This window comes from Leifsonia sp. PS1209, assembly GCF_012317045.1.
In the GTDB taxonomy this organism is placed as follows: domain Bacteria; phylum Actinomycetota; class Actinomycetes; order Actinomycetales; family Microbacteriaceae; genus Leifsonia.
The window spans coordinates 1022664-1138006 of record NZ_CP051154.1 but is presented as its reverse complement, the minus strand read 5'-3'; the positions used below and the strand labels follow the sequence as shown (position 1 = coordinate 1138006).

101 protein-coding genes (2 of these 101 cut by a window edge) are annotated in these 115343 nt (G+C 69.2%); 48 read left to right on the top strand and 53 right to left on the bottom strand.

Annotated elements, in window-relative coordinates:
• From rsgA to HF024_RS05435, 3 genes are all read left to right on the top strand, one after another.
• Positions 1–980, top strand: partial view of a ribosome small subunit-dependent GTPase A gene (gene rsgA / locus HF024_RS05445; protein WP_168688912.1) — the 3' portion only. Its footprint begins 79 nt before the window's first position; 980 of the gene's 1059 nt are visible here — the last part of the coding sequence; its start codon lies beyond the left edge, outside the window; the stop codon is at positions 978–980.
• A gap of 58 nt (positions 981–1038) precedes the next feature.
• Entirely contained in the window at positions 1039–1512 is a 474-nt protein-coding gene (gene bcp / locus HF024_RS05440) for a thioredoxin-dependent thiol peroxidase (RefSeq protein WP_168688911.1), read from the top strand.
• An 85-nt stretch (positions 1513–1597) separates the two neighbouring features.
• Positions 1598–2224 (top strand): GPR1/FUN34/YaaH family transporter, encoded by a 627-nt coding sequence (locus tag HF024_RS05435; protein ID WP_085369959.1) that lies wholly within the window; start codon positions 1598–1600, stop codon positions 2222–2224.
• 118 nt (positions 2225–2342) lie between these two features.
• On the opposite strand, the gene HF024_RS05430 is transcribed toward HF024_RS05435, so the two are convergent.
• From HF024_RS05430 to HF024_RS05400, 7 genes are all read right to left on the bottom strand, one after another.
• Positions 2343–3107, bottom strand: coding sequence for an ATP-binding cassette domain-containing protein (locus HF024_RS05430; RefSeq protein ID WP_168688910.1), 765 nt, complete (start codon positions 3105–3107; stop codon positions 2343–2345).
• Entirely contained in the window at positions 3104–3922 is an 819-nt protein-coding gene (locus tag HF024_RS05425; RefSeq protein WP_168688909.1) for an ABC transporter ATP-binding protein, read from the bottom strand. Before HF024_RS05425 ends, HF024_RS05430 begins: the two co-directional genes overlap by 4 nt.
• Positions 3919–4803 (bottom strand): ABC transporter permease, encoded by an 885-nt coding sequence (locus HF024_RS05420; protein WP_168688908.1) that lies wholly within the window; start codon positions 4801–4803, stop codon positions 3919–3921. The genes HF024_RS05425 and HF024_RS05420 overlap by 4 nt, the downstream gene beginning before the upstream one ends.
• Positions 4800–5762, bottom strand: a complete 963-nt coding sequence (locus HF024_RS05415; protein ID WP_085369955.1) for an ABC transporter permease — start codon at positions 5760–5762, stop codon at positions 4800–4802. The genes HF024_RS05420 and HF024_RS05415 overlap by 4 nt, the downstream gene beginning before the upstream one ends.
• 74 nt (positions 5763–5836) lie before the next feature.
• On the bottom strand, positions 5837–7333 hold the full coding sequence (locus HF024_RS05410) for an ABC transporter substrate-binding protein (RefSeq protein WP_168688907.1): 1497 nt from the start codon (positions 7331–7333) through the stop codon (positions 5837–5839).
• A 79-nt stretch (positions 7334–7412) separates the two neighbouring features.
• The gene (locus HF024_RS05405; protein WP_168688906.1) at positions 7413–8168 is read right to left on the bottom strand and encodes a DUF1684 domain-containing protein; all 756 of its coding nucleotides are present in this window, start codon (positions 8166–8168) and stop codon (positions 7413–7415) included.
• A 36-nt stretch (positions 8169–8204) separates the two neighbouring features.
• Positions 8205–8621, bottom strand: a complete 417-nt coding sequence (locus tag HF024_RS05400; RefSeq protein ID WP_168688905.1) for a hypothetical protein — start codon at positions 8619–8621, stop codon at positions 8205–8207.
• A 292-nt stretch (positions 8622–8913) separates the two neighbouring features.
• Here HF024_RS05400 and HF024_RS05395 point away from each other — a divergent pair, with 292 nt between their 5' ends.
• From HF024_RS05395 to HF024_RS05380, 4 genes are all read left to right on the top strand, one after another.
• Positions 8914–9162 carry a WhiB family transcriptional regulator gene (locus tag HF024_RS05395; RefSeq protein ID WP_055890939.1) on the top strand — a complete coding sequence of 83 codons (249 nt, stop codon included), beginning with the start codon at positions 8914–8916 and terminating at the stop codon, positions 9160–9162.
• A 419-nt stretch (positions 9163–9581) separates the two neighbouring features.
• Positions 9582–10829: an O-antigen ligase family protein gene (locus HF024_RS05390; RefSeq protein ID WP_168688904.1), complete on the top strand. Its 1248-nt coding sequence runs from the start codon at positions 9582–9584 to the stop codon at positions 10827–10829.
• Between the two features lie 20 nt (positions 10830–10849).
• Entirely contained in the window at positions 10850–11962 is a 1113-nt protein-coding gene (locus HF024_RS05385; protein WP_168688903.1) for a glycosyltransferase family 4 protein, read from the top strand.
• On the top strand, positions 11959–12792 hold the full coding sequence (locus tag HF024_RS05380; protein ID WP_168688902.1) for a glycosyltransferase family 2 protein: 834 nt from the start codon (positions 11959–11961) through the stop codon (positions 12790–12792). Before HF024_RS05385 ends, HF024_RS05380 begins: the two co-directional genes overlap by 4 nt.
• Positions 12793–12898: 106 nt before the next feature.
• Here the strand turns inward: HF024_RS05380 and HF024_RS05375 are convergent, their stop codons facing one another.
• The 5 genes from HF024_RS05375 to HF024_RS05355 are packed head-to-tail and all read right to left on the bottom strand — an operon-like array spanning position 12899 to position 17984.
• Positions 12899–13675, bottom strand: a complete 777-nt coding sequence (locus HF024_RS05375; RefSeq protein WP_085369951.1) for an ATP-binding cassette domain-containing protein — start codon at positions 13673–13675, stop codon at positions 12899–12901.
• A complete protein-coding gene (locus tag HF024_RS05370) occupies positions 13672–14466 on the bottom strand; it encodes an ABC transporter ATP-binding protein (RefSeq protein WP_247597316.1) in 795 nt (264 codons plus the stop codon). The genes HF024_RS05375 and HF024_RS05370 overlap by 4 nt, the downstream gene beginning before the upstream one ends.
• Positions 14463–15353, bottom strand: coding sequence for an ABC transporter permease (locus tag HF024_RS05365; protein WP_085369950.1), 891 nt, complete (start codon positions 15351–15353; stop codon positions 14463–14465). Before HF024_RS05365 ends, HF024_RS05370 begins: the two co-directional genes overlap by 4 nt.
• Positions 15350–16429 (bottom strand): ABC transporter permease, encoded by a 1080-nt coding sequence (locus HF024_RS05360; protein ID WP_247597315.1) that lies wholly within the window; start codon positions 16427–16429, stop codon positions 15350–15352. The genes HF024_RS05365 and HF024_RS05360 overlap by 4 nt, the downstream gene beginning before the upstream one ends.
• Positions 16413–17984 (bottom strand): ABC transporter substrate-binding protein, encoded by a 1572-nt coding sequence (locus HF024_RS05355; protein WP_210724025.1) that lies wholly within the window; start codon positions 17982–17984, stop codon positions 16413–16415. The genes HF024_RS05360 and HF024_RS05355 overlap by 17 nt, the downstream gene beginning before the upstream one ends.
• Before the next feature lie 174 nt (positions 17985–18158).
• On the opposite strand from HF024_RS05355, the gene HF024_RS05350 reads away from it, so the two are divergent.
• On the top strand, positions 18159–18725 hold the full coding sequence (locus HF024_RS05350) for an Lrp/AsnC family transcriptional regulator (RefSeq protein ID WP_085369948.1): 567 nt from the start codon (positions 18159–18161) through the stop codon (positions 18723–18725).
• Between the two features lie 7 nt (positions 18726–18732).
• Here the strand turns inward: HF024_RS05350 and HF024_RS05345 are convergent, their stop codons facing one another.
• Together HF024_RS05345 and HF024_RS05340 are read right to left on the bottom strand one after the other, a co-directional pair.
• Positions 18733–19098: a hypothetical protein gene (locus tag HF024_RS05345; protein WP_210724024.1), complete on the bottom strand. Its 366-nt coding sequence runs from the start codon at positions 19096–19098 to the stop codon at positions 18733–18735.
• 185 nt (positions 19099–19283) lie between these two features.
• Complete coding sequence (locus HF024_RS05340; protein ID WP_085369947.1) at positions 19284–20777, bottom strand: PAS domain-containing sensor histidine kinase; 1494 nt, start codon at positions 20775–20777, stop codon at positions 19284–19286.
• A gap of 191 nt (positions 20778–20968) precedes the next feature.
• Between HF024_RS05340 and HF024_RS05335 the strand changes: the two genes are divergently transcribed.
• The gene (locus tag HF024_RS05335; protein WP_085369946.1) at positions 20969–21520 is read left to right on the top strand and encodes an Rv3235 family protein; all 552 of its coding nucleotides are present in this window, start codon (positions 20969–20971) and stop codon (positions 21518–21520) included.
• Positions 21521–21588: 68 nt separating this feature from the next.
• Here HF024_RS05335 and secA read toward each other — a convergent pair whose 3' ends face one another.
• The 6 genes from secA to mtrA form a co-directional block, all read right to left on the bottom strand.
• Positions 21589–24396, bottom strand: coding sequence for a preprotein translocase subunit SecA (gene secA, locus HF024_RS05330; protein WP_085369945.1), 2808 nt, complete (start codon positions 24394–24396; stop codon positions 21589–21591).
• 239 nt (positions 24397–24635) lie between these two features.
• Complete coding sequence (raiA, locus tag HF024_RS05325; RefSeq protein ID WP_085369944.1) at positions 24636–25340, bottom strand: ribosome-associated translation inhibitor RaiA; 705 nt, start codon at positions 25338–25340, stop codon at positions 24636–24638.
• A 149-nt stretch (positions 25341–25489) separates the two neighbouring features.
• Positions 25490–26200: a phosphoribosyltransferase family protein gene (locus HF024_RS05320; protein ID WP_168688900.1), complete on the bottom strand. Its 711-nt coding sequence runs from the start codon at positions 26198–26200 to the stop codon at positions 25490–25492.
• Positions 26201–26317: 117 nt separating this feature from the next.
• The gene (locus tag HF024_RS05315; RefSeq protein WP_168688899.1) at positions 26318–28018 is read right to left on the bottom strand and encodes an LpqB family beta-propeller domain-containing protein; all 1701 of its coding nucleotides are present in this window, start codon (positions 28016–28018) and stop codon (positions 26318–26320) included.
• Positions 28015–29649, bottom strand: coding sequence for an MtrAB system histidine kinase MtrB (gene mtrB / locus HF024_RS05310; RefSeq protein WP_247597314.1), 1635 nt, complete (start codon positions 29647–29649; stop codon positions 28015–28017). The genes HF024_RS05315 and mtrB overlap by 4 nt, the downstream gene beginning before the upstream one ends.
• Before the next feature lie 37 nt (positions 29650–29686).
• Positions 29687–30370 carry an MtrAB system response regulator MtrA gene (gene mtrA / locus HF024_RS05305; RefSeq protein ID WP_168688897.1) on the bottom strand — a complete coding sequence of 228 codons (684 nt, stop codon included), beginning with the start codon at positions 30368–30370 and terminating at the stop codon, positions 29687–29689.
• A 201-nt stretch (positions 30371–30571) separates the two neighbouring features.
• On the opposite strand from mtrA, the gene HF024_RS05300 reads away from it, so the two are divergent.
• Genes HF024_RS05300 through HF024_RS05280 form a run of 5 tightly spaced genes read left to right on the top strand, consistent with a single transcriptional unit; the run spans position 30572 to position 36300 of the window.
• Positions 30572–31966, top strand: coding sequence for a glycerophosphoryl diester phosphodiesterase membrane domain-containing protein (locus HF024_RS05300; RefSeq protein WP_168688896.1), 1395 nt, complete (start codon positions 30572–30574; stop codon positions 31964–31966).
• On the top strand, positions 31963–32649 hold the full coding sequence (locus HF024_RS05295; RefSeq protein ID WP_085371326.1) for a DUF4129 domain-containing protein: 687 nt from the start codon (positions 31963–31965) through the stop codon (positions 32647–32649). The genes HF024_RS05300 and HF024_RS05295 overlap by 4 nt, the downstream gene beginning before the upstream one ends.
• Positions 32646–33956 (top strand): DUF4350 domain-containing protein, encoded by a 1311-nt coding sequence (locus HF024_RS05290; RefSeq protein WP_247597313.1) that lies wholly within the window; start codon positions 32646–32648, stop codon positions 33954–33956. The genes HF024_RS05295 and HF024_RS05290 overlap by 4 nt, the downstream gene beginning before the upstream one ends.
• Entirely contained in the window at positions 33953–34960 is a 1008-nt protein-coding gene (locus tag HF024_RS05285; RefSeq protein ID WP_168688895.1) for a MoxR family ATPase, read from the top strand. The genes HF024_RS05290 and HF024_RS05285 overlap by 4 nt, the downstream gene beginning before the upstream one ends.
• Before the next feature lie 8 nt (positions 34961–34968).
• Positions 34969–36300, top strand: coding sequence for a DUF58 domain-containing protein (locus HF024_RS05280; protein WP_168688894.1), 1332 nt, complete (start codon positions 34969–34971; stop codon positions 36298–36300).
• A gap of 28 nt (positions 36301–36328) precedes the next feature.
• Here HF024_RS05280 and HF024_RS05275 read toward each other — a convergent pair whose 3' ends face one another.
• Positions 36329–37324, bottom strand: coding sequence for a stage II sporulation protein M (locus HF024_RS05275; RefSeq protein ID WP_085371329.1), 996 nt, complete (start codon positions 37322–37324; stop codon positions 36329–36331).
• A 17-nt stretch (positions 37325–37341) separates the two neighbouring features.
• Here HF024_RS05275 and HF024_RS05270 point away from each other — a divergent pair, with 17 nt between their 5' ends.
• Both HF024_RS05270 and HF024_RS05265 read left to right on the top strand, forming a co-directional pair.
• A complete protein-coding gene (locus HF024_RS05270) occupies positions 37342–38181 on the top strand; it encodes an RDD family protein (protein WP_085371330.1) in 840 nt (279 codons plus the stop codon).
• Positions 38182–38188: 7 nt separating this feature from the next.
• Positions 38189–39100, top strand: coding sequence for a cyclase family protein (locus tag HF024_RS05265; RefSeq protein WP_168688893.1), 912 nt, complete (start codon positions 38189–38191; stop codon positions 39098–39100).
• Between the two features lie 30 nt (positions 39101–39130).
• Here HF024_RS05265 and HF024_RS05260 read toward each other — a convergent pair whose 3' ends face one another.
• From HF024_RS05260 to HF024_RS05245, 4 genes are read right to left on the bottom strand one after another with little or no spacing between them, the layout of a single operon-like run.
• Entirely contained in the window at positions 39131–39682 is a 552-nt protein-coding gene (locus HF024_RS05260; RefSeq protein WP_168688892.1) for a GNAT family N-acetyltransferase, read from the bottom strand.
• Positions 39682–41172: an adenosylhomocysteinase gene (ahcY, locus tag HF024_RS05255; RefSeq protein ID WP_168688891.1), complete on the bottom strand. Its 1491-nt coding sequence runs from the start codon at positions 41170–41172 to the stop codon at positions 39682–39684. Before ahcY ends, HF024_RS05260 begins: the two co-directional genes overlap by 1 nt.
• 59 nt (positions 41173–41231) lie before the next feature.
• Positions 41232–42668 carry a phosphomannomutase/phosphoglucomutase gene (locus HF024_RS05250; protein WP_168688890.1) on the bottom strand — a complete coding sequence of 479 codons (1437 nt, stop codon included), beginning with the start codon at positions 42666–42668 and terminating at the stop codon, positions 41232–41234.
• A complete protein-coding gene (locus tag HF024_RS05245) occupies positions 42665–42886 on the bottom strand; it encodes a DUF3499 family protein (RefSeq protein WP_085371335.1) in 222 nt (73 codons plus the stop codon). Before HF024_RS05245 ends, HF024_RS05250 begins: the two co-directional genes overlap by 4 nt.
• 42 nt (positions 42887–42928) lie before the next feature.
• On the opposite strand from HF024_RS05245, the gene HF024_RS05240 reads away from it, so the two are divergent.
• Both HF024_RS05240 and HF024_RS05235 read left to right on the top strand, forming a co-directional pair.
• On the top strand, positions 42929–43372 hold the full coding sequence (locus HF024_RS05240) for a metallopeptidase family protein (RefSeq protein WP_085371336.1): 444 nt from the start codon (positions 42929–42931) through the stop codon (positions 43370–43372).
• Positions 43373–43549: 177 nt separating this feature from the next.
• Positions 43550–43744 (top strand): hypothetical protein, encoded by a 195-nt coding sequence (locus tag HF024_RS05235; RefSeq protein ID WP_085371337.1) that lies wholly within the window; start codon positions 43550–43552, stop codon positions 43742–43744.
• Here HF024_RS05235 and HF024_RS05230 read toward each other — a convergent pair.
• The 5 genes from HF024_RS05230 to HF024_RS05210 all read right to left on the bottom strand — a co-directional run bounded on the left by HF024_RS05230 (position 43741) and on the right by HF024_RS05210 (position 51305).
• Positions 43741–45171 carry a DUF5719 family protein gene (locus tag HF024_RS05230; protein WP_168688889.1) on the bottom strand — a complete coding sequence of 477 codons (1431 nt, stop codon included), beginning with the start codon at positions 45169–45171 and terminating at the stop codon, positions 43741–43743. The genes HF024_RS05235 and HF024_RS05230 overlap by 4 nt on opposite strands.
• Positions 45164–48514, bottom strand: a complete 3351-nt coding sequence (locus HF024_RS05225) for a glycosyltransferase family 2 protein (RefSeq protein ID WP_168688888.1) — start codon at positions 48512–48514, stop codon at positions 45164–45166. Before HF024_RS05225 ends, HF024_RS05230 begins: the two co-directional genes overlap by 8 nt.
• A 62-nt stretch (positions 48515–48576) precedes the next feature.
• A complete protein-coding gene (locus HF024_RS05220; protein WP_082581223.1) occupies positions 48577–48897 on the bottom strand; it encodes a WhiB family transcriptional regulator in 321 nt (106 codons plus the stop codon).
• A 194-nt stretch (positions 48898–49091) separates the two neighbouring features.
• Positions 49092–50054, bottom strand: a complete 963-nt coding sequence (gene galE, locus HF024_RS05215) for a UDP-glucose 4-epimerase GalE (protein ID WP_168688887.1) — start codon at positions 50052–50054, stop codon at positions 49092–49094.
• Between the two features lie 72 nt (positions 50055–50126).
• Positions 50127–51305 (bottom strand): acyl-CoA dehydrogenase family protein, encoded by a 1179-nt coding sequence (locus HF024_RS05210; protein ID WP_085369114.1) that lies wholly within the window; start codon positions 51303–51305, stop codon positions 50127–50129.
• A gap of 128 nt (positions 51306–51433) precedes the next feature.
• Here HF024_RS05210 and manA point away from each other — a divergent pair, with 128 nt between their 5' ends.
• From manA to HF024_RS05195, 3 genes are read left to right on the top strand one after another with little or no spacing between them, the layout of a single operon-like run.
• Positions 51434–52654: a mannose-6-phosphate isomerase, class I gene (gene manA, locus HF024_RS05205; RefSeq protein WP_168688886.1), complete on the top strand. Its 1221-nt coding sequence runs from the start codon at positions 51434–51436 to the stop codon at positions 52652–52654.
• Positions 52655–52678: 24 nt separating this feature from the next.
• Positions 52679–54004 (top strand): O-antigen ligase family protein, encoded by a 1326-nt coding sequence (locus HF024_RS05200; protein ID WP_168688885.1) that lies wholly within the window; start codon positions 52679–52681, stop codon positions 54002–54004.
• A gap of 10 nt (positions 54005–54014) precedes the next feature.
• Positions 54015–55304 (top strand): exopolysaccharide production protein, encoded by a 1290-nt coding sequence (locus tag HF024_RS05195; protein ID WP_168688884.1) that lies wholly within the window; start codon positions 54015–54017, stop codon positions 55302–55304.
• Here the strand turns inward: HF024_RS05195 and HF024_RS05190 are convergent.
• Positions 55246–56628 carry a hypothetical protein gene (locus HF024_RS05190; RefSeq protein WP_247597311.1) on the bottom strand — a complete coding sequence of 461 codons (1383 nt, stop codon included), beginning with the start codon at positions 56626–56628 and terminating at the stop codon, positions 55246–55248. The two genes, HF024_RS05195 and HF024_RS05190, sit on opposite strands and share 59 nt — an antisense overlap.
• A gap of 80 nt (positions 56629–56708) precedes the next feature.
• Here HF024_RS05190 and HF024_RS05185 point away from each other — a divergent pair, with 80 nt between their 5' ends.
• The 3 genes from HF024_RS05185 to HF024_RS05175 all read left to right on the top strand — a co-directional run bounded on the left by HF024_RS05185 (position 56709) and on the right by HF024_RS05175 (position 58547).
• A complete protein-coding gene (locus tag HF024_RS05185) occupies positions 56709–57602 on the top strand; it encodes a glycosyltransferase (protein ID WP_168688883.1) in 894 nt (297 codons plus the stop codon).
• Positions 57603–57699: 97 nt separating this feature from the next.
• Entirely contained in the window at positions 57700–58341 is a 642-nt protein-coding gene (locus HF024_RS05180) for a hypothetical protein (RefSeq protein WP_168688882.1), read from the top strand.
• 8 nt (positions 58342–58349) lie between these two features.
• Positions 58350–58547 carry a hypothetical protein gene (locus HF024_RS05175; protein WP_168688881.1) on the top strand — a complete coding sequence of 66 codons (198 nt, stop codon included), beginning with the start codon at positions 58350–58352 and terminating at the stop codon, positions 58545–58547.
• Between the two features lie 6 nt (positions 58548–58553).
• On the opposite strand, the gene HF024_RS05170 is transcribed toward HF024_RS05175, so the two are convergent.
• A complete protein-coding gene (locus HF024_RS05170; protein ID WP_168688880.1) occupies positions 58554–60425 on the bottom strand; it encodes a hypothetical protein in 1872 nt (623 codons plus the stop codon).
• A gap of 91 nt (positions 60426–60516) precedes the next feature.
• On the opposite strand from HF024_RS05170, the gene HF024_RS05165 reads away from it, so the two are divergent.
• The 5 genes from HF024_RS05165 to HF024_RS05145 are packed head-to-tail and all read left to right on the top strand — an operon-like array spanning position 60517 to position 66498.
• Positions 60517–62073, top strand: coding sequence for a DUF2142 domain-containing protein (locus HF024_RS05165; RefSeq protein WP_168688879.1), 1557 nt, complete (start codon positions 60517–60519; stop codon positions 62071–62073).
• A gap of 30 nt (positions 62074–62103) precedes the next feature.
• Positions 62104–62838 carry a glycosyltransferase family 2 protein gene (locus tag HF024_RS05160; RefSeq protein WP_168688878.1) on the top strand — a complete coding sequence of 245 codons (735 nt, stop codon included), beginning with the start codon at positions 62104–62106 and terminating at the stop codon, positions 62836–62838.
• Positions 62839–62840: 2 nt separating this feature from the next.
• Positions 62841–63218, top strand: coding sequence for a DUF2304 domain-containing protein (locus HF024_RS05155; RefSeq protein WP_085369123.1), 378 nt, complete (start codon positions 62841–62843; stop codon positions 63216–63218).
• A gap of 6 nt (positions 63219–63224) precedes the next feature.
• On the top strand, positions 63225–64814 hold the full coding sequence (locus tag HF024_RS05150; protein ID WP_168688877.1) for a DUF2142 domain-containing protein: 1590 nt from the start codon (positions 63225–63227) through the stop codon (positions 64812–64814).
• 25 nt (positions 64815–64839) lie between these two features.
• Positions 64840–66498, top strand: coding sequence for a DUF2142 domain-containing protein (locus HF024_RS05145; RefSeq protein WP_168688876.1), 1659 nt, complete (start codon positions 64840–64842; stop codon positions 66496–66498).
• Here the strand turns inward: HF024_RS05145 and HF024_RS05140 are convergent.
• Positions 66473–67462, bottom strand: coding sequence for a glycosyltransferase family 2 protein (locus HF024_RS05140; protein ID WP_168688875.1), 990 nt, complete (start codon positions 67460–67462; stop codon positions 66473–66475). The genes HF024_RS05145 and HF024_RS05140 overlap by 26 nt on opposite strands.
• 2 nt (positions 67463–67464) lie before the next feature.
• Positions 67465–69942, bottom strand: a complete 2478-nt coding sequence (locus HF024_RS05135) for a glycosyltransferase (RefSeq protein WP_168688874.1) — start codon at positions 69940–69942, stop codon at positions 67465–67467.
• Positions 69943–70079: 137 nt separating this feature from the next.
• On the opposite strand from HF024_RS05135, the gene HF024_RS05130 reads away from it, so the two are divergent.
• The gene (locus HF024_RS05130) at positions 70080–71444 is read left to right on the top strand and encodes a hypothetical protein (protein ID WP_168688873.1); all 1365 of its coding nucleotides are present in this window, start codon (positions 70080–70082) and stop codon (positions 71442–71444) included.
• 6 nt (positions 71445–71450) lie between these two features.
• Positions 71451–72932: a DUF2142 domain-containing protein gene (locus tag HF024_RS05125; protein WP_168688872.1), complete on the top strand. Its 1482-nt coding sequence runs from the start codon at positions 71451–71453 to the stop codon at positions 72930–72932.
• A 72-nt stretch (positions 72933–73004) separates the two neighbouring features.
• Here the strand turns inward: HF024_RS05125 and HF024_RS05120 are convergent, their stop codons facing one another.
• The gene (locus HF024_RS05120; protein ID WP_168688871.1) at positions 73005–75830 is read right to left on the bottom strand and encodes a glycosyltransferase; all 2826 of its coding nucleotides are present in this window, start codon (positions 75828–75830) and stop codon (positions 73005–73007) included.
• A 183-nt stretch (positions 75831–76013) separates the two neighbouring features.
• Here HF024_RS05120 and HF024_RS05115 point away from each other — a divergent pair, with 183 nt between their 5' ends.
• From HF024_RS05115 to HF024_RS05090, 6 genes are all read left to right on the top strand, one after another.
• Positions 76014–77099, top strand: a complete 1086-nt coding sequence (locus HF024_RS05115; protein ID WP_247597310.1) for a glycosyltransferase family 2 protein — start codon at positions 76014–76016, stop codon at positions 77097–77099.
• A gap of 173 nt (positions 77100–77272) precedes the next feature.
• Positions 77273–78670 (top strand): glycosyltransferase family 4 protein, encoded by a 1398-nt coding sequence (locus HF024_RS05110; RefSeq protein ID WP_168688870.1) that lies wholly within the window; start codon positions 77273–77275, stop codon positions 78668–78670.
• 47 nt (positions 78671–78717) lie between these two features.
• Positions 78718–79614: an ABC transporter permease gene (locus HF024_RS05105; RefSeq protein WP_168688869.1), complete on the top strand. Its 897-nt coding sequence runs from the start codon at positions 78718–78720 to the stop codon at positions 79612–79614.
• A 2-nt stretch (positions 79615–79616) separates the two neighbouring features.
• Positions 79617–80876: an ABC transporter ATP-binding protein gene (locus HF024_RS05100; protein ID WP_085369134.1), complete on the top strand. Its 1260-nt coding sequence runs from the start codon at positions 79617–79619 to the stop codon at positions 80874–80876.
• A 33-nt stretch (positions 80877–80909) separates the two neighbouring features.
• Positions 80910–81752 carry a glycosyltransferase family 2 protein gene (locus HF024_RS05095; RefSeq protein ID WP_168688868.1) on the top strand — a complete coding sequence of 281 codons (843 nt, stop codon included), beginning with the start codon at positions 80910–80912 and terminating at the stop codon, positions 81750–81752.
• Positions 81734–82552 (top strand): hypothetical protein, encoded by an 819-nt coding sequence (locus HF024_RS05090; protein ID WP_168688867.1) that lies wholly within the window; start codon positions 81734–81736, stop codon positions 82550–82552. Before HF024_RS05095 ends, HF024_RS05090 begins: the two co-directional genes overlap by 19 nt.
• Here the strand turns inward: HF024_RS05090 and HF024_RS05085 are convergent.
• From HF024_RS05085 to HF024_RS05065, 5 genes are all read right to left on the bottom strand, one after another.
• Positions 82539–84626: a cell wall-binding repeat-containing protein gene (locus HF024_RS05085; protein WP_168688866.1), complete on the bottom strand. Its 2088-nt coding sequence runs from the start codon at positions 84624–84626 to the stop codon at positions 82539–82541. The genes HF024_RS05090 and HF024_RS05085 overlap by 14 nt on opposite strands.
• Positions 84627–84798: 172 nt before the next feature.
• Complete coding sequence (locus HF024_RS05080; protein WP_168688865.1) at positions 84799–87138, bottom strand: cell wall-binding repeat-containing protein; 2340 nt, start codon at positions 87136–87138, stop codon at positions 84799–84801.
• Positions 87139–87313: 175 nt separating this feature from the next.
• Complete coding sequence (gene rfbA, locus HF024_RS05075; protein ID WP_085369139.1) at positions 87314–88183, bottom strand: glucose-1-phosphate thymidylyltransferase RfbA; 870 nt, start codon at positions 88181–88183, stop codon at positions 87314–87316.
• A gap of 5 nt (positions 88184–88188) precedes the next feature.
• Positions 88189–88800, bottom strand: a complete 612-nt coding sequence (locus HF024_RS05070; protein WP_168688864.1) for a dTDP-4-dehydrorhamnose 3,5-epimerase family protein — start codon at positions 88798–88800, stop codon at positions 88189–88191.
• A gap of 9 nt (positions 88801–88809) precedes the next feature.
• Entirely contained in the window at positions 88810–90702 is a 1893-nt protein-coding gene (locus tag HF024_RS05065; protein ID WP_168688863.1) for a cell wall-binding repeat-containing protein, read from the bottom strand.
• Between the two features lie 128 nt (positions 90703–90830).
• Here HF024_RS05065 and rfbB point away from each other — a divergent pair, with 128 nt between their 5' ends.
• The 4 genes from rfbB to HF024_RS05045 are packed head-to-tail and all read left to right on the top strand — an operon-like array spanning position 90831 to position 95096.
• Complete coding sequence (gene rfbB / locus HF024_RS05060; protein WP_168688862.1) at positions 90831–91820, top strand: dTDP-glucose 4,6-dehydratase; 990 nt, start codon at positions 90831–90833, stop codon at positions 91818–91820.
• Positions 91820–92695, top strand: a complete 876-nt coding sequence (gene rfbD / locus HF024_RS05055; protein WP_168688861.1) for a dTDP-4-dehydrorhamnose reductase — start codon at positions 91820–91822, stop codon at positions 92693–92695. Before rfbB ends, rfbD begins: the two co-directional genes overlap by 1 nt.
• On the top strand, positions 92670–93815 hold the full coding sequence (locus HF024_RS05050; protein ID WP_168688860.1) for a glycosyltransferase family 1 protein: 1146 nt from the start codon (positions 92670–92672) through the stop codon (positions 93813–93815). Before rfbD ends, HF024_RS05050 begins: the two co-directional genes overlap by 26 nt.
• Positions 93816–93875: 60 nt before the next feature.
• A complete protein-coding gene (locus HF024_RS05045) occupies positions 93876–95096 on the top strand; it encodes an acyltransferase (RefSeq protein ID WP_168688859.1) in 1221 nt (406 codons plus the stop codon).
• Here the strand turns inward: HF024_RS05045 and HF024_RS05040 are convergent.
• From HF024_RS05040 to HF024_RS05025, 4 genes are all read right to left on the bottom strand, one after another.
• The gene (locus HF024_RS05040) at positions 95073–96299 is read right to left on the bottom strand and encodes an acyltransferase (RefSeq protein WP_247597309.1); all 1227 of its coding nucleotides are present in this window, start codon (positions 96297–96299) and stop codon (positions 95073–95075) included. The genes HF024_RS05045 and HF024_RS05040 overlap by 24 nt on opposite strands.
• Positions 96300–96397: 98 nt before the next feature.
• Positions 96398–97756, bottom strand: coding sequence for an LCP family protein (locus HF024_RS05035; protein WP_085369146.1), 1359 nt, complete (start codon positions 97754–97756; stop codon positions 96398–96400).
• On the bottom strand, positions 97753–98259 hold the full coding sequence (purE, locus tag HF024_RS05030; RefSeq protein WP_168688858.1) for a 5-(carboxyamino)imidazole ribonucleotide mutase: 507 nt from the start codon (positions 98257–98259) through the stop codon (positions 97753–97755). Before purE ends, HF024_RS05035 begins: the two co-directional genes overlap by 4 nt.
• A gap of 76 nt (positions 98260–98335) precedes the next feature.
• The gene (locus tag HF024_RS05025; protein WP_168688857.1) at positions 98336–99475 is read right to left on the bottom strand and encodes a 5-(carboxyamino)imidazole ribonucleotide synthase; all 1140 of its coding nucleotides are present in this window, start codon (positions 99473–99475) and stop codon (positions 98336–98338) included.
• Between the two features lie 117 nt (positions 99476–99592).
• Between HF024_RS05025 and HF024_RS05020 the strand changes: the two genes are divergently transcribed.
• On the top strand, positions 99593–100135 hold the full coding sequence (locus HF024_RS05020) for a GtrA family protein (protein WP_168688856.1): 543 nt from the start codon (positions 99593–99595) through the stop codon (positions 100133–100135).
• Here HF024_RS05020 and HF024_RS05015 read toward each other — a convergent pair.
• Positions 100097–100651, bottom strand: coding sequence for a PH domain-containing protein (locus HF024_RS05015; protein ID WP_247597308.1), 555 nt, complete (start codon positions 100649–100651; stop codon positions 100097–100099). The two genes, HF024_RS05020 and HF024_RS05015, sit on opposite strands and share 39 nt — an antisense overlap.
• A 6-nt stretch (positions 100652–100657) precedes the next feature.
• Positions 100658–101419 (bottom strand): biotin--[acetyl-CoA-carboxylase] ligase, encoded by a 762-nt coding sequence (locus HF024_RS05010; RefSeq protein WP_168688855.1) that lies wholly within the window; start codon positions 101417–101419, stop codon positions 100658–100660.
• Between the two features lie 100 nt (positions 101420–101519).
• Between HF024_RS05010 and HF024_RS05005 the strand changes: the two genes are divergently transcribed.
• Genes HF024_RS05005 through HF024_RS04990 form a run of 4 tightly spaced genes read left to right on the top strand, consistent with a single transcriptional unit; the run spans position 101520 to position 104349 of the window.
• Positions 101520–102143 (top strand): hypothetical protein, encoded by a 624-nt coding sequence (locus HF024_RS05005; RefSeq protein WP_085369152.1) that lies wholly within the window; start codon positions 101520–101522, stop codon positions 102141–102143.
• 2 nt (positions 102144–102145) lie between these two features.
• Positions 102146–102478 carry a hypothetical protein gene (locus HF024_RS05000; RefSeq protein WP_168688854.1) on the top strand — a complete coding sequence of 111 codons (333 nt, stop codon included), beginning with the start codon at positions 102146–102148 and terminating at the stop codon, positions 102476–102478.
• Between the two features lie 39 nt (positions 102479–102517).
• Entirely contained in the window at positions 102518–104131 is a 1614-nt protein-coding gene (locus HF024_RS04995) for an acyl-CoA carboxylase subunit beta (RefSeq protein WP_085369154.1), read from the top strand.
• Positions 104128–104349 carry an acyl-CoA carboxylase subunit epsilon gene (locus tag HF024_RS04990; RefSeq protein WP_168688853.1) on the top strand — a complete coding sequence of 74 codons (222 nt, stop codon included), beginning with the start codon at positions 104128–104130 and terminating at the stop codon, positions 104347–104349. The genes HF024_RS04995 and HF024_RS04990 overlap by 4 nt, the downstream gene beginning before the upstream one ends.
• Positions 104350–104820: 471 nt before the next feature.
• Here the strand turns inward: HF024_RS04990 and HF024_RS04985 are convergent, their stop codons facing one another.
• Genes HF024_RS04985 through HF024_RS04970 form a run of 4 tightly spaced genes read right to left on the bottom strand, consistent with a single transcriptional unit; the run spans position 104821 to position 109040 of the window.
• Entirely contained in the window at positions 104821–105849 is a 1029-nt protein-coding gene (locus HF024_RS04985; protein ID WP_168688852.1) for a hypothetical protein, read from the bottom strand.
• Positions 105846–107096: an ATP-binding protein gene (locus HF024_RS04980; protein WP_085369156.1), complete on the bottom strand. Its 1251-nt coding sequence runs from the start codon at positions 107094–107096 to the stop codon at positions 105846–105848. Before HF024_RS04980 ends, HF024_RS04985 begins: the two co-directional genes overlap by 4 nt.
• Entirely contained in the window at positions 107083–107742 is a 660-nt protein-coding gene (locus tag HF024_RS04975; protein ID WP_085369157.1) for a response regulator transcription factor, read from the bottom strand. The genes HF024_RS04980 and HF024_RS04975 overlap by 14 nt, the downstream gene beginning before the upstream one ends.
• A gap of 38 nt (positions 107743–107780) precedes the next feature.
• Positions 107781–109040, bottom strand: coding sequence for a TRAM domain-containing protein (locus tag HF024_RS04970; protein ID WP_168688851.1), 1260 nt, complete (start codon positions 109038–109040; stop codon positions 107781–107783).
• 24 nt (positions 109041–109064) lie between these two features.
• Here HF024_RS04970 and HF024_RS04965 point away from each other — a divergent pair, with 24 nt between their 5' ends.
• Positions 109065–109703, top strand: a complete 639-nt coding sequence (locus tag HF024_RS04965; RefSeq protein WP_168688850.1) for a nucleoside triphosphate pyrophosphatase — start codon at positions 109065–109067, stop codon at positions 109701–109703.
• A gap of 79 nt (positions 109704–109782) precedes the next feature.
• Positions 109783–111546, top strand: a complete 1764-nt coding sequence (locus tag HF024_RS04960; RefSeq protein WP_168688849.1) for a biotin carboxylase N-terminal domain-containing protein — start codon at positions 109783–109785, stop codon at positions 111544–111546.
• Here HF024_RS04960 and HF024_RS04955 read toward each other — a convergent pair.
• From HF024_RS04955 to HF024_RS04945, 3 genes are all read right to left on the bottom strand, one after another.
• On the bottom strand, positions 111462–112505 hold the full coding sequence (locus HF024_RS04955) for a type IV toxin-antitoxin system AbiEi family antitoxin domain-containing protein (protein ID WP_168688848.1): 1044 nt from the start codon (positions 112503–112505) through the stop codon (positions 111462–111464). The genes HF024_RS04960 and HF024_RS04955 overlap by 85 nt on opposite strands.
• 206 nt (positions 112506–112711) lie before the next feature.
• Positions 112712–114373, bottom strand: coding sequence for a sodium:proton antiporter (locus HF024_RS04950; protein WP_168688847.1), 1662 nt, complete (start codon positions 114371–114373; stop codon positions 112712–112714).
• Between the two features lie 27 nt (positions 114374–114400).
• Positions 114401–115343 carry the 3' portion of an NAD(P)H-quinone dehydrogenase gene (locus HF024_RS04945; protein WP_168688846.1) on the bottom strand. Its footprint extends 494 nt past the window's final position, so the window shows 943 of its 1437 coding nt (coding positions 495–1437); the start codon falls outside the window, past its right edge; the stop codon is at positions 114401–114403.

Genomic DNA, 115343 nt, shown 5'->3' with positions numbered 1-115343 from the left:
TCCGGAGCCGCCCCAACCCGAAGGGCAACCGGCCGCGCACCAAGACGAGGCCGGAGCACGGGGATGCGCAGATCGCGCGGGTACTCGGCGTCGACCGCGGCAGGTACACGGTGCTCCTCGACGAGGACACCCCGGACGAACGGCAGATGACGGCGGCCCGCGCCAGCGAGCTGCGCAAGCAGGCCATCGTGACCGGCGACCGCGTCGCCGTGGTCGGGGATACGACCGGCGAGGACGGCACGCTCGGCCGGATCGTCCGCATCGAGCCGCGCACCACCCTGCTGCGGAGGAGCGCGGACGACACGGACGAGGTCGAGCGGGTGATCGTCGCCAACGCCGACCAGATGCTCATCGTCGTGGCCGCCGCGAATCCTGAGCCGAGAACCCGACTGGTCGACCGCTATCTGGTCGCCGCGTACGACGCCGGCATCACCCCGATGCTCTGCGTCACGAAGATCGACCTCGCCGACCCTGCGCCGTTCCTGGAGAACTTCGCCGGGCTCGACCTGCCCGTGTTCACGAGCAGGGAGGACCACATCCCGGTGGATGCGATCAAGGCCGCCCTGGTGGGGCACGACACGGTGGTGGTCGGGCACTCGGGCGTCGGCAAGTCGACGCTGGTCAACGAGATCGTGCCGGGCGCGATGCGCGCGACGGGCCATGTGAACATGGTGACCGGCCGCGGCAGGCACACGTCGTCGTCGACCGTGTCGCTGCGGGTGGAGAACGCCGAAGGTCACGGCTGGGTCATCGACACCCCGGGCGTGCGGTCGTTCGGGCTCGGGCACATCAACACCGACAGCATCCTGAAGTCGTTCACCGACCTCGCCGAACTCGCCGAGGACTGCCCACGGGGATGCACGCACCTGCCGGATGCGCCGGACTGCGCGATCGTGGAGGCCGTCGAAGCCGGAGCGCTCGGCGAGACGGGGCGCGCGCGGCTGGACTCGCTGCAGCGGCTGCTCGCGACGTTCGCCTGAGTTCTTCTGAGCGAGCCCGATTCGCCCGCGCGGCCCACTGGTGCGCGAGAATGAAGCCATGACTGATGTGCGACTCGAAGCGGGAGACGCCGCCCCGGCGTTCACGCTCACAGACCAGGACGGCGCGCCCGTCTCGCTCGGCGACTACGCGGGCAAGAACGTGATCGTGTACTTCTACCCGGCGGCCATGACCCCCGGCTGCACCACGGAGGCCTGCGACTTCCGCGACAACCTCAACTCTCTGGCGTCCGCCGACTACCAGGTCATCGGCATCTCCAAGGACGCCCCGGCCAAGAACAAGCAGTTCCAGGAGCAGGAGGGCCTCAACTTCCCGCTGCTGAGCGACGAAGACCTCGCCGTGCACCAGGCATACGGCGCGTACGGGGAGAAGAAGCTCTACGGCAAGACCGTCACCGGCGTCATCCGCTCGACGTTCGTCCTGAACCCGGACGGCACCGTCCGTCTCCGCCTCTACAACGTGAAGGCCACCGGCCACGTCGCGATGCTGCGCAAGAAGCTCGGCATTGACTGAGATTACAAATATTTACGGGTGTGATCCAGCACTCTAGAGTCGGGATACGGCGTCCACCGCCGCATCCCGCACGAAGGAGTGTCCCATGAGCAGCATCGCAGAGCAGAACCAGGGAACCGCGCCGTCGGCCGCGACTGAACCCCCGCAGCCCGCCCGCGTCGAGATCGCCGATCCTGGACCGCTCGGACTCGCGGCGTTCGCCCTCACGACGCTGCTGCTCAGCCTCGCCAACGCCAGGATCCTTCACGAGGCAGGCGCCGCGGCGGTGAGCATGGCCCTATTCTTCGGCGGACTGACCCAGGCGGCCGCCGGGCTCTGGGAGTTCGCGCGCGGCAACACGTTCGGCGCCACGGCGTTCACGGCCTACGGGGCGTTCTGGCTGTCGTTCTGGTGGCTGCAGACGAACCCGGACGTCGCCGAGCGCGCCGGGTCGGCCGGTGTCGGTGTCTACCTGCTGGGCTGGACGCTCTTCACCGCCTTGATGACTGTCGCCGCGGCGAAGACCAACGGGGCGACGCTCGCGGTCTTCGTGCTCCTCACCATCACGTTCGCCGCGCTCACCATCGGCGACCTCGCCGGCGCGGAGGCCGCCACGCGGCTCGGAGGGTGGCTGGGCCTCGTCACCGGCCTCACGGCTCTCTACACCTCCTGGGCGGGCGTCACCAATGCCACCTGGAAGCGCGATGTGCTCCCGGTGTGGCCGCGCGCCTGAGCAATCCTGCCCTGCCCGTCCTCCCCGGCCCGTCCCCTCGCTCCGGCCGTCGCGCGCTCGTGTGCACCGTGTGGCGCGTCGCGCTCCCGCGCGCGGCGACCGGACCTACACGCCGAAGCTAGACGGGCAGTCGCGGCACCGAGGCGAGCAGGCGCTGGGTGTACGGGTCCTGCGGGCGGCCGAGCACCTCGGTCGTGGCACCCTGCTCGACCACGCGGCCTCCGCGCAGCACGACCGTCTGGTCGCACAGCGACGCGACCACGCCGAGGTCGTGCGAGACCATGACGACGGTCATGCCCTCCCGCCTGCTCAGTTCGCCGAGCAGGTCGATGATCTGGATGCGCGTCGTCACGTCGAGCGCGCTCACCGGCTCGTCGGCGAGCAGCACTCGCGGCCGGGAGACCACGGCGCGCGCGATGGCGATGCGCTGCCGCTGACCGCCGGAGAACTCGTGCGGAAAGCGCGCGGCAGCATCCACCGGCAGGCCGACGGCCGTGAGCGCCTCGGCCACGCGGTCCCGCGCATCCTGACCGGAGGCGACCTTCAGGCTTGTCAGCGGCTCCGCGATGATGCGGCCGACGCTCTGCCGGGGGTCGAGCGACGAGTACGGGTCTTGGAACACCGTCTGCACGCTCCGGCGGAACTCGCGCATCCTGGCCCTGTCGCGGCGGTCGAGGGGCACCCCGTCGAACAGGAGCTCGCCGCTCGTCGGGCTGGTCAGCCCGAGCAGCAGGGACAGCGCGGTGGTCTTGCCGGCGCCGGACTCTCCGACCAGGCCGACGTTGCGGCCGGGCTCGACGGCGAGCGAGACGGCGTCCAGCGCGGCAGTGGATGCGCGCCGATAGCGGAAACCGGCCTCACGAAGCTCCAGGATGGCGCTCACGACACCTCCAGGGCTCTGTCGAGTTCGCGTGCGCTGGCGACGAGTTCGATCGTGTACGGGTCGCTGGGGGCCGTGAGGAGCCGCTGGATGCTGCCCTCCTCGACTACCCGGCCGGCCCGGAGGACGAGCGCGCGCTCCGTCATCCGGGAGACGACGGCGAGATCGTGGCTCACGAACACCAGCGCCATGCCGCGCTCGGCCACGATGGCGTCGATGAGCGACAGGATCTCCGCCTGCACCGTCACGTCGAGCGCGGTGGTCGGCTCGTCGGCGATGAGCAGCTGCGGGCGGCAGGCGAGGGCGGCTGCGATGGCGACGCGCTGTCGCTGACCGCCGGAGATCTCGTGCGGGTACGCGCGGGCGATCCGCTCCGGCTCCGGCAGCCGCACCTCGGCGAGCGCGTCGAGCACGGCGCGGTGCAGCGCGTCTCCACGGAGCCCGAGGTGGCGACGCAGGGGTTCCGCGACCTGCTTGCCGAGGCGCATCAGCGGGTCGAGGGCGGTGAGCGGCTCCTGGAAGACCACGGACGCGACGCGTCCGCGCAGCGCGACCAGATCGCGCTCCTTCGCACCGACCACCTCCACGCCGCCGAGCACGGCGCTCCCGGATGCGACGAGCCCGGCCGGCAGCAGCCCGGTGACGGCGAAGGACGTGAGCGACTTGCCGGAGCCGGACTCGCCGATCAGGCTCAGTCGCTCCCCCGCCGCGACGCTGAACGTCACGTCGCGCACGAGCGGTGCGCCGGACGCCGAGGTGACGCCGAGCCCGCGCACGTCGAGCAGCGTCTCCGCATCCCGTTCGGTGGAATCGCTCATCGGGATCGCCTCCTCGTCGGGTCTGCGACGTCGCGGAGCCCGTCGGCGACGAGATTGACGCCGATCACCAGCACCACGAGGGCCACACCGGGCGCGATCGCGCCGACGGGTGCCGTCGCCACCGTTCCCTGTGCCTCCTGCAGCAGCCGGCCCCACGAGGCGTTCGGCGGCGGGGCGCCGAGCCCGAGGTACGACAGGCTCGCCTCCGCCAGCACGGCGACGCCGAACTGCAGAGCGAGGTTCACGCTGAGCGTCGGCCAGATGTTGGGCAGGATGTGCTTGCCGACGATGCCCAGCCAGCTCGTGCCGGACGTGCGGGCCGCCGTGACGTACTGCATCGAGAGCACACGTTTGGCGAGCACGCGGGTGAGCCGGGCCACCACGGCGGACATCGCCAGGCCGATCGCGAGGATGGCCGTGCCGAGCGATGCGCCCTGCGCCGCGACGATCAGCATCGCGAGCAGCAGCGTCGGGAACGCGATCAGGATGTCGAGCGCTGCCGAGATCGTGTCGTCGAGCCAGGTGGTGGCGAATGCGGCGAGCAATCCGAGCGTGATGCCGATGAGCGCCCCGATGGCGACGGAGCCGACACCCACCGCCAGCGCGATGCGCGCGCCCACCATCAGCTGGGAGAGCAGGTCGCGGCCGAGCTTGTCCGTGCCGAGCCAGTGCGCAGCATCCGGATGCTCGAGCCGGCCGCCCGCCGTGTCGCTCGGCGCGTACGGCAGCCAGAAGAACGAGACGACGGCGACCACGACGACGATCCCCACCAGCACGGCGCCGATGCTGAGCGACGCGGACCGGCGCCTGCGCACCCGCGCCGGCGGCTGCTGCCCGGTCTCTCCCGCGTGTCCAGCGGCCTGGTCGACGATGGCGCTCATCGGTTGCCCGAGATGCTCTGCCGCAGACGCGGGTCGACGAGACGCTGCACCAGGTCGGCCGCGAAGCCGATCAGCAGCACGGCCAGGGTGCTCACGAACAGGATGCCCTGGATGTTCGGGTAGTCGTGCTGCTGGATCGCCCGCAGCAGCATGCTTCCGAGCCCGGGCAGCGTGAATACGCTCTCCACCACCACGGCGCCGAGGAAGGTCGTCGCCAGCTCGATGCCCAGGATGGAGATGACGGGCACGGCGCCGTTGCGCAGCCCGTGCCTCCTCATGGCCTGGCCGAAGCTCGACCCGAGGGCGCGCGAGTTGCGGAGGTAGTCGCTGCCGATCACATCCAGGGTGGCGCTGCGCACATACCGGGCGATGGATGCGCTCATCACCACGGCGATCGTGATCACCGGGAGGGCGAGCGACGTGAGGGCTGCGCCCGGGTCGGCCCAGTCGTCGCGCGGGAAGCCGCCGGATGGGAACCACCGCAGATTGATCGAGAAGGCGCTCACCAGCAGGATGCCGACCCAGAAGACGGGCACGGCGATCCCGAGTTGCGAGATGGCGGACAGGGCGACGCCGTACCAGGTGTCCGACTTCCAGGCAGCGACGAACCCGATCACGAGCGCGAGTGCCAGCGCGATCACGAACGAGATGAGCGTGAGCGGGATGGTCACCGCCAGCCGGGAGGCGATCTCCGGGCCGACCGGCAGCGAGGAGACGAACGACTCCCCCAGATCGAGCGTGAGCATCTGGCCGAACCAGGAGAAGAACTGCTGCAGCAGCGGCTGGTCGCTGCCCACCTGCTCCTGCGCGGCCTTGATCTGCTCCGGAGTGGCGTTCACGGACAGCAGTGCGTTGGACGGGTCTCCCGGCAGCACCCTCAGCAGCAGGAAGAGGACCACCATGGCAAGCAGCAGCGACACCACCAGGAAGGCGAAGCGACGCAGAAGATAGACGGCCATGACGTTCTCAAGAGTAAATGCTCGGGGAGCCGGCGACCGGCCCCCCGAGCATCCGGTGGATAACTCGCCCCTGTCTACTTCTTGACGATGTCGTATGCGTAGAACTGGGAGTTCAGCCCGTTGACCGGGTACCCGCTGAGGTCGCTCGACGCGACCACGATCTGCGGGTAGAGGTACAGCCAGGCGCTGGCGGCGTCCTTCGCGATCTGCTCGTTGACGAGCTTCAGCTTCGCGGTCTGGTCAGCGGTGCTGGTCGCCTGCTCGGCCTCGTCGACCCACTTGGTCACCTGCGGGTTGTCGTAGCCCCAGTAGAAGTCCGGGTTGCCGTACCAGACCACGTCGCGGTCGTTGACGTGCTCCTGCAGGGTGGCGGCGAAGTCGTGGTTCTTGAACACCTTCGTGTACCACTCGTCGGCCGAGATGGAGTTGATGTTCACCGTGATGCCGACCTTGGCGAGCTCGCTCTTCAGGAACTCGGCGACGGCGGGGTGCGGGTCGTAGGTCGGGGTGTCGAGCGTGAACGTGAAGCCGTTCGGAAGACCGGCGGCCGCCAGCTCCTTCTTGGCCAGCGTCACGTCGTACGGGTTCACCTTCGTGAGGTCTTCGTACCAGGGGTCGCTCGGCGGGACCATCGAGCCGATCAGCGTGCCGTACTTGCCCCAGATGGAGCTCAGCAGCTTCTTCGTGTCGATCGCCGAGTAGACGGCCTTGCGCACCTCGACCTTGTCGAACGGGGCGACCTTGTCGTTGAAGGCCAGCAGCTCCTTCGTCGTGGACTTGCCGTTGGAGATCGTGTAGTCCTTGTTGCCGTCGAACTGAGTGAGCGCATCCGGGCTCTGGATGCTGGTGACCACGTCCACCTGGTTGGTCACCAGGGCGTTGGAGAGGGCGGTGGCGTCGGTGAAGTAGTCGAAGACGACCTCCTTGTTCTTCGCCTTGTCGCCCCAGTAGCCGGCCGAGCGCTCGAGGCTCAGCGAGCTCCCGCGCTTCCAGGTGCCGAGCGTGTACGGGCCGGTGCCGTCTTCCGCGGTCTTGTAGTTCTTGGTGCCCGGACCGTAGATCCAGATGTAGCTGAGGTTGTACGGCAGCGAGATCGAGCGTGACTTCAGCGAGATGACGACGGTCTTGTCGTCCGGGGTCGCGATGCCGGAGATCACGGCGAGCTGCGACTTGCGGGCGGACTGCGAGTCGGCGGCGGTCACCCGCTCGATGCTGCTCTTGACGTCTGCGCTGGTGAGCGCCTTGCCGGAGTGGAACTTCACGCCGTCGCGCAGCGTGAACGTGTACGTGAGGCCGTCGTCGCTCATCGTGTACTTCGTGGCGAGGAGGGGCTCGACCTTGCCGTCGTCGGTGAGCTTGAACAGGCCCTCGTAGACGTTGCCGTTCAGCGCCTCGGTGACACCCTGGCCGCCGCCGGCCGTGTTGTCGAGGTTGACGGGCTCATACAGCGAGCCGATGGCGATGGATGCGTCTGCGCCGCTCGACGACGACGAGCCGCCCGAGCATCCGGCCAGAGCCAGAGTGGTGGCGACGGCCGTGGCGAGCACGACGAGAAGGGATTTCTTTCTCAACGGAGTTCTCCTGGTGGGGGTTGGGATGCTGTGCTGTGAAGCTGTTGCGCGCGCTGCGCGCGGGTGCCGTGCGCCGCCGCTAGTGCGCGAAGCCGTCGCGGAACACGACGACCTTCTCGCCCGCGTCCACAGGGACGGCGAAGCGGTTGTTGCGCGGCGGGAGCGGACAGTTGTACTGGTCCGAGAAACCGCACGGGGGCACGAAGGCACGGTTGAAATCGAGGACGGCCTTGTCGCCGTCGTGCTGCACGAACAGGAAGCGGCCGGAACCGTACGTGCCGTCGTCGCCCTCCGCGCCGTTGGTCGGGTCGCCGAAGACGAGCAGCAGTGTTCCGTCGTCGTCGAACGCGCTCAGCGAGTATTCGACGCCGTCTTTGCTGAAGGTGATGTCGCCCGGGACGACGAGGTCGCGGGTGCCTCCGTTGTCGCGGATGTGCTCGAACGGAACCGTGCGGGCGCCGTCGACCGGCGTGAAGGTGGCCTCGATGACCCACTCGGGGTTGAACGGGAACGCCGTGATGGTCTCGAACGCCTGGATCGCGGGCGAATTCGCGTCCCAGAGACGGATGCCGCGCTCCGGCTGCCCCGTCTCCAGGTTGGTGCGGGTGAGCTCGGTGGCCGTGACGGTGTCCGGGTGCCCGGCCAGCGCATCCTGAGTGGTCGTCGTATCGCCCTCGGCAAGCCAGCGGGTCTCGATGAGGCTGAGGTTGCCCGTCGCCGCGACGACGGAGGCGAGACGCCATTCGCGCCACGCCTGGTGGCCGGCGCGGGCTTCGTCGATGGTGGATGAGGAGGCGAGCGGAGCGATGGATGTTTCAGTCACGATGTCTGCCATAACCATCAGAGTCTGCGACTTGTTCCCGCATCGGCCCTATTCGTGTTGCACAGTGTTGCGCGTCGTGGCCTTGACCACCTGCGGCGAGACGGCGAGGACGATGCCGACGAGCGCGGGGACGAGCAACGCCCAGCCGAGGTCGGGACGCGCGTAGAGGCCCTGGAAGGAACCGACGGCGACCGCGATCTGCAGGATCTGGATGGTCACCGCCGACGCACGCGTCCAGTTCTGCGCCCTGAGCGCTCCGATCGCGGTCGCGACCACCCAGATGGCCGCGATGACCACGAGCACCAGGATGGCGACAGCCGTCGTGAACGACTCCGGCGTGACCGTGAGCAGTTCGACGAGCAGCCACACCGCCGCCCCGGCGACGAGCAGCGCCTCCAGGAAGAGCAGGACGGCGAGCGCGACCAGCAGAGGCGGCCGCCGGTGGACGTCGGAGGCCGCGCTCACAGGCTCGCCCTGACGGTCGAGACGCGGGTCGGTGGAACGGTCGGACTGGTCCCCATCGGGGGGCGGAACTCTAGCACTCATTCATTTCTCGCTTGTGTTCACAGCGTTATCTCATACAAAACTATTGATTCGGATTATGCGCTATGGGAGCATATTCGAGGTCGAGTTAGCGCTCACAGGGTCGTGGGCAGGTCTATCCCCCACGGATCATTCACCCTGTAGCTCGACTGCTTACCATGCATCCTAGGCCGTAGCGGCCGGGGAACAATCAGCAAACAAGGAGCACATCTTCATGGACTGGCGCGACAAAGCTGCCTGCCTCACAGCGGACCCCGAGCTTTTCTTCCCCGTCGGCAACACCGGGCCCGCCGTCGACCAGATCGACAAGGCGAAGTCCGTGTGCGCCCGCTGCACCGTGACCGAGATCTGCCTCCAGTACGCCCTCGAGACCGGACAGGACTCCGGCGTCTGGGGTGGCCTCTCCGAAGACGAGCGCCGCGCGCTCAAGCGCCGCGCCGCCCGCGCACGCCGGGCCTCCTAGACCCGCCACCGCACGAGGCGTCCCGCCGAGGCGCTCCCTCGCACACCTAGCATTCGAGGGAGCGGCCTCGGCTTTCGTATTTAACGCGCGCCTCCGCTCGAACGGAGGAGACCTGGACTCTCTAAAATTTAGAACATGATAGGGTAACCATGTTCACCGTGAATCGAGAGTAGGCGATGTTCCTCCAGGCCGTCGGACGCCCCGAAATGGCGGGGCTCCCGATCATCGCGACAATCGCTATTTGCTCGCCGAGAGCGCCGCGATCTTCCCAGGCGGCAGACCTCAAGCTCGTCAGATGGATGTTCCGGCTCGCTTCGGAGCCGCGTCGGGTGTTGAAGCACCAAGCGATCGGGAACGCTGTGTTCCTCTGGACCGTGCTGTCGGGCCGCTCGGCGTCCGCCTGACCCCCGGGAATCACCGTGACGACACTATCTCGCAAAACACTGCGTCTGACCACGGGCCGGATGGATGCCTCGGGTTCGCGCGAACGGGTGCCTGTCGTCGTGAATATCGCGATTGTGATCGCGATACTGGTTGACGTTCTCACACACGTCAGTCTCGGACCCTTGAGCGTGTCCGGGTTCGTCACCCTCGGGCTCGCAGGTGGATTCATCGCCGCCTCTCCGATGCTCATCGGGTATCGGAGGGCACTTCCGACCTCTCTGATCGTTTTTGTCGGCTACGTCACGATCCGCCTGCTGCACGAGCCCGCATCGGATGGTCTGCAGATGGTGTGTGTATGGGTTCTCTTCGTCGTTGGCGGGATGTTCGCTGCACGCGGTAACAATTCGGAGCGTGCGGGACGGTCGCTCTTGCTGTTCACACGCACAGCCCTCGTGCTGTGTGGGGTGTTCTTCACTCAGCTCATCATGGGAACCGTCATCTACGTCACGCGAGGATTCGCACTGACTGCGCTCGTGCTGCTCGCAGCCGCCATCTCCATACCCAGCCGTCGGCTCTGGGTGAAACTGGCGCCGTTCGTCATTGCTTTCGCTATCGTCATCAGCCTTTCCCGCACGGCCTCCGCCATCTCGATCCTGATGCTGATCGGGCTGGCGATCCGCCAACAGCGAGGTCGGAGGCTGCCACTGGTGATTGGGGGTCTCCTCATAATGGGCACCGTTGGCTATCTGCTGATAACGGCCTACCCGCCATTTCGCGACCGCTTCCTCGGCGGCGACAACGCGGTCGAGTTCGGCGGACTCTCGCTTAATACGTCGGGTCGATCCAACATCTGGGACGCACTGTCCCAGAGCGCCTCGAGCGCCCCGTGGTTCGGACACGGACCGGGAAGCTCTGTCGAGCTTGTGACGAAGCTCTACGCGCCGATCACTCAACCGCACAACGAATATCTCCGGATCCTGCACGATCTCGGCATAGTGGGGATGATTCTCTTCGCGATCGGCATGCTCGCCCTTCTTTGCGCCATCGTTCGCCGTGCGGTGACGGAGGACGCCTCGGTGCACTGGGCCGCTCTCCTCGCCACCGTCGCGGTGCTGCTCGCGGCCACAACCGACAACGTCTTCGTCTACCCGTTCGTCATGCTTCCGCTCGGCGTTCTCGTAGGCCTATCGCTGGGACTTCCCCCACCCCCACAGCCGTCGCGCCGCAGACTCCAACACGAATCTGCCCGCGCTCTGTCGGCGAACGTCGACTCTCTCGTCTGATCTCGTAAAGGAACTCGTCCATGTCTGGAATCTCGGGGCGACGGATCACCGTCGTCAGCCAGCTGCCACCGCCTGTGCACGGCGTCACGATCGTCACCGGTGCTCTTCTCCACGTTCTTCGCGAGGCGGGTGCTGAGGTGCGGCTCGTCGACCGCCGATTCAGCCGCACCGTGGCGGACGTGGGCAGATTTCGCATGCGCAAGGTTCTCGCGCTGGTCGGATACTGGTTCCGCTTCCTGGGCGACGTCATCGGGCACCGCCCGGATGCGGTCGTGCTCTTCGGCACCACCCGATCGTTTTCCTTCCCCGCAGATCTCGGCATCGTGATGATCGCGAAGGTGCTGCGACTGCCACTCGTCAACTACGTGCACTCCGTCGGCTACCGAGCACTCGCGGCTCGTCGCGGCTTTGGAAGGTTGGTTGCCTTCTCGCTCGGCAGCGCAGATCTGACAGTGTGCCTCGGTCCTACCCTGATCTCGGACGTGTCACCGTGGGCAGATGGGGGTACAACCCGCACCATATACAACGCCACGGCGCGCCTCCCCACCCCCTCGCACCGCGACGATGCGCGCCTCTTGTTCATGTCCAATCTGATTGCGGAGAAGGGGGTGAACGATTTCCTTGAGCTCGCCGTCGAATTGTGCCAGCGGAGGCCATCGCTGATCTGCGAGCTTGCGGGCGCGGTGGTGGAACCTGAGGTTCATGCAGAACAAGTTGCCCGGCTCACGGCTCTCGGGCTCGAGCGCCGCGTGCGGTTTCTAGGCGTTGTTACCGGAGACGCGAAGCAGCAGGCGCTTGCGCACTCGACGGCCCTGATATTCCCCTCGCGCTTTCCACTTGAGGCGCAACCGCTGACGATCATCGAAGCGATGTCTGTCGGGATGCCTGTGGTGGCGTTCGACACAGGCGGTATTCGTGACATCGTCGCGCACGAGCAGACCGGGATGCTCGTCGCACCGGGAAACGTCGATGAACTCATCGCGCGGACCGACGAACTACTCGAGAATCCGGCACTGCGCGCATCCCTTGGGCAGGGGGCAGTGGAAAGATACGAGCGGCTCCACTCCCTGGAGAGCTTCCAGGTCGAGTGGGCCCGAGCCCTCACGTCTGTGCTTGAGCGGAAGGCATCGTGAAGACCTCGCTTCCCCGGTTCAGCGTAATCATCGCTGCATACCAGGCAGAATCGACGATCACGCGTTCTGTGCGCTCGAACCTCGACCAGGAGTACGAGGGCTGGTTCGAGGTCATCGTCGTTGACGACGGATCGACCGACCGCACCTCTCAAGTATTGGACGAGCTAAACGATCCTCGCCTGAAGGTGATCCGTCTCACGAAGAACGGCGGAAGATCCGCCGCCCGCAACACCGCCATCGCAGCAGCGTCCGGCGACTTCCTGAATATCTGCGATGCGGACGACATGTCGCTCCCTGGCCGGATGCGCGCTCACGCGGCTGCGATCGTCTCACGTCCCGACGCGGATGTCTGGTTCGGCCGATACGTCGCCCGTGAACCCCAGGGGGAAACGAGGGAGTGGCCGCGCACACCGGGCACAGTTGAGGGCGTGGACCGGGCCTTCCACCAGGGCAAGATGGCGGTCGCCCACGGCGCCAGTGCGTTCCGGCGCGACTGGTTTGCTCGGACAGGCGGCTACGACGAAAGCATCGCCGTCGCTGAGGACTACGATCTCTTCGCCCGCGGTTGGCGAATCGGCCGGTATGTTCCTCAAGACGACTTCGTTCTTGAATACGCGACGCGCTCGGCCTTCCCCACCTGGCAGTACTGGTGGGACAACGAACGCTATCGGCGTGCGATTACGGCGCGGGTACGCGACCTCGGCCCCACTTTTGCTGGGCGAACTCCGCTTGACCGTTACTTGGGGCGGACATCAGTGCCATCACGGCGACTCGTTGAAATGGCGCGGTTCCGCGTCCACCGGATGCTCGAACCACTGCGGTCACGGTGATCCCGACGGAGGATCGGGCATCGCATCAGGTTGTCCGTTCGGGCCGAGAAGTCGGGATCTCGTGGAAGGCTGTCCGCTCGGCGGGGCGGGGCGCAGGCCGCGCGGGTCAGCCGGGGAGCTGGCCGAGGCCGTCGACCTTCGGGATGGCGGCGAGCAGACGGCGCGTGTAGCTCGCCTGCGGGTTGTTCCAGACCTCCGCGACCGGGCCGCGCTCGACGATGCGGCCGGCGCTCATCACCGCGACATCGTCGGCGATCTCGCGCACGATGGCGAGGTCGTGGCTGATGAACAGCAGGGCGGCGCCCGTCTCGATCGCCAGCGTGCGCATCATCCCGGCCACGCGCGCCTGCAGCGAGGCGTCGAGCGACGCGATCGGCTCGTCGCCGATCAGCAGGTCCGGTCCGGTGGCGATGGCACGCGCGATGGCGATCCGCTGACGCTGGCCGCCCGAGAACGCGTGCGGGTGCTTGGTCGCGGCCGACGCATCCAGTTCGACGGCTTCGAGCAGCGACGCGACCGTCCAGGCCGACCGGTCCGGGTTGATGCGCAGGCCGTCGGTCAGCTGGCTCGCGATGGTCCTCCGCGGGTTGAGCGACGCATACGGATTCTGGAACACCATCTGGATGCGCAGCTGCGCCTTGTCGCGCTTCCGCAGCCCCAGCCGGCGCACCGGCTCGCCCTCGAAGTGGATGCTCCCGTGCTGCACGGGCTCGAGGCCGCAGACCGCGCGGGCGATCGTCGACTTCCCGCATCCCGATTCGCCGACGAGGCCGAGCACCTGGCGTTTGTCGAGACGCAGGCTGACGCCGTCGACGGCGGTCAGCCGCCCGCGACCCGGCTGCTTGTACGTGACGACGAGGTCTTCGATGTCGAGCAGGCTCATGATGCATCCCTGTCGGTGCTGGGCAGCGCGTCGATGAGCGCGCGCGTGTATTCGTTCTGCGGGTCGGTGATGATCTGGAACCGGTCGCCGTGCTCGACGATCTCTCCGTTCCGCATCACCGCGATGGTGTCCGCCAGCGCCGACATCACGCCGAGGTCGTGCGTGACGAGCAGCACCGCGAGGTCGAGCTCGTCGCACAGGGTGCGCAGCAGCCGCAGGATGCCCGCCTGCACGGTGACGTCGAGCGCCGTCGTCGGCTCGTCGGCGACCAGCACGGACGGGCCGCAGATGATCGCCATCGCGATGGCGATGCGCTGCAGCTGGCCGCCCGAGAACTGGTGCGGGTACTTCTTCAGCGCACCGGCCGGGTCGGGCACCTTCACCAGTTCGAGCGTGTCGATGGCGCGCGCAATGGCCTCCTTCTTGGAGATCTTGCGGTGCGCTCTGAGGTGGTCGGTGAGCTGCCCCTCGATCGTGAGCATCGGGTGCAGGCTCGCTGTCGGATCCTGGAACACCATCGCGACCCGCGAGCCGCGCAGCTCGTTCAGCGCTCTCCCCCGCAGCTCGAGCAGGTTGCGCCCCTCGAATTCGATCGTGCCGCCGGTCTGCGATCCGGCGGGCAGCAGCCCGAGGGCCGCGAGCCCCGTCATGGTCTTGCCCGACCCGGACTCTCCGGCCAGCCCGGTGATCCGGCCGGCTGGCACCTCGAGGTCGATGCCGCGCAGGATGTGCTTCGCACGCTCCCCTGACCCGATCGACATCGTCAGGTTCCGGATGCTCAACCCGCTCACAGTGCCCTCCCCTGAACGCTCTCAGCCGTGCGCGGATCCAGGGAGTCGCGCAGCGCGTCCCCGAGGAAGTTGAACGCGAGCACCACGGAGAGGATCGCGAGCCCAGGGAACACGGCGATCCACCAGGACGAGAAGTTGAGGACGCCGGACGAGACCATCGCGCCCCAGTCCGGCGTCGGCGGCACGGCGCCGAGGCCGAGGAACGACAGGCCGGACAGCAGCAGGATCGCCGTGCCCACATCCAGGGTCGCCAGCACGAACACCGGCGCGATGATGTTGGGCAGGATGTCCTTCGACAGCGACACCACCGGGCTGTTGCCCAGCAGACGTCCCGCGATCACGTACTCGCTCGTGCGCGCCCCCAGCACCAGCGAACGGGTGACGCGGGCGTATGCGGGCCACGACACGATCAGCATCGCGATCACCGCGTTGGTCAGGCTCGGGCCGAGGGATGCGGCGATCACCATCGCGAGGATGATCGTCGGAAACGCGAACACCAGGTCGGCGATGCGCATGATGATCTCGTCGGCCGCCTTGCCGATGTATCCGGCGACGGCCCCGAGGATCGAGCCGATCACCAGCGACGACGCCACCAGCAGCAGCGCGAGCAGGATGGAGACGCGCGCGCCGGCGATGACGCGGGAGAGCACATCCCTCCCCACCTCGTCGGTGCCGAACCAGTTGACCGGGTTCGGGGCGAGCAGCTTGGTGAAGCTCTGGGCAAGAGGGTCGTACGGCGCGATCCACGGTGCGAGGATCGCGACCAGCAGCCACACCACCACGATCGCGCCGCCGGTGACGGCGAGCGGCGTCCGCATCGCGCGCGGCACGTTGAGCCTGGCGCGGAACGGGCGGCGCAGCCCGCGGGAGAGAACGTCCTGGGTCATGCCGTCCTCACTCTCGGGTCGATCAGACCGTACGCGATGTCGACCACCAGATTGAGCCCGATGTAGACGAAGCCGACCACGAGGCCGACGCCCATGATGGCCGGGAGGTCGAGCTTGGTCGCCGCGGAGAACGCGTACTCGCCGAGCCCGTGCCAGGAGTAGATCTTCTCGACGAGCACGGTGCCCGAGAGCAGGGAGCCGAACGCCAGGCCGACCACGGTGATGATCGGCACGAGCGAGCCGCGCAGCACGTAGCGGAACACCACGGTGTGCGCGGGGAGGCCCTTGGCCCTGGCGGCACGCACGTAGTCGAGGTCCAGGACTTCGAGCACGGCGGAGCGCGCGAACCTGGTCAGCAGGCCGATCGTGTACAGCGCGAGCACGGAGGCGGGAAGGATGAGGTGGTAGACCGCATCCCAGAACGTCGGCAGGTCACCGGCGAGCAGCGCATCCACGGTATAGAGGCCCGTGACCTGCGGAGGCGCGATGGCCGTCGGTGCCAGCCGGCCCGACCCGGGGAACAGGTGCAGCTGGTAGAAGAAGACGAAGTAGACGACCAGCGCCAGCCAGAACGCGGGCATCGAGACGCCGATGAGGCTGATGACCCGGATGAGCTGATCCCAGAACGTGCGCCGCTTGAGGGCGGCGATCAGGCCGAGGCCGATGCCCAGGACGATCGAGATGACGATCGCGGTCACCGCCAGCTCGATCGTGGCGGGGAACGCCCGCGACAGGTCGGAGGCGACGGCGTTGTGCGTCTGAGTGGACGTGCCGAGGTTGCCCTGGAGCACGTGACCGAGGTAGGTGAGGTACTGCACCGGCAGCGGCTTGTCGAGTCCCTGCGCCTCGCGGAACTGCTGCACGATCGCCGGGTCGGCCGCTGCCTGCTCACCGAGGGCCGCCTGCACGGGGTCTGCCGGGACGAGGTTGGTCAGCGTGAACGTGACGAGCGTGACTCCGAAGAGGAGCAGGACGGTGATGCCGAGCCGGATCGCGAGGTAACGCGCCAGCGGGGGGATCCCCGCCGGCGCGTTCCTCTCGCGTTCGCCCGGAGGCGTCTTACTTGATGCCCGCAAAGTCGATCGTCCAGAGCGGGTTGAGCGACAGGGACGTGATGGACTTCGCGGTCACCACGTTCTGCGCAGGCTGCAGCAGCGGGATGAACGGCCCTGAGGCGTTCTGCGCCTTCTGCAGCGCCTGGTAGGCGGCGGTGCGCTCCTCCGTGCCGGTCGCGGCCTTGGCCTTCGCTGCCAGGTCGCTCACGGTCGGGTCGGCATCCGCCGTCCAGCCGGCGCGGAGGCCGACCAGCTCACCGGGGGTGAACGCCAAGTAGTTCGAGGGGTCCGGGAAGTCCGGGCCCCAGTACCAGAGTCCCATCGGCTCCTTGCCGTTGCGGTACGCATCCAGCTCGGTGGCGACGGGCGCGGGGGCGAGCTGGACGGTGATGCCGACGGTCTTCAGCTGAGCCTGGATGGACTCGGCGACCGACTGCAGCGACAGGCCCTGCACCGTGATGTCGTTCGGGAAGTTCAGCTTGACCGTCTGGCCGCTGTATCCGGACTTCGCGAGCGCCGCCTTCGCGCCGCTGAGGTCGAACTGGTTGCCGTCCGACGCCTTCAGCGCGCCGATGAAGATCGACGGGATGACGCCGCCCGGCCGCTCGGACCCCTTGCCGGCCAGGTCGAGGATCTTGTCGTAGTCGATCCCCTTCTTGACGGCGTCCAGGAAGTCCGGGTTGCTGGTGAACGGGTCGACGGCCTTGTCCTGATTGAGGAGGAGGAAGATCGTGTATCGCGACGCCGCCGAGATGACGTTGACCTTGGAGGCGTCGATGGCCGCGACCTGGTCGGGGTTCAGGTCGAGTGCGATCTGCGAGTCGCCCGCCTCCACGTTCAGCTTCTGGGTCGGTCCCTGCACGTTGCGCAGCACGACGCGGTCATATGCCGGAGCCTTACCGCTGTACTTGGGGTTCTTCTTCAGCACCACCTGGGAGGCGGCGTCGAACGACTCGAGCATGTACGGGCCGGAGCCTGCCGACGTCTTGTTGAGGAAGGACTCCGCCTTGTCGTCTGCGGTCGCCGATCCGCCGTTCTTCTCGACGACCTTCTGGTTCACGACGCCGAGCGCCGGGTTGGGAAGGATGTACGGGAGAGCGGGGTTCGGCTCTGCCGACGTGAGCGTCAGCGTGGTGTCCGAGGTCTTCGCCACGGTGATGCCGTCGAGCAGGAAGGACGGGTTGCCCTTGATGCCGAGCACGCGCTGCAGCGAGAACACGGCGTCGTCGACGGTCACTTTCGAGCCGTCCGAGAACGTGGAGTCGCCCTTCATGGTGAGGGTGAGCACCTTGTTGTCGGCCGACATGGTGTAGCTGGCGAGCCCGTCGACCGGCTTCGAGACATCGCTGCCGTCGAAGGTGAGGAGGGTCTGGTAGAGAGCGTGGGCGACCATGCCGCCGGTCGTCTCGTACTCGCGGTTCGGGTCTGCGGTCTTCAGGTCGAACGAAGCGTCGACCACGATCGACTTTCCGCCAGACGATGACGCGTTGTTGGAGGTGCCGCCGCAGGCGCTCAGGACGAGCGCGCTGGCGACTGCGATGCCGACGAGGCCGGCGCGACGCAGGGAATGGGACACGGATGACCCCTTTGACTTGGTTGGAAGGTTAGGTGTGAAATTACTGTCATCCATGAATGTGTGTCAACTTTGCGCAGAAATCTCGGACGAATGTGCTGCGCTTCTGCCCTCGACGGCATATTATCTCCATCACGCGGGCCATTTCGCCCGCTCGGAGGACGAATGTGAGGGCGCATGGAACTCGACGAGACGCATATCCGAATGCTGGAACTTCTGCGAGAGGATGGCCGCACCTCCATCGCCGCCCTGGCCGAAGAACTCGGCATCTCGCGCTCCAACGCGTACGCCCGCTACGAGGCTCTCGTGAAGAACGGCGTGATCCGCGGGGTGCACGCCGACATCGACCCGGCCGCCGTCGGCCTGAGCGTCTCAGCACTGGTGTTCGTCACCCTCCGGCAGAGCCAGTGGGCCGACTTCCGCAGCAGGCTTGAGACCCTGCCGGAACTCGAATACTTCACCGTGATGACCGGCGAGCACGACGCGATGCTGCTCGTCCGCGCCAGCGGCGTCTCCGCCATCCACAACCTCGTGGCCACCCGGCTCGCGCAGTGGCCGTCGATCAAGGCGACGGTCACGGTCTTCCTCATGGACGAGCAGGCGACGAGGGTGTCGCTCCGGATGCCCAGGGTCGCCTCCGACGCACTGCAGACCTCGGGCGAGCGCTACGGCATGACCCGGTTCGTCCGAACCAGCGACCAGCGGGCGGAGCGGGCGACGGCCGATCCACGCAGACGGCGGTGAGCTGGGGCTACGCCACCTCGCGGCACACGGAGACGTGCTGCGCGCCATCCGGGGTCGCGAACTCCTCGGTGAGGATCAGCCGGCCGTCGTCGTCGGTCGAGAGCGTCGAGGTGGCACTCCCCTGCGCCGTGCTGCCGTCGATGCCGTGGTGCACGAACGAGATGTGCAGCACGTCGTCCTCCCTGCGCCCGACGAAGCGGCCGACCGCGACGGTGTCGCCGACGTACTCGCCCCACAGCACCCCGGAGTCCTCGCGGTAGAGGAAACGCGTGGGAGCATCCTCGGCCACCACACTCGACGTCGACGAGATCATGTCGAAGTACTTGCCGTCGAGGGGAGCGGATGCGCGGGTGTTCTTGGCGGAGGCGGTCACGGCGGACCATTCTGCCCCCGTTGCCCTGGGGGCTGTCAAACCGGGATGCGATCCGTCCAGCGGGCGCGCATCCGGAGCCTGTTGCGCGGCATTTGTGTTACGAAACGCCGTTTGCGCGGAACGATTCGTCCCGAACCACGTTTTCGCCGCTACAGATGGCTGCGGTAGGTGCGAACCACCGGACGTTATGACTTCGTGAGGTAGCGCAGCGGCACCTCGATGGTCACCTCTGTGCCCTGCCCCATCATCGTGTGCCAGTCGATCGTGCCGCCCAGCTCGCCCTGGATGAGCGTGCGCACGATCTGCGTGCCGAGCCCGCTCCCCACCTTGCCCTCCGGCAGCCCCGAGCCGTTGTCGACCACCTTGACCGTGAGCGAGTCCTCCGAGCGGTCTGCGATGATCTCCACCTCGCCCTCGCGACCCGCGAGCCCGTGCTCGACGGCGTTGGTGACGAGCTCGGTGAGTGCGAGCGCGAGCGGCGTCGCGTACTCGCTCGGCAGCGAACCGAAGCTGCCGGACGACTTCGGGTGCACGGTCGTGTTGTGGCTCGACGCGACCTCGGCCACCAGCAGCAGCACCCGTGCGAACACGTCGTCGAAGTCGACGATCTGGTTGAGACCGGTGGAGAGTGTGTCGTGCACGACGGCGATGGCCGCCACCCGGCGCATCGCCTGGTTGAGGGCCTCCCTGGCCTCCTCCGAGTGCGTGCGGCGGGCCTGGATGCGCAGCAGCGACGCGACGGTCTGCAGATTGTTCTTCACCCGGTGGTGGATCTCCCGGATGGTCGCATCCTTGGTGATGAGCTCGCGCTCCTGGTGCCGCAGCTCGGACACGTCGCGGCAGAGGACGATCGCGCCGACGCGCTCCCCCCTGTTGCGGATCGGGATGGCCCTGAGCGACACGGTGACGCCGCGCGCCTCGATGTCGGTGCGCCACGGTGCACGCCCGGTGACGACGAGCGGGAGGGACTCGTCGACGGTCATCCGGCCGGACAGCAGCCGGGTGGTGACGGTGGCGAGGGACTCGCCCTCCAGCTCCTCGGTGAAGCCCATCCTGTTGAAGGCGCTGAGGGCGTTCGGGCTGGCGAAGGTGGTGATCCCGTCCACGTCGAGCCGGATGAGTCCGTCGGAGGCGCGGGGCGCTCCACGCCTTGGACCGCTCGGCGCCCCCAGGTCGGGGAAGTCGCCGGTGGCGATCATGTTGAAGAGGTCGTTGGCGCACGCGTTGAACGTGAGTTCCTGACGGCCGGGGGTGCGCGCCTCGCTGAGGTTGGAGTGCCGCGTGATGACGGCGACAGGCTGCTCGGCGGTCTCCGGAGAGTTGACGCTCAGCCGCCGGATGACCGGGACGGCGAGCACCCTGGTGGGGGTCTCCTCGAACCAGTCCGGCGCGTTGGTGTCGATGATCTGCTTGGTCTGGAACGCATCCGTGACCTGCTGTCGCCACTCCGGCTTGATCCGCTGGCCGACGAAGTCGCGGTAGAACAGGGTCGCGGCGCTCGACGGGCGCGCGTGCGCGACGGCGACGAAATCGTCATCGGTGGTCGGCACCCACAGCACGATGTCGGCGAAGGCCAGATCGGCGAGGAGCTGCCAGTCCCCGACGAGGCCGTGCAGCCAATCGACGTCCTCCTCCGAGGAACGGGTATGGGCATGCACAAGATCACTGAGCGTCGACACGCACCTAGTCTAGGCAGTCCCCCGACACGATCACGGATGTTATCCACAGCCTGTGTTAGAGCCCTGGACTCCCCGTAGACGCGCCTGCTTGAGTGACACTCACGCGGCGGCCGGAGCGAGGAGAGGCTTCCCGCTGCCAGCACCGAAGCAAGTCGCCGCACAGCCGCGGCCACGACGAGGGGAAAACTCCTGTGACCACCGTTCTCAACCACCACGACGACCGCACCAGCCCGACCGCCCTCCGCGAACGGGCCGGGATGCGCCTCCGGGCGCGGCAGGGGGTGGATGCGGTGGCTGCGCCTGAAGCGGCTCAGGAGGCGCGTGGACGGGGCCGGGGGCCCGAGGGTGGGGCTGCGCCGTTCCGGGCCGTCGCGGAGCTTCCAGCCGTCCCGCGCGCGGACGGGCTGCCCGATCCGGCGCCTCTCGCAGCCAACCTCGCTCTGCGCGTCATCGAGGTCCTGGCCGGAGCGAGGAACATCGACCAGCTCAGCCGCTGGGTGAGCGACTCGGTCTTCGTGCATCTGCTGCGACGCACCACCATCTCGGAGCGCACCAGGAAGATCGCGGGCAACCCGGTCCAGCGCCCGCGCCTCTGGGTCGGCGAGCCGTACATCGCGACGCCCCGCGACGGCGTGATCGAGGCGGTCGTGCTCGTGCACCAGCCCAACCGCACGCGCGCCGTCGCCATGCGCCTCGACGTGGTCGGCTCGCGCTGGAGGGCGAGCGCGATGACAGTGCTGTGAAATCACCAGCCGGAGACGCGAATGGCCGCCCCGGGCGGGGCGGCCATTCGTGGTCGGTCAGGCGCTGGTCAGCGCTTCTTGCCCTGGGCGCGGCGCTCTGCGCGGTTGGCGGGCGCGGCGTCGTCGCTGTCGGAGACGCGCTGGCCGAAGGCTCCACGCTGGGTGCCGCCCTGTGCGGGGGGCGCCGATGCCTCGTTCAGCTGCGCCTGCGCACGCTGGGCGCGGGCGGTGGCGCTCTGCTCGATCTGGCCGCGCTGGTTGCGGACCTCGACGCCGCCGGCGTCGCTCGGAGCGGAGTAGCTGAGCGGGGCGTCGTCGTCGCCGCGGCCGAGGCCCTTGGCGGCCACGCTCGGCGCCTCGACCTCGCCGGGAGCCTCGTTGACCTCCACCTCCAGGTTGAACAGGAAGCCGACCGTCTCCTCGCGGATCGAGCCCATCATCTGCTGGAACATCGCGTAGCCCTCGCGCTGGTACTCGACCAGCGGGTCGCGCTGGGCCATCGCGCGCAGGCCGATGCCGTCCTTCAGGTAGTCCATCTCGTAGAGGTGGTCGCGCCAGCGGCGGTCGATCACCGAGAGGACGACGCGGCGCTCCAGTTCGCGCATTGCGGGCGAACCGAGCGACTCCTCGCGCTTCTTGTAGGCGATCCGCGCATCCGACAGGATCTCGCGGCGCATGAAGTCGCGGTTGATCTTGCCCTTGTTGCCCGCCTCGGTGATGACCTCGTCGATCGTCACGCCCACCGGGTAGAGCGTCTTCAGCTCGGCCCACAGGGCGTCGAAGTCCCAGTCGTCGCCGTTGCCCTCGCCCGTGTGCTGGTCGAGGATGTCGTCGATCACCTCGGTGAGGAACTGCTGCGTGCGCTCGTGCAGGTCGTCGCCCTCGAGGATGCGACGGCGGTCGCCGTAGATCGCCTCGCGCTGGCGGTTGAGGACGTCGTCGTACTTGAGGACGTTCTTTCGGATCTCCGCGTTGCGGGCCTCCACCTGCGACTGGGCGCTGCGGATGGCCCTGCTGACCACCTTCGACTCGATGGCGAGGTCGTCGGGGACGTTTCCTCTGCCCATCAGCGATTCGGCTGCTCCCGCGTTGAACAGGCGCATCAGGTCGTCGGTCAGCGACAGGTAGAAGCGGCTCTCGCCCGGGTCGCCCTGACGGCCGGAACGACCGCGCAGCTGGTTGTCGATGCGGCGCGACTCGTGGCGCTCCGTGCCGAGCACGTAGAGCCCGCCCGCCGCGACGACCTTGTCCGCCTCGGTCTGGACCTTCTCCTTGACGGAGTTGAAGACCTCATCCCAGGCCGCCTCGTACTCCTCCGGGGTGTCGACGGGCGACAGGCCGCGGGCGTTCATCTCGGCGACGGCGATGAACTCGGCGTTGCCGCCGAGCATGATGTCTGTTCCACGACCGGCCATGTTGGTGGCGACGGTGACGGCGCCGAGGCGTCCGGCCTGCGCGACGATCGCGGCCTCTCGCGCGTGGTTCTTGGCGTTGAGCACCTCGTGCCGCACGCCCTTCTTGGCGAGCAGGCGGGAGAGGTATTCGCTCTTCTCGACGCTGGTCGTTCCGACGAGGACCGGCTGGCCCTTCTCGTGGCGCTCCGCGATGTCTTCGACCACCTGGGCGAACTTCGCCTGCTCGTTCTTGTAGACGAGGTCGGACTGGTCGATGCGCTGCATCGGCTTGTTCGTCGGGATGGGGACCACGCCGAGCTTGTACGTGCTCATGAACTCGGCGGCCTCCGTCTCGGCCGTGCCGGTCATGCCGGACAGCTTCTTGTAGAGGCGGAAGTAGTTCTGCAGGGTGACCGTGGCGAGGGTCTGGTTCTCGGCCTTGACCTCGACACCCTCCTTCGCCTCGATGGCCTGGTGGATGCCCTCGTTGTATCGGCGACCCATCAGGATGCGGCCGGTGTGCTCGTCGACGATCAGCACCTCGCCGTTCATCACGACGTAGTCCTTGTCGCGCTTGAACAGGGCGTTCGCCTTGATCGCGTTGTTGAGGAAGGAGATGAGGGGCGTGTTGGCCGACTCGTAGAGGTTGTCGATGCCGAGGTAGTCCTCGACCTTCTCGATTCCGGGTTCGAGCACGCCGACGGTGCGCTTCTTCTCGTCGATCTCGAAGTCGACCTCCGGCTCGAGACGCTTGGCGAGGTTGGCGAACTCGTTGAACCAGCGGTTCGCCTCACCGGAGGACGGACCGGAGATGATCAGCGGGGTGCGGGCCTCGTCGATGAGGATGGAGTCGACCTCGTCGACGATCGCGAAGAAGTGGCCGCGCTGGACCATGTCGCTCGCCTGCCACGCCATGTTGTCGCGCAGGTAGTCGAAGCCGAACTCGTTGTTGGTGCCGTACGTGATGTCTGCCGCGTACTGCTCGCGGCGCTCCTCCGGCGTCTGTCCGGCGAGGATCACGCCGGTGCTCATGCCGAGCGCGCGGAACACGCGGCCCATCAGCTCGGACTGGTAGCTGGCGAGGTAGTCGTTGACCGTGATGACGTGGACGCCGCGGCTGGCGATCGCGTTGAGGTACGCGGCCGTCGTGGCGACGAGGGTCTTGCCCTCACCGGTCTTCATCTCGGCGATGTTGCCGAGGTGCAGGGCGGCGCCGCCCATGATCTGCACGTCGAAGTGACGCATCCCGAGGGTGCGCTTCGCGGCCTCGCGCACCGCGGCGAAGGCCTCGGGCAGCAGGTCGTCGAGAGACTCGCCGTTGCTGTATCGCTCCCGCAGTTCGACGGTCTCGTGCATGAGCTCTTCGTCGGTGAGTTCGCTGAAGTCGTCCTCGAGCGCGTTCACCGCTTTGGCGTACGCCTCCAGGCGACGGAGGGTACGGCCCTCGCCGACTCGGAGGACCCTTTCCAATACTGAGGCCACGTATGCACTCCACTTTGTTTGTTCAGGCTGATGTCGCCTGTCGCCCAGTCGGGCGCACGTCGAACCGCCGGCCGTGGCCGACGCTAGACATATCGTACTTGTTTCGCCGTTGGGTTCGGCGGGTAGTTCCTGTGAGGGCGCTCCGGAAAGCGGGGCGCCGATGGTGACGGCCGCCTGGGCCGCCACCATCGGCGCTGTTCCGGTGTCACAAAGCCGGTGTCACCGAGACCGGATGCCGGTCAGCCTCCGAGCTTGCGGCTCGCGGTCGCGACCTCCTGCAGTTCCTCCGCCTCGTCGTCCAGGGCGATCACGCCGTAGTCCCAGCCTTTGCGGCGGTAGACGACGCTCGGTCGCTGGTTCTCCTGGTCGATGAAGAGGTAGAAATCGTGGCCGACGAGCTCCATGTAGTACAGAGCGTCGTCGACGGTCATGGGGACGGAGGCGAACACCTTCTTGCGGATGACGACGGGGCTGTAATCGTCCTCCGCCTCCTCCGCTCCTTCCGCATCATCGGAGACGACAGGAACGCTGCCCGTCCTCACCTGATCGAGTACTGCGACGGGGGCCGCGGCGAGTCCGACGGCGCTGAAGCCGTCCGTGCTCGCCTCTCGGAGCGACGTCGGCCTGTGCTGGCCGCGATGCACCTTGCGACGGTCCTTCGCCCTGCGCACCCGTTCCAGGAGCTTTCCGAGGGCGATGTCGAACGCCGCGTACTTGTCGGTCCCGGTCGCTTCCGACCTCACCACGGCCTTGGGGCCGACGAGTGTCAGTTCGACGCGATCATCGCCGTTCTGGGTGCCGACCTTCTCGTTGTGACGACTGACCTTGATCTCGAAAGAGATCGCGCGTTCGGCGAGGTGCGAGACCTTTTCCGCCTTCTCAGTCGCGTATTCACGGAAACGATCGGTGATTCCCAGGTTGCGTCCGATGATGTTGATGTCCATGGAGACCTCCCTGTTCCGGCGTGCCGTCCGCCCGGATCACGAAGGGCGGGTCATCCACACCTTTTCGACCACCGTAGTGCCGTCCGCCTCGGAAGTGAACAGGGAGAAGTGCTCTATCTGCCGAAGGTTTCCCGAGCGGTCCCCGTGCGTCAGGACAACCGCGGCGTGCCCCCTCGCAGCGGCGTCCGCGCGACTGCTACGGCGGCGACGATCCTGCCTCCGGCTGCGGCGACGGCACGTGCCGCCTCCCGCACGGTGGAACCCGTGGTGACGATGTCGTCGACGATCAGGCAGTCCCTCCCCTGCAGCCGCGGGGACGCGACGAGGCTGCCCTCCCGGTTGCCTGCACGCTGGCCGGCGGTGAGGCCGACCTGGTCGTGGGTCTGCCTGGTGAGCCGCAGCGCGCGCCACAACGGGGGCGACAGGATGCGCGACCGGCGCAGGAGCATCGCCGTCGGGTGGTATCCCCTGTGGCGGAAGGCGGCGCGGGTCGACGGGATGACGACGGGGAGGACGGCGCGCGGTGCATCAGGGCGGAGACGCACGGGAGGCGCATCCGGTCGCAGCTGAGGAAGGGCTGCCATGATGGCCGCCCGCAAAGCTCCGGCGAGCACGGGCGCCGCGTCGGTTCGCCCGCCGTCTTTGAAGGCGAGCAGCACGCGCCTGGTCACGCCGTCGTAGTCGAGCGCTGCGAGAAGCGGAAGGTCGAAGGCGTCCGGCGCGATCGGTCCTGGCCGCAAGGCGCGCGTGCAGTCCTCGCACACGGCGCGGTCTGGGCGGTCGCAGCCGCTGCAGCGCACGGGGAGCAGCACGGCGGCCGCGTCGAGGAGGGAGTCGCGGATCAGGGTGGTCGGTGTCATGGTTCGAGCATCCCGTGCGGGAGGTCGCGGCGGGCCGGGCGGTGGGAATCGGTGGAGAACGCGCCGAACTACCTGGCCTGTGGAGAGAACAGCTGCGCCGCTCTCAGCGCAGCAGGGTCACGGCTGGCCGAGCTGCACCGCGACGGCGCCGACCTTGTCGGTCTGCGCCTGCCAGCCTGTGCCCGTCGGGGCTTGCAGCGAGCCGTCGGAGGTGAGCACCAGGTAGCGGGCGAGGCCGCCTGCTCCGACGATCGTCATGCCTCCACCCGGGCCCGCGGTCGTGGTGGAGGTGCCGCCGATGGTCTGCTCGGAGATCGACGTCGCGTCGCCGCTCAGGTCGCTGAGCACGGCGACCGTCAGCTCGCCGGTCCAGGCCACGGAGCGCGGGGTCCCCTGGCCGACGGCCAGCTCGATCGGCTCGGTGAGGGCTGTCGGCACCCCTGCCTCACCGCGGACGACGCCCGCAGCGACCAGGAGCGTCTGCGCGCCGTTCGTGAGCAGCGCGACCACGCGCGTTCCGTCGCGGGACACCGCGAGCGACTCGATGGCGGAGGCAGACGGCCACGCGGTCTTCACCGGATGCGCCTGCCCGTCCTGGCTGTACGCCTGCAGCGCGCCCGGGCTGCCCTGCGGCACCGACCAGACCCAGCCGCTCGTGTCGATGGCGGGCGCGATCAGGCCGGGGCGCGCATCCACTTTGGCGGGCTCAGCGCTCTTGCGCACGACGTACGTCGCTCCGTGGGACAGCACGGCCGCCTCGTCCCGTGCCGCGTTCAGGGCGACGGCGGTGGGCTGCAGGGCGACGATCTTGTCGCTGATCCCGCTCAGCTCGGTGACGCTCGACCCGCTCAGCAGGCCGAAGGTGTTCTGGCGGTAGACGATGGGGTGCGAGTCGACGGGCGGGTCCTGGGTGGGCGCGTTGGCGTCGCTGAGCGGCGGGATCTGCTGCAGGTTGCCCTCGATCGAGATCTCGACGCTCTGCGCGAGGCTGCCGAGGCTCTGCTCGAGTTCGAGCTGCATCCGTTGCAGGGCGAGCGTGTCCGCCTGTCCAGCCTCCGAGCTCAGGTCGACCCTGGCGACCCCTCCCGAGGTCGTCACCGACGGGAGCGCCAGCTGCGTCCCCTGCGGGAAGGCGCTGGTCACGGCACCGTTCAGCCACTTGGCCGGCCCGGCCAGGATGGCGCTCGCGACCCGCGTGGCCGCGGTGGCGACGCGGGCGGGGAACCAGCGCGCATCCGGCACCAGATAGGCGTAGTCGGGGCTGAAGAAGTAGACGGGCTGCTGGGAGTAGACGGACCGGAACGTCGGGTCGTCGATGATCACGCCGTTCGGAGCCACGGCGATGCGCCACTCGCCGTCCTGCTTCTCGAGCTCGTAGCGGAGGCCGACCGGCGCCGTGCTCGACACCGGATGGTACGCACCGACGCTGTCGACGTTGGCGACCGGGTTCACCTGGACGCTCCACTGGTTGCCGTCGTGGTCGAACGACCGGTTGCGGCCGTCGTCGACCGTCACCGACTCGTCCGGGTTCCACTTGGCCGACATCGCCCTGGTGAGGTACTTCCTGGCGATGTCGAAGTTGTTCTTCGGGCTGGACGCTGCGTCGATGAAGCCCTGGACGATCCGCTCCTGGGTCGCGCCCTTCTCCGGCGGAGACGGGTTGAAGTCGAGGTCGAGCGGGTCGTTGACCTGCGCAACCGGACCACCCTGGCGCACCGGCCCCGAACTCGGGATACTCGCGCACGCGGCGAGCACGCAGAGCACGACGGCGGCGACCACACCGGCGACGGTGCGGCGCAACGGGCTGTGGAGTCTCATGTTGTCGCCCCTCTGTCCGTCAGCTCCTGCGTCCCCGCCCGCGCACCGGCCACCCCGGTGGCTCCGGCGTCGACCGGCGGAAGCGGGAGCGGAGACGACGCGATCTCCTTGCCTGGCACGCGCGGCAGGGTCAGCCGGAAGCAGGAGCCTGCCCCAGGAGCGGACCAGACCTGCAGCCAGCCGGAGTGCAGCGTCGCGTCCTCCAGCGAGATCGCGAGACCGAGCCCAGTGCCGCCGATGGTGCGCTTGCGCGACGGGTCGGCCCGCCAGAACCGGTCGAACACGTGGTTGACCTCCTGCTGGCTCATCCCGATCCCGTAGTCCCGGACGGTGAGCGCGACGGCGCTCTCGTTGCTGTCGACGGTCACGACCACGGGCTTGCCGTCGCCGTGCTCGATGGCGTTGCCGATGAGGTTGCGCACGACGCGGCGGATGCGCCTCGGGTCCATGCCGACGTCGAAGTAGCCGCCCGGCGCATCCAGTCGCAGCTCGGAGCCGTTCTGCTCGGCCAGCGTGCGCAGCTCGTCGACCACGTCGTCGGCGAGGCGCACCAGGTTGGTGGGCTCCGGGTCGAGGGCGACGGAGCCCGCGTCGTACCTGCTGATCTCGAGCAGGTCGGACAGCAAGCGGTCGAACCGCTCGATCTGGGTGTGCAGAAGCTCGGCGGTGCGCTCCGTCGCTGGAGGGAACGACTCGCGCTGGTCGTAGATCACGTCGCCGGCCAACCGGATGGTCGTGAGCGGCGTGCGCAGTTCGTGCGACACGTCCGAGACGAACCGCTGCTGCAGCTGCGAGAGCGTCGCCAGCTGGTTGATCTGGCTCTGCAGGCTGTCCGCCATCCCGTTGAACGAGCGCGCCAGCGACGCGAACACGTCCTCACCGTGCTCCGGGATGCGCACGGCCAGGTCTCCGGCGGCCAGGCGCTCGCTGGTCTCCGCCGCCACCCGGATCGGCTGGACGGCGAACCGGACGATCACCCAGGTGATCGCACCGATGAGCAGGATGAGGGCGAACCCGGCGAGCAGGAGGGTGCCCTGCACGAACAGCAGGGTGTTCTCCGAGTCGCGCAGGTTATAGCCGATGTAGAGCTCGTAGTGCCCGTAGCTCGGCAGGGTGAGCTGGGTGCCGACGACGATGCCGGGGTCGGTGGTCCCGTTCCCCGCCGGCAGTGCGACGGATTGGTAGAACTGCTTGGTCCCGCCGTTCTGCACCTGGGCGCGCAGCTCGCTGGAGATCACGCCGTTCAGTCCAGGGCTGGACCGGTCCGGCGGCGCAGGCACGGACACATCCTGGCCCGGCACGCGGTAGGCGGCGATGAGCCTGCTCGACGTGGCGCCCTGCACGGTCTGCAGCGTGGAGTTGAGCAGGTTCTTCCCCGTGTCGGACGCGGAGACATCCGAGGCGTTCAGCGTCGTCTGGGCGGAGGTGGTCGCCCTGCTGGAGTCACGGAGCGCCTGGTCGAGCCGCGACTGGTAGAGGTCGTTGCTGATGCTGAGCGCCATGTAGATGCCCGTGATCAGGATGGCGATGCCGGTCAGCAGCAGCGTGATGGCGACCGTGCGGACCTGCAGCGAGCGCCGCCACACGCCGACGAGCTGCGAGGGAAGCTGCCGCCACCATCGCCCGTCCATCCACCTGTACCGCATCCGGGGCGCCGCTTCCGGCGCGCTACGTGACGGCGCCGGCGCGGTAGCCGACCCCGCGCACGGTCATGACGATCTTGGGGTTGTCCGGGTCCTGCTCCACCTTGGCGCGCAGGCGCTGGACGTGCACGTTCACCAGGCGGGTGTCCGCTTTGTAGTGGTATCCCCAGACCTGTTCGAGGAGCATCTCGCGGGTGAACACCTGCTGCGGCTTGGAAGCCAGGGCGAGCAAGAGGTCGAACTCGAGCGGAGTCAGGTTGATGCGGGCGTCGCCGCGCTTGACCTCGTGGCCTGCCACGTCGACCAAGAGGTCGCCGATCCGCAACTGCTCGGCGGCGGGCACCGTGGATGCCGGACGCAGCCGGGTCTTGATGCGCGCGACGAGCTCTTTCGGGTTGAACGGCTTGACCATGTAGTCGTCTGCGCCGGACTCGAGGCCCTTGACCACATCCGCAGTGTCCGACTTGGCGGTCAGCATGATCACGGGCGTGCCGGACTCCGCCCGGATGCGGCTGCACACCTCGATGCCGTCCAGTCCGGGCAGCATGAGGTCGAGGAGCACCAGGTCGGGCTTCGAGGAGCGGAACGTGTCGACGGCGAGCGCGCCGTCCTCACAGAAGACGGGGTCGAATCCCTCGGTGCGCAGCACGATGCCGATCATCTCGGCGAGGGCGGTGTCGTCGTCGACCACCAGGATGCGACTGTTCATTTCCGAAGTTTCCCACAACCATTCTCGGGCGGCCGGAGACCACTGAGGTCCCGATGACTGCTGAAGTCTCCGTGCCAGCGTAGTCGACACTCCTGCGCCACCCGTGAAAGCCTGCCGAACGTGCCCTGTGGGTGGGGCAGTGCTCCCGCCCCGGATGTGCCAGCATGGGAGCGGACTACGCACGGGAAAGAGGGGCACCGCGTGACCGACGAGCAGAACTGGCAGGCACCGGGGTCGCAGGCAGGCGATGGAGCAGGGGCGAGCGCGGGCAACGAGTCCCTCGTCCCTCCCGCGCCGCAGTACGGGGAGTACGCCCCGGGATACGGCCAGCAGCAGCTCGGATACGGCCAGCAGCAGCCCGGATACGGCCAGCAGCAGCCCGGCGTCACCCAGTACGGCCAGCCCGGCGCAGGCTTCCCTCAGCAGCCCGGCTGGACTCCCCCGCCGAAGCCCGGCCTCATCCCGCTGCGGCCGCTGAGTTTCGGAACACTCATCGGTGCCCCGTTCCAGACGCTGCGGCGCAACCCGAAGATCACCGTCGGCGCGGCGCTGCTGCTGAGGGGCATCCCGTCGATCATCGCGAGCGTGCTCATCTTCTCCGGCATCTACCTGCTGATGGACAGGGCGATCAACGCGACCGCCGACGACCGCAGCGCCCTGATGGCGGGGGCGGTCGGGGGCACGATCGTGCTCGGCCTGCTGTCCGCCGTGATCGACGGCATCTCCAACGCGCTGCTCCAGGGCGTGATCGTCGGCGAGGTGGCCAGGGGGACGGTCGGCGAGAAGCTGACCTTCCGCGGGGTCTGGCGGCTGGTGCGCGGACGCGTGGGCGCCCTGATCGCCTGGACCTTCCTGTTCGGCCTCGCCTGGTTCCTCTCCGCCGCGCTGGTCGCCGTCATCGCCGCCGTGCTGTTCGCCCTCGGGCCCGCAGGGGTGGTCGGCGGCGTGCTCGTGCTCATCTTCGGGTTCCTCGGCCTGATCGTCCTCGCCATCTGGCTGAACACCAAGCTCGTGCTCGTGCCGAGCGCCATCGTGCTCGAACGCCTCCCGATCCGCCGTGCGATGGCGCGTTCGTGGGGGCTGACCACCGGCTACTTCTGGAAGACCTTCGGCACGGTCGCCCTCATCGCCGTGATCGTCTACGCCGTCGCGCAGATCATCTCCATCCCGTTCGGCCTGCTCGGCGGCATCGTCGGGGGCGTCTTCGCGCCGACGTCGCTGTCCTCGCCGGATGCGTCCAGTTTCAGTCAGGTGCTGGCCGGGCAGCTCGGCGTCAACCTGCTGGCCAGCGTGGTCGGAGCGATCGTCGGGGCGATCATGGCCGTGGTGCAGACCTCCGTCGTCGCACTCATCTACATCGACCTCCGGATGCGCAAGGAGGGCCTGGACCTGCAGCTGGTGCGGTTCGTGGAGGCGCGCCAGACCGGGCAGGACGCCCCCGACCCGTACCTGTCCGCTCCGGTCTTCACGCAGCAGCCGCCGTATCCGCCCGCGCCCGGTCAGTACCCGCCTTCGCCGGGCTCGTACCCGCCCGGTGGCTCGTACCCGCCTGGCGGCTCATACCCTCCGCCTCCGCCTCCCCCGCCCGCCGCATGACGGGCGCCGTCCTCTCTCTGCTGCGCGCCGACATCCCTGTCGACCCGAGCTCACCGGATGCTCGGCGCTGGATCGGCGACGAACTCGCGAAACCCGAGTACCAGACCGCGAAGCCGACCTGGTTCGACCTCGCCTCCAAGGCCGTGCAGGACTGGATCGCCTCGCTCTTCCAGGGTCCGGGCGGCGACGCCGGCCCGGTGCTCCTGCTCGCCGTCGTGCTGGTGATCGCCGGGCTGATCGTCGCAGCGTTCTTCATCTTCGGCCGCCCCCGTGTGAACAGGAGGACGGCGGACGGCCGCCGCTCGCTGTTCGGCGACGACGACCTCCGCACCGCAGCACAGTTGCGGCACTCCGCGGCGTCCGCAGCAGCCGCAGGCGACTGGGTGGTGGCGATCGAGGAGCAGTTCCGTGCCATCGCGCAGAGCATGGACGAACGCACCATCGTCACCGTGAGCCCCGGCACGACGGCGACCGAGTTCGCGCACAGAGCGGCGAACGCCGTCCCTGCCGAACGCGAACGACTGCTCGACGCCGCACGCGCGTTCGACGAGGTCCGCTACCTCGGGCGTCCCGGCACCGAGGCGCGCTACCAGCAGCTCGTCGCGCTCGACCAGCGCCTGCAGGAGGCACGCCCGCAGCTGTTCGGGCAGCAGCCCGTCGCGCAGGGCGGTGGCGTCCGGTGACGGAGCAGACCCTCGACCGCGAGCGCACCCCAGAGACAGCGCCGGTCGCAGCACCGGATGCGGCCCCGACGGGCGCGGAGGACGCCGCGGCGATCTCGCCCGGGCTCCGGCAGGTCGGGAGGAAGAGCATCCCGTGGATCGTGCTCGCGGTGATCGCGATCGTCGTCGCGTTCCTCGGCGCGCTGCTCACCGGCGGTCAGTCGTCGGCCGGTATCCCGCTGGACGCGGCCAACGCCGGTCCCGTCGGTGGGAAGGCGGTCGCGCAGGTGCTGCGCGGCCAGGGCGTCGACGTGCGCACGGCGAGCACGCTGAGCCAGGTGCAGGATGTGGCGACCGACGACACGACCGTGCTCGTCTTCGACCAGGGCGGGAACCTCGACGGGGACGGCTACGACCGTCTGACCGCCATCGCCAGCACCATCGTCGTGGTCGAGCCGGACTTCGCCGCTCTGAACAGGCTCGCGCCGCACGTGACGGCAGCGGGCACACCCTCCGCGAAAGGCCCCGTCGCCGCTGGCTGCGCCGTGCCGGCCGCCGCCCGGGCGGAGCGCATCGACCCTCGCTCCACGGACAACACCGCGGACGCGGGCATCGCGGGCACCTTCCGCGTGGACGGCGGGGATCCGGTCGGCTGCTTCCGCACGAACAGCGGGCAGTACGCCTTCGTGAAAACCACGTCCGACGGCCGCACGATCTACCTGGTCGGCTCGGCCAGCGTCCTGATGAACGACGGGGTCGACCGCGCGGGCAACGCCGCACTCGCCCTCGGCGTGCTCGGCGGCCACCGCACGCTCGTCTGGTATCTGCCGACGATGCTCGACCGACCGGTCACCGGCGCTCCGGACATCGGGGCGCTCACGCCCGGCTGGGTGACGCCGGTGGTGATCCTGCTCGTGCTCGTGTTCATCGCCGCAGCGTTCTGGCGGGGACGCCGTTTCGGCCCACTGGTGGTCGAGAACCTGCCCGTGGTGGTGCGCGCCGGCGAGACCCGGGAGGGCCGCGCCAGGCTGTACCAGCGGTCGTCGGCACGCTTGCGGGCGGCGGACGCGCTGCGGATCGGCGCCATCGGGCGGCTGGCGACGCTCACCGGGCTGCCCCGCGCCGCGACGGCCGCCGAGATCGCGGGCGCCGTCGCCTCGGTGACCGGCCGCGACAGGGCGACCATCCACGCGATCCTGATCGACACGGTGCCGCGCACGGACGCCGAGCTGATCGCCCTCTCAGACGACCTCGCGACGCTCGAACGAGCGACCGCGGCAGCAGTCACCCCCGCCGAGACGGGGCCGACCGGAAGAATGGATGCATGACCGACGTCACGACCGGATCGAGCGCAGCGCCCATCCACAGCCAGGACCACGACTCCACCGCTCTCCGCCACGCGCTCGCCCGCGTGCGCACGGAGGTCGGCAAGGCCGTCGTCGGTCAGGACGGGGCCGTCACCGGCCTCATCATCGCGCTGCTGGCCCGCGGCCACGTGCTGCTCGAGGGTGTCCCCGGCGTGGCGAAGACGCTGCTGGTGCGCTCGCTCAGCGAAGCGCTCAGCCTCGACACCAAGCGCATCCAGTTCACGCCGGACCTGATGCCGGGCGACGTGACGGGCTCGCTCGTCTACGACGGTCGCACCGGCGGCTTCGAGTTCCGCGAGGGCCCGGTCTTCACGAACATCCTGCTCGCCGACGAGATCAACAGGACGCCCCCGAAGACGCAGTCCGCCCTGCTCGAGGCGATGGAGGAGCGCCAGGTCAGCGTCGACGGCGTCAGCCGTCAGCTGCCGGACCCGTTCATCGTCGCCGCGACGCAGAACCCGATCGAGTACGAGGGCACGTACGCGCTTCCCGAGGCCCAGCTCGACCGCTTCCTGCTCAAGCTGACCCTGGATGTGCCCCCGCGCGACACCGAGGTCGAGGTGCTGCGCCGTCACGCGGCCGGGTTCAACCCCCGCGACCTCGCCGCCGCGGGCGTCACGCCTGCGCTCAGCGCCGCAGAGCTGCACGCGGCCAGGGCTGCGGCGGCATCCGTCGGCGCGACCGGCGACGTGCTCGCGTACATCGTCGACCTGGCCCGCGCCACCCGCACCAGCCCCTCCGTGAAGCTCGGAGTGAGCCCGCGCGGCACCACGGCGCTGCTCGCCGCGTCGAAGGCGTGGGCGTGGCTGTCCGGCTACGACTCGATCACCCCGGACCACGTGCAGGCGATGCTGCTGCCGGTCTGGCGGCACAGGGTCCAGCTGCGCCCGGAGGCGGAGCTGGAGGGTGTCGGAGTTGATGCGATCCTGCGCTCGATCGTGCAGCAGGTCCAGGTTCCGATCTAGGCAGTGACGTGACCGTATCCGGACGTTTCGTCGCCCTGCTCGCGCTCGGGGTGATCCCCGTCGTGCTGCTCGGCTGGACGGAGGCGACGTCGTACCTCGCGCTCGGCTGCTGGCTGCTGCTCTGCATCGTGCTCGGCGTGCTCGACCTGATGCTCGCCGGTTCTCCGCGGCGCGCGGTGCTCGAACGGGTGCTGCCGTCGCGCGTGCGGCTGGGCACCGAGGCGACGAGCGAACTGCTCGTGACCAACACCGGCCGCCGGGCCATCCGCGGCACCGTCCGGGATGCGTGGGAGCCGTCCGCCGGCATCGACAGGTCGCGCACCAGGGTGGCCGTCCCCGCCGGGGAGCGCAGGCGCATCACCGCGACGCTGACCCCGTGGCGGAGGGGAGAGCGCCACGTGACGCAGGTGAGCATCCGGTCGTGGGGGCCGCTGCACCTGTGGGCGCGGCAAGCGACGCTGAGCGCGCCTGGACGCATCCGGGTGCTGCCGCCGTTCACCGCGCGCAAGCACCTGCCGTCGCGGCTGGCACGCTTGCGCGAGCTGGACGGCATGACCAGCGTGATGCTGCGCGGGCAAGGCACCGAGTTCGACTCCCTGCGCGAGTACGTGCGCGGCGACGACGTTCGCTCGATCGACTGGAGGGCGACGGCACGCCGCCACGATCCCAACAGCGGACGCGGTGCCCGCGTGATGGTGCGCACCTGGCGTCCGGAACGGGACAGGCGCGTGGTCATCGTGATCGACACGGCTCGCACGTCCGCCGCCAGGATCGGCGACGAGCCGCGCATCGACACGGCGTTCGAGGCGTCGCTGCTGCTCGCCGCGCTCGCCACCCGCGCGGGCGACCGCGTCGACCTGATCGCATACGACAGGGCAGTGCGCGGCCGGGTGCAGGGCGCCAGCGGACCAGAACTGCTGTCCAGGATGGTGGATGCGATGGCCGGCATCGAACCTGCACTGATCGAGATGGACTGGTCGGCGGTGCCCGCCCAGGTGTCCGCGGTCACCAGCCAGCGGTCGCTCGTCGTGCTGCTGACCTCCGTGGAGGCGCCCGGCGCATCCCGGGGGCTGCTGTCGGTGCTTCCGCAGCTCACGAACAAGCACATCGTCGTCGTCGCCTCCGTCACCGATCCCGAGACCATCGAGGCCACGGGGATGCGGAGGAACAGGGACGAGGTCTACCGCGCTGCCGCGGCGGAGCGTTCGCTGCTCGACGTGAGCAGGGTGACCGCCGCCATCCAGCGCCTCGGCGCCGACGTGGTGACGGGCTCCCCCGAGGAGCTGCCGCCCGCGCTCAGCGACGTCTACCTGTCGCTGAAAGCCGCCGGGCGCCTCTGAGGTCAGCGGGCAGCGTCAGCCCGCGACGTCAGCCCGCGACGACGCGGCGGGAACCGGACTCGTACTCGGTCAGGTCGCCCGTCTCGCCGAGACGGACAGCGCGCCGGCCGAGAACGAGCATGTACGCGAGGAACGCGGCGAGCGCGAGCGCCCCGATCGCGATCTTCGCCCAGACCGGCAGCGCGGACGGCGTGACGAAGCCCTCGATTAGGCCGGACACGAACAGGGAGATGGCGCAGCCGACCGCCACGGTGAACAGTGCGCGCCCGTCCTCGGCGAGCGCCTGCGCACGCGTGCGGGCGCCAGGCGCGATCCAGGCCCAGAAGATGCGCAGCCCGGCGGCCGCCGCGACGAAGACGCTGGTGAGCTCGAGCATCCCGTGCGGGAGGATGTAGGAGAACATGACGTCTCCGCGCCCGTAGGCGAACATGACCCCGGCGGCCGTCCCGACGCCGATGGCGTTCTGCAGGAGCACGAACGGCACGTAGACGCCCGTGATGCCGAACGCGATGCACTGCGCCGCGATCCACGCGTTGTTCGTCCACACCTGGCCGGAGAACGACGCGGCCGGGTTGTTGGAGTAGTAGTCGATGAAGTCGTGCTCGACGTAGCGGCGCAGCTGGGCGTCCGTGCCGAAGTTGCGGAGCACCTCCGGGTTGCCGGTGATCCAGACCGCGTACAGCGTGGCGACCACCACCGTGGCGAGTGCGACGGCCAGCACCACCCACCGGATGCGGTACAGCGCAGCAGGCAGCTGGTAGACGAAGAACCTGGGCAGCATCGAGAACAGGTTCGCGCCGGCCCCGGTGAACTTCAGCCGTGCGGACGCGAGCGCGAGGGAGAGCCTGTCGCCCGTCGCCGTCGACCCCGCGATGGTCTTGATGGCCGACAGATCGGACGCCCCGGACTGGTACAGGTCGATGAGTTCGTCGGCTTCCTTGCCGTCGAGGCGGCGTCGTTTCGCCAGCTGGGCGAGCCTGTCCCAGTCGGCGCTGCGCGCTGCCGTGTATGCGTCGAGATCCATCTGCTTGAATGATAGCCATGACGGCACCTGCCCAGGCACTGCAGACGTCGGGCGAACGCGAACTCGTCACCGGCGAAGCCGTCGCGCTCGACGTCAAACCGGCCAGCTACATCCTGCGCGCAGCGGGAACGGTGATCGACTGGCTCACGTACCTGCTGGTGATGTTCGGCTGCCTGATGCTGCTCGTCGCCACCGGGAGCGGGCTGGATGCGGCGGCCGGCAGGGCGCTCGTCGTCCTCATCCTGGTGTTCGGGATGGTGGTGCTGCCGACCACGGTCGAACTCGCGACGAAGGGCAAGTCGCTCGGTAAGCTCGCGGTCGGCGCGCGCATCGTCCGCGACGACGGCGGGGCGATCGGCTTCCGCCACGCGTTCATCCGGGCGCTCGTCGGCGTGCTGGAGATCTTCATGACCTTCGGCGGCGTCGCCGCCCTCACCGGACTCCTCAATGCCCGCTCGAAGCGACTCGGCGACCTCCTGGCCGGCACGTACAGCCAGTACGAGCGCGCGCCGAAGGCGACGCCCCTCCCCCTCTATCTCGCGCCGCACCTGACCGGCTGGGCGGCGACGGCCGACGTGGCGAAACTGCCGGACAGGCTCTCCCGCCGCATCGCCCAGTTCGTGCGGCAAGCGCCGCAGCTCACCCCCGCGGCGCGGGCCGGGCTGAGCGGTGAGCTCGCCGCTGAGGCGTCCGCCTACGTGTCGCCGATCCCGCCCGTCGATGCAGAGACGTTCCTGGTGGCCGTCGCCCTGCTGCGCCGTCAGCGCGACGCCGCCGGCCTCGAGCTGGAGCAGGAGCGCCTGCAGCGCCTGGAGCCGGTGCTCGACGGCCTCCCCCACGCCTTCCCCGATCGCTAGGAGACCTGTGACCGAGTACCGCGCCCACTTCGACGCCACCGTGACGTTCGTCAACGGAGGCAGCCTGCAGACGAACGGCTTCCGGCTCGACCTGCCGGACGCATCCCTGTCGGAGGAGCAGATCGCCGAACTGTTCGTGCGGCACCTCGGGCTCGCGCTGGTCGGCGATGTGCGGCTGGACGGGCTCTCGATCGTCGAGGAGCAGCACAGGGGCAGCAGAGGGATCAGCCCGGAGCAGGCCAGGGTGCCGGAGGCCGGGCGCCCCCGCGTTGTCGACCTCAGCCACCGCATCCGGGACGGGCTCGTCACGTATCCGGGGCTTCCCGCCCCCACGATCACGCCGCACCTCACCCGCGAGGACTCCGTGGCGAAGTACGCGCCGGGCACGCAGTTCGCGATGGACATCATCACGATGATCGGCAACACGGGCACGTATCTCGACAGCCCGTTCCACCGCTACGCGGACGGTGGAGACCTGGCCTCCCTCGACCTGTCCACCCTCGTCGGGCTGCGCGCGGAGGTCTTCCACCTCACCGACCTCGGGACGCGCGGCATCCCGGCCACGGTCTTCCACGACAGGGAGCTCGCGGGGTCGGCGGTGCTGCTGCACACCGGGTGGGATGCGCACTTCGGGCGTCCGGAGTACGCGACGGGTGCGTCATACCTCACGGAGGCGGGCGCGCAGCACCTCGTGGATGCGGGGGTCGCCCTCGTCGGCATCGACTCGCTCAACATCGACGACACCGAGGGCGGAGGAGAGCGGCCGGCGCACACCCTGCTGCTCGCCGCGGGCATCCACGTGGTCGAGCACCTGACCAACCTGGGCTCCGTGCCGGCCCGCGGCGCACGCTTCACCGCCGCGCCGCCCGCCGTGGAGGGGTTCGGGACGTTCCCCGTGCGGGCGTACGCGGAGGTTTAGCGACTCGCGTGCGTCAGTGACCCAGGCGCGTCAGTCGTGCAGGATGCGCTGGAACAGCACGTGGTCCTGCCAGCGGCCCGCGATCTTGAGGTAGTTCGGGGCCACCCCGATGCGCTCGAAGCCGGAGCGGGTGAGCACGGACTGCGACGCCTGGTTGTGCAGCAGCGTCGCGGCCTGGATGCGGTGCAGGCCGTATTCGTCGCGCGCCGCCGCGATGATCGCGGCGAGCGCCGTGGAGGCGAGACCCTGCTTGGTGTGCGCGCGATCGAGCCAGTATCCGATCATCGCGCTCTCGAAGGCGCCACGGACGATGCTGCTCAGGTCGAACCCGCCGGCGACGGCGTCCCCGTCCATGATGAGCAGCGGGATGGCCGTGCCCGCCTCGTAGAGGGCGAGCAGCTCGGTGGTGCGCTTGAGCTGGCCCGCCTCGGTGAAGAACTCCTCGGTGCGGGTGGGCTCCCAGGGCGCGAGGTGTCCGCGGTTGGCGACGTATGCTGCCGCGAGCGCCGGGGCGTCCTCCGGCCTGCGCACGCGCAGGATGAGGCCGCCCGGCAGCGCGCGGTCGGTGAAGGTGGGTGTCATCAGTATCGGTAGTGGTCGACCTTGTACGGGCCGTCGACGCTGACGCCGATGTATGCGGCCTGCTCGGGGGTGAGCGTCGTCAGCTCGACGCCGAGCGCATCCAGGTGGAGGCGGGCGACCTTCTCGTCGAGGTGCTTGGGCAGCACGTAGACGCCGATCGGGTAGTTCTCCGTCGACACGTACAGTTCGAGCTGGGCGAGCACCTGGTTGGTGAACGAGTTGCTCATCACGAAGCTCGGGTGGCCCGTGGCGTTTCCGAGATTCATCAGGCGGCCCTCGGAGAGCACCAGGACGCTGCGTCCGCTCGGCAGGCGCCACTCGTGCACCTGCGGCTTGATCTCGATCTTCTCCGCGCCTTCCAGCGCTTCGAGGCCCGCCATGTCGATCTCGTTGTCGAAGTGACCGACGTTCGCCACGATGGCCTGGTGCTTCATGGCCAGGATGTGGTCGAGGGTGATGACGTTGAGGTTGCCCGTGCCGGAGATGAAGATGTCGACCTGGTCGACGACCGACTCGATGCGGGCCACCTGGTAGCCGTCCATCGCCGCCTGCAGGGCGTTGATCGGGTCCACCTCGCTGACGATCACGCGCGCGCCCTGGCCGCGCAGCGCCTCCGCTGCGCCCTTGCCGACGTCGCCGTATCCTGCGACGAACGCGACCTTGCCGCCGATCAGCACGTCGGTGGCGCGGTTCAGGCCGTCCGGCAGCGAGTGGCGGATGCCGTACTTGTTGTCGAACTTGCTCTTGGTGACCGAGTCGTTGACGTTGATGGCCGGGAACAGCAGCTGGCCGTCGCGGGCGAGCTCGTAGAGGCGGTGCACACCGGTGGTGGTCTCCTCCGTGACGCCGAGGATGTCCGCAGCAACGCGGGTCCAGCGGTCGGAGGACTCCGCGAGGGATGCGCGCAGCGCAGCCAGGATCACGCGGTACTCGTGGCTGTCGCCCTGCGCGTCGTCCGGGACGGCGCCGGCGAGCTCGAACTCGCGGCCCTTGTGCACCAGGAGGGTGGCGTCGCCTCCGTCGTCGAGGATCAGGTTCGGGCCGGTCCAGTCCGCCCCGGCGGCTTCCGCTTCCGCCGTCCAGTCGAAGATCTGCTGGGTGCACCACCAGTACTCTTCGAGGGTCTCGCCCTTCCAGGCGAACACGGGAACGCCGGCCGGCGCATCCACGGTGCCGTTCGGGCCGACCGCGATGGCGGCCGCCGCGTCGTCCTGGGTGGAGAAGATGTTGCAGCTCGCCCAGCGCACCTGGGCGCCGAGCGCGACGAGCGTCTCGATCAGCACGGCGGTCTGCACGGTCATGTGCAGCGAGCCGGCGATGCGCGCGCCGGCAAGGGGCTGCGACGCGCCGAACTCCTCGCGGAGCGACATGAGACCGGGCATCTCGTTCTCGGCCAGACGGATCTGGTGACGTCCCGCTTCAGCGAGGGAGAGGTCTGCGACCTTGAACGGAAGAGTGGAGGTGGATTCAGCGACGGTGGTTGTGGCCATTGCCCCATTGTCGCATCCGGTGCCCGACTCTCACAGTCGTGTGTCGCGCCGGCTCTCCGTCAGGCGCGGATGAGCGCCAGCACCTCGTCCCGGATGCGCTGCATCGTCGCCAGGTCCGCCGCCTCGACGTTGAGTCGCAGCAGCGGCTCGGTGTTCGACGGACGCACCGAGAACCACCAGAACGGCTCGTCTCCCCCGACGAAGCCGGTGACGGTCAGACCGTCGAGCTCGTCGAACTCTGCACGGCCGGTGAAGGCCTCCACCACGCGCGTGAACGCGGCGGGAACGCCGTCGACCGTCGAGTTGATCTCGCCGGACATCGGGTAGGGCGTGAACCGGGCAGACAGCTCGGACAGCGGGCTGTCCTGGCCGCCGAACTCGGCGAGCAGGTGCATGGCCGCGAGCATCCCGTTGTCTGCGCTCCAGAAGTCGCGGAAGTAGTAGTGCGCCGAATGCTCCCCACCGAAGACGGCGCCGGATTCACGCATCGCATCCTTGATGAGGGTGTGGCCGACGCGGGTGCGCAGCGGCGTCGCGCCTGCTGCCTCGATGGTCTCTGGGACGACGTTGGAGGTGATCAGGTTGTGGATGACCGTGATGTCCGCGTCTGGGTCCTCCCGCCTGGCGCGGGCGATCTCGCGCAGTGCGACGATGGCCGCGACGGCAGACGGGGTGACGGCGTCGCCCTTCTCGTCCACGACGAAACAGCGGTCGGCGTCCCCGTCGAAGGCGAGCCCGAGGTCGGCGCCGTGCTCGACCACCGCGCGCTGCAGATCGACCAGGTTCTTCGGGTCGAGCGGGTTCGCCTCGTGGTTCGGGAAGGAGCCGTCCAGCTCGAAGTACATCGGGATGATCGTGAGCGGCAGAGCGGGAAGGCCGGCTGCGTCGCCGAGCACCGCCGGGACGGTGAGGCCGCCCATCCCGTTGCCGGCATCGACCACGACCGTGATCGGGCGGATGACGGACAGGTCGACGAGCGACCGCAGGTATGCGGCGTAGTCGGCGAGCACATCCGCTTCGCGGAACCCGCCCTGCTCGTCCACCGGGTCGACGCCGTCGTGCAGGTACACGGCAGCACGGTCGCGCACCCCGGCGAGCCCGGTGTTCATGCTGAGGCCCTGCGCGCCGGCGCGGGAGAGCTTGATGCCGTTGTACGTCGCCGGGTTGTGGCTCGCGGTGAACATGGCCGCCGCGGACGCCAGCGCTCCGGATGCGTAGTACGACTCGTCCGTGGAGCACAGCCCGATCGACACGACGTTGGCACCCCTGGCCTGCGCTCCGCGGGCGAACGCCGCGGCGAAGGTGGGCGACGAGTCGCGCATGTCGTGGCCGACGATCACGTCCTCCCCGGCAGCCCCGACCTCGTCGACGAAACCGGCCGCGATAGCGGTGACGACCTCCTCCGTCAGGTCTTTGCCGACCAGACCGCGGATGTCATAGGTCTTGACGACAGCGTCGAGAGAGGAATTGCTGGGGACGTTGCTGTTGCTGCTCACGCCCCATAACCTACTTCACCGAACACCTCGTGCCGCATCACCTGCCAGCCCTGCGGCGCGGACAGACGCTCGGCGTGGATGGCGCACAGGTCGTACGAGTGCGGTTCGTGGCTCAGGCTCAGCGGGCCGAGCACGGCCATCGAGTCGGCGTACACGTAGGTGAGCGTGGCCACGGCATCGCGTGGACACGCCACGCGGGAACATGGACGGCTCAACATCGGGCTCAGAATACCCGAGCGCGGGCGACGTAGGATTGCGACATGCCCCGCAACCGCCGCTCAAGCAGCCAGCCGCCTGCCACCTCCCGGTGGCGCAGCAGGCACGGCAGGGGTGCGAGAGGCCCGGTGACCGGCCCCCACCTGCCGATGCTGAACAACAGGATCGACTTCTTCGACATGACCGTCGCATCCACGGCCGACTACCTCAAAGGCGTCTGGCCGAACGAGCTCGCCGACGTGCACTTCGAGGTCGCTGCCACCCCCATCGGCAACACGGGCAGCGACGGCGTCGACCGCTGGCACGTCGACCACGCCCAGCGCCGCATCGTGCTCTACCGCGTCCCGATCCAGCGCCTCACCAAGCTGCACCGCAACGACGACCTCCACCGCAGGATGTTCGTCGAGGGCTGCGTGTTCCGTGCAGTGGCGGAGCTGCTGGGGAAGGACCCGTGGGACCTGGCGCCGGACCGGTACCGGCACTTCTAGCACGGTGGCCGCGCGCTTGCGGTCAATCAAGGCTCCATCCGCGCAGCCTTGCCGAACAAATGCATTCGTAGCCTTTTGCATATATTGAGTGCCGTTTTGACGACCAATACCCTCGGAGATAGTCGACAGGTGGTCGCGGCACTCGTAAGTCCAGAACGCGGCCCTGAAAGGTGTGCCGTGACGTTGGTCAAGAAGCAGATCGTTGCGGTCCTCTTCGCTTCCATCTTGCTGATCTACGGAGTGATCGGCCTGTCCGCCGCCTATTTTTCGTCCGCCAGCCACCCCATGGCATACATCGTTCCCGGTTTCGCCATCGTGATCGTCGTGGTCTCCCTGATCTCGTTTGTTCGAGGGAGGGGTTCCGGGCGCTAGCGCGGATACACCTCAATCGGCGCCGCGAGCGGGCCGGGCGGGTTGAGGGCGAACGAGCTCGCCGCACCGTCGGCCGCGAAGCTGACGCTGACGTAGAGGCCGTCGCCTCCGGTGACCGTGTACATCCCTGCGCCCACCTTGACGTTCGCCGCGCCCTCGGCCGGGATTGTCAGGGTCGCCGGTTTGCCGTTGCGGCCCTCGATCGTGACCTTCTGGTCCTTCTCGCCCGGGTTGGCGAAGTGCACCATCGGAGTCGGGGCGGACGGGACAGCGGCGAGGAAGGTGTCTCCCATCGGCTGCGACGAGGCGAACCAGGTGAAGTCGTGGGTCTTGGCCCCGGCGACCGACGTGCGGGCCGCGGCGACAACCGGCACGGAGGAGCGGACGGTGACGGTGTAGTTGCCGTCCTTGAGGTGATCAAGCGGGATCTCTGCGACGACGCCGGCCTTCACGGTCTGCGCGTACGAGTTGCCTGCCGCCGTGCCGTTCTCGCCGACGGCGCCGACGGTGATGTCCGCATCCTGGTCGCCGGGCACGAAGACGCGGACGGCGGGGAGGTCCGCTCCGTAGCCCTCGCCGGACTGGGCGCCCTCGATGGTGGCCAGATTCGCGATGGTCATGCCGGAGATCACCTGCACCCGCGACGGGGAGCCTGTCGCGCCGGACAGTTCGACGCCGCGCGGGTCGATGCCCTGCTCGAAGCTCTGCTGCAGAGAGGCGAGCACCTGCCCTCCCGTGCTCTGCACGTGCACGACGGGGGCGGCGACGGACGGAGCGAGACCGGCGAGCGGGACCACCTTCTGCGCGCCGGCAGGGACGACGATGCCGGCGGCTCCCGGCGCATCCACCTGGCCGGTCTCGGCGAAGATCGAGAGGTTGACGGTGGCCTGCACCGACGTCGGGTTGGACAGCATCACGAGGCTGGTCTGGCCGAGCGCGGTGGAACCGCCGACGAGCCAGCTGTCTGCGCTCGCCTCTCCGCAGGAGGAGGTCGCGAGACCGGCGAGGTCGTCGGTCGTCGCGCTCTGTGACTGGGCGCCCGCGACGAGCGGCGGGGTGCTCGCGCCCTGCGGGGTGGCGACGGTGAGCACCTGGGGGGCCTCACCGCGCGACGAACCGTCGGCGTCGGCCTTCAGCGACCGGGTGTCGACGCTGCCGCCGTCCGCCCCGTATGTGGAGGTGGGGGCGCCGAACGGGGATGCGGTGGTGGCGGCGCCCGCGTCGGCCGCGAGGGCGAGCAGCGGGCCGGGGCAGACCCTCTGCTGGTCGGCAGGCACGGGCTTGACGGTCGAGACGGGGGCAGCGACCTGGAACGACGGCAGCGGCAGCAACGACGCGCCAGCGATGGCGATGCCGGCGACGCCGAGGCCGATCACACCGCCGACCACGCGCATGCTGACCCTGGCGATTCCACGCTTGTCAGCCACGGTCGCCTCCTTCGGTTCGCTCGGTTCCGCGGCGGGGGCGGATGATCGTCTCCTCGAGGCCTTCCTCGAGCGTCGTGGGGGTGGACGGGGTGGGGACCAGCGCATCCGGGGTGGATGCGGGGTGCTGGTGCTCCGGGGCAGCCTCCGGCTCGACAGTGGGCTCGGGCTCGGGCTCGGATTGTGGCTCGACCACCGGGTCCGGCTCAGGCTCCGGCTGAACCACAGGCTCCGGCTCAGGCACCGGCTCCGACTCGACTTCCGGCTCCGGGGCGACCTCTGGCTCCGGCGCAACCACAGGCTCCGGCGCAACCACCGGCTCCGGCTCCGCCGCTTCCTCCACCTCGGAGGACTCGACGGCCGCCTCGTCGTCGGGTTCCGCCTCATACTCCGAGAGCGTCTCGTCGGCTACGGCCTCCTCGCCGTCCTTCGGCTGCTCCGGCTCGTCGTCGGGGGTGACGACGAGGTCGTCCTCGTCGCCGTGGCGGCGCTTCGGGCGGCGGGAGTTCAGCTCGGCGACGCGGTCGGCCGAGCGCGTGGTCGGGATGGCCATGAGCAGCGTGATGCCGATGACGATGCCCTGCACCAGCAGCACGACCAGCCGCCAGATCCCTCCGGCGTCCGCGGGGACGAGCGCGGCCTTCGGCTCCGCCGAGGTGCCGCGGTCGAACGCCCAGAGCTGCCCGCTCACCGTCGCACCCACCGGGGCGAGCAGCGGGTTCGCGTCGAGGGCGGTGGATGCGCGCACCCCGCTGACCTTGGCAGGCTCGCTCACCGGGGCGTTCCCGCCCGTGCTCTGGTTCAGGTCCACCGCTGCCGGTGCGAGCAGTACGAAGTCGATGCCGAGGCGTTTCATGGTCGGAGAGCCGTCGTAGCCGCTCCGGGACGACAGGTTGCCCGCCAGCGTCGCCAGCTCCTTCTGCTCGGGTGACAGCGTGCGCTCCGTCGAGCTGAGGGTGCTCTGCGCGTCGAGCGTCTGCCCGGCGCCGCGGATGAGTTCCGCCGCGATGCCGCCGTCCGGCTGCGGCGTGATGCGCAGCGTTCCCGTGCGGGGCTGGGTGGCGGCCTTGGCCGTGACGACCGCCGGCATGGTGCGTCCGTCGCTCTCGACCACCTTCGACTGTCCGTCGTGCAGCGCGATGGCGGAGGGGACGGCGGCGATGGCGAGCGTGAGGAGCGCGACCCAGGCCGGGTAGACGGCGGCGCGGCCGATAGCGGAGAGCGCGAGGACCGCTGCCCCGATCAGTCCGAGCCAGTAGAGGCTCACGGCCGTTCCGGGCCAGATCGGCACGACGCTGGATCCGGCGAACGTCACCTGGACGTGCAGCGCGGCGACCGCGGTGAGGAAGCCGACCAGGGCGACCAGCAGCGCGACGATCGCCCTGCTCGACCCGCGGAGGAACAGGGCCAGGATCGCCAGCACGCCGAGCGGCGCGAGCAGGATGGGGACGATGATGTTCGGGGCGGCCTCGGCGAGGTCGAACGGCAGTACGGAGCCGAGCGCGTGCCAGCCGCCGAGCGTGCCGTCCGGGAAGCCGAGGGCGAGCTGCCAGGCCGGCGTCTGCCGCGCATCCAGTGCCACGCCGGGGTCGGCGAAGATCGACAGCCACGCCCCGCGGGAGATCTGCTGCCAGACCAGAGGCGCGAACAGCACAACAGCGGGCAACGGGATGAACGCGATGCGTGCGGCACGGCGTCCACCGAACGCGATGGCCGCGATCCAGGCGACCACGAGGGCCGGGATGAGCACGGGTGCGCACGCCGCCGTCGCCACGGCGAGCAGCGCGGTGACGGCGCTGGCCGCCCACGACCGGCGCGCGGCGAGCCCGGCGAAGAACAGCCACGGGAGCAGCACGTGCGCGAGCACGGCAGCAGGACGGCCGCCCTGCAGCGCCACCAGCAGTGTCGGCGCGAGTGCGTAGGCGAGGCCGGCGAAGATGCGCAGCGTCGTCTTGGAGGTGAGCCGCGCCGCCGCCAGCCAGGCGCCGAGCGCTGCCAGCGGGACCGCGAGGAAGTAGAGGCCGACGATCGAGACGGACGGCTGCCAGAAGGTCAGCGTTCCGAGCACGGCGAGCACCGCCGCGAACGGGTCGGCGGCTCCGGTGAACCCGAGCCCGACATCCCGCCAGCCGTAGCCGAGGTTCGCCCACAGCTGGCCGACCGACGCGTTGAGCGGGAGCAGCCCTCCCCCGGTGAGCGCCGCGCTCCCGAAGAGCGGGAAGAACAGGGCGACGCCGATGACCAGTGCAGCGAGCACCGTCCAGCCGCCGCCCGTACCGAAGAAGTCGAGTTCCTGTCGCTCGCCCTGCTGGCCGACCTGCGCGGCCTCGCGTTTCAGCGCGCGTCCGCGCCGCACCTCATCGAACGGGATGCGGAGGGGCGCGACGGCCGCCCAGCCGACGGTCTTGTTCTGGGCGAGCGTGCGGCGGGCGTTGCTCACGCGCATCCCGGAGAACGCCACGCTGAACGCCGCAGCGAGCTCGCCGCCGACCGAGCCCGGCTCCTTGCGCAGGATGCGGCCGATGGAGCGGAGGATCGCGAGCGGCACGAGGCTGAGCCAGTGGAACGGCACCGCAGCGGCAGGCGCGTAGACCATCCGGCGGTGCAGCTGGGCAGCTCGCCGTTCCTTGGTGAGGCGGCGCCTCACGGTCCACTTGCGCGAGAGGTTGGGTCCCGCGACGCCGTCGCCCGCGATGGCCACCCTGGCCTGGGCGACGAGGGATACACGGAAGCCCGCGAGTCGGACCCTGGTGCAGAAATCGAGTCCGTCGTCGGCGGTCGGCAGGCCGGGGTCGAAGCCGCCGAGCTTGTCCCACACGGTCTGGCGGACGATCATCCCGGCGGACGAGACGCCGAGCACGTCGGTGAGGCCGTCGTGCTGCGCCTGGTCCATCTCGTTCTCGACCAGCGGCACCGCGGCGCCGAGCGGCGTCATCGCCTCGCCGAACTCACGGATGAAGGATGCGTCGTCCCAGTCGACCAGCTTGGGTCCTGCGACGGCGACGGAGGGCGAGACCTCGACGGCGCCGAGGAGTGCTTCGAGAGCACCGGGCTCCGGCGCGGTGTCCTGCGCGAGCAGCCACAGCCACTCGTGGTCGGACGACGGAGGAGCCGTCACCCGCACGCCTGTCGCCACGGCAGCGCCGAACGGCAGCTTCTCCGGCACGGAGAGCAGCTGGGTGGGGCGGAAGTCGGCGAGCAGCTTGGCGGCGTCGTCCGTCGACGCACAGTCGACGGCGATCACGGCATCCGGTTGTCTTGTCTGTGCCGCGATGGCGTCGAGAGTGCGCTGAAGGTGGGGGCCGCCACTCTGGGCGACGACGATGGCAGTGACTCTCGGATACATCGGGAGTCAGCCTAGGTTGGCCTCGCGTCGATCCGTGGAGGCAGATCGGGCGCGGCGCGAATTCAGCTGGCGCGCTTGCGCAGCTTGCGGCGTTCGCGCTCGGACAGCCCACCCCAGATGCCGAACCGCTCGTCGTTCGCGAGAGCGTATTCGAGGCACTGGGTGCGAACCTCGCACGAGGTGCAGATGCGCTTGGCGTCGCGGGTCGATCCGCCCTTCTCAGGGAAGAACGCCTCCGGGTCGGTCTGAGCGCACAGCGAGTCGGACTGCCAGGCCAGCGGATTGTCGTCGTCGACATTCGGCCGGACACCCGGAACCCCCAGTTTGACCGGGTCGATGAACCAGTCGTCGGGTACTCCAGAGCGATATTCAGGAACTGTCATATCGGACTCCCACCCATTAACTGCTAAGCACGCAAGACAACGTGTTGGAATAATTACACCGTTGTCATTCGCAAGAGTCAAGTCGCAAATCGTAAAGCCTTGAGTCCTGGTCGAGAGTTCGCGACGCGCCGACGCTCCACAACAATCCCGACACGCCCGGCCGTTCTACCCCCGTCGGACGGCCAGGAGAGGGCTCAGGATGCCGCTTGGCGTGCTTCCCAGGCGCTCCGAACCATCTCGTCCAGGGTGTGGCTCATTCTCCAGTCCAGATCCCGGGCGGCGAGTTCACCGGATGCGACGATCCTCGCAGGATCTCCGGCGCGGCGCGGCCCCACTTCTGGGGTGAAGTCGATGCCGGTCACCGCGGCGACGGTCGACATGATCTCGCCGACCGAGACCCCGTCGCCGCTGCCCAGGTTGTAGACGGGCTCGATCGCCTCGTGCGCATCCAGTCGCTTCGCGGCGGCGACGTGCGAGACGGCCAGGTCGGCGACGTGGATGTAGTCGCGGACGCAGGTGCCGTCCGGCGTCGGGTAGTCGACGCCGTTGATGCGCGGCGTGCGGCCGTCCACCAGGGCGTCGAACACCAGAGGGAAGAGGTTGTGCGGGCTGGTGTCGCGCAGCGAAAGATCGCCGGACCCGACGACGTTGAAGTACCGCAGGCTGGTGTGGCGGAGACCGGCGGCGATGCCCTGGTCGCGCAGCAGCCACTCCCCGATCAGCTTCGACTCGCCATACGGGGACTCCGGGCTCTTCGGCGTGCTCTCCGTGACGAGGTCCGTGTCCGGCGTGCCGTAGACGGCTGCGGAGGACGAGAAGACCATCGCATCCACCCCCGCCTCCTGCATGGCGGCGAGCAGCACGGCGGTCGCCGTCACGTTCTGCTCGTAGGTGTGCAGAGGACGCTGCACGGAGACGCCGGCATACTTGAACCCGGCGACGTGCACCACGCCGGAGACGCTGTTCTCGGCGAAGACCCGTTCGAGCAGCGCGCCGTCCAGGATGGTCCCCCGATAGAAGGGGACGTCCGCCGGCACGAACTCCTCATGCCCGCTGGACAGGTCGTCGACCACGACGACGTCGATGCCCTCCGAACGGAACGCCCGCACGATGTGCGAGCCGATGTATCCAGCTCCTCCGGTCACCAACCACGCCACGCGGTCCTCCTCAAACGCTCGACTGCCGAACGCCCAGCCTATCCGGCCCGCCGGCGCCGAACGGATCGCCTGCTAGACGAAGGCGGCCTGGCCGGTGATCGAGCGCCCGACGATCAGCGTGTTCATCTCGCGGGTGCCCTCGTAGGAGTAGAGGGCCTCGGCGTCGGCGAAGAAGCGGGCGACGTCGTAGTCGATCACGATGCCGTTGCCACCCAGGATCTCGCGGCACCAGGCGACGGTCTCGCGCATCCGGGAGGTGGCGAACGCCTTGGCGAGTGCCGAGTGCTCGTCGCGCTGCTTGCCGGTGTCGAGCATCTCGGAGACGCGCGTGCAGAGGGCGATGGATGCGGTGATATTGCCGAGCGACTTGACCAGCAGATCCTGGATGAGCTGGTGCGCTCCCAGAGGCTTGCCGAACTGGATGCGCTCCTTCGAGTACGCGACGGCGGCCTCGTACGCGCCGATCGCGACCCCGACGGCCGCCCAGGCGACCTCGGCGCGGGTGAGGCGGAGCACCGCGGCGGTGTCTTTGAACGTGTTGGCGTTCTGCAGGCGCAGCGACTCGGGCACGACGACGTTCTCGAGCGTGATGTCGGCGTTCTGCACCATGCGGAGGGACTGCTTGCCCTCGATCTTCGTCGCGGTGTACCCGGGCGTCGAGGTCGGGACGATGAAGCCCTTCACCTGGCCGTCCTCCGCGCTCTTCGCCCAGATGATGGTGATGTCGCTGAACGTGGCGTTGCCGATCCAGCGCTTCGAGCCGTTGAGCACCCAGTTGTCGCCGTCGCGCGTCGCGATCGTGCGCAGGCCCTGTGCGGAGTCCGAGCCGGAGAGCGGTTCGGTCAGGCCGAACGCCCCGAGCACCTCGCCGCTGGCGAGCTTCGGCAGCCACTCCGCCTTCTGCTCCTCGGAGCCGCAGACGCCGACGGCGCCGAGGGCGAGACCGTTCTGCACGCCGACGTATGTGCTGACGGACGCATCCACCCTCGCAAGCTCCAGGGCGACCCAGCCGCGGAACACGGCCGAGTTCTCGAACGGAGCGGTCTCCGGGAAGCCGAGCCCGACGGTGCCGGTCTTGTGCAGCCCCTCGATGATCTGGTGCGGGAATTCCGCGCGCTCCCAGTGCTCGTTCACGATCGGCTTCACCTCGGTCTCCAGGTAGGAGCGGAGGTGGGCGAGGAAGTCCTTCTCCTGGGTGCTGAGAAGGTCCTCGTATCCGTAGAAATCGCTGGCGAGGGACTCGAAGGACATAGCTGCTCCATTGCGTCGTACGGCGGGATGACGGGTCGGCTGGCGACCAGCGCCAGCCTAGGGAACCGGCAATGCCGCGCAAAAGCGATTGGTAGTTTGGTCTAACGAATCGAAAGGGACCACGACGGATGTTTGTGCGCATCGGCAATACCCCCCGCGACTACGCCTGGGGTTCGACCACTGCCATCGCCGGGCTGCTCGGCACCGAACCGAGCGGACGACCGGAGGCGGAGCTGTGGCTGGGCGCGCATCCCGGATCGCCGTCGGTGATCGCCGACCCGGCGCAGACCGGTGGAGCGGCGGACCTCGCCGCGTGGACGGCCGCCGACCTGCAGACCTCGCTCGGGCGGCAGGATGCGCACCTGCCGTACCTCCTGAAGGTGCTGGCCGCCGCCGGCCCGCTGTCGCTGCAGGCGCACCCGTCGTCCGAGCAGGCCGCCGCCGGGTTCGCGCGGGAGAACGCCGCGGGCATCCCCATCGACTCCCCCGAGCGCAACTACAAGGACCCGTTCCACAAGCCGGAGCTGATCTACGCGCTCAGCGACACCTTCGACGCGCTCTGCGGCTTCCGCGACGTCGAGCGCAGTGCAGCACTGTTCTCCGCGCTCGCTGAGACGGCGGACGACGGCGAGCGCGCCGTGATCGCGTCGTTCGCCGGCACCCTCGCCGGCGAGCCGACCGGGGTGCTCCGCCGCGCGACCGAGTGGCTGCTCGGCGGCGACCCTGCGGTGGGCGAGCTGGTCGGCGCCGTCGTCGCCACCGCGCTCTCCGTCGAGCCGGACCCGGCGGGCGACGACCTCGCTGTCGCCGCAGACACCGTCCGGATGCTCGCGGAGGCGTTCCCCGGCGATCCGGGCATCGTGCTCGCGCTGCTGCTCAACCGCGCGACCCTGCGCCCGGGCGAGGTGCTGTACCTGCCGGCCGGGAACATCCACGCGTACCTGCGGGGGCTCGGGATCGAGCTGATGGCGGCGTCCGACAACGTGCTGCGCGGCGGCCTCACGCCGAAGCGCATCGACGTGCCGGAGCTGGTGAGCATCCTGGACTTCCGTCCGATCGTGGCGACGCCGATGGCCGCGGAACATCCGGCGCCCGGCGTCGACGTGTTCCGACCGGATGTGCCCGACTTCGCGCTCGACCACATCACGGTCGGGGCAGGGACGCCGTCCACGCGCATCCCGCTGCCCGGCGCGGCCATCGCGATCTGCACGGCAGGCACGGTGGAGCTCGCCGGAACGCACGGCGCGCTGACGCTGGAACGCGGGCAGTCGGTGTTCGTCACGCCGGACGAGGAGTTCGTCTCCCTCTCCGGCGACGGGACGGTGTTCGTCGCGACACCGAACGCCTGAATTCCCGTCCGCTAGTCTTCCGAGGTGACCTCCGCACCCTCCGCTTCGTCCGTCCGGGCACGCGTGGCCGCCGCCGCGTCCGGATCCGGCGCCGCGGCGTTCGCGACACTGCTGCTGTTCACGCTGTTCGCGGGCGATTTCTGGCGCAACCTGATCAGCTGGCCTGGCTACTTCGTGCTGGCCGGGCTGCTCGCCGCCGCGAGCATCGTCGTCCTGGTGCGCACGCGGCCCGCCTTCCACTGGCGCAGGCTGCCCAGGATGCTCGTGCTGTTCCTCCTGCTGGCGACCGTCTCGATCGCGTGGTCCGCATACCCCGGCGCAAGTGCGCTCGGCGTGATCGCCCAGTTCGCGACCACTGCCGGCGCGCTCTACCTGGCGCTCGCCCTCGACTGGCCGCAGCTGCTGCGCGCGCTGGCGAACGCGTTCCGCTGGATTCTGGGGCTGTCGCTGCTGTTCGAGTTCGTCGTGGCCGCGTTCGTGCGGCATCCTGTGCTGCCGTTCTGGGCGTCATATCCAGAGGGCAAGCTGCCGTCCGCGTTCTATTGGAGCAGGGGTCTGCTGTTCCACGGCGGGCAGATCCAGGGCATCCAGGGCAACAGCAACCTGCTGGCGATGGTGGCGCTGCTGGCCGTGATCGTGTTCGGCATCCAGCTCGCCGACCGCACCGTGCGCCGCGGGGCGGGCATCACCTGGCTGGTGATCGCGGTCGGGACGCTCGCTCTCACCCGCTCGTCGACGGTGATCGTGGCCGGGCTGGCCACCGCCGTCGTGTTCGCGTTCGCCCTGTGGATGCGCAGGGTCGCGCCGGACCGGCGCCGTCCTGTCTATCTCACCGCCGCGGCGCTCGTCGTGGTGGCCGCCGGGCTGCTGATCGCGTTCGCCTCGCGCATCCCCGCGCTGTTCGGCAAAAGCGAGGACCTGACGGGGCGCCTCGACATCTGGCACTCGGTGATCGGGCTGGCGCAGGAACGCCCGGTGTTCGGCTGGGGCTGGGTGAGCTACTGGGCGCCCTGGGTCTCCCCGTTCAAGAACCTCGCCGAACGCAACGGCGTCACCTACCTGCAGGCGCACAACGCCTGGCTCGACGTCTGGTTGCAGCTCGGCATCGTCGGCCTCGTGGTGTTCATCCTGCTGGTCGCGACCACGCTCGGCCGCTCCTGGTTCTTCGCCGTCGACCGGCCGAGGACCACGATCGCCGACGACAAGCCGTACACCGCGCTCGGGCTGCTGCCCCTGCTGCTGATCGCCGCGCTCATCGCGCAGAGCGCAGCGGAGAGCCGCATCCTGATCGAAGCGGGGTGGGCGCTGCTCGTGGTGCTGTCCGTGAAGACGAAGCAGAGCACACCGTAGGATTGCGTTCATGGCCGCGACCCGTCGAACCCTGGTCCCCGTCGCGGTGACCGAATTCCTGGGTTCGGCACGGTTCAATTCGGCGCTCTCGCTGGTGGCCGTCGGTGTCGGGTTCTCGACCCACGCGATCCGGGCTCTCATCGGCTGGCCGGGGCTCATCGGCGCGCTCGGCGTCGTGGTCGTGCTCGCCGCGCTGTCGTTCGTCGCGCAGAGGAAGCTGATCGAGTGGCACGGCCTGCTGCCGATCTCGATCCTCCTGTTCGTCGGCTGGTGCGCCGTCTCGATCTTCTGGAGCACGTACCAGTGGGCCACGCTCGCCGGGGTGATCTACCAGCTGAGCTTCGCCTTCCTGGCCGTCTACATCGCCCTGGTGCGGGATGCGATCCAGATCGTGCGCGTCGTCGGCGACGTGCTCCGGGTGCTGCTGACCGCATCCCTCGCCCTGGAGGTGCTGAGCGGCATCCTGCTGGACCTGCCCATCCGGTTCCTCGGCATCCAGGGCAACATCGCGCTCGGCGGCCCGATCCAGGGCCTGTTCGGGTCGCGGAACGCGCTGAGCATCGTGGCGCTGATCGCGTTCGTGACGTTCCTCGTCGAGCTGAGGACGCGGTCGGTGCGGGCGCCGCTCGCCGCCGTCTCCATCTCGCTGGCCGTGCTCTGTCTGCTGTTCGCGCACTCCCCCGTCATCGCGGCGGTCGCCGTGGTCGTCGGCCTCGCGACGCTCGCGCTCTTCGGCCTGCGCAAGGTGCCTGCGCACCAGCGGCCGTACTACCAGTGGGGTCTCGCGGTGTTCACCATCGCCGCCCTCGTCTCCGCGTACATCTACCGCACCAGGGTGATCGACCTGCTGAACGCCAGGGCCGATTTCCAGGTGCGCTACAAGCTGTGGATCCAGATCTGGGAGCTCATCCCGGTGGAGCAGACCGTCGGCTGGGGCTGGGTGGGCAGCTGGCCGACCGAGCTGTACCCGTTCACGGCCATCCAGGCGGCAACGGGCGTCTACCACTCGGACGGCCTGAACGCCTATCTCGACGTCTACCTGCAGGTTGGCATCATCGGGCTGCTGCTGTTCGTCGCCCTGGTCGCGCTCGCGTTCGGCCGCTCGTGGCTGCTCGCATCCAACAAGCGCAGTGTGGTCTACGCCTGGGCGCCCCTCGTGCTGGTCGCCCTGCTCGTGACCAGCGTTTTCGAGAGCTCGATCCTGGTGGAGGCCGGCTGGCTGCTCCTCGTGATCTGCGGGGTCAAGGCCTCGCAGGGGATGAGCTGGCGACTTCGGCTGGCGCGGCACGACCAGAGCTGACCCGCAGCCACACCAGGTGCACCACGAGCCCGACGGCCGGTCCGGATGCGAGGGCCAGCGCCGCACGGATCGGCAGATCCAGCGGGATGAACAGCACGGCGAGCGAGACGAGCGACGCCACCACCCACCCGGTCGCGTATCCCCCGTGCAGCCCCTTCGCGAGCACGGCGGAGCCGCTCACGCAGAGCGCGCCGATCAGCCCGGAGGACGCGATCAGGGCCACCAGCACGTCGGCGCCGAGGTCGAACTGCGCGCCGAAGACGAACTGCATCACGGGCACGCCCCACAGCCAGGCGGCCAGGCAGAGCACCACGATCACCGCGGCGATCCCGGCGATGATCGTCAGCATGGTGCGGGTGGCGCGCTCCGGATGGTGCGAGAACTGGCTGACCAGGAAGCTCGACAGCGCCATCAGCGGCACCAGGATGGGCGCCCTCGTCAGTGTGACGGCGAGGACGAGCGAGCCGAGGTCCGCGTGGTTGTCCGGTCCGGAGAAGAACGACAGCACCAGCGGGAAGCCGTTGATGAGCACGGCGGTCGCGGACGCAGCCAGCATCGTCCTGCCGGTGTTCGCGATCAGGGTGGAGAGCCCGATGCTCACCCGCGCGTTGGCGACGAGCGCCTTCGGGGCCGAGGCGAACACGATCGCCAGCGAGAGCGGGAACGGCAGGATGACGGCGACGGCGAGCGCCACGAGGTCGTCGGTGAACGCCAGCACGGCGACGACGCCGATCACGCGCAGCACGCCGTCGAGCGCGACGATCGCGGCGAGCTGCCGCCACATCCCCGCCCCGGCCATCACACCGGATGCGGCGGCCACCAGGCAGTTGAGGCCGGCGCCGAACGCGACGAACCAGGCGAGACCGGCGTTCTGCGCGCCCAGGCTCGGCGTCGCCCAGAGCAGGCTGGTCGCCAGCACGGCGATCACGACGACGACGGCGACCATCGCGGCGAACGACCACATGGAGGTGCGGCGGATCGCGGCGGCCGCTCCTGCGCCCATTCGGCCGGCGCCCGCATCCACGGCCTGCACGGCGGTCTGCGCCACGGCACGCGTCGACTCCTGCTGAAGCCCGAACAGGATGCCGACCACCAGGAACAGCGCGGACCAGAACACCGAGAACACGCCGTAGCCCGCGGCGCCCACCGAGGTGAACACGCGCCAGGTGACCACGTATCCTGCGAGTCCGGACACGACGGTCGCACCGAGGATCAGGACGACGGACGAACGCCCGCCCGACCCCGCCGGCTGCGTCTCCCACTCGTCGGGAATCGGCTCGTTGAGCGGCTCATAGCTGGTGATGGGAGACTCCAGGGGTGGCATGACAGGATGGATGCTCTGCGCCTCGGGCGCGGCAGGCCAACCATACGACGAAAAGCTCCGAGCGGACGAAAACCTCCACCGTGACCATCGACATCATGATGCCGTTCTACGGCGATCCCCAGCTGTTCCGCGACGCCGTCCACAGCGTCATCGCCCAGACGGACGACGACTGGCGTCTCGTCGTGATCGACGACGTGTACCCGGACACGGAGCCCGGCGAGTGGGTGAGCGCGCTCGGCGATCCGCGCATCCACTATCTGCGCAACGAGACGAACCTCGGCGTGAGCGGCAACTTCACCAAGTCGGTGCAGCTGGTGACGAGTGAGCACTTCGTCCTGATGGGCTGCGACGACCTGCTGGAGCCCGGCTACATCGCCAGGATGCGCGCCGCCATCGCCGCGCATCCCGCGGGCGCATACTTCCAGCCGGCGGTGACCGTGATCGGCGACGACGGTCGCGAGACGCTCCCCCTCGCCGACCGGGTCAAGGGCTGGTACCGTCCCACCCACAGCGCGCCGGCCGAGCTCAGCGGGGAAGCGCTCGCGGTGAGTCTGCTGCGCGGCAACTGGACATACTTCCCGTCGATCTGCTGGCGAACGGAGGCGGTGCGCCGCCACGGCTTCGACCCCGACTTCGACGTCGTGCTCGACCTCAACCTGCAGATCGACATCGTGCTCGACGGCGGCAGCCTGGTGCTGCTGCCCGACCACGAGTTCCGTTACCGGAGGCACGCGGGCAGCGTCTCCTCCTGGACGGCGCAGGACGGCACCCGCTTCGACGAGGAGCGCGCCTTCTTCCTCACGAAGGCGGCTGTGCTGCGGCGGCACGGCTGGCGCAGGGCGGCGCGCGTCGCGTCCGCCCACTGGTCGTCGCGGCTGAACGCGGCGACCAAGCTACCGTCGGCGCTCGCGAAGCGCGACGGGGCCGGCCTGCGGGCGCTGCTGCGGCACGTGTTTCTAGGGTGGCGGAGTTGATGTCAGTATGTTGGCTGACATTGATATCTAACGCGTAACCGGATGGCTAACCTGGCTGTAGTGGGCAACGAGGCCCAACGCCAGGAACGGAAGCCGCATGAAATCTCCTCTCACCGCTATCGCGATCGCCGCAGCAGCCACCCTCGCCGTGATCGGCATCGGAAGCCCCGCGCAGGCGAGTGAAGTCAGCGCACACATCGACCTCGCCGCGGGCGATCACGCAGAATGGTCGCCCGCGGTCCAAGGAGAGTACGCGCGACTGCTGAGCAGCGCAGACGGCCTGCTGGCCGCCGACAGATCCATCGACGGACAGCGAACCTTCGACTTCGCGCTGGCCATCGACGCCGGCGTTCCGAACGACATCGCCACCAGCTGGGCCGAGGGTGTCGCCGACACCGGAGGAATCGTGGTCAATGCCGGCCCGCGCTCGTTCCCCACGCACGCCAGCCGTGCCGCGTGCCGGGGCGAGTCCCGGGTATGGATCGACATCTGGGGCACGCATGTCCGGCTGAACTCGTGCGTGACGCCCACAGTGGTCACCGCACTCCAAGGCGGAGCGAACGCCGCGTACATCGCCGCAGCGATCGGCGGCCTGAGCGGCATCGGTGCGATAGCGGGAGGCGCGATAGCTCTCGGGGGTGCAATCGGGAACTACTCGGCCTGGTCGATCGAACAGTGCTCCCGGAATGGCACAGGCGTGGAGCTCGCCCTCGCCGGGTTCGTCTGCTGGGCCCAATGAGCAGGTCGATGCTGCGCCGCAATCGGTTCGGGTTCATCCCCCTGGCTGCCGCCGCGATTCTGACGATCGTCGGCATCGTCCTCAATCTCAGCGACCACTCCGGCGCGAACCGTGGAGGGCCGTTCCTCAATCTCGGCGGCATCATCGCCGTCGCCACGCTCGCCGTCGTGCTCATCGTGAACGCGCTGCGGGGTCCGTCGGAGTAGCCGACCTCACCCGCTGACCGGGATGCGCCCCACCAGCACCGTCGCATCCAGGCCGGGGCAGGTCGCCGCGAGCTTCGCCCGCAGCGTCTCGTCCCTCGTGCGGATCGTCACGCCGCCGTCCCACGCCTTCACCGCCGAGCAGACGTCTTTCAGCGAGCGGACGTCCAGGTAGTACGAATACGGGCGGATCGGGTCGGTGCCGCTGGTCGCCGATGCTCCGAGGAGCCAGAGGTTGGCGAAGCCGTCGGCCTTCCAGTCGTAATAGCCGACGAGCATGTTCTTGGCGTCGGTCGGGTCGTCGAGGGCGAACATCGCCGGGAGCACGTCGTCTCCGGAGGCGACACCCTCCCCCGCGAGGATGTCGCCGTACGGCACCAGTGCGCCGAGCGTCGGCGGTTTGGGCAGCACACTGGCCGCGATCGCGACGACGGCGATGAGCACGCCCGCCGTCGCCGCCACCCGGGGCCATACGGCGAGGTCGACCCGCGAGAGCCGGTCGAGCGCGAGGCCGATCACCACCACCAGCAGCAGGATGCCGCCGAACCAGACGAGTTTCGCCGGGTAGTAGCCCCACCAGTACGCGTCGGCCTGCACCTGCGTCCCGAGGTAGGCGTACAGCCCGGCGAGCGCGGCGGACACCGTGACGACGCCGGTGAGGTCGGCGCGTCCTCCCGCCGTGTGGGCGGTGACCGCGGTGATCGCCACCGCCAGGCCGATCAGGATGAACAGCAGCGCAGGTGTCACCGGTGCCATCGAGCCGCCCTGGGCCAGCTCGCCCTGGTCGCGGCGCAGGTCGCGCAGGGAGACCAGCACGGCATACACCAGCAGCTGGGCGCCCGCGACGGCGAGGATCGTCCAGGACAGCCACCCGAACGACCGGGGGCGGCGCAGGATGAGCCGGATGGCGGCCACCGCGGCGAGCGCGAGCGGCACGATGGCGAGGAACGCCCAGAGCGCCAGCAGCGCTGTCGTCATCGCCAGCAGCAGCGCGACGGCCACCACAGGAGCCCGTGGTGCTGCCCGCCAGGCGAGCCAGCTGCCGAGCAGGCAGGCGACCGTCGGCATTACGTTGTAGAAGCCGAACTCGAACGAGAAGCCTGCCACGAACCAGGATGCGATCAGCGCAGACCCGAGCACGGCCCCGATCGCACGGAACACCGGATGCTCCGGCCGCACCAGCTGCGCGACCACCAGGCCGGCGAGCAGGCTCGTGATGACCGTCGCGAGCGCGAACACCCCGGCCATCGCGGCGATGTCGTGGTGGAACAGCTCGGTCGTCTTCGCCCCGGCCCGGCCCGGCGCCATGCCGGCCGCGAGCAGGATGGCGGTCATCGGCGACGAGTTCGGGTGCAGCGACGGGTTCAGGCCGCGGTCGTCGAGCAGGAAGCGGGCGGACACCAGGTTCCAGACGGCGTCGCTGCGCATCGCCCAGGAGAGCGCGTTGCCGTCGCGCAGGGCGGGCAGGATCGCGAAGACCGTCCCGACCATCGCTGGCACGACGGCCGCGGGGAGGACGCCCCACCAGACGGCTCTGCCCGGCAGGCGCATCCGGTCGCCGCTCAGCGCGACGAGCACCAGCCCGGCCAGCGCGATCACGACCAGGACGAGCAGGTTGCCGGTGAAGACGCCGAGCCCGATCCTGTGGAAGATCCGGATGCCGTACGCCTCGACCGCGAGCGGGACGGCGATGGCGGAGACCACGCCGAGGCTCCAGCCGGCGAACGCGGCGACGCCCGTGGCCAGGCAGAGGGCGGCGGCAGCGGCGAGCACCCACACGGTCCAGCCGGCCCCGACGACGACCAGCCCGGCCGCGACGAAGACGAGCAGCACACCGGCCACCCACCAGCGGGACGCGGGGCGACGGGTGATATCGTCCACTGTGTTCCTCTCCGATGGAACCCGGTTGTTCGAGAACCGAACCTACCTCACCACCGGGCCATCGGCCATCCGGACGACGACAGGACGGTGCATGACCCAGCACGACGGGGACATCCGCCCCGCTCGCCGCCCGCTGACCGTGTTCGGCATCGCCTTCGGGCTGCTGTTCCTCCTGATGGCGAGCTTCTCGATCGCCACCCCTCCCGGCGCGAGCCCGGACGAGCCTGCGCACGCCATCCGCGCCAACGCCGCAGCGCACGGCGAGCTCTGGGGGCCGGAGTCGAAGACCATCCCCGGCACCATCGACCAGACCGTCTCCACCTACTTCGCGAAGCTCGAGTCGCACATGCCGTGCTTCAAGAGGAACGTGGCCGTCACGGCCTCCTGCGTCACCCCCATCCAGAACCCGGATGCGCCGACCACCGGCCACACGTCGACCACCGTGAACACGCCCGTCTTCTACGTGCTCGTCGGCTGGCCGACCGCGTTCCTCGACGGTGCGAAGGGGCTGTACGCGATGCGGCTCGTGAACGCGCTGCTCTGCTCCGCCCTGCTCGCGCTCGCCTTCACGGCGCTGCAGAGCCTCCCCCGCTCCCGCTGGGCGCTCGGCGGCCTCGCGGTGGGCGTCACCCCGATGGTGCTGTTCCTCTCCGGGACGCTCAACCCGAACGGCATCGAGGTCGCGGCCTCCGCCGCGGCGTTCGCGCTGCTGCTGCTGACCTTCGGAACGCCGGCGGCCGGGCGGTGGCTTGTGCTGCGCATCCTGGGCATCGTGGTGGTCAGCCTGCTGCTGGTGAACACCAGGAGCATCGCGATGCTGTGGCTGGCGCTCGCGTTCGTGATCGCGCTGCTGCTCGGCAGGCGGGACGTGCTGCGCACGGTGTTCCGGTCGTGGCTGACCTGGGTGGGCATCGTCCTGATCGGCGCCGTCGCCGTGGCGGCGACCCTGTTCTACCTGCGGCCGCGGTCGCTGACGCCCGGGTACGCGCCCGTGGGAGCCGGCAGCAGCTGGTGGCAGGGATTCTCCAACACCATCGACAACACGTTCAGCTTCATGGTCGGCTGGATCGCCCAGTTCGGCTGGCTGGAGATCCCGGCGCCTGCGCTCTCCGTGGCCGTGTGGGCGAGCATCGGCGGGATGGTGATCCTGCTCGGCGCGACTCTCGGCCCCCGCCCCGTGAAGATCGGCGCGCTCCTGCTGGGCCTCGCCATCGTGTTCGTGCCGCCGTTCTCGCAGGCGGCGGTCATCCACGACGCCGGATACATCTGGCAGGGCAGGTACACCATCGCACCCGCCGTGCTCCTCGCGATCCTCGCCGGGATCGGGCTCGACCGCGCTCTGCCGGCCGCCGACAGGCGGCTCACCGCCGTGATGCGCGTGTCCGTCGTGCTGCTCGGCATCGGCCAGCTCGCCGCGTTCCTGTGGATGCTCCGCCGGTACGTCACCGGGCTGCAGCCGAACCTCACCTGGATCGACATGATCAGGGCGCCGCAGTGGCAGCCGCCGGGCGGATGGCCGACCGTCGCCGTCGTGTTCGCCGTCGCGACCGGGCTGTCCGTCTGGTTCCTGATCAGGGCGCTCAGCAGGACGTGCGAGAATATCGAACCGACAGCCGAGCTCCCGACCGGCCGGTCGCACCAGCTCTGACGCCCACACCGATCTAGTACGTTGACTTCCATGCCCTTCGATCTCTCCCAGACGCTGATCGTGATGCCCGCCTTCAACGAGGAGGCATCCGTCGCAGCCGTCGTCGCCGAGGTCTACGCCAAACTTCCCGGCGTCACCTGCCTCGTCGTCGACGACGGCTCGACCGACGACACGGCGCGCATCGCCAAGGAGGCGGGGGCCCTGGTCGCATCCATGCCGTTCAACATGGGGGTCGGCGGAGCACTACGCCTCGGCTACCAGTTCGCGAGGGACAACGGCTTCTCCGTCGCCGTGCAGATCGACGCGGACGGTCAGCACGACCCTGGCAACGTGCCGTCCCTGATCGCTGCCCTCGACGGCGCAGACCTGGTGATCGGCGCCCGCTTCTCCGGCGAAGGCGACTACGAGGTCCGTGGTCCGCGCCGCTGGGCCATGAACGTGCTCTCGACCGTCCTCAGCCGCGTCGTCCGGACGCGCCTCAACGACACCACCAGCGGCTTCAAGGCCGCCGGTCCGCGCGCCATCGCCCTGTTCGCGCACTCCTTTCCCGCCGAATACCTCGGAGACACCATCGAGGCGCTGGTGATCGCCGCCCGCGGCGGTCTGCGCGTCGCCCAGGTGCCGACCTCGATGCGTCCCCGCGCAGGCGGCCAGCCGTCGCACAACCCGCTCAAGGCGGCCGTCTACCTGGCCCGCGCCTTCATCGCCCTCCTCGTCGCGCTCATGCGCCCCCGCACCGCCATCAAGGAAACGGCAACGGCCTGACCATGTCGATCACCAGTTACATCTTCGGAATCCTCGCCGCCCTCCTCACCCTCGCTGTGGTGATCGAGATGCTGCGCCGCGGCCGGATGCGCGAACGCCACGCGATCTGGTGGCTCATCGCCGGTGTGCTCGCGCTGATCATCGGCGTCTTCCCGACCATCCTGGACTGGGCGGCCGGACTGATCGGCGTCGGGGCTCCGGTGAACCTGGTGTTCTTCGTGAGCATCGCCGTGCTGTTCCTGGTCTGCATCCAGCACAGCTCCGAACTGACCACCCTCGAGAGCAAGACCCGCACCCTCGCAGAGCGCAGCGCCCTGCACGAGCTGCGGATCGCCGAGCTGGAGCAGCGCATCGCCGCACTCAGCGACGAAAAGGAGTAGCGCAGGGTGAGCACCACCGCCAGCATGCCGACCGCCGGCCCATCCACCCTCCCCGGCGACCGGCCCAGGGTCTGGCGCGCCTTCCTGGTGGTCTGGGTGCTGCTCTCCGCCCTCTGCGCGAGCTGGGCGATCGCCACCCCGATCGGTGCATCCCCGGACGAGCCTGCGCACATCGTCAAGGCGGCGAGCGTCGCGCGCGGCCAGTTCATCGGAACGCCGTCGAAGGACGGCCACCGGGTCACCGTCCCCGCGTACGTGGCGCGCACCCAGCTGGACACCTGCTTCGCCTTCCACCAGGAGCGTCCGGCCGAGTGCGGGCTCGCCCCACTCACCGACCCCGGAGCCCTCACCACCTCGTACACCACCGCCGGGCTCTACAACCCGGTGTACTACCTGCTGGTCGGCTGGCCGACGCTGCTCCTGCACGACACCTCCGGCATCTACGCGATGCGCATCGTCAGCGGCATCGTCACCTCGCTGTTCGCTGCGCTCGCGTTCTCGATCCTGTGGGGGATGCGGCGCCGCGCCATCCCGCTGCTCGGCTTCGCCGTCGCTGTGACCCCGATGCTGCTCTTCCTCGGCGGCTCGGTGAACCCGAACGGCATCGAGGCCACGGCCACCCTCGCCGTCTTCGTCGGCATCATCGCGGCCGTGCTCGACCCTGACCGCTCCCGGCTGCTGTCGCGCGCGATGATCGTGCTGGCCGGTGGAGCGGTCGCGGTCAACACCCGCGGGCTCTCACCGCTGTGGGTGCTGCTGGCCATCCTCATCCCGTTCGTGCTCGTCCCGTGGCGGCAGGTCGTCGCGCTGCTCCGGCGACCGCCCGTGATCGCCGCGGCGGCGGGCGTCGTGCTCGCGACCATCGCCGCCCTGGCCTGGACCGTCGGGACCAACTCGCTCTACAACGCCGTCGAGAACCCGGACCAGACGCCGCAGAGTTTCCTCGGCGTCGGAACCAACCCGCTGAGCGGCTTCTTCATCACCCTCGTGCGCACCACTGAGTACAGCCACGGCCTGATCGGCATCTTCGGCTGGCTCGACACGCCGGCCCCTCCCGAGGTGTTCTTCATCTGGTCGGCCCTCGTCGGCATCCTGCTCGCCGCCGCCCTCGTGCTCCTCCGCTCCCGGATGCTCGTCTTCGCCTGGGTGCTGTTCGGCGCCTTCATCCTGCTCCCGCCCATCGTGCAGGCCGCGTACATCACCGGAGGCGGCATCATCTGGCAGGGCAGATACAACATGCCGCTGTTCCTCTGCCTGCTGGTGGGACTCTCGGTCGTGCTCGGCCGGCGCATCCGGGTGGAACGGGCCCCCGCGATCTGGCGGCGGTTCGGTTGGCTCGTGGTGATCGTGCTGGCGTTCGGGCAGGTCTACGCCTTCGAGAACACGCTGCGGCGATACTCGGTGACCCCGATCGGCTCGCTCAAGCAGTTCCTGTTCGGCACGCCGGCCTGGGCGCCGCCCGGCGGGAACCTGCTGGGGCTCCTGGTGCTCACGGCGGTGGTCGTGGTGGCCGGCTGGCTGGTGCTGCGGTCCATCGACCGGGTGGCCCGTGTGGATGCGCGCCTCGCCCCGACGGAGGAGCCTGCCGCGGTCTGACCGTCCGGTCCGATACCTTTGCCTCATGGGAAACCCACAGGCGGGAAGCGGCACGGTCGCGCCCGCCGCCGCTCAGGCACCGAGACGCCGCTCCATCCCGCTGAAGCCGTTCTTCGTCGCGTGGGCCGTGCTCTTCGCGCTCACGACCGCCTGGGTGTTCGCCACCCCGCCGTCCGCCTCCCCGGATGAGCCGGCCCACATCGTGCGCGCCGCGAGCGTCGTGCGCGGCGAGCTCGTCGGGACGCCGTCCCCTGCCGGCCACATCGTCACGGTGCCGCGCTACATCGCCGAATCGCACGCCGTCACCTGTTTCGCGTTCAACCCGACCGTCACGGCGAACTGCGCGTACACGCCGAGCGCCGACCCGTGGGAGAGCGTCGAAGCCCCCACCACCGCCGGGCTGTACAACCCGCTCTACTACGCCGTCGTCGGGCTCCCGTCCCTGGTCTTCCACGATGCGTCGGGGATCTACGCCATGCGCATCCTGAGCGGCCTGCTGACCACGCTGTTCGCCGCCCTCGCGTTCGCCATCGTGGCCACGATGCGCAACCGCAGGCTGCCGCTGCTGGCGTTCGCCGTTGCGGTGACGCCGATGCTGCTGTTCCTCGGCGGCTCGGTGAACCCGAGCGCCCTGGAGGCGACGGCGACCCTCGCCGTCTTCTGCGGGATGCTCGCGATCACGCTCTCCCCCGACGCCTCCCGGCTCACCGGCCGGGCCGTCGTGGTGATGGCCGGGGCCGTCGTCGCGGTCAACGCGCGCGGGCTCTCACCGCTGTGGGTGGCGCTCGCGCTCGTGGTGCCTCTGCTGCTGCTCGCCGACCGGGATGCGCTGGTCGCGCTCCTCAAACGACGCGCCGTCATCGTGCTCATCGCCGTCGTCGCCGCCGGCACCATCGCCGCTGGGCTCTGGACCGTCGGCACCAACTCGCTCGCCAACGCCATCGAGCATCCGGATCAGGCGCTCTCCTTCCCGGGCATCGGCGCGTCGCCACTCGTCGGCTTCCAGAAGGTGTTCATCGGGACCGTCGGATACAGCCAGGGCCTCGTCGGCCTGTTCGGCTGGCTCGACACCCCTGCGCCGGATGTGGTGCTCTACCTCTGGGGGCTCGCCATCGGGGCCATCGTGGTCGGCGCCGTCGTCGTGCTGCGACGTCGCCGCCTGTTGGTCGCGTGGCTGCTCGTCGCCGCCTTCCTGCTCTGCCCCGCGCTGGTGCAGGCCGCGTACATCCACGGCGGAGGGATGATCTGGCAGGGCAGGTACAACCTGCCGCTGTTCCTCTGCCTCATCGTCGGGCTCGCCGCGCTGCTCGGCGACACGGCGTTCGTGCGCGCGCCATACGCCTGGCGGCGCATCGCGGTGATCGTGGCCGTCGGCGCCGCCGGGGCGCAGTTCTGGGCCTTCGAGTCGACGCTCCGCCGCTACGCGGTCGGCTCCAACGGCTCGATGCGCACCTACCTGTTCGGGCAGTCCGCGTGGACGCCTCCGGGCGGCACTTGGCTGTGGCTGGCCCTGTTCGCCGTGCTGCTCGTGCTGGCGGCGGCGCTGCTGCTGCACGTCTCCGCGTGGTCGCGCTCCGAGGAGGACGACGTCGAGCCGGTGGATGCTGTACCTGTGAATGCCGTGCAACCTACGGAAGAGACCGCACCCGCCGCCGGCCTCACGCCGGCTGGAACAGGTCTCTGACCACATCCATCCAGCCCTGGCTCGCCAGGCGAGGGTACGCCCCGCCCGCCGCGAGCCGGAGCACGGGCACGAACCGTTTCACCCTGTTCGCCGGAAGCTCGGCCCGCGTCGTCTCGAACGCCGCCTTCTCCTCGGCGAGCGCCACCTTCGACGAGTCGACGTCGACCGCACCGCGCAGGCTGTCCGCCAGGATGCGCGAGCGCGCGGCGAGCATCCGGTTGCGGTCACCGCGGGCGCCGAGCACGCGGCGGATCTTGTGGCCGATGGTCGGATCGCCCGCCCCGATCTGGTTGGCGGCGTGCCGCCGGTAGCGCGTCAGCGGCTCCTCGCTCAGGTCGAGCCTGTCGCGTGCTGCGGCCTGGATGGCCAGCCACTCGTCGTGCACCCACTCGGCGGGGAACGGCGCGCACGCCGCCACCAGGTCGCGGTGCACCATCGCCGTGGCGCCCGTGGCGATGTTGCGGCGCACGAACACCGAGAACGCGCGTCCGGAGTGCACGGCCTGCCTGTCCTCCTCCGACACTTCGAGCACTCCGAAGATCGTGCCGCCCGTCGGGGCTCCGTCGTCGTCGATCAGCTGCGCATCGGTGTGCAGGAAGCCGAGTCCCGGCCGCGCGTCGAACATCGCGACCAGCTTCTCCAACTTCCGCGGCTCCCACTCGTCGTCCTGGTCGCACAGGGCGATCAGCTCGCCGGTGGATGCGCGCAGCGCCTGCTCGAAGTTCGCGGTCACCCCGAGCGGCGTCTCGTTGCGCAGCAGCACCACCTCTGGGTTCCAGCCCGTCGCCGCCTCGTGCGCCCGCAGCTCCTCCTCGACCATCGCGATGGTCGCGTCCGTCGAGCCGTCGTCGGAGACGACCAGCTGCGTCGGAGGCACCGTCTGGGCGAGCACGCTCGCCAGCTGCCTGCGGATGTATGTCGCGCCGTTGAACGTGCAGAGCGCGACGGAGACCGGACGGGTCACGGTCAGCGTCTCCCCAGCCTGCTCCGCACCTTCTTGACGACGACGGCCGGCCCGCCGTTCTTCATGTAGTGGAAGAACAGGCCGACATCGTGTCGCACGCCGTGCTTCTTGCGCCTGGTCGTCGCCTTGCGCGGCGCTCCGCCCGTCCCGACGACACCCTTCGCGACCAGGTCGGCCGCGTGCCGGGGGTCGGAGACGAAGTCGACGAGCGGCGCGAGCACCACGCTCCAGAAGTAGCGCTTGCGCACCCGCTGGATGTTGCGCTTGGCCGCCGCGATGAACTTCTCGTCGTATAGCACGGTCTCGAGGGCGGCGGTCAGCGCATCCACGTCTCCGGACGGGACCACGACGCCGAGCTTCTCCTCCTCGACCAGCTGCGCGAAGTGGTCGCCGGCGGTGACGACCATCGGCAACCCTGCCCACAGGTAGTCCAGGATGCGCGTGCGGAACGAGAACGTCGTCTCGACGTGCGAGAAGTGGGTGCTGACGCCCGCGTCGGCCTCGGTGAGGTAGTTCTGCCTGTCGGCGTAGTCGACCCACGAGCTGTTGAAGAACACCGAGGTGTCGAGCGCGCCGAGCTCGCTGGCGAGGGCACGGGACTCCGCGACGATCGCCATCTCCGGCACGCCGGGATGCGGGTGCTTCGTGCCCTGGAAGAACAGGCGGACGTCGTCGTGCGTCTCCGACAGCTTCGCGACGGCGGTGATGAGCGACTTCGGGTCGAACCAGTTGTAGAGGCCGCCGCTCCACAGCAGGAGCTTGTCGTCGGCGCCGATCCCGGGGAGGACGCCCTTGAGCACATCCCGTTCGTGCACCGGCGCCGTCTCGGACAGGCCGAAGGGAACGACGTCGATGAGGTGGTCGAGGTCGGGATCGTCGGCGTAGTTGGCCGGGTTGATCCGGCCGAGCGCGGCGAGCTGGCCCAGGTAGAAGTGCCGCTGGCGCTCGGAGGCGCAGAGGAAGAAGTCCCCGCGTTCGAGCTGCTCGTTGAGCACGTCCGTCGCGTCGCCGACCTGCTTGTCCCACTGCTCGCGGCCGAGTTCCTTGCCCTGTTCGAGCTGCTCGAGGTGCATCGGATCGTAGACGTCGGCGACGATGATCTTGTCCGTCTTGCGCAGGCTGTCGAACAGCGCCATCGCGAGGCCCTGGAAGACGATCACGTCGCTCTCGCGCTCCAGCTTGCGCATGGAACGGTCGTCGCCCGGCCGGATGTGCACGATGTCGAACGGCGCGGACACCGGCTCGACGCCGGACAGCGACACGAGGGTCACCAGGTTGTCCTTCGCGAGCGCCTCCGCCATGCTCCACGCCCGGATCGCCGGGCCCGCCATCTTGACGCCGATCGGGTCGCCGGTGATGACCAGCACGCGGGTCACATCCGGTGTCTCGGTGACCGGGAACGCCGTGACCAGCTTGTCGTAGCCCTCGAGGTAGTGCTCCGCCGTGTACGACGGGGCGTCGGTCTCGCCGAACAGCGACCAGATGCGGCTGTCCGAGACGACCCTGCTGCGCTGGATCTGCTCGCGCGACTCCACCAGCGACGGCAGGTGCTCGACGAACTGGTCGATCGCGTAGACGGCGGCGACGGTCTCCTTCGAGATCTCCATCGTCGGGTCGTTGGACGCGCCCTTCCGCAGGTCGAACGAGGTCGAGTCGAGCCCGCCCTTCGCCACACCGCGGCGGACGGTCAGCGCGAGGGTCGCGGGAAGCGCGTTGGCGAGCGCCTCGTCTCCGAGGTTCTTGTACTGCGTGAACAGCGCGTTCCGTTCGAGGAGGTACGTCTCCTTGAACGCGCCGAACGACGACATGGATGCGTGGTGCTTGTGATACGCCAGCGATGCGGGCTCGTAGACGTAGCGGTGGCCGAGCAGGTTGAGCCGCCAGCCCAGGTCCACGTCTTCGAAGAACATGAAGTACCGCTCGTCGAACCCGCCGAGCTGGTCGTACACCGACCGGCGGACGAACATCGCGGATCCCGTGCCGAACAGCACGTCGCGCGGCACATCCGGGGTGTTCGGCACCGGCTGGGCGGTGAGCGGCTTGTACCCCTGGCCGAACCAGGTCATCGCCGACCCGATGAAGTCGACGTTCTGGCCCTCCCAGTCGAGCACGCGACTGGCGACAGCGCCGACCGACGGGCTCGACTCGAACCGCTCGACGGCGGCACGAACCCAGGCCGCATCCGGCTTGGCGTCGTTGTTGAGGAAGGCGACGTACTCGCCGCTCGCCTCCTTCACGCCCAGGTTGCAGCCACCGGCGAACCCGAGGTTCGTCTTCGACTCGATGAGCAGCACGTGCGGCGCCGCCGACCGGATGCGCGCGGCGCTGTCATCGCCTGAGGCGTTCTCGACCACCACGATCTCGAGACAGTCGGCCGGCCAGTCCAGGCGGCCGAGGTGTTCGATGGCGGTGAGCGTGTCGTCGGTTCCCCTGAAGTTGACCAGGACGACCGAGACGACTCCGTGACGCGTTGCAGGCATACGGTCCTTTCGCATGGGCGTGTGCGCCCGCCAGCTTACCAAGGCGTGCTCTGGCGGCCGCGTCGTCCGCCCCTCCCAGCGACCGATTGCTAAGCTGGCGCAGTTCGCCGCCCACGAGCGTAAGGCCTCACATCAGCATGGAAACCGAGTCGATAGCCCCCGAGGGGCGACGCGGCTTCTTCGCGCGCGTGTTCTCGCGGAGCGCCATCGCGCCCGCCGTGCTCATCATCGCGTCGCTGCTCGTCGGCATCGTGCAGGTGCCGGGCCACCGCGGCGTCTCCCCGGTCGACGAGTACGTCTACATCGACTACTTCGCCAAGATGGGGCACCAGCTCACCGTGAACCGCGGAGAGCCGACCGGCACGTACGCCCGCCAGCAGCTGGGCTGCCGCGGGCTGCGGCTGCTCGCCCCGAGCCCGGATGCGCGCTGCGACCTCTCCAACGCGAAGAACGCCGAGCTGTTCCCGTTCCACGGCGCGACCTCTGCGTACATCTACACCCCGCTGTACTTCGGCATCACGCGCATCCTGGCCGAGCCGCTGGTGTTTCTCGGCGTCGACCTGGTGGATGCCGGACGGTTCGTCGGCGCGCTCTGGCTGGCCGCCGCCGCCCTGTTCCTCTATCTGGCGCTGCGGCGGCTGAAGGTGCATCCGGTGGCCGCGACCGGTGTCGGGCTGCTGATGATCGGCTCGCTGCCCGCGTACTGGTCGAACACGTACATCAGCACGGATGCGACCGCGCTGTTCGCCGGCGGCCTGATGCTGTACCTCGCCACCCTCGCGGACAGTCGACGTGGATACGTGTGGTTCGCCGCCGGCGCCGCGTTCGTCACCCTGCTGAAGGTGCAGAACCTCGCCGCCGTCGCCGCTGCCGTGTTCTTCCTGATCATCCGCGCCGGCATCGACGCGTACCGCACCCGCACATCCCGGGCAGGCTGGATCAGCCGCACGTTCGCCGACGGCCGGACCATCACGGGCATCGTCTCGGTGGTCGTCTCGATGGTCCTGCAGCTGGCCTGGACCGTCTACAGCTCGGTCTCCGCGGTCGGCCCTGCGCCCGACATGGGCAAGGTGCGACCGCTCGGGATCACGTCGCTGATCCTGCAGTCCGGCCTCTTCATCGACGGATCGGCCCGCGGTGTCGGCGACACGACCACCTTCCTCAAGGGGCCCGGCCTCATCTCGAACTACGCGGTCGCCTGGGTCACCATCGCCGGCGTGATCGGCCTGCTGATGGTCGCGCGCTGGGGCGGCCGCCGTGCCGCCGTCGCGTGGGCGACGTTCGCCGCCGCCGTCATCTCGGCCCCGCTGCTGTCGATCGTGACGTATGCCGCCCTCGGCACATACCCCGATCCGCCGCCCGCGCGCTACGGCATCTCGCTCATCCCGTTCTTCCTCGCCTGCGCCGCCCTGCTGCTGGCGAAGCGTCCCGTTCCGCGCTGGATCATGGCGGGCGTCGGCGGCGTCGTCTTCATCGCCTCCCTCTTCATCCCGCAGGGCTGAACGGGGATGCGGTTTCCACTGAGACTGTTCGCCGCCGTCTTCTGCACCCTGTTCGTGCTGCTCACCGCGTGGTCGCTCGCGACGCCGATCTACGCCGTGCCGGACGAGGCGTCGCACACCGTGCGTGCCACGACGGCCGTGCGCGGGCAAATCGTGGGCGACGGCAAGTACTTCGACGCGCCCGCCTACCTCTACATCCCCGGCGCGGGCGGCTGCTTCGCCGGGCAGCCGAGTGTCACGCCCGCGTGCGTCGGCAGCTCGGACGCCGCACCGGGAGAGACGCGCCGCTCGATCAGCACGGCGTACACCAACAGCCCCGTCTACTACCTCGTGGTCGGCCTGCCGTCGCTGGTGTTCTCCGGCGAGGCGGCCATCCACGCCATGCGCATCTTCTCCGGGGCGGTCGTCGCAGCCCTGCTCGCGGTGCTCGCCGCGCTCGTCCGCACCTGGCCCGGAGCGCGCTGGTCGCTGCTGCTCCCGGTGGGCGCGCTCACCCCGATGGTGTTCTTCCTCGGCGGCGCGATCAACCCGAACGCCGTCGAAGCCGCTTCCGCCGGTGCCCTGCTGGTGTCGCTGCTGACCATTGCCAGGCACCGGCCGACCGGGTGGATGCTCTGGCTGTCCGGCGTGACCGCCGTGGTCTCCGCGGCACTCGTCACCGGCGGCCGCAGCCTCGGGATGCTGTGGCTCCTCCTCATCGCCGTCTCCGTCGTGCTCGCCATGCGGAAGGCGGACTGGGAGTATCTGCTGCGCCGCGCATCCACCTGGGTCGTGCTCGCGCTGCTGGCTGTCGTGGGAGCCGGGCAGTTGTTCTGGTTCACGCGGCCGGAGAACCAGGTGAAGGCGCAGCTGGAGCCGACGCCCGGCAGCCTGTTCACCGTGGCGCAGACGATGGTGGAGAACACGTTCTCGTACTGGAAGCAAATGATCGGGCTGTTCGGCACCGTGGATGTGTGGGCCCCGGATGCGGTGATCGTGATCTGGTTCGGCGTGCTCTCGCTGATCGTGCTGGTCCCCGTGGTGCTCGGGCGCGGACGCGAACGGTGGATCGCACTCGGTTTCGTCGGCGCGCTGCTCGTCATCCCGGTCGTCATCCAGGTGGCGCTCTGGCGTCAGGTCGGCGACGTCTGGCAGGGACGGTACATGCTCGCGATCGTGCTGGTCCTGGCGATCTGGGGCGGCATGGCGCTCGACAGGGCGGAGGTCGGCGTCGGCTCGCGCAACACGGTCGCCGCGCTCCGCGCCGCCGCCGTGGTGCTCGCCGTCGGCCAGCTCGCCGCGTTCACGTTCACGCTCCGCCGCTACGCCGCGGGCTCCACCTCGTGGACCGCCGCCTTCTTCAGCCCCACCTGGCAGCCCCCGGGCGGCATCGTCCCGCTGACGCTCGCCGTCGTCCTCGCGCTCACCTTCTTCACGGTCGCCACCTTCCGCACCCTCCCCCACCTCCTGAAAATCGAGCCGGGAGTTGTGCACGCGACACGCCGGTAGCGGCCGTACATAAGTCCCGGCTCGATGGCTTGGGGACGCGAGGGTCGCGTCGGGGCCGGGGTCAGGGCCGGGTCAAGGGGCGATGGTGCGAGGCGCCGTGGAGGGGATGGCCTCGGCCTCCGGGTCGCAGAGGTAGTCGTAGAGGTGGTCGAGGGCGGCGTCCCAGTCGGAGTGGGCGGCGTCGATGGTGGCGACGCCCGCCGCCTGGATGGCGCGACGCTTCTGCGCATCCAGCACCAGCTCGTCGATCCCGGCGACCACGTCGTCGTAGGTCATCATCGTGGTGCGCGCGTTCTCGTCGGGGTGGAACAGCCAGCGGAACCAGTCGGAGTCCGGGGCGACCATCGCCACCCCGCTCGCCATCAGTTCGAGCGGCAGGTAGGACGGGTGCCGCGAGATCTGCATGGTGACGCCGATGTCCGTCTCGCGGTACAGACGGCCGGTGGCGCGGTAGTCGAGCAGGCCGAGGTCGATGAAGTCGGCGCTCGGCGGAAGGTACTTGGCGCCGGCCGCGATGATCCGCACGTGGTCGCCGTGCCTGCGCTTGATCTCGCTGAGCGCGGCGAACACCAGCTCCCAGCAGTTGCGGAAGTGGTCGCGGGCGTAGGCGAAGATCGTCACCGGCTCGTCGTCGCCGCGCTCCCTGCGGCCGATGGGATGGTAGATGCCCCTGTCGACCGCCGGGGTGAAGTACGTGGCGGTACCGCCGTATCCCCCGGCGTAGATGTCGTGCATGCTCTCGGTGTTGCAGATGCCGTAGAGGCCGAGCTTGTACGTCTGCTCGGTCATCGCGAACATCGTGCTCGCCGGATAGAACGACGGCTCGTAGTCCTGGATGAGGTAGAACTTGCGGGGTGTGCCCGGCGTCTTGGCCACATCCACCGCCGTCAGCCAGAACGTCGCGATGGCGACATCGGCGGGAGGGACCTCGGCGATGCCGGCGTCGTCCCCGTAGTAGTGGCCGACCTCCGACCCGGCCAGACCGGGGAAGGCGGCGACGATGGCCGACTCGTAGAACTCGTTGTTCGGGTGGCCGTTGATCAGGAACCGGTTGACCACGCCGTGCTCGCGCGCGAGCTTGTCCGCGATGCGGAACGTGGTGTTGACCCCGCCGAAGAACGGCATGTCGAAACCGGGCAGCAGCCAGTTGATCGTGCGCACTTCGCGGCGTCCGGTCGTGGAGGCGTGCGACTCGACGACGGCGGCGACCTCCTCCGCGGAGATGGTCGCCAGCGACATGAGCGCCGTCGCGTCCTCCGAGATGGTCGACTTCTGCGCGTCGGAGCGGTACTCGCGGCCCAGGCCGGCCATCGCCAGCTGCAGGGGCGACGGGTCGTCCGCCGCGGCGAACCGCGGCACCTCGGTGAGGCGGCACACGTTCGGCGAGATGTACGGGTCGCCCGCCGCGAGCCACGGGTGGTAGCGCCAGTAGCTCGCGAACGAGTCAGCCCGCGGGGCGTGAGCGCCCCGGGTCAGCGACTCGAAATGCCGAACGGCGTCGAAGGGGATGACGACGTTGCGCCTGCCCCGGATGATCTGGTCCAGCCCGAGCACCACGTCGCTGCCGGTCAGCTGGAAGCGCTCGTCGAACCCGCCGACCTCGTCGAACAGCTCGCGGCGGATCGCGACGCAGGCCGCCGTGACGGCGAGCGTGTTCCTGTACCAGCGCACAGGGCCGAGCAGGCTGTCGTCGTCCGGGCTCATCCCGGCGAACAGGTTCGCAGCGAACCCGCCAGGGCCGATCATCACGCCGCCGTGCTGCACGAGGCCGTCGTCGTTCCTGTGCTGGTAGCCGACCGTGCCGACGCCCTCGCGGTGCAGCATCCCGACCAGCTCGCGCAGCCAGTCCGGGTCGACGATCTCGGTGTCGTCGTTGAGGAACACCAGCACGTCGCCGTCGGTGGCCGCCGCGGTGACGGTGTTCACGCGGGAGTAGTTGAACGGCTCCTCGTCCCACCAGACGTGGCGGATGGGGAGACCGGCGTCGAGCGCCGCATACCAGGCCTCGTGCTCCTCGGTCTCTCCCCCGTTGTCCACGACCGTGACGTCGAAGGAGGGGTAGTCGGTGCCGGCGAGGCTGGGCAGCAGCCGGTCCAGGTTGGCGGTGGAGTGCTTCGTCGGGATGACGATGGACACGCTCGGCCAGGTCTCCAGCTCGAACGCGACGCGCACGATCCCGTTGCTCACCTGGGCGGTGGCCGCCTCGCCGCGCTCGCGCAGGGAGCGCTGCACCATCGCGGCGTCCTGCTCCGTCGCATCCCGGATCGGGGCGGCGGGCGTCGACAACAGGATGTGCGGGATGAGGCCGACGACAGCATCCGACAGCTCGGTGCCGAGCAGAAGCTTCCAGATGCCGTGGGAGTCGAGGGTGGCGCGTTCGTCGGCGGCGGCCGCTGCGGTGCGGATGGCGAAGGCCCTGCCGAGGTAGTTGACGCCGAGCATGATCTCCGGCGACCAGGCGGGGCGGAACCGCGGTGCGATGCGCTCGCCCGTGCTCGTGACCTGGTCGGTGTCGAAGGCGATCACCCGGCGCACAGGGTCGACCCTGTGCTCCTTCGCCACCTGCTCCAGCGCCGCCGGATCGAGCACGGAGCCGGCGGTGAGGAACATCGCGAACTGCTCCTCCGCCCCGGAGAGCACCTCGGCCAGCGGGGTTCCGGTCACGGCGACGACCGTTCTGGCCGTGACCGAGCGCTGCGCTGCGACGCTCGCGACGGTGGCGGCGACGGCGTCGCGCTCCCGATCGTCCGGATGCGCGGACGACTCGACCACCACCACGAACGTCGCCTCCTGATGGTCGCTGGGCAGCGGTTCGAGGGCGGGCTGCTCTGCCCGCCATTCGGCGTAGTCGGTGAGCCCCGGCCCCTCGTGGACCTGCTCGGGCTCCTGCGTGTGCAAGGTGTCGCGGAAGCTGCGGGCCGCGCCACGGGTTGCGCGGAGAACTCGACGGGGGGCTGACTCGGGCGGAAGCATCGATCGGAACGCGCGTCGGGCACTGTCCTTCCAGGGGTTCATCCGGGCAAGTCTAGCGGCGGAGTGGTTGTCGCCGGTCATCTAGACTGTGCGGCGAGGAGGCAGCGAGTGAAGTTGGCGATGACCATGATGGTGCGCGACGAAGTCGACATCGTCGGTGCGATGCTCGATCACCACCTCCGGCAGGGCGTCGACGTGATCATCGTGACCGACAACGGCTCCGTCGACGGCACGTACGAGCTGCTGCAGGGCTATGCGGAGCGCGGCGTCGTCGACCTGCGCAGCGATCCCGTGCACCAGAAGCAGCAGGGCGTCACCGTCACCCGGATGGCGCGCGAGGCGAAGACCGTGCACGGCGCAGACTGGGTCATCAACGCGGACGCCGACGAGTTCTGGCTGCCTGCCCGCCCCGGCATCACGCTGAAAGAGGCGTTCGAGAACATCCCGGTGAGCATCCAGGCGTTCGACGTGCCCGTGCACGACATGATCGGGCCGGCGGCCATCGCCGGTTCCGGCCTGCAGCGGCTCGCCTACCGCGACCTGCGGTCGGTGGATGCGCTGCACCGCGTCGGCCTCAAGGCGCACGCCACCCACGACGCCGCCCACATCGGAGACGCGGAGGTCGAGGTGGTGCAGGGCAACCACTTCGTCAGCCTGGAGAACCGCGGCCCTGTGCCGGAGGGCTTCGAGGTCGAGGTGCTGCACTTCCCCTGGCGCTCCTGGGAGCAGTACAGCAGGAAGGTGCGCAACGCCGGCAGCGCGTACGAGAACTCGCCGGACCTCACCCCCAGCCCCAACCACCACGGGATGCGCGACTACCGCCGCCTGCTCGACGGCGTCCTCTTCCCCCTCTATCTCTGCCGCCACCCGGACGACGCAGAGCTGGCCGAGGGGATCGCCTCCGGAGAGTACGTGCTCGACCGCAGGATCGCGGACACCGTCCCCTCCCCCGTCGCCGACGTCCCGGTCGACGAGGAATCCGTCTCCGAGGCGCGCGCGATCGGCCTCGCCATCGCAGACCTCGACAGGCGCGTCGCCGCCGCGGACGCCCAGGCGACAGGCCTGGAGCGTGAGGTCGACGAGCTGAAGGCGGAGAACCAGGGTCTGCGAGAGTTCATAGACCGCCTCACCTCCCGCCGCATCGTGCGGATGGCGGACGGCGCCGCCAGACTGCTGGGCCGCGGCCGGCGCTGAGCGACGAGGGAGCCGAGACCGGGCGCGTCCTGGTCACACCGATCTCCCCGATTGCAGTGGTAGCCTGCCGACGGCTTTTCGTGCTGGGCGTGCCCGACGCGGGCGAGAAGCACGTCAGCAGACGCCAGAATGCCCTGGCGCACCCACACGTGCAAGCAGGAGACTCTTATTCCATGACGTCCACACCGTCGCAGATCGAAACCGCAGCAGGGAGCGCGGAGACCAAGCGCCGCATCCTGGTCGTCACCCCGGACACCCTCGGTGAGCTGATGGCCGGGCCGGCGATCCGCGCCTGGGAGATCGCGAAGGCGCTCTCCGAGTTCGCCGACGTCCGCCTCGTCTCCACGAACAGGGCCGAGATCAGCTCCGACGCCTTCCCCGTGCACTTCGCTGACGATTCAGGGCTGCACGAGCACGTGGACTGGGCGGAGGTCCTGGTGTTCCAGGGGCACATCCTGCGAACCCACCAGTGGATCAAAGACACCGACACGATCATCGTGGCCGACATCTACGACCCGATGCACCTGGAGCAGCTCGAGCAGGGCAAAGACCTGGGGCCCGCCGACAGGCTCGCCGTCGCCATCGACACCGTCGAGGTGCTGAACGACCAGCTGGAACGCGCGGACTTCATGGTCTGCGCCTCCGAGAAGCAGCGCGACTTCTGGCTCGGCCAGCTCGCCGGGCTCGCCAGGATCAACCCGGCCACCTACGACAGGGACCCGAGCCTGCGCTCGCTGCTCGACGTCGCACCGTTCGGCGTCGAGAACGACGCCCCCGTGCAGCGCGCCCACGGCATCAAGGGCACCGTCCCCGGCATCGGGCCGGACGACAAGGTCATCATTTGGGGCGGCGGCATCTACAACTGGTTCGACCCGCTGACCCTCATCGAGGCCGTCGCCATCGCGGCCAAGGCCCACCCCGACCTGCGCCTCTACTTCCTCGGCGCGAGCCACCCCAACCCGAACATCCCGACCATGCGGATGGCCGTGGAGGCCCGCAAGCGCGCGGAAGACCTGGGACTCACCGGCAGCGTCGTGTTCTTCAACGACTCCTGGGTGCCGTACACCGAGCGTGCAGACTTCCTGCTCGACGCCGACCTCGGCGTGAGCACCCACTACGACCACCTCGAGACGGCGTTCAGCTTCCGCACGCGCATCCTGGACTACCTGTGGGCGTCGCTGCCGATCGTCAGCACGGACGGAGACACCTTCGCCGAGCTCATCCGCGACAACGAGCTGGGCCGCGTCGTGCCGCCGGAAGACGTGGATGCGCTGGCCACCGCCATCGAGGAGCTCCTCTTCGACGCCGACGAGCGCACCCGCATCGCCGGGAACGTCGAGCGCTTCGCCGCCGGGATGACCTGGGCCACCTCGCTCACGCCGCTCATCGAGTTCTGCAAGAACCCGACGCCGGCACCCGACCGCGTCCGGGGCATCGTCTCCGAGCGCACCAGGATCAACAACGACCTGCACAAGCGCATCGCCGGACTCGAGAACAGCTCGTCCTGGCGGCTCACCCGGCCGCTGCGCGCGGTGATGGAACGACTGCCCGGCCGACGCTCCGAGCTATAATCCATCGAGCGCGCGACACCGATACCCCGACACAGATTGACGACTGAATGACTGCACAGGATCGATACCTTGCGCTCTCCCAAGAGCGGATGGTGACGGTCGGAGGCGACAGCAAAGCCGGATCGTGGCACTCGCTGCGCGAGATCTTCCGCCACCGCGAGCTCCTCTCCCTCCTCGTCCGCCGCGACCTGAAGTCGCGTTACAAAGACAGCGTGCTCGGCTTCGTCTGGACGCTCGTGCGCCCGCTGACGCAGCTGCTCATCTACGCGATCGTCATCGGCAAGGTGCTCGGGGCTGCGAAGAACATCCCCGACTTCGCGATCTACGTCTTCACCGGTCTGACGGTCTACTCGCTGTTCTCCGAGATCATCAGCGGCACCACAGCATCCATCGTCGGCAACTCCGGGCTGATCAAGAAGATCTACCTGCCGCGCGAGATCTTCCCGCTGGCGAGCGTCGGCTCCGCCATCTTCAACTTCCTCATCCAGTTCGTGATCCTGCTCACCGCGACCATCGTGATCGGCAAGCCGCCGCTGCACGCCGAGACGTGGTACCTCATCCCGTCCGTGCTCCTGCTGCTCGTGTTCGGCACGGCGTTCGGCCTGCTGCTGTCCGCGATCAACGTGTACCTGCGCGACGTGCAGTACCTCGTCGAGGTCGTGCTGCTGCTCCTGCTCTGGGCGTCGCCGATCGTCTACTCCTGGACGATGGTCCGGGATGCGCTCGGCCACTCGCTCGCGCTCGACATCTACACGGACAACCCGGTGACCCTCGCCGTGCTCGGCTTCCAGAAGGCCATGTGGGTCGGCGGCCAGGGCGTCGCGGAGTACCCCGACTTCCTGCTGCTGCGCATGGGCATCGCCTTCGTGATCGGCATCGTCCTCCTCCTCGGCTTCCAGCGGGTGTTCTCGCGGCTGCAGGGCAACTTCGCGCAGGTGGTGTGACGATGACGACCAACATCACGCAGAGCAACACGGCGACCGGTGCGGAGGGCGAGGCCCCCGAGGTCGTTCGCGTCGCCGACGTCTCCAAGCGCTTCGTCATCCGCAAGGACAACTCCCTCAAGGAGCGGTTGGTGGCGTTCGGCCGCGGCCGCCAGCACCGCGAGGAGTTCTGGGCGCTCAAAGACGTCAACCTGACCATGCGCGCGGGAACGACCGTGGCGCTGATCGGCCACAACGGTTCCGGCAAGTCCACCCTGCTCAAGGTCATCGGCGGCATCATCGACCCGACCTCCGGCAGCGTCTCCCGCCGCGGGCGCATCGCCGCCCTGCTCGAACTCGGCGCCGGGTTCCACCCCGACCTCACCGGGCGCGAGAACGTCTACCTCAACGCCTCCATCCTCGGCCTCAGCCGGGAGCAGACCGAGGAGCGCTTCGACGAGATCCTGAGCTTCTCCGGCATCGGCGACTTCATCGACACGCAGGTCAAGTTCTACTCGTCCGGCATGTACGTGCGCCTGGCGTTCGCCGTCGCCGTGCACACCGACCCCGACCTGCTGCTGGTGGACGAGGTCCTGGCGGTCGGCGACGAGGCGTTCCAGCGCAAGTGCCTGGACAAGATCCGCTCGTTCCAGGAGGAGGGGCGCACGATCATCCTCGTGACGCACAACCTCAACCAGGTAACGGAGCTGGCTGACAGGGCCGTGCTGCTCAACCGCGGCCAGGTCGTCTTCGACGGCGACCCGGGCGACGCCGTCACAGAGTTCAGGAACATCCTGGAGGACCGCCGCGTCGTCGAGGCCGAGGCAGAGGCCGCCGTGCAGGCGAACAAGCACCCCGGCGTCACCGTCGAGCACGGCCGCGTCGTGGACGCCCGCGTGTTCGCCGTCGGCCGCGAACCCGGCGAGCCCGTCCAGCCGGGCGACGACGTGCGCATCGAGGTCACCCTGGAGCACGACACCGGCATCGACGACTGGATGTGCGCCATCCAGATCGACAACACGATGGGCCAGGCGGTCTACGGCACCACCACCGCCCGCATCGGCGCGGACCTGTCCAGGCTCAAGGAGCGCCGCACCGTCGGCATCGTGCTCAAGGACGCCCAGTTCGGCGCAGGCAAGTACTTCGTCAACGCCTCCCTCATGGACAGCGCGGGCCGTCACCTCTCCGACATGCCGCAGGCGTGCTCGTTCGATGTGCCGTACTACCCGCTCGCGGTGGGTGTCATCCACGCGGTCCCGGAGGTCATCGACCTCTCCTCCTGACCACCCGCCAGCAGGCCGCACAAGAAAGCACGCATGACTCCTTCCGTTCTCGTCGTCACGGTGACGTACAACTCGACCGAGGCCATGCGCCCGTTCCTGTCGTCGCTGCCGTCGGCAGGCTCGAGCGTCGTCGAGGTCATCGTGGTCGACAACGCGTCCGACGGCGCTGCGGAGACGGGCGAACTGGTACGCGCGGCCGGGTACACGTTCGTGGAGCTGCCGAAGAACGAGGGATACGGCGGTGGCGTGCGTGCCGCCGTCGACGCCGCGACCTCGAACCCCGACTTGATCCTGGTCGCGAACCCGGATGTGATCTTCCAGCCCGGCGCGATCGACGTGCTCGCCTCCGCGGCGGAGGAGCTGCCGGGCGCCGGCTCGTTCGGCCCCAAGATCCTGGATGCGGACGGCACCGTCTACCCGTCGGCCCGCCGCCTCCCCTCCCTCCGCACCGGCGTCGCCCACGCGCTCTTCGGGCGCATCTGGCCCACCAACCCGTGGACGGTGCGCTACCGCGCAGAGCGCGAGACGGAGTCCCGCAGGGCGGCCGGCTGGCTCTCCGGCGCGTGCGTGCTGGTGCGCGCAGAGGCGTACCGAGAGCTGGGCGGCTTCGACCCCGGATACTTCATGTACTTCGAAGACGTGGACCTGGGCGCCAGGCTCGGGCAAGCGGGCTGGCGCAACATGTACATCCCGGAGGCCGTCGTCACGCACACCGGCGCCCACTCCACGTCGCGCGACGCGCACACGATGGAGAAGGCCCACCACGACAGCGCATACCGGTATCTGTCGCGCAAGTACGCTGGCTGGTACTTCGCCCCGCTGCGTCTCGCCGTCCGCTTCGGCCTGTGGGGCCGCCTGTGGTGGGTCTCGCGGTGAGTGCGTCGTCGTTCGCGCGCCGCGCCGTGTCCGCCGCGCGGTGGCGCTGGGCGATGGCCCGCTACCGCTCCGGCCGGTTCCGCCCGCAGCGCCTGCACGGCGCAGCGGAGGGCGGCGAAGTCGCGATCATCGTCTGCCTCTGGAACCGCCGTGAGCGCATCGACGCGATCCTTACCCAGCTGGATGCGCAGCAGGGCACGCGCATCCGGTTGCTGTTCTGGAACAACCGCCCTGCCGACACCGCGTACTACCGCAAGCGCATCGCCGCGTACCGCCCGCACGGCGCTCTCGCCGAGGTGAGCATGTTCACCAGCAGGGTGAACATGGGCGGCCTCGGCCGCTTCTTCGTGGCGCGCAAACTCTACGTCGACGGCTACCGCGGCGCCTTCCTGATGCTCGACGACGACCAGGACGTGAGCGACCACCTGGTCACCGACCTGCTTGCCGCGTCCGGTCCACACACCATCGCCGGGTTCTGGGCCTGGACGATGGACGGGGACTACTGGGCCCGCAGGCCCGCGGAGCCGGGCGACCGGGTCAGCTACGTGGGCACCGGCGGCTGCGCGTGCGACATCGACATCGTCAGCGATCTGTCGTTCTTCACCGAACTCCCCCGCTACTTCGCGTTCCTCGAAGACGTGTGGATGTGCGGCTATGCCCGCAAGCGCGGCTGGCGCCTGCGCAAGGTCGACACCCCGATCGAGTTCGTCCTCGACGAGACCAACCAGCACCACTCCCTGGCCGAGCTCAAGGCGGAGTTCTACCGCTACCTGCAGCTGGACGACATCAGCACGGCTTGAACGCCACGGCGTCCGCCGACAGCACGGCCGGACCTCCGATGAAGACCACCTTCGTCGCCCTCATCTTTGCGATGTCGTTGCCGATCGAGCGAGGGACGCACCAGCCGGGTGTGACGAACAGCGGGCCTCTGGTCGCCCCGGCGAGCGTGGAGCCGGAGAGCGCATCCGGGAATGTCGTGCCCGCCGCGATGTAGACCGTGGACGCGGTCGGGAACTTCGACGCGTTGATCAGGTGACTCGTCTCGAACCTGTCGCTTCCGCCGATCCGCGTCGCGGTCACTCCGACGTTCTTCAGCGCCGTCTCGTAGCCGTTCCCGACGGCGCTCGGGCCGCCGATGATCGTGGCCGTCTTGACGGCCGAGGCGGCGAGGTACGACGCCGTCGGCGCATCCAGGGCAGCAGAGCCGGTGACCAGCAGCATCGGCTGCGCGGCGACGCCGGCTGCTGCCGCAGCGGAGAGCGCATCCGGGAAGTTGACGCCCGAGGCGAAGTACGCGCCGGTCGCTGCCGGGAAGGCGTACTTCGCGAGCTGTCTGGAGGTCTCGAAGCGGTCGTAGCCCGCGACCCGCACGGTGTTGGGCTGGACGGTGCGCAGCGTCGCCAGCACGCCGTCTCCGATGGCTGCGGCCCCGCCGACCACCACGATCTTCTTCGGCGCGAGCCGCTTCAGCTCGGCGAGGACGGAGGAGGGGACGAAGCCGACGTTCGCGAGCAGCAGCGGCCCCTTCTGGGCGGCGGCCGCCGGTCCTGCGCTGATCGCGTCGGCGAAGTTCGCGCCGGACGCGATGTACGCCACAGGAACGCCCGCGGCCGGGTACGCGGCCTTGGACACGGCCACCGAAGTGTCGAACCGGTCTGCGCCCTGCACCCTGCCCGCCGTCGGGCTGCCGTTGATGCCGGAGGAGAACAGCACGGTCCTGCAGCCGAACGCCGCGTTCCCCGCCGTGTTTCCCGGTGCCGCGATGGCGGTGATGCAGGCGGAGTACTGGCCGTCGCCCGAGCGCGGGATGCTCGCGCTGAACCCGTGGTTGGCGCCGGCCGCCGGGAAGGCGTTGCCGACATCCGGCCTGGACGCCGACGCAGCCACCGTCTGCGTGCTGACTCCGGACGGAGTGTTCCAGGTGATCTGCACGCTCACCACCGAGGTCGCGAGCGTGAGGTCGATCGCCCATCCCGCGACGGAGAACGACGACGCGGTGAGCGTGGCCGACTCGTAGTTGCCGGTCGGCGGGACACCACCGGAGGTGGGCCCGAACCAGTCCGTGTACTGCACCCAGAAGTTGCGGTTGCCGTATGCGGAGCAGCCGTCGCCCGTTCCGTACAGGTTGGCGAGGGCCGCGGCGTTCGGCTGGTACGGCGTGTAGTAGTAGAGGGCGGCGGTGGCCTTGTTCTGGATCAGCACGTTGCCGGCGCCGCACGCGGCGTTGGGGCTCCAGCGGATGGCGCTGACCTGGCCGACCGGGAACCAGGTGAACGAGTTGTTGGTCCCCGGCGGGTTGCCGTAGCGCTTGTACTGCCACGCCGCCATGTAGACCTGGTTGTAGAAGCCGAAATACTGCGAGTCGCACGCCGCGGTGTCCGGGCAGGCGTACCCGGTGGCCTTGTTGTACTGCCCCGTGGTCGGCCAGGTGTCCTTGACAAGCCCTTGCTCCTTCTGCAGGAGCACGAGCAGCACCTTCTGGCTGATCCCGCAGGCGGCTCCGACCTTGGCGATGATCGTCGCCGAGGTCTCGTTCGCGCCTCCGGTGTATGCCGCGCACATGGCGTCTCCGGCCCGGGAGAACGTGCTCTGGCGGTAGTCCTTGAGGCAGGTGTATCCGGCGCGGCAGGTGGAGACCTGGGTGTTCAGGAACGCCTGGATGGCGCCGGCGTCGAGCGCCGAGCCGTTGTAGAAGTTGTAGTCGCTGATGATGTTGCCCGGATCGAACCCGGAGGCGACCGCCGTCTTCACCGGGCCGAGGACCCCGGCGGCCGGTCGGGATGCGGACACCGCTGCGGATGCGGACCCCGGCTCCTGGGCCTGCGCAGGCGCGCCGAGAATCGCGCCTCCGAGCGTCACGGCGATGGTCGTCATGAGCGCTGCGAGAAGGCGCGCGCGAGCGTGGCGGGTCAACACATCGTCGAGCCTAGCCAGGATACGCAGCGTTTGGGCCCTCTGACGCAAAGGAATTGCATGCAAATTGCGTCGAACGCTCGTTTATTGAATTTGCCTCAGTTTTGCCGCACCCCGTTCGGGGGTGGACCGGCTACGGGCAGACGCTGAGCGACGAGATGCCGGACGAGAGCGCCGCCGTCCCGCCGAGGACGGTCATGGCGGTCGCGCCGAGCCTGCCGACCTCCGCCACGGTGCTCTGGGCGACGCATCCGGTCGGCACGACGTAGAGCGGGGCGCCCTTCGCTCCGGCGAGTGCCGATCCGGCCAGAGCGTCGGGGAAGGTCACCCCGGAGGCGACGAACAGGGCCGTGTCCGAGGAGAACACGTTCTTGTTGACCACCTGCGCGGTCTCGAAGCGGTCGCTGCCCCCGAGCCGGGTGACAGGGGCGATGCGGCCGAGCGACGTGGCGAGCGCGTTGGACACGCTCACCGGGCCGCCGACCACCGCGATCGAGGTGGCGCCGAGCTTCGAGATGAGCGACGAGGTCGCCGCGTCCGCTCCCGCGGCATAGCCGGGGACGAGCACGACGGGGTTCGCGAACGCTCCGGCCGCCGCTCCGGCCGACAGCGCATCCGGGAACGAGGTGCCCGTGGCGATGTAGACCCGCTTCGCGCTCCCGAACGCGAACGCCGTGACCTTCCTCGACGTCTCGTACCTGTCGCCCCCGGCCAGCCGCGTGACCGTGCCGTACGACGAGAGTGTCTTCGCGACACCGGCGGATACGGCGTTGACCCCGCCGACCACGATGATCCTGGTGGGCTTCAACCGGGCGATCTCGGCGGCGATGGATGCGGGGAGCGCCCCGGGCATCGTCAGCAGCAGCGGGGCGCCGAGCGCGACCGCGGCGGGTGCTGCCGAGAGCGCATCCGGGAAGTCGACTCCGGAGGCGACGACCACCGTCTTCGCCGTGCCGGGGAATCCGGCGCGCGAGATCTGCACGGCGGTGTCGAAGCGGTCGCTGCCGGACAGCCGCGCGACGGCGGGCTTGGCGACGGTCGTGATCGTCCCCGTCGAGGTCGCGGCCGCGGTGGTGCCCCACCGCGAGACCAGGCGGTATGTATGCTTCCCCGGCGTCGTGGGCAGGGGTACGCTCCACGCCCCCGCCGACGACACCGTGGCGGTCGTGTTCGCACCGGAGGCGTCCGTGCGGCCGTCGTAGTAGACGGACACGGTCGTCTGGGCGTTCCCGCCCGCGACGGTTCCGGTCAGCGATCCGGGCGCGAACACGGTCGAACCGTCGTGCACGGAGGGCACGGGCGCCGAGACGGCCACCGACAGCTTCCAGCCGGGCTGCTGCGATGCGACGCTGGGCGACGCGGAGGAGCGCAGCGGGAAGAAGGCACCGAGCTGTCCTGAGCCGCAGGTGTCCGACTGCGAGCTGGCGCTCGTCACACCGAGGGCGTACGCCCCGACGACGGCCGAGCCGCCGCTGTCGCCCTTCAGCACGCACGCATCGCTGATGATCTCGTTGACGTCCTGACCGTCCACGTCGACCATCGCGTCGACGGCCAGCACCTTTCCGCAGGTCCAGCCGCTGCTCGACCCCGACTTGCACATCGAGGCCCCGACCACGGCCGTCGTGTCGCCCTTGATGCCGAGCGAACTCGCGGTCGGCGCGCCCTGCGCACCGCCCCAGGTGGAGATGGCCGCCTGGGGCGCGAAAGCGGTGCTGGTCACAGCGATCCGGCCGGAGTCGAAGCCGCCGCCGAACCGGAACGTCCCGGCGACGGGAGAGCCGATGGTCGCTCCGAACTGCGCGGCCGGGTCGCTCGGCCTGCTCTGGACGATCTGCATGATCGAGGAATACGGCGTTCCCTGCACACAGTGCCCTGCCGTCACGAACTGCTGCTGGTTGCTCGCGTCCGTGCCGTTGAAGCCGATCGAGCAGCGCTCCCCGCTGTTCGCGTCGACGAGGTAGCCCCACGCCGTCCCGCCGAGCAGGGGCGCTGCCGCCGCGTTCAGCCGGAGACCGCTCATGGCGGGAGGGGCGGACCCGACCGTCACGGTCGCTCCCGTGGCCTCCGCGGGAGCGACGTCCGCCGACGACGCGACGGTGACGTGGAGGTCCGTGCCGTCGATGCGCGACGCCACCACGTCGACGCCGTCCTTCTTCAGCGACGACACGACCGCTGCTGCGTCTGTCGCCGCCGCCGCGTCGCTCAGGTACTCCTCGGGAGTGACCCCGAGGTCACGCTGGACGGCGTCGGTGAGGTCGGCGGGAAGCTGGGCCGCCGCTGCGGCGAAGGTCTCGGGGGCGTACTCCCCCATCGTCGGCGTTCCTGCGGGCGGCGTCGGGGCCGGGTCTGCTGCCTGCCGCGCGAGGGAGGCCACCGGCGCGGCCGGCGCTGCGGCTGCGGGGCCTGCGATGCCCAGGGCGACGGTGGCGCAGACGGCGGCGACGATCGCCGTACCCAGACGGAGGTCGGTCATGGGAGCTCCTCGGAGACGGTGTGCCGGGGCGAGCCGGTAGACAGCGCGGTCGGGCGCCACCAGCCACCCTATTCGACAGCACACGCGTGCGCGACGGCTCGCCACGCCGCGGAAACGACGAAGGCTCCCGCTGTTCGCGACAGCGGGAGCCTTCCGACGTGGATGCGCGTGGCGCTCAGGCGTCGACGGCCAGCAGCCCGTTGAGGTAGCGACCGTACCCGCTCTTCACGAGCGGCGCGGCGAGGACGGCGAGCTGCGCGTCGTCGATCCACCCGGCGCGCCAGGCGATCTCCTCGATGCAGCCGACCTTGAAGCCCTGCCGGTCCTCGATCACGCGCACGTACTCGGAGGCCTGCATCATCGACTCGAATGTGCCGGTGTCGAGCCACGCCGTGCCGCGGTCGAGCACCTGCACCTGCAGCGTGCCCGCATCCAGGTAGCGCTCGTTGACCGTGGAGATCTCAAGCTCGCCGCGCGCGCTCGGCTCGATCGTCTTGGCGATCTCGACGACGGAGTTGTCGTAGAAGTAGAGGCCGGGAACCGCGTAGTTGCTCTTCGGCTTGACCGGCTTCTCCTCGATGGAGACGGCGGTGAAGCTGTCGTCGAACTCGACCACGCCGTACGCCGTCGGGTTGCTCACGTGGTAGGCGAAGATCAGCGCGCCGTCGATCTCACTGTGGTTGCGCAGCGACGAGCCGAGCCCTGCGCCGTGGAAGATGTTGTCGCCGAGCACGAGAGCCACCGACTGGTCCCCGATGAACTCCTCGCCGATGATGAACGCCTGCGCGAGACCATCCGGCGACGGCTGCACGGCGTACTCGAGCCGGATGCCGAGCTCCGACCCGTCGCCGAGCAGCGCCTTGAACTGCTGGTTGTACTCCGGCGTCGTGATGATGAGGATCTCGTTGATCCCCGCCATCATCAGCGTCGAGAGGGGGTAGTAGATCATCGGCTTGTCGTAGATCGGCATCAGCTGCTTCGAGATGCCCTTGGTGATCGGCCACAGACGCGTGCCGGAGCCGCCGGCCAGGATGATTCCGCGCATGTCGGTCAGTTACCTCCGTTGTCGAGCGAGGCGTAGAACGCGCGGGCGGCCTCCCAGGTGGGAAGCAGCCCGGCCGCTGCGGCCTCTGCGAGGCCGGGGGCCTCGGTGTCTTTCGGGGAGAGCAGCAGCTCGCCGGCCTCCTCGGGGAAGCGCAGGCCGATCTCCGCGTCGAGCGGGTTGATCCCGTGCTCCCTGGTGGGGTTGTACACGTCGCTGACGAGGTAGCTGACGGTCGCGTCGTCCGTGAGGGCGACGAAGCAGTGGCCGAGCGCCTCGGAGACGTAGATCGCCCTGCGGTCCTTGTCGTCGAGCAACACGGTGTCCCACTGCCCGTATGTCGGCGAGCCGACCCGGATGTCGATGGCGAAGTCGAGCACGGCGCCGTGCGTTGCGGTGACGTACTTGGCCTGCCCGACGGGGATGTCGGCGAAATGGATGCCGCGCACCGAACCGCGCTTGGAGACGGACGTGTTGCCCTGGCGGAGGTTCAGCGAGTGGCCGACGGCCTCCTCCAGACGGTCGTACCGGTACCACTCCAGGAACAGTCCGCGGTCGTCCGCGTGCTGCTTCGGAGTGATCTCGTAAGCGTCAGGAATACTCAATTCGCGAATCTGCACCCCAGGAGTCTACTGGCAGACGCTGAGCTTCCCCACGAGATCGCTGAGCGCCGTGGTTCCGCCGAGGAGCTTGTACGTCGGAGCGCGGAGCGTCTGCTCCGCCGCCTGCGGGTACACGCAGCCCTGCGGGGTGACCTGCAGCGGGCTCTTCGCCGCCGCGGCGTACGCCGCTCCGGACAGTGCGTCGGGGAATGCGGCCCCGGAGGCGAGCAGCGCGGTGGACGTCGCCCCGGGGAACGCGGCGGCGTTGACGGCCACGCTGGTGGCGAAACGGTCGCTGCCCGCGAGCCTCGTGACCGTGAAGCCGAGCTTCTGCAGGCCGTTGGCGAACCCGGCGGACACGCTGGCGGGGCCGCCGACGACGTTCACCTTGGTGGCCTTGAGCTTCCGCAGCTCGGCGACGGTCAGGCTGTCGGGTGAGCCGAGCGCGCCGTTGACCAGCAGCACGGGCTTGCCCTGCGCTCCGGCGGCTCCGCCGGCGGAGAGTGCGTCGGGGAAGTTCATCCCCGACGTGACGTATGCCGTGTCGGCTCCGGCGGGGAAGGCCTGGTTCGCGATGGCGATGGATGTGGTGAACCTGTCGTAGTCCGAGACCCGCGTCACCGACGAGGTGATGGAGCGCAGCTGCTGGATCACCCCATTCGTCACGGAGGCCGCCCCTCCGGCGATGAAGATCTTCGCCGGCTTGAGCCTGCGCAGCTCCGTCATGATCGGAGCGGGAACAGCAGTGGTCTGCACGAGCAGCAGCGGCCCGCCCAGCTTCGCTGCCGCCGGAGCGGCGGCGAGCGCGTCCGGGAAGTTCAAGCCGCTCGCGATGTACGCAGAGGAGACCCCTGCGCCGGGGCTCGGATATGCGGCGCGGGAGATGGCGGCGGACGTCTCGTACCTGTCCCCACCGGAGAGGCGCGACAGCGCGGGCACCGAGCCTGCGGTGGACGATCCGTACCAGGCGTTGAACAGCATCCAGAAGTTGCGGGTGCCGTATGCCGAGCAGCTGTCGCCGGTTCCCGGGTAGCTGGCGAGCGAGGCGGCGTTCGGCGTGTACGGCGTGTAGTAGTACAGCGCGGCGGTCGCCTTGTTGAAGATGGCGACCTGGGCCGAGCCGCAGGAGGCGTCGAGGTTGTAGCGCACGGCGTTCACCTTGCCGACCTTGATCCAGCCGAACGATGGGGTGGTGCCCGCCGGGTCCGCGTAGCGCTTGAACTGCCACGCGGCGCCGTAGACCTGGTTGAAGAAGCCCGTGGATGCTGCGCTGCTGTCACAGCCGAGGCTCGTGTCCGGGCAGTTCCAGCCCGTGGCGTGGTCGTACATCCACTGGGTCGGAGCGCTGGTCGAGACGAGCCCCTGCTCCTTCTGGATCATCGTGACGAGCACCACCGGGTTGATGCCGCAGGCGACGCCCACCTTCGCGATGATGGTGGCCGCGGACTCCCCCGCCGCCCCCTGGTATGCCGCGCACATCGGGTCGGCCGCCTTGGACGAGGTGGTCTGCTTGAAGTTCTTGAGGCATCCGGGCGCTGCCTTCGTGGTGCATCCAGCGCCCTTGGTGTTCAGGAACGACTGGATGGTCCCCACACTCCACGCGTTGCCCTTGTAGAAGACCGCGTCGCTCACCAGGTTGCCCGCGACGAACTTCGACGCCACAGCGTCGGACGCCCCGGTGGCGTGGAACTCGCCCATCCCGTCGATCACGTTCTGCTGCTCGGCCTCCGGCGAGACCGCGGTTCCCGCCGCAGCCGCTGCCGCCTGCACCTGGGCGTAGTACGCGGCCGCGCGCTGGTCGTCCGACGTGTCCGCCACCGCCGCCGTCGGCGCTGAGAGCAGCGCGATCGCCGTGGCCCCCGCCGCGACGATCCCGAACAATTTCGTGCGCGTGCGGACGCGCTCCCCCGTGTTAGTCACGAGCGCGAGCCTAGAACGAACCGTGCACCCCTGCAATATCCGCATTGTCTATCGGTGAAGGCTCTCAGGGAGCGACCGGGTAGAATCTCTGCGGCAGTCCAGAATCCGTGAGGCAGGTCCTACTTTCCATGAAAATTCTCGTCACCGGCGGCGCCGGTTTCATCGGCTCCAACTTCGTCCGGCGAACGCTGCAGGATGCGTACCCCGGCCTCGAAGGCGCAGAGGTCGTCGTGCTGGACGCTCTGACGTACTCGGGCAACCTGGAGAACCTGGCCCCCGTGGCCGACTCTCCCCGCTACACCTTCATCAAGGGCGACATCCGCAACGGCGGCCTGCTCGATGAGCTGTTCCCCGAGATCGACGCCGTGGTGCACTTCGCGGCGGAGTCGCACGTCGACCGTTCGGTGCGCGACGCATCCATCTTCGTCGAGACCAACGTGCTCGGCACCCAGCAGCTGCTCGACGCGGCGCTCCGCAACGACGTGAAGCGCTTCGTCCACGTCTCCACCGACGAGGTCTACGGCTCCATCGCCGAGGGCTCCTGGGACGAGGAGCGGCCGCTCGAGCCGAACTCGCCGTACTCCGCGTCGAAGGCGGGCAGCGACCTGCTCGCGCGCAGCTACTACCGCACGCACGGCCTCAACATCTCGATCACGCGCTGCTCGAACAACTACGGCCCGTACCACTTCCCCGAGAAGGTCATCCCGCTGTTCGTCACGAACCTGATCGACGACAAGCACGTTCCGCTCTACGGCGAGGGAAACAACATCCGGGACTGGCTGCACGTCGACGACCACACCCGCGGCATTGCGATGGTGCTGGTGGGCGGCCGCGCCGGCGAGATCTACAACATCGGCGGCGGCACCGAGCTCACCAACAAGGAGCTCACCCAGCTGCTGCTCGACGCGACCGGCAAGGACTGGTCGTACGTCGACCGCGTCGCCGACCGCCTCGGCCACGACCTGCGTTACTCGGTCGACATCTCCAAGATCCGCGCAGAGCTCGGCTACGAGCCGCTCGTGCCGTTCCAGCAGGGTCTCGCAGACGTCGTGCAGTGGTACCGCGACAACCGCAGCTGGTGGGAGCCGCTGAAGGCACGCGCCGCGCTGGACAACTGATGACGCGCTACCTGATCACCGGCGCCGCCGGGCAGCTCGGGCTCGACCTGCAGCAGGCGCTCGCCGGCCGTGAGGTCACCGCTCTGCGCCGTGCCGACCTCGATGTCGCCGACCGGGATGCCGTGCTCGCCGCCGTCGCCGGCCACGACGTGGTCATCAACGCGGCCGCGTACACCAAGGTCGACGACGCGGAGACGCACGAAGACGAGGCGTACGCGATCAACGCGACCGGCCCGGAGAACCTCGCCATCGCGGCGAAGCAGCACGGCGCGAAGCTCGTGACCGTCTCCACCGACTACGTGTTCGACGGCCACGGCAGCGCCCCGTACGCCGAGGACGCCCCGCGCGATCCGATCAACGCGTACGGCCGCACGAAGGCCGCCGGCGAGGAACTGGCGCTCTCTGCGCATCCGGACGGCACGTACGTGGTGCGCACCGCGTGGCTCTACGGAGCGGGCGGCGCGAACTTCGCCAAGACGATGGTGAAGCTCGCGGGAAGCCACGAGACCGTCAGTGTCGTGGAGGACCAGCTCGGCCAGCCCACCTGGACGGCCGACCTGGCGGCACAGATCGTCGCCATGCTCGACGCGGACGCTCCAGCAGGGGTCTACCACGGCACCAACGCGGGCGAGACGAGCTGGTACGGCTTCGCCAAGGCGGTCTTCAGCGAGGCCGGTTTGAACCCTGATAGGGTCACACCGACCGACAGCTCCGCGTTCGCCCGCCCTGCACCTCGGCCCTCGTACTCGGTGCTCGGTCACGAGGCATGGCGCGCCGCCGGCCTCGAGCCCATGCGCGCGTGGGACGAAGCACTGGCAGACGCAGCGCGTCACGGAGTTCTGGAGCAGCATGACAACCCTGAGAGTGGTCGTTGATGAGCTCATCGGCGACGCCCCCGGCGGGGCGCGCAGGTACACCGAGGAACTGACCAGGCAGCTCATCGCCACAGCGCCGGCGGGGTGCCAGGTCGAGGGCATCGTCCCCAACGTCTCCGACGACATCGTCGACGACCTCCGGATGCGCCTCCCCGGCATCGCGGCGATCACCACCCTGCCGATGGGCAGGCGCGAACTCGTCATGGCCTGGCAGTCCGGCCTCAAGCTCGGCGGGGTGAGCGGCATGGTGCACGCACCCAGCCTGCTGGCTCCGCTGCGCAAGCACGACAGGGTCAACGACGGTGACCAGATCGCGGTGACCATCCACGACGTGCTCCCCTGGCTGCACCCGGAATCGCTCGGCTCCGCCAACGCCCTCTGGCACAAGGCGATGGCCAAGCGCGCCCGCAAGCACGCGGACGCCATCGTGGTGCCGACACACGCCATCGCGGACCAGCTCGGCGAGTTCATCGACTTCGGCGACAGGGTGCGCGTCATCGGAGGTGCCCCGGCCACGACGCTGCGCCTCCCCGCGGACGCCGACGAGCGCGCGGCCAGGCTCGGGCTCCCCGAGCGATACGCGCTCACGCTCGGCTCGATCATGCCGCGCAAGGGCATCGCGCCGCTCATCCGCGCCGTCGCCCTGCCGGACGCCCAGGACATCCCGCTCATCATCGCCGGACCGGACAGGTACGGCGACGGCTCTGCCACCGGGGTCGCTGCTGCGGCCGGGCTCCCGGAGGACAGGGTGCGCGCACTCGGCCACTTGGACGACGCCGACCTCGCTGTCGCCCTCGACCGCGCGACGGTGTTCGTCTTCCCCAGCCTGGCGGAGGGATTCGGGCTGCCGATCGTCGAGGCGTTCAAGTTCGGCCTGCCCGTGATCCACTCCGACGACCCCGCCCTGGTCGAGGTCGCAGCGGGTGCAGGGCTCGCGGTTGAGCGACCGGACACCCCGGACGACCCCGCATACTCCGAGCGGCTCGCGGCGGCCATCGGCCGGGTGCTGACCGACGACGAGCTGCGCAGCAGGCTCGGCATCCTGGCCGCCGACCGCGCCCGCGCGTTCAGCTGGCGCGACTCGGCAGAGCGCGTCTGGCAGCTGCACGCCGACCTGTAGGCACCCCGGCACGGCGCGCTCGGAGACTGTCCAGGCCGTCGTTGCTATTCTGACCCGGTCATGTCTTCCTCTTCTCGCCGCCTCACCTCCCTCGACGGGCTCCGCGGCGTCGCCGCTCTGATCGTGGTCGCGCACCACGTGAGCCTGCTGTACCAGCCTTTCGCGGCGACGTACATGGGCGGGGACCTTCCGGCAGAGGGGTCGCTGGCGTGGTGGTTCAGCCACTCCCCGCTGAAGCTCCTGACGGCCGGCCCGGAAGCCGTGATCATCTTCTTCGTGCTCAGCGGCTTCGTGCTGAGCCTTCCCGTGCTCAGACCGCGCGAGTTCGACTGGATGGCGTATTTCCCCCGCCGCCTCGTGCGCATCGGCCTGCCCGTGCTCTGTTCACTCGTGTTCGCAGCAGGGCTCGCCCTCCTCGTGCCGCAGATCCCGCGATTCGGGACGAGCTCCTGGGCGGCGTCGACGAGCGTGCATCCGCTCAGCATCGAGCGGTTCCTCGTCAACATCGACCCGCTGATGCCGGATGTGACGCTCAACAATCCGCTGTGGTCCATCTTCTGGGAGATGGCGTTCTCGATGGCGCTCGCGCTCTTCGTCGGCCTCGCCGTCGTGCTCAAGCGGTTCTGGCCGCTCGTGCTCGCCCTGGCCGTCGCATCCACGTTCCTCGGCATCGACTCGCAGGCGCAGAGCTTCCGCTACCTCCCCGCCTTCTTCGTCGGCGCGCTGGCCGCCGCACTGTTCCCGCGCATCCAGGCCATCGGCGCCGCCATCTCGTCGTGGCGCATCGGGCACGTGGTCTGGGCCGTCGTGTTCGTGGCGTCGCTTCTGCTGCTGATCGGCACCTGGCTGTTCCCGGCGCTCACGCCCATCCCGGCGATGTGGCTGGCAGGATTCCAGCCGGTGGCGGCGCTGATCATCGTGATCTGCTGCCTGGAGTGGTCGCCGCTGGCGTGGCTGCTGTCCGTGGGCCCGCTGCGCTGGGCCGGCATGGTGTCGTTCAGCCTCTACCTCGTGCACGTCCCGATCATCCTGACGTTCTACTACCTCTTCCCGTCCCTCTCGCTTCCGGTGGTCGGCATGCTCGCCGTGGTGACCGCCATCGCGGTCGCCGCCGCCTTCTACTGGCTCATCGAGAAGCGCTCGCACACACTGTCGAAGATCACCGGAGCGGCTGTAGCACGCGGCTTCGCGCACCGCGGCTCCGGAGAGACGGCAGCAGCGGCTGCACCGGATGCGCAGCAGACCCCGGCGCGCGAGCTAGCGTCCGATTCGCGCGCCTGACCCCACGGCGGCCTGCTCGGTCGTCCCTGCGGCTTCGCTCGCCTGCTCGGGGCCGAACCAGGCGCGGTAGCGCTCGGACGCCCAGGCGCCGACGGCGCGCGACCAGCCGTGGCTGCGCTGCTCGATCAGCCAGGTGAAGCCGATGGCGACGAGCACGGCGAGCGGGATGCCGAACAGCAGCGGCACATACCAGGCCTGTCCGGCGAACAGGTACGTGCTGAAGATCAGGATCGGCACGTGCACCAGGTACAGGCTGAACGAGATGGTTCCCGCGTACTGCAGCGGGCGCGACTCGAAGAGGGCGTGCAGCGGCTTCCAGCCGATCGCGGCGACCACCAGTCCGGCGGCGGCGAGCGGCATCAGCCCCTTGAGAACGGCCACGAGCTCCGGCAGGTCGGCGACACCGGGCCCGAACAGCCACGGAGCGATCATCAGCGCGCCGCTGCCGAGCGTCATCGCCGCCCACACCAGGTGCCGGATGCGGCGCGCGTTCAGGCGCTCGGCGAAGATCCGCACCGAGTCCAGGCGAACGGCCAGCACGGCCCCGACGAAGAACGCGGGCAGGTAGGACAGTGCGCCGGCGTCCGTCCGGACGCCCAGCCAGGTGAGCAGCACGGCGGCGGCGAGGCCGCCCAGCCACCAGCGGCGCACCGCGATGGCCGCGATGGCGAACACCGGAAGCGCGAGCGAGAAGATCAGCTCCCAGCGCAACGACCAGAGCGGGTTGTTGATCTGGCCGTCTCCGCCGAGCAGGTCCCAGGCCTTGACGATGTACTCCCAGCTGAACGCCGGCGTCGACGAGTCGCTGAGCCAGGTGCCCTTCGGCTGGGTGCTCACCTGCGGGATGGCCGCGACGAACCCGGCCGCGAGCAGCACGGACGCCATGACAGGCACCATCAGCCGAACAGCGCGGCGGGGGAAGTACGCGATCCAGTCGAACCCGCGCTTGCGGACGACGGGCAGGGTCACGACGAGGCCGGAGAGGACGAAGAAGACGATGACCGACTCCCAGCCGGCCGTGAACAGCTTCAGCGGCGTGTAGCTGATCCACCACATCGGAGAGCCGGTCGGAGCCGTGCCCCCGCCCGGTGTGCCGGGGAAGTTGGGGTTCGTGTACATCGCGTGGTGCAGCACCACGATCAGCGCCGCCGCCCCTCGAAGTCCATCGAGGGAGGCCAGCCGTCCACCCGTTTTTTTCGTCACATTCACACCAGTACTCGACATAGGCCGACCACGGTACCCCGTGCGCCTCACGGGTTCCTGTGACCTGTTCAGGGGTCAGCTGTGAGCTGCGCGCCGACCTATTTGCCGGAGGGCTTCGGCGTGGTAGGGGCGACCGCCTGCTGCACGAGCCCGTGGATCTGCCCGTAGTCGGGGTTCTCGGGGTCGATGGTGGGCGGCACGAGTTCGAGCTGCTTCACCGGCAGCGCTTTCGTCTTCATCCCCAGGTCGACGAAGTAACCGAGCATCGACTGCGGGATGTCGGTCTTCATCACCTGGGCGCCCGCATGCGCGATGTCCTGGAACTTGCTCACCACGTTGACCGGGTTGACCTGTTTGAGGATCGCATCCTGGAGCTGGCGCTGCCTGGCCATGCGGTCGTAGTCGCTCGACCCGTGACGCGCCCTGGCGTACCACTGGGCGTGGTAGCCGTCCATGTGGTGCACCCCGGGCTCGATCCACTCCGCGACACCGTTGAGGTTTTCGTCGCCGCCGATCGGGACGCGGTCGGTGACGGTGATGTCGACGCCGCCGAGCGCGTCGATCAGGTCGGAGAAGCCCTGCATGTCGATCAGCACGTAGTACTGGATGGTGAGCCCTGTCGCGCCCTCCAGCGCATCCCGCATCGCCTCGATGCCCGGCTCGCTGTTGTTCTTCTTCGCGTTCGGGTAGAGATCGGGCTTGTAGAGCTCCACCTCGGTGTAGATCGAGTTGAGTTGGCAGACGTCGACGTCGCAGCGGTCCTCGTAGCCGTAGCCGTCCGGGTACAGCGTGTGCAGCGGCGACTTCGCCGGGAAGGGAACGGGGTCGAGGTCGCGCGGCAGGCCGATGGTGACCGCCTGGCCGGTGCTCGCGTCGATGCTGACGACCGACATGCTGTCCGGGCGCAGGCCGTCGCGGTCCGGTCCGGCGTCGCCGCCGAGCAGCATGATGTTGTACCGGCCGTTCACGGGCGGCTGCGACGGGCCGGCAGAGAAGATGTCGCCGAGGGCGCCCCTCGCCGATCCGGCGACGATGGATGCGTAGCCGGCCGTGCCGGTGAGCCCCACCAGCACGATCACGGCGAACGCCGCGATCCAGCCGCGCGCGTTCGGGCGGGCCTTGACCAGCCGCACGAGCCGGAGCGTGTCGAGGGTGAGCACGATCCACAGCACCGCGTACGCCACGAGCATGACCTGCAGCACGAGCAGCCCGGCGGTCTGGGTGAACAGCGTGTACACGCTCGACGGCGAGATCAGATAGACGACCAGGGTGACGATCGCCAGCAGCCAGAGCAGCAGCGTGGCGACGATGCCGACGCGGCCGAGCGTCCTGTTGCCCGCGACCACCTGGGCGGATCCGGGCAGGAGCACGTTCAGGCCCACGAGCCACCAGGCCCGCTTCGTCATGATCGGAGCGGACGACACATCCGGGTGCCGCAGTGGGGTCGCGATGCTCATAGCTTTGCTTGGAGGGCCCGGTTCTTCTCTTCGACGCTGGCCTCGAGGTCGGCCGCGAACGTCTCGAGCTCAGACGCGAGCGCGTTGTCGGAGGTGGCGAGGATCTTGACCGCGAGCAGTCCGGCGTTCCGTGCGCCGCCGATCGACACGGTGGCGACGGGGACCCCCGCCGGCATCTGCACGATCGACAGCAGGGAGTCCAGGCCGTCGAGCCTGGCGAGCGGCACGGGGACGCCGACGACGGGCAGCGTCGTGACGGCCGCGAGCATCCCCGGCAGGTGGGCCGCCCCTCCCGCTCCGGCGATGATCACCTTCACACCGCGCGATGCTGCGCGCTTTCCGAAGTCGATCATCTTCTCCGGAGTGCGGTGGGCGGAGACGACCTCGACCTCGTGGTCGACGCCGAACTCGGTGAGGAGCCGTGATGCGTCCTGCATCACCGACCAATCGGAGTCCGACCCCATCACCACGGAGACGAGCGGGTTGGTGGAGGCTGCGGGCATGACCACCATGCTAGATGCGCTCCGGCCCGGTGCCCGGACGGCACGCCCCGCGCTGCGTCAGTCTGTGGAGGCTGCGTCAGTCCGCGAAGAAGGCCGCGGCCGCTCTCGCCTGGTACGCCACGTCGTCCAGGTCGTCCCCGCCGACCGTGACGTGACCGACCTTGCGGCCGGGTCGCGGGTCTTTGCCGTAGCCGTGGAACTTGGCCCTCGGATGTGCGGCGAGCGCAGCGGGGTACCTGTCCTGCAGCGATCCGGAAGCCGGGCCGCCGAGGATGTTGATCATCACCGACCAGTCGTCGCGCGTCTCCGTCGACCCGAGCGGAAGGTCGAGCACGGCGCGCAGGTGCTGCTCGAACTGGCTGGTGACGGCGCCCTCGATCGACCAGTGGCCGCTGTTGTGCGGGCGCATCGCCAGCTCGTTGACCAGGATGCGTCCGTCCGTCGTCTCGAACAGCTCGACGGCGAGCACTCCGGTGACGCCGAGACCGTCCGCGATGGTGCGCGCGATCTCCGCGGCGAGGTCGGCGGCACGGCCGCTCGAGCCGGGGGCCGGAGCGATGACCTCTGCGCAGACGCCGTCCCGCTGAACGGTCTCGACCACCGGCCAGGTCTTCATCTCGCCGGACGGGCGGCGGGCCACCAGCTGGGCGAGTTCCCTGCTGAACGAGACGAGCTCCTCGACGAGGAGCGCCCCTCCCCTGCCGTCCTCGGCGAGCGCGAGGAACCAGTCGTCGGCCTCTGCCGCCTCCGAGACGACGCGGACGCCCTTGCCGTCGTAGCCGCCGCGGGCGGTCTTCACGACGGCGCGGCCACCGTGGTCGGCGAGGAACGCTCCCAGCTCGTCGGCGGACTCGACGGCCGCCCAGTCCGGGACGGGAAGGCCGAGCTCGGTGAGCTTGGCGCGCATCTGAAGCTTGTCCTGGGCGTAGAGCAGCGCATCCGGACCCGGGTGCACCTCGATGCCGCGCGAGACCAGCTCACGGAGGATCGCCGGGGGGACGTGCTCGTGGTCGAAGGTGATCACATCCACGGTCTCGGCGAACGCCAGGACGGTGTCGAGGTCGCGGTAGTCTCCGACGCCGGTCGCGGCGATCTCGGCGCTCATCCCCTCCGCCTCTTCGAGCACGCGGATGTCGATCCCGAGTTCGATGGCGGGAGGGACCATCATGCGGGCCAGCTGCCCTCCGCCGATAACGCCGACCGTGTTCTTCGCCATCTGATCGTCTCCTCGATACTCTTCAGGGTGGGTGGGGGCAACTCCCAGACTGGGGATACCGTTCGCGCGTATGCTCGCCACGCACTCATCTATCTTCGCGCAGATCAGGTTGGACGCATGACGATCGACACTCCCCCGGCAACCCGCCGCTCGCGGCTGCTGCCGCAGCTGGCGAAGTTCGGCGCGGTCGGGGCTGTCGGCGTGGTGGTGAACCTCGCCGTGTTCAACCTGCTGCTGCTCACGCCGATGTCCGCGTCGCACGGGGGTGCGCTGGTCGCGACGGTCATCGCCAACGCCGTCGCCATCGCCACCAACTACGTCGGCAACCGCTACTGGGCGTTCGCCAAGGAGCGCAGGTCGAACGTCGCCCGCGAGGGTGTCGAGTTCCTGATCGTGAGCATCTGCGGGCTCGTCATCCCTGTGCTCTGCGTCTACGTGTCCCGCGTCGTCCTCGGCTTCGACAGCCGCCTCGCCGACAACATCGCGAACAACGTCGTCGGACTCGCGCTCGGCACGGTGTTCCGGTTCGCGTTCTACCGCTGGTGGGTGTTCGCACCGCACCGCGGCGGCCGCGATGCGGCGACCACCACCACGGAGCCGGTGCTCACGGGTGCTACCCCGCTACCGGGAACCCCAGACGGTGGTCTCGTCCGAGACTGACTCCGACTGCTGCCTGCGCACGGCCACCACGGTCTGCGCGTGGTCCATCAGGTCGTTCAGCGCGCGCTGGACGGCGTCGGCCTTCGGGACGTCCTTCAGTACGACCGGGCGTTCGAGGCCGGAGTTGATGCGCACATCCCCCGACCGGAACGCGCTCTGCAGCCAGTTGCGCTTGACCGTCACGTCGTAGCCGCGACTGTGCAGCAGCTCCTGGCGCACCCGCACGAAGAAGCCGTGGCGCAGGATGATCCGCCTGGTGGTGATCGTGTACCTCCTGCTCAGCCACGAGGCCAGCGGGAGCAGGAACAGCAGCAGGATGACGGCGGCGGCGGCCGACCAGAGCAGCACGATCTCCCACACCTCGTCGAACCGGCCGGCGAAGTAGCCGAGCGCTCCGCAGGCGGCGATCAGGACGATGCTCGGCCAGAACATCGCCCGGGCGTTCGAGCGCAGCCGCGCCACGATGCGCTCGGGAGGCGCAGCGGGCGCTCCTGAATCGGGGGGCGTGTTGCTCATGACCAATTAATACCGCAGGTGGGTCACGTCGCCCGCCGCGACAGCCGTGATCCCGGCATCGGTCTCGACCAGGAGCCGTCCGTCCTCGTCGATCCCGACCGCCGTCCCGAGCAGATCGTCTCCAGAGGGCAGCAGCACCCGCACGCTGCGGCCGATGGTGTGGCACGCCTCTGCCACCTCGTCCCTGACAGCGCTCGTGACCGGGTCGCCTCCCGCGGTCTCGAACTCGCGGTAGAGGGTGATCAGGTGCCGGAGGTATGCCGCGAGCACCGCATCCACGTCGATGTCGGTCGCCCCGGCGACCAGCAGGGAGGTGGAGGTCTCGGTGGGGAGTTCGTCGGCGCTGAGCGTGAGGTTGACGCCGGAACCGATGACGAGACCGGACAGGTCGGGCAGGAGCTCGGTGAGGATGCCGCAGACCTTGCTGCCGTCGATGAGCACGTCGTTCGGCCACTTCACCTCGACGGCGCCGGGCACGAGCGGCGAGAGCGCCCTGCTCATGGCGAGCCCGGCGATCAGCGGGAACCAGCCGAACGACTCGACGGGGAGCCCGCTGGGCTTGATCAGCACGGAGACGGCGATGGCCTTGCCGGGAGGAGACACCCACACCCGGCCGAGCCGCCCGCGTCCGCCGGTCTGGTTGTCGGTGAGCACGACGGCGAGGTCTGGCAGCCCGGCAGCGCGGGAGACGAGCACGTCGTTCGTCGACCCCGCCTCCTCGAGCACATCGAGGACGGGGACGATTGCGCGACTGCGACGGAACTCCATTGCCCCAGTCTGCCAGCGGGACGGCGTGCGATACCAGCGCTTGCAGAACATGATGGTATCTGGCACTCTTATGGCTACATATTGCATGAAAGGTGTGACAATGATGTTCGTCTTCCGTAGGAACTCGGGCGCTCGTGCGGCCTTGATTGTGGGCTGCACGGCGGCCCTTCTGTTCTCCTCTGCGCTACCCGCGACGGCAAGCGATGACTCCGTCGCGTTCGCGCCAGAAACTGCCCAACAGGAGAACGGCGCGATCGACCCCACAACGTTTGAGGGTCCCCTTGTCGTTGCGACGCCGTCAGGTGCAGAGCTCGTCGTGGACGTCAGGGCCGGCAAAGCGCTGGAAGTGGCGGAGGCCATCCAGGAGGCCGATAGGCAGGGGTCCCTCGACACCCTCGCGATCAGGACGAGCAGGACCGGGTGCGGCCAGAAGGTCAGAAGTGTCGGTGGGATCGCCAACACCTGGGCGACGAGCGTGCAGGGGTGCGCCGTGATCGGCTACCCCGGCTATCGGCGGGAGTACGTCTGGGAGAACACCTCGGACGTCCATCTGTGCACGAGAGCGCGCGGGTTCAACGCCGGCAACGGAGCCTCCTGGTATTCCACGGGATGCGGTGGCGGAGCGACCTTCCTCGTACCGTGGGGCAACACCCTCGCGTACACCCAGATGCAAGGATCGTCCATGTCCTGGGCCACCGGCGTGGCATACCTCTGGCGGGCCTGAGCGTGAACGCGCGCCCTCGCCCGAAGGCCATTCTGGTTCTCGGCATCGTTCTCGCCTGCGCCGGAGCCGTCCTGCAACTCGTACTGCCCGCGCTCGGGTTTTCCATCGCAGCCGCGAGCACCACGGCCCTCGGCATGGATCAGGACATCCTGCTCGGGTTCGACTTCGCCGTCCGCGCCGTCGGCCTGATCATTGCGCCGCTGGGCAGCGTCCTGATCGGGGCGGGAATCGTCATGGGCCACGTCACCCGCATCGTCGATGGCGTGCGCAGAGACGAAGCGCCGCATCCCGGTGAGACCCGCGACACTGCACACGCAGCCGACGGACTCTTGTAGGGAATCCTCAACGCCACCGCCCTTCTGCTGGCAGGTAGAGTGAACGGCGTGACCGACACAGAACATGGACAGACTGCCGATCTCCACACCACAGCAGGCAAGCTCGCCGACCTCAAGGAGCGCTTCCACGAGGCCGTGACCGCGAGCGGTCAGTCCGCCATCGAGAAGCAGCACGCCAAGGGCAAGCTCACCGCCCGCGAGCGCATCGACCTGCTGCTCGACCACGGATCGTTCGTGGAGTTCGACGAGTTCGTCCGTCACCGCACCCACGCCTTCGGCATGGAGAACAAGCGTCCGTACGGTGACGCGGTCGTCACCGGCGTCGGCACCATCCACGGTCGCAACGTGGCCGTGTTCAGCCAGGACTTCACCATCTTCGGCGGCTCGCTCGGCGAGGTGGCCGGCGAGAAGATCATCAAGGTCATGGATCACGCGCTCAAGACCGGCGTCCCGATGATCGGCATCCTCGACTCCGGCGGAGCGCGCATCCAGGAGGGTGTCGTCGCGCTCGGCAAGTACGGCGAGATCTTCCGCCGCAACACCCAGGCGTCCGGTGTCATCCCGCAGATCTCCATCGTGATGGGGCCTGCCGCCGGCGGCGCCGTCTACTCCCCTGCCCTCACCGACTTCGTCATCATGGTCGACAAGTCGAGCCACATGTTCGTCACCGGACCAGACGTCATCAAGACGGTCACCGGCGAGGACGTCGGCTTCGAGGAGCTCGGCGGCGCACTGACGCACAACAAGATCTCCGGCGTCTCGCACTACCTCGCGAGCGACGAGGAGGACGCGCTCGACTACGCGCGCACCCTGCTCAGCTATCTGCCGCAGAACAACCTCGGCGAGCTGCCGGTGTTCGCCGCGGAGCCGGAGCTGGAGCTGACGGACGCCGACCGCAAGCTCAACACGATCATCCCGGATTCGCCCAACCAGCCGTACGACGTGAAGTCCATCATCGAGGGCGTCGTCGACGACGGCGAGTTCCTCGAGATCCAGCCGCTGTTCGCACCGAACATCGTCATCGGCTTCGCCCGCGTCGAAGGCCACTCCGTCGGCATCGTCGCCAACCAGCCGAGCGCGATGGCCGGAACGCTCAACATCGACGCCGGGGAGAAGGCCTCCCGGTTCGTGCGCTTCTGCGACGCGTTCAGCATCCCGATCCTCACCCTGGTGGATGTGCCCGGTTACCTTCCCGGCACCGACCAGGAGTGGACGGGCGTGATCCGCCGAGGAGCGAAGCTGCTCTACGCGTACGCGGAGGCCACCGTGCCCCTCGTCACGATCATCACCCGCAAGGCGTACGGCGGCGCGTACATCGTCATGGGCTCGAAGCAGCTCGGTGCGGACATCAACCTGGCCTGGCCGACGGCGGAGATCGCCGTGATGGGCGGCCAGGGCGCCGTCAACATCCTGTACCGCGGCGAGATCAAGCGTGCGGAGGAGGCCGGCGAGGATGTCGCGGCGGTCCGCACGAAGCTCGCGAACGAGTACACGTACAACGTGGCCAGCCCGTTCCTCGCCGCCGAGCGCGGCGAGCTGGACGGCGTGATCGAGCCTGCCGCGACCCGCGTGTCCGTCATCAAGGCGCTGCGGGCGCTGCGCACCAAGCGCGCATCCATGCCGCCCAAGAAGCACGGGAACATCCCGCTGTGACGATCGAGCCAGACAGCATCCGGTTCGTCACGCGCGGCGTGACGCCGGAGGAGGTCGCCGCGGTGACCGCCGTGCTCACGGCCGCCATCGCCGAGGCGGAGGCCGCTGCACGGGATGCACGCCCGCCGGCGGGACCGGACGCCTGGGCACGCAGCCAGCGCGCGCTGCGCACGCCGTTGACGCCCGGCCCGGGGTCATGGCGCTCGTTCGCCGGCTGACGAATGCGGGTGATGTACCCCGGGGGCACCGTCCCCCGAGTGCGGGACAAGCACCAATTCGCGGCGTCCGGAGGCGCAGGGGACACGATTGTCCCCCATGTCCTCCAAAATGACGACTATTTATCTGTCATCGGCATCGCCAATATAGATAGTGCTAGGTGTCTCTCCTCGTGAGTCACACCGCCAATCACTCGCCGACTAGGGTAAGCGGGCGAGTGTTTTGGGGGCGAGTCAGGGCGATATTCGGGTTGTCGCCCTGACTCGGGGTTTGAAAAGGGGCCGACAATTCGGGTGTCGGCCCCTTTCTCCATGTCTGGGCGCGTTCGCCCTTCGCCGCCCGCATCCTCCATCGTCCGCGCCGCGTCCGCTCACGCGGAGAACGCGCGCCATCTCTCCGAATCTCCGCCGTTGCGGAGACGCGCGCGGCGTGGCGCGCCAAATCTCCGCCCGAACGAACCGCCGAGAGCCGGGTCAGGACTCGTGCACGGGCCGCGGGATCTCCAGCCAGAGGTCGACCTCGTCGTCCTCGGTGTCCGCGCCGAGCGCGTTGGCGTTGCCGTCGTCCGACATGCGCAGCCCCACCACCGTCACCGCCGTCTTCGACGACCGCGGAACCGTGCGCACGATCAGCTTGTCCGTCGTGGTGCCCCGGATGGCGTCCGCCAGGCGACGCAGCACGCCGTCGAGAGCGTGCTGGTCGAGGTCGTCGATGCCGCCCTCGTCGAGGAGGCTGACGACGACTCCGCGGCGGCGCGCATCCATCACCTGGCGGCGCACGTCGTCGTTGAGCAGCCTGCGGCCACGGATCTCGTCGCGGATCGCACCTTCGAGGTAGCGGCACTCCCGCCGTTCGGCCTCCGTCAGGTCTCCCCCGCGGCGCACGATCTCGGCGAGCATCGGCGCTGCCACCCGGTAGGTCTGCCGCAGGCGCAGCTGGCGCTCCATGACGTGCGCTTCCTGGGCCGCCTGCCATTCGGTGGCCTCCCGCTCCGCGCGGGCGAACTGTAGGGCGTCCCTGCCGGCCTTCGCGAGCGAGCCGGAGATCACGACCGCGACGCCGACCCACACCACGGAGCCGATCACCCCGAGGCCCGCCAGCGCGGGGATACCGGCCCAGACGATGGTCTGCACCGCCAGGTAGCCGACGCCCACCCAGGCCGCGAACTGCTGTCTGCGCACCGCGGCGATCGTCATCAGCGTGCCGACGGCCGCCACGTACCAGGTGGCGTAGCCGTTGTCCTTCGCCGGGTCGAGCTGGCTGGTCACCAGGATCGGGATGGCGACGCACACCGCGAGGTCGAACGCCGCGAGCCAGAGCGGCATCTTGGTGGGGCTGGTCGGCCAGAGGCTGATCACCGTCGCCACCCCGTACAGGATCATCGCGGCGATCGGCGGCCCCGGGTTGACGGGCGTCGACAGCGACGACAGCGCGAGGAACAGGTGGTACGCCGAGAACAGCGCACCGAGTCCGAGGAAGAGGAACCGGGGCAGCGTGATCATCCGCGCACCTCCGCATCGCTCTCCGACGACGGCCACAGGATCGTGACCGTCGTGCCCTCACCCGGCGCCGATTCGATGCGCGCGTGACCGCCCACCTTCGACAGGCGCTCCCTGATGCTCACCCGCAGCCCCAGCCGCTCGGCGGGGACGTCGGCGGCCGAGAAGCCGCGCCCGGTGTCCGCCACCACGATGTGGACGGTCGCCTGCGGGCTGCCGCCGCGGATCGAGAGGGTGCGACGCACATCCTTGGTGCCGGCGTGCTGCATGCTGTTCACCATCGCCTGCACGGTGGCGGAGTAGACGGCCTCCGCGACGTTCACGGGCAGCACGTGCACCTCCACGTCGCGCACATCCAGTTCGAACGGCGACGAGAAGGCGTTGGCCGCCGTGAAGATGCGCTCGCTCAGCCGGTCGAGTCCGACCAGGGACTGGTCCTCCGGGCTCGACGCCTCCGCTGCGTGCAGGTGGCCGATGGCGTCGGAGGCCATCCGCGCTGCGAGCTCCTTCGCCTCCGGCGTGCGGGCGCTGGCTGCGGAGAGCAGGGTGGTCAGGACGCTGTCGTGCACGATCGCATCCACCTGGACACGCTCGACCTCGGTGGCGTGCTGGCGCACGGCGTTGGCGTACTTGGCGAGCGCCTGGCTCTGCGCGGTGTCGACCGTGGATGCGGCCTGCCGCAGCATCGCGATGATGACCAGGATCACGCCGCCCAGAATGATCGCGTACAGCGCGTCGAGACCGGCCAGCTCTGCACCGACCCCTCCCCCGGCGGGCAGCGCGCGCACGATGCCGTATGCGATCGGCGTGATGAACGTGTACGCGGTCGCCAGCCAGAGCGGGAACGCCACGGCGGCGAACGCGGTGAACACCGAGCAGAGGAACCACACCCACGGCTTGTCCGCCGCGAACGAGTGCGAGTCGAGGGCGAGCAGCGGCCAGGTGACGATCGCCGCGAAGTAGACGACGGACAGCGTCGCCATCGCCGCCTTCACGAACCGCTGCACGATGGCGAGCAGCACGATCGCAGCGAGGCCGCCGAAGACGACGACGATCTCGATCAGGCCCCACGGGGACCGGAGCCCGGGCAACTGCCCGAGCGCGGTCGGGATGGTCTGCAGGCCGAACACCAGGCCGAAGGCCGACACGCTGCGGCCGGCGATGCGCTCGAACCGCTCGCGGCTGATCGGATTGCGCGGTTGGGACGCCTCGGGAGGGGCGGTCCGCGGTGGCGCGCTACTTGCGCTCATTGCCCGTGTCGGGGTCGAGCCCGGGCAGGATTCCGTCTTCGACGGCACGGCGGAGCAGGTCGACCTTGGTGGGTGCCGGACGACCGACCTCCACGTACTTCACCCGGATGCGGTCGAGGTATTCGCGGGCGGTCGAGTTGGCGATGCCGAGCTGCGCCGCGACCGCCTTGAGCGGAAGGCCGGAGGCATACAGGTGCAGCACATCCCGTTCGCGGCGGCCGAGCTGGGCCTTGGCGAAATCGCTGTCCGCGTCGATCGCCGTCGCCCACTCGAGGTTGTTGAGCACATCGCCGCTCGCGACCGTCTTGATCGCGTTCATGACGGTGGTCGTCGGGGACGACTTCGGGATGACGCCGGCAGCACCGGCGGCGAGCGCCTCGCGCACGCTGGCGACCCGGTCGGCGATGCTGTGGACCAGCACGGCCGCCCCTGTCGCCTGGGCGCGCTTCACATTATCGGTGACCTTCGACCCGTCGCCGAGGGAGAGGTCGAGCACGACGACGTCGCACTCCTGCGCGCCGAGCAGTGTTACGAACTCGTCGACGGTGGGCGCGGTGACGAGCACCTCGTAGCCCGCGTCCTGACAGGCCGCTTTGAGGCCCAGACGCACGGACTCGTGATCATCGACGATTGCCACCCGCACCATGCTGACCATCGTAGTGGGGCGATGATGCACTGACGCGCTCACGGCGCCAGCGTGGCGACGGCCTCGACGTGGTGCGTGTTCGGGAACAGGTCGAACGCGCGCAGCGTGCGCAGCGGGTATCCCCGCTCGGCGAACAGGGCCACGTCGCGGGCGAGGGCCACGGGATCGCAGGCGACGTAGACGATCTGCGCGGGGGCGAGCGATGCGATCGCGTCGACCACCTGGCGGCCGGCACCCGAGCGCGGAGGGTCGAGGACGACCGTCGCCGCGCGCAGGCGTGCCCGCTCGACGGCGGACGCCTCCCCGGCGAGTCGCTGCACGAAGCGCTCCACCCTGTCGGTGACGACGGATGCGCCGAGCCAGTCGGCCAGGTTCTCCGCGGCGTTGTCCGTCGCGGCCTCGTCGCTCTCGACCGAGGTGATCCGCAGCGTCGACCCGAAACGGTCGCCGATGGCCGCCGCGAGCAGCCCGACGCCGCCGTAGAGGTCGAGGTTGGCGGCGCGCGGGTCGAACAGCGCCTCTTCGACGGCCGTCTGCACGGCCTCGGTGAGGGTGGCGGCGGCCGCGCGGTGCACCTGCCAGAAGCCGCGCGCATCCAGCTGGAACTCGCGGTCGCCGACGATCTCCCGGATGGGCACGGGGCGCTGGCGGGGACGGACGAGTTTCCTGCCGCGCTTCACGGGAGCCTCGTTGACGAGGAGGTGGGCGGCGCCGGTGCCCGTGGCGACCACATCCACGGACTCCGCGCCGGGGAAGGTCTGGCCGAACGGAGCCGTCTCGTCGACGAGCGCCGTGGCGAGGGGAAGGCCGGTCACCGGGACGACGGTGTGCGAGCGGGCGGCGTACGGCCCGACGGCGCCGGAACGGTCGACCTGAAGGCGGACGCGGGTGCGCCATCCCGTGCCGTCGGCGGTCTCGCCGGCGACAGGCTCGACCACCACGTCGGTGTCGAGTTTCGCCATGCGCTGCATCGCGTCCGCGATCACCTGGCGCTTGAGCTCGCGCTGGTGATCGAGCCTGATGTGGCCGAACTCGGCGCCTCCTGCCCTGTTGCCCGGCTCGCGGTGGATGGACGCCGCCTCCCAGACGTGCTCCTGCCGTTCGGGGGCGGCCTCGATCACCTCGAGCGTCTCCGCACGCCAGAAGCTGTCGTGCTTCTGATCGGTGATCCTGGCCCGGATGCGCTCACCGGGAAGGGTGTCCGGCACGAAGACGACGCGGCCTTCGTGGCGGGCGACGAAGACGCCGCCGTGGGCGACGTTGGTAATGTCGAGGTCGACCTCATCGAACTGGGGCATCCGTCGAGCATCCCACAGGAACCCATGCGCCTCTACTTGGCATCAACCTCACCAGCCAGGCTCGCACTGCTCCGCGCAGCGGGGATCGAGCCGATCGTCGTCCCGTCGCACGTGGACGAGCCCGCCGCCGTCCTCGCCGCCGAGGCCGAGCACGGCCCGCTGACCCCGGAGGCGATGGTGCACCTGCTCGCCCGCCTCAAGGCCGAGGCGGTGCGGGGCGACCTGAACGGCGAGCCCATCGACGGCTTCATCCTCGGCGGGGACTCCGCGTTCGAGCTCGACGGGGCGATCCACGGCAAGCCGCACCTGCCGGAGACGGCACGCACCCGCTGGCTGGCGCAGCGCGGCCGCACGGGCAGTCTGCACTCCGGCCACTGGCTGATCGACCACAGGAACGGCATCGAGAACCAGGCCGTCGGCCGCACGGCGGTCGCCTCCGTGACCTTCGCCGACGTCACCGACGTCGAGATCGACGCGTACATCGCTTCGGGCGAGCCGCTGGAGGTGGCCGGAGCGTTCACGATCGACAGCCTCGGCGGCCCGTTCATCACCAGGGTCGACGGCGACCCGAGTACGGTGGTGGGGCTCTCCCTCTCCACCCTGCGGGAACTGTTCGTCGAGCTGGGCGTGAACTGGCCCGACCTGTGGAACCGGCGACTGTAGTCAACCTCACGTCCGACCCGACCATTTTTGTGGGGATCGCCCAAAAGGCTCCCCCGACTGAGCAATAGGCTAGGAAACTGTGCCACGTATCACCAAGGTCCTCATCGCCAACCGGGGCGAGATCGCCGTCCGGGTCGTTCGCGCAGCGAAGGACAGCGGTATCGCGTCTGTCGCGGTCTACGCCGACCAGGACAGAGACGCCATGCACGTCCGGCTCGCCGACGAGGCGTACGCGCTCGACGGCACGACCAGCGCGGAGACGTACCTGGTCATCGACAAGCTGCTCTCCATCGCCCGCAGGTCCGGCGCAGACGCTGTGCACCCCGGCTACGGCTTCCTCGCGGAGAACGCCGAGTTCGCCCGCGCCGTCATCGCGGCCGGCCTGACCTGGATCGGCCCGTCCCCGGATGCGATCGAGCGCCTCGGCGACAAGGTCTCCGCCCGCCACGTGGCCGAGAAGGTCGGCGCCCCGCTCGCTCCCGGCACCCTGAACCCGGTCGCCGACGCCTCCGAAGTGCTCGACTTCGTCGACATCCACGGTCTGCCGGTCGCCATCAAGGCGGCCTTCGGCGGCGGTGGACGCGGCCTCAAGGTCGCCCGCACCCGCGACGAGGTCGCCGAGCTCTTCGAGTCCGCGACCCGCGAGGCCATCGCGGCGTTCGGCCGCGGCGAGTGCTTCGTCGAGAAGTACCTCGACCAGCCGCGTCACGTCGAGACGCAGTGCCTCGCGGACGCGTACGGCAATGTGGTCGTCGTCTCCACGCGCGACTGCTCCCTGCAGCGCAGGCACCAGAAGCTCGTCGAGGAGGCACCGGCTCCGTTCCTCACGCAGGAGCAGACCGACCAGCTCTACAGCGCATCCAAGGCCATCCTGAAGGAGGTCGGCTACCAGGGCGCCGGCACCTGCGAGTTCCTGATCGGCAAGGACGGCACGGTCTCCTTCCTCGAGGTGAACACCCGCCTGCAGGTCGAGCACCCGGTCTCCGAAGAGGTCACCGGGATCGACCTGGTGCGCGAGCAGTTCCGCATCGCCGAGGGCGGAGAACTCGACTACGACGACCCGATCGCCCGCGGCCACTCGTTCGAGTTCCGCATCAACGGCGAGGACGCCGGCCGTGGCTTCATCCCGTCGCCCGGCCCCGTGCACGTCTTCAAGGCGCCGGGCGGCCCCGGCGTCCGCGTCGACAGCGGCATCCAGGCCGGCGACGTGATCAGCGGCTCGTTCGACTCGATGCTCGCCAAGCTGATCGTCACCGGCGCGAGCCGCGAGGAAGCACTCGAACGCTCCCGCCGCGCCCTCGACGAGTTCGAGGTCGCCGGTCTGCCGACCGTGCTCCCGTTCCACCGCGCCATCGTCCGCGACCCCGCGTTCGCACCGCAGGACGGCGAGCCGTTCTCCATCTACACCCGCTGGATCGAGACGGACTGGCAGGGCGACATCGCTCCCTGGTCGGGCGAGCTCGGTGACGCGGCCCCCGCAGAGCGCCGCAGCAACGTCGTGGTCGAGGTCGAGGGCAAGCGCATCGAGGTCTCCCTCCCCGCGAAGCTCCTCACCGGAGGAGCGGACACGGGCGCAACCAGCCCTGCCCCTCGCCGCCGCGGCGGAGCGCACGCCGTCGACACCGCGACCGGCGACTCGGTGACCGCGCCGATGCAGGCGACAGTGGTCAAGCTCGCGGTCTCCGACGGCGACGAGGTCGTCAAGGGCGATCTCGTGCTGGTGCTCGAGGCCATGAAGATGGAGCAGCCGCTCACCGCTCACAAAGACGGCACCGTGGCCGGTATCAACGCCGCCGTCGGCGAGACGGTCTCCTCCGGCCACCTCCTGCTCAACATCGTCTGAGGCTCGTGGGGCTGGTCCTCCTTCCGCTCGAACGGAGGACCAGCGCCCCTGCCCTCAGCGCTCCGCTCGAACGGAAAACCAGCAGCCTTACGCTGCGTTCTCCGCCCGAACGGACGAGCCATCGGCGTGTCTCGCGACATCTCCTGCCGAACGACAGCCCGGATGCCGTCCAGCACCGAATCCCACTCGGAGAGCACCTGCTTGGCGGAGAACCGCAACCTGCCCGCGCCGAGCACGGCGAGTCCCAGGTCCCGCGCTCGGTCCCGCTCGAACGCATCCCGATCGCGGTGGTACTCGAAACCGTCGAGCTCGATGAACAGCCAGCCGTCCACCCGCAGATCCACTCTGCCGACACCAGGCACGGGAATCTGCTGCTCGACGGTGTAGCCGGCAGCCGTCAGCCGCTGCCTGGCGATCGACTCCACCCCGGAATCCGAGCCCGGCCGAGCGAGGAGCGCCGTCGCCCGCGAGCGTGACGGCTCGCCCGCGAATATCTCGACCAAATCGTGCATCCGCACGGCTCCGTCCGACAAGGCCGTGTCGAGCACAGCGATCGCCGTCTCCTGGTCTGCACAGCGGACGACGCTCCGAAGGCAGTCTGCTTTCGACACCCTCCAGACGTCGCGGCAGGGTTGCGACTCCGCCCAGTGCACCACGCAGGACGGCGACCGTGGCTCGGTGAGATGCGCGGTGGGTGGAACCCGGAGGTGCGTGCGCGCATCCATTCCTCCCCACCACCCGTAGGTTCTGGCCGCGGAGACGCAACTGAGGCGACCGCCCCGGCGAGCGGCGTCGAGTGCGGGCCCGCGCGCGTTCGGGAGGGCGTATAGGCCCCGCCGAACCCGCACGAGCGTTCCGTCGCGCACGGCACGCGTCAGTTCAGGCGGCCACGCGCCCGCCGCTGCGAGCTGTGACCGCGACGCGATCCCGCCGAGTTCCTTGAGATTCCAGGTGTGCATGCATCGAGTGTGGATGCACGGTGAGCGCGACGCGGGCGCATCCGGCAATCTGTGGAAAAGGGCCGGATGTGTTGAACCGGAAGGGACGAGCGACACGCCGCTGGAAAGTCCGCAACAGCGGAGTTTTCGGCCGGGTGGGGCGTGATCTCCGCTCGAACGGAGGCCTGGGAGCGGCGGGGGTGGGGGTGGGCGGGGGACGGCCTAGCTCAGGCGACCGGGTCGCCTTTCAGCTCGATGCTGATCTGGTCGGCGTCGAGGTTGTTGAGGGCGTTCAGGAGCAGGTCGGCGCTGAAGGCGCCGTCGTCTCGGGCGTCGAGGAGGGCGCTGCGCTGGGCCTGGATGCGGTCGAGCCTCGCCTTCTTCTGGGCCAGGAACGCCTCCGGGGTGCGTTCGAGCGGCGCGGTCAGGGGCACCGTCTCCGCCGCATCCCTGAGCAGCGTCATCCGGCGGATCTCCTCCTCGCGCTCCAGCTGCTCGTCGACCGGCGCCGGCTTCACCAGGCGCACCACCCAGCCGAGCGTCCCGCCCTGGATGAGCAGGGAGGCGGCAGCGACGATGAACGCGATGAGCACCAGCAGGGAACGGCTCGGGGTGCCGTCGTGCGGCAGGGTCTGCGCCGCCGCGACCGTGACCGCCCCGCGCATCCCGGCCCAGACGACGATCGAGCCCTCCCGCCAGCCGAGGGGTGCCGCCTTGAAGTAGTCGATGTCCGCGATCGTGCGGCGCAGCCTGGTGGCGAACCGTCCGACGTCCGCCGCGCTCAGCTGGCGGTTGGCGCCTGGGCCTCCGCGTTTGGCGAGCGCCGTCGTCGCGGATTCTGGATCGGTGAGGCTGCCCTGCATGCTCTCGATCCTCGGCCGCATCTTCTCGCCGCGTCTGGCCCGGCGGGACAGGCTCGCCAGCAGCGGGGCGACGTATGCCGCGCGCACCAGGACGGTGAGCAGGAGCGCGCCCAGCCCGACGAGCACAGCGGGCAGGAAGCCGGCGTGATCGTTCTGCACGTCGGTGACGATGCCGAAGAGCTCCAGGCCCATCGTGAGGAACACGAGCCCTTCGAGCACCAGCTCGACCGTCCGCCAGTTCTGGGCGTCGGAGAGCCTGTGCTGCGGGGAGAGCACCCGGGGAGCGCGCCTGCCGGTGATCAGCCCGGCCACGACGGCGGCCACCAGACCGGATGCGCCGAGCGCCTCAGCCGGGATGGATGCGAGGAACGGCACGGTGAACGACAGCACCGTGTTCACTGTCGCGTCCGTGACCTTCGCCCGCACGATCAGGTTCAGCCGCCCGACCGCCCAGCCGAGCACCACCGCCACCGCCACCGAGTACGCGAACGATCCGATGAACCCGCCGAGCGAGAACGACGCAGCCGCCGCGGCGATGGCGGTCCGCAGCAGCACCAGAGCGCTCGCGTCGTTCAGCAGGCTCTCCCCCTCCAGGATCGCCACGACCCTCGGCGAGACCCCCGAGCGTTTCACGATGGAGGTCGCCACCGCATCCGTCGGGCTCACGATCGCGCCGAGGGCGATGCCCCACGCGATGCCGATGCCGGGGATCACCCAGGCGAAGAACAGGCCGAGGATGACCGAGCTGACGATCACCAGCAGGACCGACAGCCCGCCGATCGCGGTGAACTCGCGCCGGAACTCCATCGCGGGCATCGACACCGACGCCGAATAAAGCAGAGGGGGCAGGACGCCCGCGATGATCCACTCCGGCTCGATCGTCAGCGGCGGGACGAACGGCAGGAAGCTGACCCCGATGCCGAGCACCACGAGCACGAGCGGAGCAGCCACGCCGAGCTTCGGCCCGAGCGTCGTCGCGCCGGCGATGGCCAGCAGCACCAGGACGATCACGAGGAGGATTTCCACCCCGCGACCCTACCGCGAAGGTGGGGGTCAGAGCACGATGTGCATCGCCCTGGCGGCGTCCGAGATGGAGCCGGACAGCGACGGGTAGACCGTGAACGCCCGCGCCACCTGGTCGACGGTGAGGCGGTGCTCCACGGCGAGCGCGAGCGGGAAGATCAGCTCGGAGGCGCGCGGGGCGACGATCACGCCGCCGATCACGGTGCCGGATCCGGTGCGGGCGAACAGCTTCACGAAGCCGTCCTTGATGCCGAGCATCTTGGCGCGCGGGTTCGACTTGAGCGGCAGCTTGTAGATGTCGCCCTGCGCGATGCCCTCCTCGATCTGCTTCTGGTTCCAGCCGACCGTCGCGATCTCCGGCTGGGTGAAGATGTTGGAGGTGACGTTGCGCAGCTCGAACGGGTTGACCGCATCACCCATCGCGTGGAAGACCGCGGTCCTCCCCTGCATCGACGCGACCGACGCGAGCGGCATCAGGTCGGAGCAGTCTCCGGCGGCGTAGATGTTCGGGATGGACGTGCGCGCCACCCTGTTGACCCGGATGTGCCCGGATTCGGTGAGCTGCACGCCGGCCTCTTCGAGCCCGATCCCCCGGGTGTTCGGCACGGAGCCGACCGCCATCAGGCAGTGGCTCCCCTCGACGGTCCTGCCGTCGGAGAGCGTCGCGACGACGCCGTCCTCCGTGCGAACGATCGACTCCGCACGGGACTTGGAGAGCACCTGCATCCCATTGCGTTTGAAGACGTTCTCGATGACCCTCGCGGCGTCGGCGTCCTCGCCGGGCAGCACCTGGTCACGGCTGGAGATGAGGGTGACCTTCGAGCCGAGGGCCGTGTACGCGGAGGCGAACTCGGCGCCGGTCACACCGGAACCGACCACGATCAGGTGCTCCGGGATGCGGTCGAGGTCGTACAGCTGCGTCCAGGTCAGGATGCGCTCCCCGTCCGGCACAGCGGACGGCAGGATGCGCGGG

What these genes read in the sequence shown, in the direction of transcription:
- HF024_RS05180 (WP_168688882.1), top strand. Translation starts at nt 57,700, where the DNA reads ATGAAATCTCCTCTCACCGCTATCGCGATCGCCGCAGCAGCCACCCTC.
- HF024_RS05110 (WP_168688870.1), top strand. Translation starts at nt 77,273, where the DNA reads ATGACGTCCACACCGTCGCAGATCGAAACCGCAGCAGGGAGCGCGGAG.
- HF024_RS05155 (WP_085369123.1), top strand. Translation starts at nt 62,841, where the DNA reads ATGTCGATCACCAGTTACATCTTCGGAATCCTCGCCGCCCTCCTCACC.
- purE (WP_168688858.1), bottom strand. Translation starts at nt 98,259, where the DNA reads ATGCCCGCAGCCTCCACCAACCCGCTCGTCTCCGTGGTGATGGGGTCG.
- HF024_RS05260 (WP_168688892.1), bottom strand. Translation starts at nt 39,682, where the DNA reads ATGACACCCACCTTCACCGACCGCGCGCTGCCGGGCGGCCTCATCCTG.
- mtrA (WP_168688897.1), bottom strand. Translation starts at nt 30,370, where the DNA reads ATGAACAGTCGCATCCTGGTGGTCGACGACGACACCGCCCTCGCCGAG.
- HF024_RS05135 (WP_168688874.1), bottom strand. Translation starts at nt 69,942, where the DNA reads ATGCCTGCAACGCGTCACGGAGTCGTCTCGGTCGTCCTGGTCAACTTC.
- HF024_RS05240 (WP_085371336.1), top strand. Translation starts at nt 42,929, where the DNA reads ATGCCCCGCAACCGCCGCTCAAGCAGCCAGCCGCCTGCCACCTCCCGG.
- HF024_RS05175 (WP_168688881.1), top strand. Translation starts at nt 58,350, where the DNA reads ATGCTGCGCCGCAATCGGTTCGGGTTCATCCCCCTGGCTGCCGCCGCG.
- HF024_RS05085 (WP_168688866.1), bottom strand. Translation starts at nt 84,626, where the DNA reads ATGACGACCATCGCCGTGACGCTCGGAGGCGCGATTCTCGGCGCGCCT.
- HF024_RS05105 (WP_168688869.1), top strand. Translation starts at nt 78,718, where the DNA reads ATGACTGCACAGGATCGATACCTTGCGCTCTCCCAAGAGCGGATGGTG.
- HF024_RS05245 (WP_085371335.1), bottom strand. Translation starts at nt 42,886, where the DNA reads ATGTTGAGCCGTCCATGTTCCCGCGTGGCGTGTCCACGCGATGCCGTG.
- manA (WP_168688886.1), top strand. Translation starts at nt 51,434, where the DNA reads ATGTTTGTGCGCATCGGCAATACCCCCCGCGACTACGCCTGGGGTTCG.
- HF024_RS05220 (WP_082581223.1), bottom strand. Translation starts at nt 48,897, where the DNA reads ATGACAGTTCCTGAATATCGCTCTGGAGTACCCGACGACTGGTTCATC.
- HF024_RS05270 (WP_085371330.1), top strand. Translation starts at nt 37,342, where the DNA reads ATGACGGCACCTGCCCAGGCACTGCAGACGTCGGGCGAACGCGAACTC.
- HF024_RS04980 (WP_085369156.1), bottom strand. Translation starts at nt 107,096, where the DNA reads ATGAGCGCAAGTAGCGCGCCACCGCGGACCGCCCCTCCCGAGGCGTCC.
- HF024_RS05395 (WP_055890939.1), top strand. Translation starts at nt 8,914, where the DNA reads ATGGACTGGCGCGACAAAGCTGCCTGCCTCACAGCGGACCCCGAGCTT.
- HF024_RS05225 (WP_168688888.1), bottom strand. Translation starts at nt 48,514, where the DNA reads ATGTATCCGAGAGTCACTGCCATCGTCGTCGCCCAGAGTGGCGGCCCC.
- HF024_RS05365 (WP_085369950.1), bottom strand. Translation starts at nt 15,353, where the DNA reads ATGACCCAGGACGTTCTCTCCCGCGGGCTGCGCCGCCCGTTCCGCGCC.
- rfbD (WP_168688861.1), top strand. Translation starts at nt 91,820, where the DNA reads ATGACGCGCTACCTGATCACCGGCGCCGCCGGGCAGCTCGGGCTCGAC.
- HF024_RS05145 (WP_168688876.1), top strand. Translation starts at nt 64,840, where the DNA reads ATGGGAAACCCACAGGCGGGAAGCGGCACGGTCGCGCCCGCCGCCGCT.
- ahcY (WP_168688891.1), bottom strand. Translation starts at nt 41,172, where the DNA reads ATGGCCACAACCACCGTCGCTGAATCCACCTCCACTCTTCCGTTCAAG.
- HF024_RS05130 (WP_168688873.1), top strand. Translation starts at nt 70,080, where the DNA reads ATGGAAACCGAGTCGATAGCCCCCGAGGGGCGACGCGGCTTCTTCGCG.
- mtrB (WP_247597314.1), bottom strand. Translation starts at nt 29,649, where the DNA reads ATGGACGGGCGATGGTGGCGGCAGCTTCCCTCGCAGCTCGTCGGCGTG.
- rfbA (WP_085369139.1), bottom strand. Translation starts at nt 88,183, where the DNA reads ATGCGCGGAATCATCCTGGCCGGCGGCTCCGGCACGCGTCTGTGGCCG.
- raiA (WP_085369944.1), bottom strand. Translation starts at nt 25,340, where the DNA reads ATGGACATCAACATCATCGGACGCAACCTGGGAATCACCGATCGTTTC.
- bcp (WP_168688911.1), top strand. Translation starts at nt 1,039, where the DNA reads ATGACTGATGTGCGACTCGAAGCGGGAGACGCCGCCCCGGCGTTCACG.
- HF024_RS04970 (WP_168688851.1), bottom strand. Translation starts at nt 109,040, where the DNA reads ATGCCCCAGTTCGATGAGGTCGACCTCGACATTACCAACGTCGCCCAC.
- HF024_RS04985 (WP_168688852.1), bottom strand. Translation starts at nt 105,849, where the DNA reads ATGATCACGCTGCCCCGGTTCCTCTTCCTCGGACTCGGTGCGCTGTTC.
- HF024_RS05195 (WP_168688884.1), top strand. Translation starts at nt 54,015, where the DNA reads ATGGCCGCGACCCGTCGAACCCTGGTCCCCGTCGCGGTGACCGAATTC.
- HF024_RS05275 (WP_085371329.1), bottom strand. Translation starts at nt 37,324, where the DNA reads ATGGATCTCGACGCATACACGGCAGCGCGCAGCGCCGACTGGGACAGG.
- HF024_RS05025 (WP_168688857.1), bottom strand. Translation starts at nt 99,475, where the DNA reads ATGGCGAAGAACACGGTCGGCGTTATCGGCGGAGGGCAGCTGGCCCGC.
- HF024_RS05415 (WP_085369955.1), bottom strand. Translation starts at nt 5,762, where the DNA reads ATGGCCGTCTATCTTCTGCGTCGCTTCGCCTTCCTGGTGGTGTCGCTG.
- HF024_RS05160 (WP_168688878.1), top strand. Translation starts at nt 62,104, where the DNA reads ATGCCCTTCGATCTCTCCCAGACGCTGATCGTGATGCCCGCCTTCAAC.
- HF024_RS05315 (WP_168688899.1), bottom strand. Translation starts at nt 28,018, where the DNA reads ATGAGACTCCACAGCCCGTTGCGCCGCACCGTCGCCGGTGTGGTCGCC.
- HF024_RS05190 (WP_247597311.1), bottom strand. Translation starts at nt 56,628, where the DNA reads ATGCCACCCCTGGAGTCTCCCATCACCAGCTATGAGCCGCTCAACGAG.
- HF024_RS05035 (WP_085369146.1), bottom strand. Translation starts at nt 97,756, where the DNA reads ATGAGCATCGCGACCCCACTGCGGCACCCGGATGTGTCGTCCGCTCCG.
- HF024_RS05320 (WP_168688900.1), bottom strand. Translation starts at nt 26,200, where the DNA reads ATGACACCGACCACCCTGATCCGCGACTCCCTCCTCGACGCGGCCGCC.
- HF024_RS05020 (WP_168688856.1), top strand. Translation starts at nt 99,593, where the DNA reads ATGACGATCGACACTCCCCCGGCAACCCGCCGCTCGCGGCTGCTGCCG.
- HF024_RS05045 (WP_168688859.1), top strand. Translation starts at nt 93,876, where the DNA reads ATGTCTTCCTCTTCTCGCCGCCTCACCTCCCTCGACGGGCTCCGCGGC.
- HF024_RS05080 (WP_168688865.1), bottom strand. Translation starts at nt 87,138, where the DNA reads ATGACCGACCTCCGTCTGGGTACGGCGATCGTCGCCGCCGTCTGCGCC.
- HF024_RS05015 (WP_247597308.1), bottom strand. Translation starts at nt 100,651, where the DNA reads ATGAGCAACACGCCCCCCGATTCAGGAGCGCCCGCTGCGCCTCCCGAG.
- HF024_RS05210 (WP_085369114.1), bottom strand. Translation starts at nt 51,305, where the DNA reads ATGTCCTTCGAGTCCCTCGCCAGCGATTTCTACGGATACGAGGACCTT.
- HF024_RS05285 (WP_168688895.1), top strand. Translation starts at nt 33,953, where the DNA reads ATGACCGACGTCACGACCGGATCGAGCGCAGCGCCCATCCACAGCCAG.
- HF024_RS05435 (WP_085369959.1), top strand. Translation starts at nt 1,598, where the DNA reads ATGAGCAGCATCGCAGAGCAGAACCAGGGAACCGCGCCGTCGGCCGCG.
- HF024_RS04965 (WP_168688850.1), top strand. Translation starts at nt 109,065, where the DNA reads ATGCGCCTCTACTTGGCATCAACCTCACCAGCCAGGCTCGCACTGCTC.
- HF024_RS05125 (WP_168688872.1), top strand. Translation starts at nt 71,451, where the DNA reads ATGCGGTTTCCACTGAGACTGTTCGCCGCCGTCTTCTGCACCCTGTTC.
- HF024_RS05095 (WP_168688868.1), top strand. Translation starts at nt 80,910, where the DNA reads ATGACTCCTTCCGTTCTCGTCGTCACGGTGACGTACAACTCGACCGAG.
- HF024_RS05405 (WP_168688906.1), bottom strand. Translation starts at nt 8,168, where the DNA reads ATGGCAGACATCGTGACTGAAACATCCATCGCTCCGCTCGCCTCCTCA.
- HF024_RS05375 (WP_085369951.1), bottom strand. Translation starts at nt 13,675, where the DNA reads ATGAGCCTGCTCGACATCGAAGACCTCGTCGTCACGTACAAGCAGCCG.
- HF024_RS05005 (WP_085369152.1), top strand. Translation starts at nt 101,520, where the DNA reads ATGATGTTCGTCTTCCGTAGGAACTCGGGCGCTCGTGCGGCCTTGATT.
- HF024_RS05100 (WP_085369134.1), top strand. Translation starts at nt 79,617, where the DNA reads ATGACGACCAACATCACGCAGAGCAACACGGCGACCGGTGCGGAGGGC.
- HF024_RS05350 (WP_085369948.1), top strand. Translation starts at nt 18,159, where the DNA reads ATGGAACTCGACGAGACGCATATCCGAATGCTGGAACTTCTGCGAGAG.
- HF024_RS05425 (WP_168688909.1), bottom strand. Translation starts at nt 3,922, where the DNA reads ATGAGCGATTCCACCGAACGGGATGCGGAGACGCTGCTCGACGTGCGC.
- HF024_RS05385 (WP_168688903.1), top strand. Translation starts at nt 10,850, where the DNA reads ATGTCTGGAATCTCGGGGCGACGGATCACCGTCGTCAGCCAGCTGCCA.
- rfbB (WP_168688862.1), top strand. Translation starts at nt 90,831, where the DNA reads ATGAAAATTCTCGTCACCGGCGGCGCCGGTTTCATCGGCTCCAACTTC.
- HF024_RS05295 (WP_085371326.1), top strand. Translation starts at nt 31,963, where the DNA reads ATGACGGGCGCCGTCCTCTCTCTGCTGCGCGCCGACATCCCTGTCGAC.
- HF024_RS05420 (WP_168688908.1), bottom strand. Translation starts at nt 4,803, where the DNA reads ATGAGCGCCATCGTCGACCAGGCCGCTGGACACGCGGGAGAGACCGGG.
- HF024_RS05050 (WP_168688860.1), top strand. Translation starts at nt 92,670, where the DNA reads ATGACAACCCTGAGAGTGGTCGTTGATGAGCTCATCGGCGACGCCCCC.
- HF024_RS04975 (WP_085369157.1), bottom strand. Translation starts at nt 107,742, where the DNA reads ATGGTGCGGGTGGCAATCGTCGATGATCACGAGTCCGTGCGTCTGGGC.
- HF024_RS04955 (WP_168688848.1), bottom strand. Translation starts at nt 112,505, where the DNA reads ATGCACACCTGGAATCTCAAGGAACTCGGCGGGATCGCGTCGCGGTCA.
- HF024_RS05165 (WP_168688879.1), top strand. Translation starts at nt 60,517, where the DNA reads ATGACCCAGCACGACGGGGACATCCGCCCCGCTCGCCGCCCGCTGACC.
- HF024_RS05010 (WP_168688855.1), bottom strand. Translation starts at nt 101,419, where the DNA reads ATGGAGTTCCGTCGCAGTCGCGCAATCGTCCCCGTCCTCGATGTGCTC.